Raw genomic sequence first — 111,076 nt, forward strand, 5'->3', positions numbered from 1 at the left:
ATGTCGGACCATCGCGCACACTCCACCGTTCTTGAAGACCTCGAGAAAAAGGCACTCTGGCTATCGACATGGACGATACACCACGCCAACTCCATCCGCCCGAAATCGGATTCTCTCAAGGTTGGTGGTCATCAGGCGTCGTCGGCTTCACTCTCAACCCTTATGGCCGTACTCTATGGCGCGGTGCTGCAGCCCGAGGACCGGGTCGCCGTCAAACCGCACGCTTCTCCGATTTTTCATGCCTGGCAGTACCTCCTCGGGAGGCAGACCCGCGAGAACCTTGAAAACTTCCGTGGATTCGGCGGTGCGCAATCTTATCCGTCCCGTACAAAGGATGCCGATGACGTGGATTTTTCCACAGGTTCGGTCGGCCTGGGAGGGGCGATGGCGGTGTTTTCTGCGATGGTGCAGGACTACGTTGCCGCCAAGGGTTGGGGCAAGCGGGTTCCGGGGCGCATGATCTCCATCCTTGGCGATGCCGAACTGGACGAGGGCAACCTCTACGAGGCGCTGCTTGAGGGCAAGAAACACGATCTTCGCAATTGCTGGTGGTTCATCGACTATAACCGGCAAAGCCTAGATGCAGTCACGAAGGACGCGCAGAATGCTTTTTTTCGCGATGTTTTTGTTTCGATGGGCTGGGAAGTGGTCGAGCTCAAGTTCGGGTCACTTCTAGAGGCAGCGTTCGCCGAACCAGGGGGCGAACAGTTGCGCGACTGGATAGATGGTTGTTCCAATCAGACCTATGCGGCGTTGACCTTTTCCGGCGGAGCCGCTTGGCGCGAACAATTGCTGAACGATCTTGGCGATCAGGGCGATGTTAGCCGCCTGATCGAGAGCCGCACGGATGACGAACTCGCTAGGCTGATGACCAACCTGGGTGGTCACGACCAGCGCAGCTTGATGCAGACTATTGCTTCAATCGACCATGATCGCCCCGTTTGCTTCATCCTTTACACAGTCAAGGGCTATGGTCTGCCTCTTGCGGGTCACAAGGATAACCACTCGGGCCAGATCAACAGCGCCCAGTTGGGAACATTGCGTGGTTCGCACCAAATTCGCACCGGGCATGAATGGGACCTTTTCGAGGGTCTGCCCCGCCCCGCCGCCGAATACGATGCATTCCTGAATCAAGTGCCCTTCATCGCGCAAGGTTGTCGACGTTACACCGCCGCGCGTATCGACGTGCCGGATTTGGCGCCTATATCGGCAAAAGCCGCTCTGTCGACGCAGGAAGGTTTCAGCAAGCTGCTGGACGATCTTGCGCGCGGCTCATCACCTCTATCGGATCGCATCCTGACGATGGCACCGGATGTAGCAACCTCAACAGGGCTAGCTGGATGGGTGAACCGCAAGGGGGTTTTTGCCAAGACCCCGATTACGGACGAGTTTCGGGATCGGGGCATTGCCTCGATGCAGAAATGGGCTGCTTCGCCTGAAGGCGCGCATATCGAGCTGGGCATTGCCGAGATGAATCTCTTTACCCTGCTCGGTGCAGCAGGACTGTCGCACGCGCTATTCGGCGAGCGGCTAATCCCCATCGGGACGCTGTACGATCCCTTCATCGAACGCGGCAAGGATGCGCTGAACTATGCCTGTTACCAGGATGCCCGCTTCATTGTGACCGCGACGCCATCCGGCATCACCCTGGCGCCCGAGGGCGGCGCGCATCAATCCATCGGAACACCGCTGATCGGTATATCGCAAGATGGTCTGGCCAGTTTCGAACCTGCCTTCGTGGACGAGCTTGGATGCATCCTGGAATGGTCATTCGACTACTTGCAGCGTGACGGAGAAGAGACTCCTGAGCAAGGCGACTGGCTGCGCGATGAAACCGGCGGATCGGTCTATCTGCGCCTGTCCACCCACAAGCTGGAACAGCCGACACGCACATTGGATGACAGGCTAAGGCGCGACATCGTCAATGGCGGTTACTGGCTGCGCAAGCCAGGTCCGGGTTGCGGCCTCGTGATCGCCTATACCGGCGTGGTAGCAGCCGAAGCGATTACCGCTGCCGGGCGAATTGGACAGGATCAGCGCGACATCGGGGTGCTGGCGATCACATCGGCGGATCGGCTTAACGCGGGGTGGCACGCCGCGGACCGGGCTCGCGCTCTGGGGCATCCCAATGCGCAATCCCATGTCGAAACGCTGTTGTCCGAGGTCAGCAGGGATGCGGCCATCGTCACGGTTACGGATGGGCATCCCCTCGCCTTGTCCTGGCTTGGGTCGGTCTTGGGTCAGCGGGTACGCCCTCTTGGAGTCGAGCATTTTGGGCAGACCGGATCAATTGCAGATCTGTATCGCGCTCACCGCATCGACGCCGATGCGATCATGCGAGCGGCGGAACTAGCACTCAACGGACGCCCGCTCCGTCTGGCCCGAATTAGCTGAAACCAAGAGGGTAAGAAACCATGAAACACCTTGTCACCTCGCTCTGTGTGAGTGCGGCCATCGCCTTTCCAGCCTGGAGCGAGACCCCGCAAACTGCTGAGGTCGTTGCCGAACTCCCGCAATCTGTTGGCAATATTACATTCACGCCGGACAATCGGATCATCTATAGCCATCACCCGTTCTTTTCGCCTGAAATCCGGGTGGCCGAACTGGGCGAAGACGGCAAATCATTTGCCCCGTTTCCCAACACCGAATGGAACACACCACGGGATGGAACCGACCACTACTTCGACAGCGTTCTGGGTCTTCGCGGCGATGAAAACGGGATCGTCTGGATCCTCGACATGGGTCAGCGCACCGGGCTGACACCCAAGCTGGTGGGCTGGAACACCTGGGAGGATCGCCTAGAAAAAATCTATTACATTCCTGCCCCGGCTTCGCGCCCCGAAAGCCAACACAACGATTTTGTCGTCAATCACAAGGATGGCGTGTTCGTCATCGCCGACGAAGGCATCGGGCCAGGCGGCGACGGAACGACGGCGGCATTGGTCATCGTCGACATGAAGACTGGCGCCACGCGGCGCGTTTTGCAAGGTCACGTGTCGACCTTGCCCGAGGATGTAGCGATCGTAGTGGATGGCAAGCCACTGACCGTCCCGGATGGCAATGGCGGGCAGGCCGTAATCAAGGTGGGTGCGGACGGTATCGCTGCGGATACGGATTTCGAATGGTTGTATTATGGCCCACTTAACGGCTCTGCCATCTATCGCATCCGTTTTGCCGATCTTCTGAACGAAACTCTGTCCGAGGTCGAACTGGGCGCGCGGGTCGAACGCTATGCGGACAAGCCCAACAACGGCGGTCTGTCGATCGACCAAGCTGGAAACCTCTATCTGACTGAAGTGGAAACTAACGCTGTCGGGATCATCCCGGCAGACAGCCGGGAATACCGCCGTTACGCCGTGGCAGAGGATCTGTCCTGGCCTGATGGCGTAAGCTATGCGTTGGACGGCTACATGTATGTTTCCGCAGCCCAGATTTCCAAAGCCGCTCTGTTCAACGATGGTGAGGCAAGAAACGAGGCGCCTTACCTGATCTACCGATTCCGCCCTGAGGCACCAGGGCGCATCGGACACTGACACCTCTCCCCAAACTTGTCCGCACGGTTATCCGCGCGGACCCTTTTTTGAAGTAGACACACACATGAAAACCGTATCCGTAGTTGGCCAAGGAGCCGCAAAAGACAGTTTCCGCATCACAAACGGCGCCGTACCTGAACCTGGATCAGGCGAAGTGCGCGTGCGTATTCACGCCAGCGGAATCAATCCGTCAGACTATAAGGTCCGCTCGGGCGCTCAGGGCCCGTTGCCTGATGGCGATGTAACCCCTCATTCAGATGGTGCCGGCATCATTGAGGCTGTGGGCAAGGGGATTTCCTCCGACCAAATCGGCCAGCGTGTCTGGCTGTTCAATGTGAACCGTACTGAAGACGGCCTAGCCCAGGGCAACAGGGGCACCGCCGCGGAGCAGATCGTGGTCAAAGCCGAACTTGCGGCCCCGCTGCCTGATGGCATCTCCTTCGAACAGGGTGCTTGTCTAGGCGTGCCTGCGATGACCGCTCATCGCGCTCTGATGGCGGACGGGCCGGTCAAAGGCCAGTGGGTTCTGGTTACCGGAGGGGCCGGTGCCGTTGGCCAATGCGCCATCGCCCTGGCGAAATGGGCCGGTGCGCGGGTGATCGCCACGGTCAGCGGACCCGAAAAAGCGGAGATCGCTCGCCAAGCCGGGGCAGACTACATCATCAATTACCGGGAAGAAAACCTGCCCGACGCAATCCTGGCCATCACCGGCGGAGAAAGAATTGACCGGATTGTTGATGTGGCCCTGTCCGATACGATGAAGGAGGCACATCTCTACCTCAAACAGGGCGGCGTCATTGCGCACTATGCTACCAGTGACCCTGCCGCTCCACTACCCTATCGCTCCCTTCTGATAACAAATGCGGTCGTCAGGTTCGTATTTGTCTACGCAATCTCCGCCCAAGCGCAACAGAATGCGATTGCGGACATAAACGCATGTCTTCAGACCGGAACATTGAAACTCAAGGTCGAGCGGTCATTCCCTCTGGACCAGATTGTGGCCGCGCATGAGTTCGCTGAACAGGGCGGCTTTGCCGGAAAAATCATTCTGACCGTTTGAGGCCATGCCGTTGCTACAAATAAAGCGATTGATTTTGCCTCCTTTGTTTGGCTCACTCAAAGAATGACCTTTGACTTGAAATCGCTGGAACTTTTCGTCCGAGTGGCCGCTCTTGGAGCCCTCGGACGGGCGGGCGAAGAATTCCGGCTATCGCCCACGGCTACGACCCAGCGCATACAGATGCTCGAAGCGGATCTGGGAACCAAGCTTCTCAACCGGACAACCCGAGCAGTGTCTCTTACGCCGGACGGAGAGCTATTCCTGGAGCATGCGCAAAGGGTTCTCGACAGCGTCGAAGAAGCAAGAGCAGCGGTTTCCACTGTCAAAGGACAGGTTGCAGGTGAACTGCGCGTGACCGCTTCGGCCTCTTTTGGGCGCTCACAGATTGTCCCCCATATCGGCGAATTCCTTAATCAATACCCAGATGTCACACTGAAGCTCGACCTTAATGATTCCATCATCGACATCGTGGAGCAGGGGTATGATCTGGCAATCCGGGTTGGGATGCTGAACTCATCAACGCTGTTGGCCCGCAAGCTTGCGCCCAATCCACGGCTGCTTGTCGCCTCGCCGGACTATCTGGAGAAGTTCGGCGTTCCACAGCAACCCTCGGACCTGAAATCACACCGCTGTATCGTGCTTGGCGAAACGCGAAATTGGGCGCTCAAGGATGAGGCAGGGAACATTACAGAAGTACGTGTCGGCGGAAACTTCACCACAAACTTTGGCGAGGCGGTGACCGATACTACGCTTCAGGGGATAGGGATCGGGCTTAAATCTGTCTGGGACATATCAGAGCACCTAAAGACCCGGCGACTGATACGTGTCTTGCCCAGTCATACCGTTTCACCAGAATGGCAGGTATGGGCAGTCCGCCCCGCCAGCCGGACCACTCTACCAAGAGTACAGGCATTTACCAGCTTTCTTGAGGAACGGTTTCGCAAAACCGGCCTTGGAACGATTGTTTCATAAACCCAAAATCTGACTTGGGCTCCTCCGAGATTATCCTTCGTTGAACGTTGCCTACATCCAAAACAGCAACGAAAAGGACACCAAATGAAAGCCGTTGGATTTACCCGCTCTTACCCTATCGATCACCCTGCTTCACTCAAAGAGTACCAAGTACCCAAGCCCGAACCACTTGAACACGATTTGATTGTGCGGATTGATGCAGTTTCCGTGAACCCTGCAGATGCCAAAATCCGCATTCGATCGGCGCAGGATCAAGACAGGGAAACCCCGCGGGTCCTCGGATATGACGCCGTAGGAACCATTGAAGCAATGGGCTCGGCGGTAACAGGCTTTGCGCTTGAGGACCGCGTGTTTTACGCTGGCGATGTCACCCGCGATGGCTCTTATGCAGAGTATCAGGCGGTGGATGCTAGGATTACCGCAAAAGCTCCTCAAACCCTGGCAAATGCAGAAGCCGCAGCCCTGCCCCTGGTATCTTTGACGGCCTATGAAGCGCTATTTGATCGCATGAAACTGTCCAAAGGTCAGAGCGGCTCGCTGCTGATCATCGGTGGAGCAGGCGGTGTTGGCTCAACCATGATCCAGCTTGCAAAAGCCCTGACGAAAATGACGGTCATCGCAACGGCTTCACGCTCGGAAACCCGTAACTGGGTTCAGCGTATGGGCGCGGATCATGTGGCTGATCACCGCAATCTGGTGTCATCCGTGCACGATCTTGGGTTTGAGAATGTAGATTACATTTTCAACGCGGCAGACACCAAAGGTCATTGGGAGGCAATGGCAGACCTTATTGCGCCTCAGGGCACAATCGGTGCCATTGTTGAGTTTGATGGAGGCGTTGATCTGTCAAAACTTCAGGGCAAGTCCGTAACTTTCGTATGGGAACTTATGTTCACGAGATCCTTGTTCAACACATCTGACCTGGCACGGCAAGGCGAGATTCTTGCCGAAATTGCAAGCCTCGCGGATACGGGCAAGCTGCGTTCAACCGTTACACAAGAGTTTTCAGGGCTCAGCGCTGCATCTTTCAAGGCGGCTCATCAATCCATCGAAACAGGCACTACAATCGGTAAGATCTCAGTGACGTACTAATGTCGTGTAGTGGAGGAGGCACCCGCCTCCTCCATTCTTCAAATCTGACAAATTGTGATTTCCAAACTGGCTGATTGTTTTGACATCGCTGCAATGTCACCCAGTGCAACGATGGATACCGTGGCGCAAACAGCCCACACGCACATGGTCTGTTCCGATCTTGCAGAGGCCAAAACTCCTAAGTGTTTGTTCGGCTCCGGACCGGAACTGCTTATTGAACGAAGGAAATTACTGATGAACACACCTTTGGTTGTTGGGCAAATCGCGCTTAGCTTTCACAAGGCAGCGGCGGCAGTTCTTTGTGAGCTGCTAACAAATACCGGCCATGAAGTGGACGTAATAGAAGCCCCCCATGAAGACATGTACGCCATGCAAAAAGCAGGTGACGTGGATCTAGTCGTATCCGCCTGGCTTCCTGCCAGTCATGGAACTTACATCGGGCCGTACGCAGACGATCTGTTGAAACTCTCCGTCATCTATAACCCCTATTGTATCTGGGGCATTTCAGACCGGGCCCCGCAGCACATTCGCTCGGTTGCTGATCTGGCTGATCCACAGGTTGCCGCACTGTTTCGCAAGCGCATTCAGGGCATTGGTCCCGGAGCTGGCATCAGCAGATTTTCGAAGCAAATGGTTCGAGATTATCAACTTGATACGCTAGGGTTCCACTTTGAAAATGGAACTCTTGATGAGTGTACCTCTGCTTACTTGGATGCAGAAGCCAAGGGCGAATTGGCGATCGTGCCGCTCTGGCATCCTCAGTGGCTGCACGGGCAGTCCAAATTGCGTGAATTGGAGGATCCATTGGGCTTGCTTGGTGGGCGAGACGACGCAACCTTGGTGCTACGAAAGGATGCGGTCCACAAGCTGAATGCCCAAGGCCGCGCACTTCTTGACCGTATGCACCTCGGGAATGAAACGGTGTCTCGCTTGGATCGCGAAATCTGCATCGATGGGCGTAATCTATCTGATGTCGCCCGCTCGTGGATCACAGCAAACCCCGATTTGTGCGAGGCTTGGATTGCCACAGGGTAATTGGGCAATCTGCCACTTCCACTCAAATAACCCGAAGCGCTTTCACGTTCGGTCCAATTCTGTGCACATCTGATTTCTCCAAGGTGGACGGCAGCGCCTCGGCTTACTCATTCACGAGCGGCACCGTCATTGGTCAAATAGTGCGGCTTCAGACTGATGGTCTCCAGGCATTTGTCCAGGATCTTCAATTCCCGGATGATGTGATCCGCCAGACGACGCACCTTGGTCGGTTGGCGCGCGAGCGGTGGAAATACGAGTTGCAAATCCACGGAGGGGGGGCAGAACGGGACCAGAAGTGGCACAAGACGGCCATAGTTCAAATCTTCCGCCACATCCCAGGCAGACTTCAACGCGATACCTTTGCCTTCTAGAGCCCACCGCCTTAACACCTCACCATCATTTGTTGCCCTGGAACCTGAGACCCGCACCGTCAGCGCCTTGGTGTTCTCAACAAATGTCCAAGTATCATTCTTGTCCCCCAAAGAAGACAGCAGCATACAGTCATGGCGCCCGAGATCCTTCGGATGCTCCGGAACGCCTTCCCGCTCCACATATTCAGGAGAAGCGACCGGAATCCGCTTGTTTGAGGACACGCGTCGAATGCGCAGGCTGCTATCCATTAACGCCCCGTATCGCACTGCAATATCGATCCCGCGTTCAGTTAGGTCTGTCACGCGGTCGGTACACACCAGGTCCACCGAAATACCGGGGTTCGCTTCGACAAACCGATCCAACGACGGAGCGATATAGTTTCGGCCTAGATCCACTGGGGCCGTCACCTTGATCATTCCGGACAGTTCTCGTTTTTCACGCGAAATCTGTTCGTCAAAAGCAGCCAGATCATTGAGAATATTTAACGAAACTTCAAGAAACTCTTCGCCTGCCGATGTTAGGTGCAACTGTCGTGTAGTCCGGCGAAACAAGGTGGCACCGACTGATCTCTCCATGGCTGACAAGCGAAGAGAGGCTGAGCCTGGAGAGATCCCAATATCACCTGCAGCCGCGCTAAGTGAACCAAGTTCCACGATGCGTTTAAACAGCCTCAGATCAGAAATTTTCTCGATCATATTCTTTGACAATCCTAAAAGGTTTTATGCTGACACGACTATTAACAAGTTTTTCTAAAAAAGCGAAGGTCCAACTGGAAATGCCAAGCAGGTAACTGCTCGCAACAAATTTAAAACTAAAAGGACCTAGGTTCATGACTAAAGAACTGTTCAAACCCCTTACGATGGGGCCCCTCAACCTCCCCAACCGCATTGCTGTCGCGCCGATGACGCGGGCCCGCACAACGCAACCCGGCGATATCCCAAATGCAATGATGGCTGAGTATTACGCACAGCGTGCCAGCGCCGGCCTGATCATCACCGAGGCCACCCAAATCTCTAACCAGGGCAAAGGATACTCGTTCACCCCGGGCATCTTCACCCCGGATCAGATCGAAGGCTGGAAACTGGTTACAGATGCGGTTCACAAGGTCGGAGGGCACATCTTTTTGCAGCTTTGGCATGTGGGGCGGATGAGCCACGAAAGCTTTCACACTGATGGCAAACCCGTTGCGCCATCCGCTCTGTCACCAGACGCACAAGTTTGGATCGTTGACCCGGAAACTGGCGAAGGTGGCATGGTAGATTGCCCTGTTCCGCGGGCGCTGTCAAAAGCTGAGATCACAGACATCATTCAAGATTTCCGACAAGGTGCGGCCAATGCGATTGCCGCTGGATTTGACGGTGTCGAAATTCATGGGGCAAACGGATATCTGATCGACGAGTTCCTGCGTCGGTCTTCAAATCAGCGCACGGATGACTATGGCGGGTCACAGGAAAACCGTATCCGTTTCCTGCGCGAGGTCACCAAAGCCGTCGCCGATGAGATTGGCGCCGACAAGACCGGCATTCGGCTGTCGCCCTACATCACCCAACGCAACATGGCAGATGACGAGATCATCGAGGTGATCCTGAAAGCCGCCGAGGCTTTGAACGACATCGGGATTGCGTATGTTCATCTGTCCGAAGCCGACTGGGATGATGCCCCTATCGTACCCGAACAATTCCGCCACGATCTACGCAAGGTGTATTCGGGAACCATTATCGTTGCTGGAAAATACACTCAGGAACGTGGCGAGAAAATCATCAGCGATGGGTTGGCCGACATCGTGGCCTATGGCCGACCATTCATCGCCAATCCAGACTTGCCTCGCCGGTTTTCTGAAAGTCTGCCTTTGGCCGATTTCGACCCGGCAAACCTGTTTGGTGGAACTGCGGTAGGGTATTCCGACTATCCTGACCACGACGATGCGCTCGAAATCGCAGGTGAATAAATCCAACAACGGTTGGCGGCCTGATGGGGCCGCCAACGCATTACGCTTGTCTCAGGGCATCCACCCAGTTTCCAATGGGATCGCGGCTTCCCAAACCGGGATCTACGATGCCGTTGACCATAAATGTCGGGGAGGCGTGAATGCCGTTTTGCCGGGCATATTTGACGTGCTTTTTGATTTCCCGATCCAGATCATGCCGCGCAAACTGCTCTTTCAACGGGACACCGCTGACAGATTCAATCCGCTCGATAAGAGCATTCGGCGTCACGTCCATATTCGGACCTGAGCAGTGATGCTCAAACTCGAAATTCTCAGGTTGAGAGTAAATGGCTTCCATCACAGCCCAGGCAGACGCTTTTCCATCAGCACAGCAGGACGCGGCCAGGATCGCGCGACAGATAATTGCTGAGAACATGTGCCAGGGTTGCGACTGCAACCAAACCTGCAAAACAAGCCCATTCTCTCCGAACTCCTTTTGCAAAGAAGCGAGCTTTCCAAAAGCAATTGCTGAAAACGGGCAAGTTGGCTCTAGAAACACCTCGAAAACAGGGCCTCCCTGCCCCCAAACCAGCGGATCGGGTTTTGTTGTATCCTGGTTCATTTGCGTGTTCCGGGCAGCCAGAACTTGGCAGGCTTCAGCAACGTGTTGTGTTGTTCGGTTTGATAGCCCAGCTCCGCGCCGGCTTGACGATACGCCAACCAATCGGCGTCGTCATAAAGGGCCTTGCGGCGCGTCTCGCGATCCGCCGCATTCTCATACTGCCAAAGATGTATATAGGCATTCACATCGCCACTTTCGACGACACCATAAAAGGCAGGGTTTCCCAAATGCCGCTTTTGCGCTTCGAACCCAAGTTCTTCGTATAGCGCCAATTGCTTTGGCAATGTACCGGGGCGGGTGCGGTATGTTCTGAGGTCAAATAACATGCTGTTTCCTTCCGGTGAGATGTATCTTGTGCGTCTGAACTCGGTCCTTTTTGAACAGAAATCTGCCGGAAGCGTGGGGAGAGGTCACTTCCGGCAGGGGCTGGATCATGCATAAGCAGCCGATCCAGTCGCAGGCCCTATTAGGCGGGCCTGCCATAGTCCTGGACCTGTAAGGCTTAGTTCACACCCCAGATGCTGCGATAGACATCGCGATAACCATTGCCGGGATCATAAGACAGATCGGCGCCACCATCTTCCATCACGTTGTCAGGAGTGAAGAGATGAACCGGCACCACAAATCCAGAGTGCTCTTCTCCCGCCAGCGCACGGTTCATTTCATCAACGGCCTGCCAGCCATGCAGATTAAGCGGTTCCGCAACAGTCGCGTATTGATAGAAGTTCTGCTGGATGCGCTGGAATGCTGCCTCGGACCCGTCTCCTGCCGAAATATTCCTCGGGAACCCACCTTGCTCCTTGCCCGCCGAAATCAGAGCTGGAGCCATGAAATCAAACGGCAGATCATTGATGGTCAGAGAATAGGTCCAGTCCTCCCCAAAACGCTGCAGCAGCGCGTTTGTCAGGGGCGGCATCCGCGTGCTGGCCTCGGCCAGAGGCGTGTCTTCGACTGAGAGGATCTTACACCCTTCGCAGGCACTGATTACTTCGGCAATGGCATCGGATTTCGCGATCGCAATCTCGTACACACTGTCAGTGAAAATCACCACATTTGCCGTGCCATCACTGTCGGCGACCGCGAGCGACGCCGCAGCTCGCGAAATCTCAAGAGGGTCGGTCGTGATGTTTGTGAAAATCGGATGTTTGTCCGACGGTCCAGTGGAGGCGGTCGAATGCCATCCTACAACCACAATGCCCGCCTCATCCGCCTGACGGATCGCCTCGGCCTGTTCATTGGCATCGATCGTGCCCAGGATAATTCCGTCAGGTTGCAACGCGATCGCCTGTTGCATAGCGGATGAGCGCCCGGAAACCGATCCTTGTCCATCAATGATGCGAAGATCCCAACCAATGGCTGCAACCGCTTCCTTGACGCCCTCGCTCACTCCAAGTGCGCCTCCGTTCCGCTGATCCGCAGAGACATAGACCACGGTTTTGCCTTGCTGGGCTTCCGGGCCGGCCGTCGGCCCAGTCCAGGGTGCATTGGGCGCCGAGGCAGCAGCAACGTAGGCTTTGGCATCGCTGACCGCATCTGCCAGCGCCATTTGTCCGCCAAACGCCGATCCGGCCAGCATCGCGGCGAAGACCGCTTTTTGAAGTGTCGTGTTCATGGTTTTCCTCCTCGTTGAACGTCTATGTTTCAGGCTTGTTTTTGTTGGTCGTTGGCTTCCGCTTTCACGTCGGGAACACGGGCATGACGCACGGAGCTCCGCTTGCGCTGTGCGTAGCCAGCAATGCCGATCGCAATCAAAAGGGTGGCCCCGTTGAAGAGTGGCTCCACAAAGAACGCACCGCCAAGTTGCTGGATCCCCGAGATGCCGACAGCCAGGATGATCACGCCAACCATCGTGCCCCAGACATTCACGCGCCCCGGTTTGATGGTCGTGGATCCCAGAAATGCACCGACCAAGGCAGGCAGAAGGAATTCGAGCCCAACACTGGCCTGGCCAATGCGCAGTTTCGCCGCCAGAACAATCCCGGCAATCGCACCGATCAGGCCAGACGCGATAAATGCTCCGATCACATAACGGCGGGTACGGATACCGTTCAGTTCAGCTGCTCTCGAGTTTGCGCCAATGGCATAAAGATTGCGGCCAATTGGCAGGTATTCGGACACCACCCACAGCACGATTGCGATAGCCAGGACATAGAACGCTGCAATTGGCAGGCCGAAAATTGTGTGTGCATAGATGCCAGTAAACGCCTCGGGCAACGCGCCGATCACTTGTCGACCGCCGGTATGCCAAAGCGCCAATGCGTAAATGACCGTGCCCGTTCCTAGCGTGGCGATAAAGCTGTCAATCCGAGCCACCTCGACCAACAGGCCATTCAGCAAACCCAAAGCGCAGCCCCCAAGCAACACGATGACGACGGCAATGGTCCAATCGAATCCATAGACCGTTTGCAAACTGATCGCGAGCACGTGCCAAATGACGATCCCATATCCTACTGTCAGGTCGATCCGGCCCGTCATCATCGGGATCATTGCGGCTAACGACAGCAACGCGATTACCGACTTTTCCCCTAGAATTGCGCGCAAGTTCAAATAGGTCGGGAAAGTTTGAGGTAGCAAAACTGAAAACAGCAGGATTAACCCGAGCGTCAGGATCGGCAGACCGTAAACTGGCAGGAAGCGTATGATCTTTGCGGGGGTCGAAAGGCCTTTCAACTGTGCCTGTGTCGGTTCGAGTGCGTTGGATTCAAGCGATTGCATGGCTGGGCTCCTTGCTCGCCGGATCCAAAGACGCGGCATTCAGTAGGGATGTGATTGAGAGGTCTTCTTGCGGGATCTCCGCAACAATTTGGCCGTCATGAAAGACGCAAGCGCGGTGACTCAATGCGGCCACCTCTTCGAAATCGGTCGAGATAAGTAGCACCGCAAGCCCGTTTTCCAGCGCTTTGGCCAGAAGTGCGTAGATGTCGGCTTTTGACCCAACATCCACGCCCGCAGTTGGATCTTCCAAGATCAGGACCGAGCCTCCAACGCTCATCCACCTGGCCATCACAACTTTCTGCTGGTTGCCACCTGACAGAGTTTCAATGGGTGCCGCTGGATCGTTGGGGCGGATATCGAACGCGTCACCAATGCTGCGCGCTTCGCGAGCCTCATCGGCAGGTGTGCGAAACGACAGGTTACTACGCCCAGTCAGCGCCGGGTTGATGAAAAGGTTCTCCTGAATGGTCAGACCTGGAGCGATGGATTCAGCGTTCCGATCACCAGCCACCATGCAGATTCCTTGCTCGATGGATTGTTGTGGATGCGAGGTTTTGAGAGGCGCGCCGTTTTCAAGCTCGACACGGCCTTGTTCAATCGGGCTGCGTCCAAACAAGGCGTGTCCGACGGCGTCCTGCCCCGCGCCGCGAAGCCCAACCAACCCCAGGACCTCTCCGCGGCGCAGTTCAAAACTCACTGGTCCCACATCTTCGGTACACATCTCGTACAGTCGAAGCGCAACGGGGCTGTTTTCCATCGCGGGTGGGTGCACAAACACCTCTTCCAATGCGCGCCCAATGATCAACTGGATCAGGCTATCGCCATCCAGCTTTCCAATTGGCTCATCTCCAACCAGAAACCCATCTCGCAACACCACTGCACGATCGCCGATCGCAAATACCTCATCCAGGCGATGCGACACATAGATCATTGCCACACCGGTTTCCCTGAGGCGGCATAAAACCTCGTGCAGCATTTCAACATCTGACTGCGGAAGGCTCGCCGTGGGCTCATCCAACACAAGCAACTTGGCATTGCGCGCGAGAGCCCGCGCAATCGCGACTAGGGATTTCTCAGTACGCGTCAACTCTTGCACCCGCATATCCGGGTCAATTGCATCGGAAACCAGTGCAAGGGCTTCGCTGGCACGCTTACGGGTCAATCGCCAGTTGATCAGACCAAACCGACGTTCAAACGACCCCTGCATCAAGCCGATGTTCTCGGCGACGGTCATCCATTCAATCAGTCCCAAATCCTGGTGAATGAATGCCACGCCCGGATTTGAGCCTCTGGGATCAAATTTGCTACCTTCAAACAAGAAGCGTCCGCTATCGGCCGAATAAACCCCGGCGAGCATTTTGATCAGAGTTGACTTGCCCGCGCCATTCTCGCCGAGAAGCGCGACAATCTCCCCTTTTGAAACAGTAAAGCTGACATCTGTCACGGCTTTCGTTCCACCAAACCGCTTGTTCAACCCTTCGATTGACAAGACTGGAACGCCCGCATTTTTGATGCGCTCTTTGTCCATGTTCTTCCTCCCATCATCGCCAACTCAGGTGTCCTAAATTAAACGATTTGACATTTATCCACTATTTCGGACTTGTCCCGCATTCGATAATCGGCCAATATGTTTCTTGAATCGGCCACGTTGGTACTTGTGCAAAGAACCCACTCTATCGCATTGCTGGGAAGCTTATTTTATGGAAATTCAGATGGATAAACCGTTTAGCATCACCGACCCGGAGCATAGCCATTCCATAGCATTCAAGGCCGACCGCAGCTCATTTCAGTCGGAGCAAGAACCCGCCGGGCAACTGGTGATGTGTCAATCCGGAGAGATCGAGCTTTACGGCCACAATGGTGAGTGGGCGATCCCCGCCGACTACATGGTTTTCATACCAGCCGGCCGAATGTTTCGAATTCGGATTCGAATGCCCTCTTCTGGTTTGGTGATGAAGTTCTGCAAGAATGAAGTAACCTGGAACCACGACGGTTGTTGGGTTGGCCAAATCCCCGATATCGCGGCGCATATGGCGCAGTATTCGCTGAAATGGAGCCCGGAAGAAGAGCGGAGTCGACGCAAAAGCAAGGCCTTTTTTGTGACATTGGGGGATATGGTCCCGGGCTGGTTCCAACATGAGAGGATCATGTGGACACCTTATGCAGAGAACTCAGCCATCCAGAGGGTCATAGATTTTGCGCGGTCGCGCGGGCCAGCCACCTCTTTGCCCGAAGTCGCCGAACATGTTGGAATGTCCGAACGTACTCTGCGGCGCCATATGCAAACCGAACTAGGGCAAAGCTGGCGGGAGTTCATTCGGGAACTCCGCATGAACAAGGCCATGGAACTGCTGCGCAAAGAAAAGAAATCTGTGACCGAGACAGCCTTTGAGGTGGGATTTTCCAGCAGCTCCGCCTTTTCAAACGCCTTCTTGGACTATGTCGGAAAGACACCTTCCGCGTTTGCCAGATCGGTGCGCCCAAGTGCGGAAAAAATATCTAGCCTCTAAAAGGCTGACGAATGGATCAATGCACTGTCGACAAAGCAAGAGACCTCCAGCACATCCAGCGCGAAGCCTTTGACCGAATTTCCAAGGAGTTTGTCCGAATCTCGCATGCCTGAGTGTCCGTTTTTGGCAAAAATACCGAAAATGGGCGATATTGGGTCAGATGAGTGTTGAAGGCACCCCCACCGAGTCAGTGGTTAAAATGCGCAAGTGGTCCGATGTCGTCAGAATTTCCGGCCTAGGAGAGAAATGTGACGGATCAGCAAACACTGCAACTCAACAGCACCACACTTGAAGAAAACGCCAACATTTCGGCCGCACAATACCTGAACAGTTTTGGTTGCAGCGGTGAGAACGAACGCCCAAGGCTCGAATGGCAGAACGTACCGGCTGGGACCAAGAGCTTTGCTCTCACCTTCTATGATCAAGACGCCCCCACAGGCAGTGGATTTTGGCATTGGGTCGCCTATGACATTCCAAGGCATATTACCCGATTAAACAGTGGGCCGTTGCCGGAGGGTATCAAAGAAGCGAATACAGATTTTGGTGAGCCAGGCTATTTTGGGCCATGCCCTCCGGTGGGTCGTAAGCACAGATACACGTTCTATCTGCATGCACTGAATGCCGAGACATTGGACATTCCGGACAACGCTACAGGAGCCCTTGCCGGTTTTTTTATTCACCAGCACACACTGGCCAAAGCCAGCTTTACGGTCATTGCGGGGCCACGCGAAGAATAAGCCGCATTTGAGGGAGGAACCATGAAAACTCAACACAACATCCCCGAAGAGGTCTATCTCGAATTCCTTGGCCGCACGGTTGAAATCCACTGGAATTATCACGCCATCCTGATGGTTACCGTGTGGTTCGTGCTGGTCCCCATTGGCATTATCTCTTTGCGCTATTTCAAACCGAAACCCACCAAAACTGGGATCACCGCTTATCGAACCATATGGCGTCCGGAGTGGGTTTGGTTTCACATTCATCAGTGGGGGCTGAACTTGGCAATTCTTCTGTCTCTGGCGGGCATGTTGGTTGCGCTGGTCGTCAGCCAAGGCGTCTCCGGATCGCTGCATTCCATCTTTGGCCTTGCAACAATCGGACTTGGGGTTCTGCAAGGTATTTCGGCATTCTTTCGCGGTTCCCACGGGGGACGGTACTACGAGATCGCTGACCCCGAAGATCCCAAAACCTGGGAAGGAGACCATTTCAGCATGACCCCACGCCGCCGCCGCATGGAATCTTACCACAAAACCGCAGGGTTCTTTACCATGCTTTGTGCTGCCGCAGCTGTCGGTTCCGGCCTGATGCAATACCCGATGCCCATCCTGACCGCAGTTCTCGTGGTGGTCAGCATCTTATTGCTTGGGCTTTCTGTTTGGCGAGAGCATTTGGGGAAACGATACGACACCTATCGCTCGGTTTTTGGGAATGACCGGACACATCCTTACAACAAGGAGCGCGAAGAGCTTTGAATGTATGACATCGGGTGCACTAGATATGCACCCGATGTATTCATCAGATGAACATCAACGATTTCTTAGGTGGCTTAACAAGATCTGGGCTGGGTGGAGCGCCTGTACGTCTGACAAACGGTTCACCTGGGAGCGACAGGAGTAACCGGTTGCAACCAAACCCCCTTCCGCTTCGGCTTCGACCACCGCCCGCCAGTTCTCGTCATAAAGCCCACGCGACATCTCCTGATGGCTAGCCTCATGGCCAAACAAGCCTGACATTCCACAGCACCCGGCTTTGACAAGATTGACCGATAGACCACAGCGTTCAAAAATACTCTGCCATTGCACAGAGGTTTGCGGCTCCAGCGAACGCTCGGTGCAATGCTGGATCATCGTGTAGCAGATATCTCCGTCAAGCAGAGGCAAGTCTTGCGCATCCAGCCATTCACTGAGCAGTTGCACGCCTAGATCTGGGCAATTAGGCAGCGTTTCGATGTATTCGTGCCGGTACATCAACGTGGTTGCCGCATCGACACCAACAAGCGAGAATCCGGCTTTGAATAGTTCCGCAAGATCATGTGCGTTCTGCTGCGCTATCTGCCTGAACCGCTTCAACATCCCTCTTACATGCAAGGGTTTGCCCCCCGCACGATAGCGCAACAGGACCGGGGTGTAGCCAAGCCTTTTCACCAGTTCAACCTGGGCCAGCAAAACGTCGGCGTCATAGAAACTTGTGAAACAGTCCTGAACAATTACAACAGTCTCTGCCCGCTCCGCGTCTCCCATCCTAAGCAGGGTGGCCGCAGACATGGTCTGAACATTCAGCTTTTGCAACTGATCGAAGAAACCGCGGCGATGGCGAAGCTTAGGCAAGTCAACCAACCCAAATCCACACGCCATGCTCCACCTGACCAACACGGTAGATTGCAAAATATTTACCAGACCGCCAATCCGATCCAACAATGGTGCCACCCGCTCGAGGTTGGCTACGAGAAGATCAGAAACGGGTCGCTTGTGGTCCTCATGATACCAGTTCAGGAACTGGGATTTCATCTCGGGGATATCCACCTTCGCTGGGCAACCCGCCCCTGCACAGGCCTTGCACGCAAGGCACGTCTCGAGGATCACGTTGAGCTCGTCTGCGATATCGCGCGCACCGACGGTATCACCAGTCGAGCGCACTCGCGCCCATTCACGCAGCATGCCGGCGCGACCTTTGGGTGAGAGACGGCGATCGCCTGTGATCTTATATGACGGACAAAATGGCTGTGCGGCATCTTGGTTAAAGCAGGCGCCATTACCATCACACCTCAGGGTGTTGGAAAACTGCTCAGCCAACACGGGCCCAATTTGTGCATCAAAGGCACCGCGCATCGGAACCTCATCCAAGGCCAAAACAGGCGCCCGGTCATCTATTGGCCGCGCAATTTTTCCTGGGTTCATCCGGTTCGACGGATCGAACACCGTCTTTATCTGGCGCATAACCTGAACAAGATCGCTGCCAATCACCTGCTCGGAGTACTCACCTCGCAGCCCCTTTCCGTGCTCTCCCCACAACAGCCCACCATATTTTTGCGTCAGAGCGAACACTGCATCCGAAATCTGACGGATCTGGCGGCGCTCATCTTCCGCCGTCAGGTTCATGAGCGGCCGGATATGCACACACCCCACATCTGCATGCCCATACATCCCCAGAGGAATGTTACGTGCTTCCAGAACGGCTTCCAGCTCTGCGACAAAGTCAGCCAGGTTTTCAGGTGGCACTGCGCAGTCTTCGATAAACGCGACCGCGCGTTTGTTTTTGTCAAATCCCGCGAGCAGCCCCTGACACGCCCGGCGGATTTCCCAGACGCGTGCGATATCTTCAGGTGATCCAAGGATCTTAATGCCGATGGGGCGCAACTCAGGTGCGATGCGGCTGTCCAAATGTTCCTTAAGACTGTCAAGTCTACGCGCAAGTTCCTGCTCATCCTCATCTGACATCTCGAAGAAATGCGCAGCAAAAGCACCACCTTCATTTGTGATCCCCAGGACCTGGCGAACATCCTCAGCAAACGGAGAGCGAAGAGCCGCTCCGAGAATTTTGTCGTCTATAAATTCGATGGCATGAGGGCGAGCTTCCAGCAGATCCGGGACCGCCCTTAGTCCGGTGTCATGGCTGTCATACACCAACACCGCAAGCGCCGTATGGGCAGGGATCGGTTCGGATTTCAGGGTGACAGATTTGATAAACCCCAGGGTCCCCTCTGACCCGGCCAAGAGCTTTAGCAGGTTGAGCCCCCCATCCCGTGCCCGAGCCTCTTTCAGATTATAACCGGTAAAGCCACGTTTCATTATTGGGAAGCGCAGCGCTATCTCGTCAAAATGTGGCGCCAGTTTCTTCTCAACGTCACGACAGATACGGTCGGCCGCTTGGGTTACGTCGTTGTCGCCAACTGCACCTTTCGCATCGAACGTCGCCACGTTTCCGTCGGGTAGAACAAGCTCGATCGAGTGTATGTGATCCGAGGTCTTTCCATAAACCACGGAGCCTTTACCCGAACTGTCATTTGACACCATGCCACCGATCGTCGCCCGGCTTGTGGTAGAGACATGCGGCGCAAAGAACCGCCCATGTGGGGCCAGAAAATCAATCAGCTTATCACGGACCAGACCGGGTTCGACACGAACCAGTCCGGTCTCGGGATCATAGTCGTGAATACGCCGCATATGGCGTGATGTATCCACGACAACACCGCCCCCCAATGACTGTCCATTGGTCGATGTCCCTCCCCCTCTTGGAAGGAACACCACCGATGTGAACTCCGCCCTTTGCGCGACCTGAACCGCAAGGACCAGATCGTCCCCATCAAACGGATAGATCACCGCCTGCGGCATGACCTGGTAAATCGAATTGTCGGTCGAACAAGCAACACGATCCGCGAGATCAGACGTCACCTCTCCGGCAAAACCCGCGTCTTGCAGCGCAGAAAGATAGTTCTGAACCGTCTCCGTTACACTGGGTATTCCTACAGGCACATCTTTCATATCAGCCTTGATACTCCAGAATGAACAACCCGCCATTGTAGTCGTTTGCGTATACAAGCCCCTGTTTATCGACATAGACATCGCAGTTCTGGATCACCAATGGACGGCCCGGACGGTGATCAATCAACCGGTTTGGCTTGGGCGGAACAAAGGCCGCCACTTCCATGGGGCGATAGGCGTCTGAAATGTCAGTCACGCGAATGCCTGCATTCTGCATGGTTGAAAAAATTAACTGATCGCTCACCAACCCATCGGGCCGGTTCTCATAGATGTTGTGGGGCCCAAAATGCCCATCTTTCTTGCAATACTCAGCCTCTGACGGGATCGGGAACGTCGAGATACTGACCGGGCTTGAAGGCACACGGTTATCAAACATCCAGATGTGCTTGATCCCGTCTTCGCAGTTGTCGAGCACCGCTTCGTCTACAACAACCAGCAGGTCTCTGTCCGGCAGTGGAAGGCAGTTGTGCGTGCCGCCACCAAACGGCGGGGACCAGTTTTTATGGACAATCAATTCCGGATTGCTGCGGTCTGTCACATCGATGACCACCATGCCCTCGTCGCGCCAAGCTCCGTAAGCCGTATCGCCATGAATGATGGCATGGTGCAACCCACCTCGCCGCTCGCCATTGTGTTCTTCACCAGCAGCCAGGTTCATGCCCGGTAACCAAAAACGCCCTGCCTCTTTCGGATTAGCTGGATCGGCTATGTCGATTGTCATGAAGATGTAATCTGTGAACCCGTCCAGAAGCACAGACGCATAAGCCCAACGCCCGCCTGTATACCAAATCCGATGAATCCCCCCGCCCTCAACAGGCATGAACGAAATCTTTCTTGGCTCAGCCGGGTTGGAGATATCGTAAACCGTCATACCGGCGGTCCAGTCGCGCTGCCGTGTCTGCTGCGCTGTGCCGACCTTCTTGCCCAATGCCCCTTTGTAATACTCGGTTTCATCCTGGAACTCTGCCGACGCGAACATGTCTTTTGCATTGATCACCAGAAGCAGGTCTTCATGGGTCTGAAGGTGGATATTCCACGTGTTAGCCGGTGCAGGCACATATGCCACGGGTTTTGGGTTGTGGGGATCGCGCACATCAATCACGCTAAACCCCTTTGAAAACATATGCCCAGTAAACGCAAAACCCTTGTTGATCATCAACTGCACCCCATCCGGGCGACCGCCTTGATCAGAATGACCGATCAGTTTCATATTGTTTGCATAGTCGGGTTTGGGCAGATCCAGCACGGTCATCGCAACATCCTCAGATAATTCCTGAAAGCGGGGTCACACCCCGAGTTGCCGATATTTTGCGAAAGGAAAGATTGGCCTGCATTCGCGCTCAGGTCAGTTTTTGTAGATTTTCGGCCAATTTAAATCTAAGCAGAAGACTTGCTTGATAAGGCTCCCCACACAAGCGCCAGAAGCAGCGTTCCCGCACCCACCACAATCATCAAATTCAAAGGGTCACCCAGCAAGAGTGCAGAGCTCACAAAGCCAATCACCGGTGACAACGTACTGAACAACGCGATTTGCGATACAGGAAGCGTTCGCCCTACCGCCACCATCAGTCCGAACCCAAGCCCTGTGGCCACCGGACCGACAAATGCAAGAAGCCCCAACCCGGCGAACGATAAAGAATGGAACTTCATCCCCCCTTCCATCCAGAACGCAATTGGAAGAGAGATCACCCCTGCAACCAGAAATTGCCAGAAAAGCGCATCCCGGACATCGCCCATCCAGTTATGCGTCGCGATAAGCTTCATCGAAGATGACCAGAATAGCGCGGCGAGCAAGATCAATAACAGCGGCCCCACGTCTCCAACCTGACCGGCTCCTAACAAGACCAGAACACAGCCAGTCGCAGAGGCCAGCGTCGGCCAAAGTCGACGTGGCGAAACCTGTTGTCGACATAAAATCCGGTCAATCAGCACCAACCACACCGGCGTGGTGTATATGAGAATACTTGCGGTGCTGGCTGGCACCCATTGCAGGGCCAGCGTCACCAACCCCATCTGCGCAACAAACTGAAGCAGCGCGACGCCAAGAATAACACGCAGATCCCGCCGCTCAAACTTCGGCAATCTATGCCGCGCGACTATTACAAAAACAGCGATTACTGGCACGCTTAGGCAATAGCGTAGCGCGACCATCCAAAACGGGGTCACATGAAGCAACGCCTGCTTCATGATGGGCCAGTTAATCCCCAAAATGACAATCGAAATCCATAGCATCAGATACGGCGCATCAAAAGACGCAGGTCGGCGCCGTGTACACCGACCTGGCTTGCAGGATTCTCTCGTATCAGGTGACCGGATCATCGGGCTAACAGTCCTAACGTCCAAAAATCGAGATTTTTGACATCGAACTGAGGTCAAACCTATGCGACAAGTGCTCCGCCTTCGATATCAATGACAGCGCCTGTGACAGACGGCGTATCAATGGCAAACAAGTAGCCCGCAGCGAGGTCATGAGGTTGCGCAACTCGACCGGCCGGTAAGCTTGCCGCCGCATTTTGAAGCATCTGGCTGCGAGCGGTGGCTTCCATTCCTGAGTAGGCTTCTGTCTCCGTCAGACCGGGACTGACTACGTTGACGCGCAGCGGTGCCAACTCACGCGCGAGTATCTTGGCGGTCGCCTCAAGGGCAGCATTCATTGCCGTTTTGACAAACGTCCCTGGCACCGTGCGCCGCGCCAGAAAACCGGACGTTAAGGTGATTGTTCCTCCGGGTCGAATATTTGACGCGGCAGCGTGAACCGCATTCACGCTTCCCCAGAATTTCGTATCAAATGCTGATCTTGCGCTGTTCAAATTCAGACCGACCAATTTCCCACTTGGGGCTCGCGATCCAGCTGTCACCACAAGATGGTCAAACAATCCTTGCCGTTTAAAAAACTCGTTCACTTGATCCTCGTCTGAGATGTCGAGCCCGTTTGAACGACTGGCCACCACCACCTCACCCGGCCGCGCACTCAACAACTCTGCCACTGCACGACCAATCCCTGAGGTGCCGCCAATAACGATAGTTTTCGTGGTTTTTTCAAAGCCCATCTAGTGTTCCTTCTTGTTCTGGGGTTCGCGAAATACTGTTTCGATTACGGGCCCGCCAGGCGTTCTGAAAAACAGCCGACGCTCTCCCAACTCAGGCAATTCCATCGGGGCAAATGGTATCTTCAACCGATCAAGCCGCGCACGGAACGCCTCATATCCCTTCAAACGAAAGCCAATATGATCCCACGCCTCTCCTCCCCGGTCCAAGTGTCCATCGTGGGACCCGATGAGATGAACGATGGGTTCATCCTTCGCAAAGAGCCAATGACCTGGGATTGCTTGAATCGCTTTGGGTCGCGGGCGTTCTTCCAAATCCGGAAAAACCTCAAGGAAGAACGCCCGCGCCTCTGGGAGGTTAGAAGTACGAATTGTGATGTGATCAAGTTGCATGTATGCCCCCATCATTCTCATTAGAAGATGGTGCAAAAGGGCGCGGACAATTAGAGTGCTAAAGCAAACATGAGAGTTTGAGTTACTTAAAAAATTCGCACAAACCTCTTCCTACAAAGGCACCACCAAACTCTGTAGCTTTCGGGTAAGCTTCATGTTCTCTGAGTAGTCCACTGGACAGTCGATGATCGACACCGTGCCGTCGTGCAGAGCTTCGCTCAGAATAGGTAGCAAGCTTTCGCTACTCTCTACGCGATATCCTTTGGCGCCAAAGCTTTCTGCAAACTTGACAAAATCGGGATTGCCAAATTCAATGCCTGTTGCACGTCCAAAATGCCGATGCTGATGCCATTCAATCAGTCCATATTTGCTGTCGTTAAAAATCAGAACCACTAAATCAAGGCCCAGTCGGATAGCGGTTTCGATTTCCTGATTGTTCATCATGAAGCCAGCGTCTCCACACACTGCAACGGCATGACGATCTGGGAAAGCCAGTTTGGCAGCGATAGCGCCCGGTAGCGCAATGCCCATTGAAGCAAAGCCGTTCGAAATGATGCAGGTATTTGGACGTTCGGCTTGATACATGCGCGCCATCCACATCTTGTGCGCCCCCACATCAGAAATGACGATGTCTTCCACATCGAGCGCCTGCCTAAGATCCCAAACAATCTTCTGAGGCTTAACAGGGAAACTGCCGTCGTTCTGGAACTCCGACACCTCGGTCGCAATGCTCATTCGGAGTTCATGAAGCTGGGAGGCGGGCCTTGCCTTCACCTTTGCAGAAATCCTGGCAAGTGTATCACGAATTGTACCAACGATGCCCGCTTCCAAAATGTAGTGTTCATCAACTTCAGCCGGGCTCCGATCGATGTGAATTATTTTCTTGGTACACTCAGGATTCCATAGGCGAGGATGATACTCGACCATATCCACACCCACACAAATCACGAGGTCAGCAGCGTCAACGCCATAGCTAACGAAGTCTTTTGCCTGCAACCCGATAGCTCCAAGGCACAATGGATGGCTGAATGGAATCGCCCCTTTAGCCATGAACGTTGTTGCAACAGGGGCATTGATTGCCTCTGCGAAGGCTACCAAAGCAGTGGATGCTTTTTCCCGGATGACGCCATTGCCAGCGATAATCATCACTGATTTTGCAGCATCCACCATTTGAGCTACTTCCGCACATTTTCCAGACGGTGCAATAGGATCGACCGGTTGTTGTACACGAAGTGGCGTTGCCGGTGGGAGGTTGGAGCCTGCAATGTTTTCAGGCAGGTCGATGAATGCACAGCCCGGCTTTTCAGTCTGTGCTATCTTAAAGGCCTTTCTGACAACTTCAGGAATAATTTCGGGCAAAGGAATTTGCGTTGCGTACTTGGTGATAGGCTCGAACAGGTTCACAAGATCCAAAATCTGATGGCTTTCCTTATGCATACGCGCTGTCGAACCCTGCCCTGCAATCGCCACAACTGGCGCACGATCCATGTTTGCATCCGCAATCCCGGTAACCAGATTTGTCGCACCAGGCCCTAGCGTTGAAAGGCACACTCCTGCGCGTCCAGTTAAGCGTCCATACACGTCCGCAATAAACGCTGCCCCTTGTTCATGGCGTGTCGTGACAAACTCTATTGAACTATCCACAAGTGCGTCCATCACATCGATATTCTCTTCGCCAGGGACGCCAAAGATGTACTCGACACCTTCATTCTCAAGGCATTTCACAAGCAGTTCCGCAGCCTTCATTTCTACCTCTGCCATTTTTTGTTGATACTGTTGGTGAGCGACGAGATGCTCAACGTCGAATTACAGTCATCTTTTCGACTGTCATGTCATGGTAAGTGCCTTTGATCCCGCCGACGCCCAGACCAGATGTCCCCAAACCAGCGAATGGCATCCAATCAACACGAAAGGCGGTATGATCATTGACCATCACCGCAGAGCCACGCAAGTTTTCGGCAACTGCTAGTGCGGTATCCAGGCTTTCGCTAAACACGGCGGCCTGAAACGAAGCGTCAACGTCATTTGCTCTGGAGACCGCCTCTTCAACTGTCGCGCATCTGAACACCGAAACAACTGGACCAAATACCTCCGACTTTGCGACTTGACTATCTTCGGGAGGATCAATCAAAACGGTCGGTGCATAGGTTCGTTCTGATATTCGGGCACCACCACACCGCAGGTTCGCACCTCCCAGAACTGCGTCGTCAACCCAGCCAGAAACTCGGTCAACTTCTCCAGTTGAAATCAATGGACCAACATCCGTGTCCGGTTCTCGCGGATCACCAGTGACGAGTTCGGAAGTTTTTTCGACCAGTTCATCAACAAATGTATCTGCGGCGTTCCCTACCGCAAATACCCTCTGCACAGAAACACAAACTTGCCCGGCGTGATAAAAACCGCCTTTGACAACACTCTCCACAGCAGAGCCGATACACGCATCCTCAGCAATCACTACTGGCGCTACACCACCATGTTCCAGTGCGCACCGGGCACCAGGCGCAAGCTTGCTTCGCAATGACCAACCGACATCGGCGGATCCGATAAAGCTAAAGAACGCAACCCGTGGATCCGAAACCAATTGCTCTGCGACATCTCGCTTCACCAACACAACAGTACAACACTCTTCTGGCAAACCAGATTCGTGCAGCAAGCGAACATAGCTCAGGCAGGACATCGGTGTTTGCATCGATGGCTTAATAATTACAGGACAGTTGGCCGCGACCGCGGGTGCGACCTGATGGGCAATCAAGTTCAAAGGGTGGTTGAAGGCACTAACCGCAACAACTGGTCCAATGGGGATTTGCCTCGTAAAGGCTATCCTTCCCTGCCCAGCGGGAGTGAGGTCCATTGGGATTTCCCTACCGCCAGTCTCGGCCAAAACTGTCGATGCGAGTTTCGTGCTCTGAGCAGCGCGGTCAACTTCTACCAAAGCGTCCTTTAAAGGCTTGCCGCCCTCAACGGCGATTTGCAGGGCAAGTTCTTCACGACATTCTAGAATCCTCGCTGCCAAACGCTCCAAGATCTCAATTCTCCGCCAAACGGGCAGACCCGCCGTATTTGTTCGATGGATCACGTTCGCTCGATCAAGCGCCTTGTCCACGTCTTGCCAAGTATTCAGTTCAACTCCAGCAATCGTCTCACCCGTGAATGCGTTATGAACCGTATGTATCATTTCCAAGCGCTCTTTCTTTGGGAATTGAGTAGGCCCGGCATCGTTTGGGAATGCCAGTCGGGCCTAAGTTCAGGCCTTGAATTCGACAGTTACAAAAACGAGAGGAGTCTCTCCGATATTTTCGAGGTCGTGAACAAAAAAGTCTCCTTCTCGAAGGTCGAAGTGTTGTGTGTCTCCTGCCCGATAGTCAGTGTCCCTGATTTCTCCATCATGATAGTGGGAGCGGGACTTCCCATCCCCAAGCACCGTCCAGAAGTAGGATTCCTCATGGCGGTGAAACGGTGCGCGTTCTCCTGGTTGAAGTTCCAGATGCCAGATTCGCAACGTGTCGGTTTCAGAGACTACGCGCGATCCAACCTGACGATTCGTCCAGTTTTCAACGATCTCTTGCCTCTTGTCTGGTGCCCATTTGGAGTATTGCTCCAAGCAGGATATGTCAGCCATTTCTCTCTCCTATAGTTCACATGATCTTTAGTGATACACATCTTTTCCCTTTTAAACACAAGTATTTTTTTTGTTGACGCATCTTCTAGCTATTTCTATTGATCGATTGATCATCATATATCAGGGAGGAAACGTGATGAGCTTCAAGGTCACAAGACGAAAATTTTTCAAGACTGCGACGGCGGCCACAGGAGCTGCAGCGCTCGCGGCTCCCGCCCTTGCTCAGGGCGGGACAGAGCTAAAGATGCTGACATGCTGGCCAAAAAATTTTCCCGGCCTAGGAACCAGCGCTGAGCGATTTGCAAAACGCGTGTCAGATGCGAGTGAAGGCAAGCTGCGCATCAAAGTGTACGGAGCCGGTGAAATTGTTGCGCCATTTGAGGTTCTGGACGCTGTAGCATCGGGCGCGGGCGATCTGACCCATGACACGCCTTACTATTGGTTCGGAAAGGACCCAGCCTTTGTGTATTTTGCGGTTGTTCCGTTTGGATTGACCGCCGATGAGCATTTCACTTGGTTGAAATTCGGCGGTGGTCAGGAGCTTTGGGACGAGTTGGGTGCAGCCCATGGTGTCAAGCCGCTTGCCAACCTAAACACCGGCGCGCAAATGGGCGGGTGGTTTAAGAACCCGATTGAAACCGCCGCTGATCTTCAGGGCCTTCGCGTCCGGTATCCCGGTCTGGGCGGGCAGATGCTGTCCCGGCTTGGGGCGACTCCGGTGAACATCCCCGGTGGCGAGCTGTTTACAGCGCTGCAATCCGGTACAATCGACGGGCTTGAGTGGATCGCCCCATGGAATGACTTGGCCTTCGGCTTTCACCGCGCGGCAAAACACTACTATTACCCTGGCTTCCACGAGATGGGGCATACGCTGTCATCCCATGTGAACGCCGAAGTTTGGGCAGGCCTCAGCGACACCGAGCGGGCCATCATGCAGGACGCCGCTGATGCGGAATATGTCACTTCGCTTGCTGAATACAACGCTCGAAATCTGGATGCACTGAACACGCTTGTGAATGATCATGACGTGCAACTGCACGAATGGCCCTCGGACATTGTCCAAGAGATGCAACGCATCGCCCCGGAAGTGCTCGCTGAAAGCGCTGCAAAAAGCCCAATGGCCACAAAGGTTCACGAAAGCTGGATCGCCTTCCGCGAAAACCAACGCCAGTGGGGCGAAATTGGTGACTACGCAAACGCGCGCCTGAAACAGGGCAGAGAAGCCCAGTGATAGCTGACCCCTGTCCACCCTTGTGGTCAGCTGATCCGATCCGGGGATTGGACCACTTTCTCCCGGATCGGATCACCTTGCTTTGCACCCCTGCCCTCCAACAAATGGCTCTCCTGCTCTACGGCGGGGACCGGGAAAAATGATATGGAACAATCAACAACACATATGGCGCGAGCGGGAGCGCTAGGACAGCTCATTGCCTGGACAGGAACCATCAGTAAATGGATGGCCGTTACAATGGTCTTGCTCCAATTTGCAGTGGTTGTCGCACGATACCTCTTTGATGCGGGATCCGTGATGGCCCAGGAAGCGATCCTTTACCTCTTTGGGACCATGTTCATGCTTGCTATGGCCGACGCTCTGGCCTCAGATCGGCACGTACGTGTCGATATGCTGTATCACACGTTTTCGGCACGACGCAGGCGCATCATTGATGCCTTGGGAATTCTGTTTTTCCTTTTGCCGCTTTGCATATTCATGTTTTGGGCGTCCAAAGACTACGTCCTCAACAGCTGGACCGCATTGGAAGGATCACGAGAAGCATCCGGTTTGCCCGGCGTTTTCTTGTTCAAAACAGTTATTCCAATCGCTTTGCTGCTCCTCATACTGCACGCCCTGTCGATCCTAAAACGGTGTGTTCTGCCAAAGGGGTCACAAAATGGATGACATTCACACCCTCTATTTGATCGCCCTATTTGCGGGCCTGCTCATCTGCCTGATGTCCGGTTTTCCTGTGGCCTTCGTTCTAGGGGGCGTATCGCTGCTTTTGGCGGGGGTTGGTATCCTCTTCCAGCATTTCGATGCTTCCTTCTTGGCCGCCATCCCTCAGCGTATTTACGCAGCAATGACCAACGATGTACTGCTTGCCGTACCGCTTTTCGTATTCATGGGAGCGATGCTAGAACGAAGCGGCATTGCGTCCGAACTCTTAGACGGCATCGGTCGGCTATTTGGCAAGCGGCGCGGCGGTCTTGGCTTTGCGATCACTCTGGTAGGTGCTCTTCTTGCAGCGTCGACCGGCATTGTAGGGGCGACGGTGACAACAATGGCACTGTTATCCTTGCCGGTGATGTTGAAATGGGGTTACTCGCCGCGCCTGGCTGCCGGATCAATCTGCGCGGCCGGAACACTCGGTCAGATTATCCCCCCTTCACTGGTGCTGGTCCTGTTGGCAGACACGATTTCCTCAGCTTACCAGAAAGCCCAACTGGCCCAAGGAAATTTCTCACCTGACACCGTGTCGATCTCGGATCTGTTTGCCGGTGCGATTGTTCCCGGATTGTTGATGGTTGTCGTGTTCCTCACCTATCAGGTTTTGTTGACTTTCTTCAGGCCCAACACTTGCCCGCCGCCACCGGAAACCGAAGCTGAGGAGATGAAGATTTCGATCAAATCTCTCCTTATTAGACTGGTTCCACCACTAGCGCTCATCCTCGGTGTGCTCGGTTCAATTCTTGGCGGCGTTGCAACTCCAACCGAATCCGCCTCGATCGGGGCTGCAGGTGCCATATTGCTTGCCGGGTTTGGGTCAGAACACCGAAAACACGCCAACAACGCACTGCTTTTCCTGGCTGCGGCTGTATTTCTGAAGCAACTGGTTTTCGGCAATGTCGAGGTGCCGATTTTGTTTGAGCGCATAAGTGTAGCTATCCCGGTTCTGATTTTCGTTGGGTATTTCCTCGTTGCTCTGTTGCGTGTCTTCAAGTCGGGTGCAATTTCCAGCACGGCCGTCGAAACCGTTCGACTGAGTTCGATGGTGTTCATGATTCTGATCGGAGCAGCCATGCTGTCGCTTGTCTTCCGCGGGTTTGGCGGCGATGAGGCGGTGCAGCATCTGATTTCAAATGTCCCCGGCGGCCCCTACGCCGCGCTGGCGGTCGTTCTGGCGGTCATGTTCCTTTTGGGCTTCATCCTTGATTTCATCGAAATCATCTTTGTCATTGTACCAACGATCGCACCTGTTTTGCTGATGTCCGGGATCGATCCGATCTGGCTTGCCATTCTGATCTCACTAAACTTGCAAACATCGTTCCTAACCCCCCCATTTGGATTTGCGTTGTTTTACTTCCGATCAGCTGCACCACCCGACATCTCAACACGCAACATCTATCTTGGTGTAATGCCATTTATCGGCTTGCAGATATTGGTTCTGGTCATCGTGGCATTCATACCAAGCATTTCCACCTGGCTGCCCTATGCACTAAGGTAAGCCCAACGCCCTGCCCAAGCCCTGGGCAGGGCACATTTGTGCAGTGCCTGAACCACCAAACCATAAAGTAAAAGATGCAAAACCCTGACACGCAAGCACCCGCCCCCAAGAAGCGCACGCGCCTTTCCCCGCAGGACAGAGAACACCTGATTCTTACAGGTGCGATCGAATTTGTGGCAGATCATGGATTTGCATTCTCCACCCGCGAACTGGCTCGACACCTCAACGTCAGCCAAAGTCTGCTATACCGATACTTTGCGACCAAAGAAGAGATTATCGAGAAGATTTATGAGAGGGTCTATGTCGGACGTTGGAACCCGGAATGGGACGAGATTCTGAGAGATCGCCAACTTAGCGTCCAGGAAAGACTGGAACGCTACCTATTAGATTACTCAAGGGTGGTGCTTCAAAAAGATTGGGTGCGCATTTTTCTACTGTCCGCCTTCGAAGACCCGATCATTTCTCAGCGATATATTTCAATGTTGCGTAGACGAATTTTTGAACCCTTGCTTGATGAGCAACTCGTCAGCATGGGCCAAAAGGCACTTTCGAAACCAGAAGACCGTGAACTGGCGCTGGAGTTAATCTGGGGGTTCCATTCGAGCATCTTCTACCTCGGGGTGCGGCAGTGGATCTATAAGACACCGACACAGGTGAACATAGAAACGCTGGTCCGCAGCAGAACTCGCAGTTTTCTTGTTGGTTTCGAGTCATTTTTGAGCGACCTCAACCATCGTGAAAACGGGAAAGCACCTCCCTCGGCAATAACAGTGAATGAAGGTTTGGAATGAAACCGAATTTTTTGAAAGCTGGATTCAGCTGGCAAAGGTGACTGCCGCTCCTTTTGCTCGGATAAGTCAGAGTTCTAATGAACAACGGTAGCAAAATGAACAAGGCAACGGTGGCGCGAAGCTAGTGGTAAAGAAACAATCAGGCTGGCCTTTCCAAGAAGGCTACCTTGTGGCTGGTCAAACAGAGGTCCACATCTTTACCGATTACCGCTGGAACGATGGCTCCGTGAGCCGCCGTTGGCTCGTCGATCCAGATGGTGTTGAATTTCGGTCAGTAGAGGCAAGGCCGTTCTCCCTAGAGACGACCAAGAAATCGGATCAGTAGGAGAACCACTCCGAGTGGCCCATGTTGCCTTCGTAGTCGCCGTATTCGACCATGATGCTGCGGGAATAGAAGTGCCATAGGCCACCGCTGGTCGGGTAGGCAATCTCCTGACCGCTTTCCGAGACGAATGTCGTGGGCCAGGGCGTGCGGGACCCGTAGACACGCTGGATGAAGCGACAGGTTTGGTTCTCGCGATCGCAGGAGCGGATCGACCAATCCCACTGCCGAGGCATATCCCGCTCCTTGTAAGACCGCCCTCGAAACCAGATCACATGGGTCCGGTTCAGCCACTCGTATTCGGGGAGGCTAGTGTCGAGTTTACCCTCCCCGCCAGGGCCACCCAGTTCGACTGGCACATGGGCGAAGGTGCAAACTCCGAAGGGCGGCAGGCTCGGCCATGGCGTGATGCGGCGGATCATGGTGCGATAGGCGCGCGCACAGACGGTGCTCGGGGGGAAACCACCCGCCATGCAGAGCATGATGGCGCAGTCGATGTCATAGGCCTGCGCCTTCTCAGGGGCGCCAAACACCGCCATCACTCCCATTGCAGCTGCCATCGCCTCTCGTTTCATGTCGCTCTCCCGCAAAAGTTGCACCGACTATCCTGCAATTTGTATTCTTCTGCAATATGTCGTATTGACTCCATATGACTTTATGGCCTTAGTGTCGTGAAGTAGAAGGGCTCTCGTGGGGAGAGTCCGAACATGCCGATAGCGCGCAACCAGATCCTGATCACCATCGATGGTGTCAAAGACCTGTCCGAGAAGGGCATCGCGTTCCGCTGCCGGTATGAACTCGTGGGGTTCACGGACGATGGCAAGCCGCGCTACCAGTGCATCTACCTGCGCGAGGGCGAGCCGGAAGCCATTCTGGTCTCGACCCGGATCACCCCGCACGGGCCCGAGCCGCGGTATTTCAACATATGGCCGGGGCTCTTCAAACATCATCTCGAATTCGGTGACGGGCGCGATCTGCGCTTTGGTCCTGACTACAGCATCACCCTCGAGGAGCGCGGCTGACGTCATCGCCTTCGGCCGCGACGGCACGGCCCGGACATCCGGCTGGACCTTTCATGGCGAACGGCCCGCCTGGGCGGGGCTGGGTGATAGTGCTGAGGCGGAAGTCGATCTGGTCTCACTGGAGGCCACTCCGCCTTCCGGTCGCGACGACGTCCTCTTCCTGATCCGGACGACTGCTGACCGCCACCTAGGGAACCGTGCCCTGCGCCAGGTTGGTCTGAGTGCCGACGACTGGCAGATCCTGTTCCGCGCTCTGGTTGAGGCCGAAAGCAGCTACAACCCGACCGCTGTCAGCCCCAAGGGTGCCTACGGTCTTGGCCAGCTGATGCCAGACACGGCCCGCGGCCTGGGGGTCGATCCGCGCGACCCGTCCCAGAACCTCGACGGCGCCGCGCGCTACCTGCTCGCGCAGATCGCCGCGTTCAAGAACATCGACTTGGCACTCGCGGCCTACAATGCCGGTCCACACCGTGTGGTCGAATACGCGGGCGTGCCGCCCTTCGCCGAGACCCGCGAGTATATCGCGCGCATCCATCGGATCCGGTCCCGGCTGTCGGGCACGCCCGTTGCCGCTCCGGACACCCGCGTCGCAGTCCGGGTGCCTGCCCGCGCGCCCGTCCTCATCGATCTTCAGTAAAACAAGGGAACTTCGCATGCTTCGACATCGCCTCAGCCGCCTCTTGCCTGCCGCCACAACCCTGGCGGCTTTCGCAAGACCTGCCTTCGCGCAGGACTTGTCACCGATCCAGACCATGCTGGAAACCGTCGAGGCCGCGCTGACCGGTCCGATCGGGATCGCGGTCGCCACGCTCGCGGTCATCGGCACCGGCTTCATGTGCATGATGGGACGGCTGAACTGGGGCTGGTTCGCCTCGGTGATCATCGGGATCGTGCTGATCTTCTCAGCCGGCACCATCGTTGACGGCTTCTCCTAAGAACCGAGTAGAGCAGTGGCAGAACGATCCCCCCTCTTTCTGGGCCTCGCCCGACCGCCCAAGTATCTGGGCCTCCCCGTCGGATACCTGGTGGTGCTGGCAACAGGGGTCGTTCTGCCGTTCATCTGGATGAAGTCGATGGTCTTTTTCCTGATTGGTCTCGTCGCGTATCCGATCCTCTGGTTCGTCGCCGACCGCGAGCCGCATTTCTTCGAGGTCTTGCGCGTCTCCTACGGCTCGGTGCGCCCGACGAAGAACCGGGCTCTGCATGGGGGTGACAGCTTTGGCGCTTGATGCGGGCACTCTTTCCACTCACGGAACCGCTCTGCTTCAGGCCGGCGGCGGGGAGTTCGCGCGGGAGAGCTATCTCGCGGAACATCTGCCGTATTTCGCGCTCGCGGATGACGATGTCATGGTGTTGCGTGAGGGCGATCTGATGGCGACCCTGCGCCTTGATGGTCTGAACCCGATGACCAGTGAGGACGCCCGGCTCGACGCGCTCAAACGCGCGGTCGCGGCCATCGTCGCCCAGACAGGCAACGCCTTCGGTTTCTACATCCACCGGATCTCCATGCCGCAGGATCTCGGGATGCGCCCTATCGAGGGAGACAGCTTCGCCGCCGCGATCGACTCGCGCTGGCAGACCCATGTCAAAGACCTGCGCCCAGCCAAGCGCCAACTCTATCTCAGCGTCATCCGGCGGCCTGACATTTCGGCCCGCATTCCGCTCCTGCGTGCGCTGGCCCGCAAGGCCTGGGTCAAGGACCGCGCGACGCGCCTGCAAGAGCTGAACGAGGTCATGGGTTTTTTCGAGGTGGCGCTTGCCTCGGCCAACCCGGTCCGGCTCACAAAGTCGGGTGGGGAGTGGTTGGGCTATCTCAATACGCTGAACGCAGGCAGCTTCTCCCCCATCGCCTTCGGGCAAAGCGCCCTGCCCCTCTCGCATACCTTGAGCAACTGCCGCGCGACCTTCGATGGCGACGTCGTCACCCTGACCGACGCCGTGACCGGTCAGGTTAAATACGGCGCGCTCTTCTCGATGAAGACCTATCCGGCACTCACGGACGTCACACTGCTCGACGCGCTCGACCTTCCGCTCGACATAGTGCTCACGAACTCCTTCAGCCCGATCCCGAACAACATCATGGCCGAGCGCATCCAGCGGATCATCCGCCAGATGCACGCCTCCGACGATGCGGCCGTCTCCTTGCGCGAACAGCTCGGCCAAGCCGCCGATGATCAGGAGGCGGGGCGCATCGCCTTTGGCGATCATCACCTGTCGATCGCCGTCTATGCGCCCGAGCGCGACACGCTCGAGCGCGCCGCTGCCCAGATCAAACGCGTGGGCCAGGAAATCATGTCCGTCATCGTGCGCGAAAACATGGCGCTGAAAGCCACCTATTTCGCGCAATCGCCCGGCAATTTCGGCTACCGGGCGCGGAAGACGCCGATCTCCTCGATCAATTTCGCCGACTTCGCGGCCCTGCATGGCAGCGTCGAGGGGCGTGGACCTGACCAGTCGCCCTGGGGTCAGACCATTTCGGTCCTGCCCACGGTCGGCACCTCTGGTTATCGCTTCAACTTCCACGAGGCGGGAGACCCAAGCAAGGAACCCACGGTCGGCCATACGCTCGTTCTGGGCCGTACCGGCACCGGCAAGACACTGACCACAGCCTTTCTCGCAGCCCAAGCACAACGGGTCGGCGCGCGGCTTTTCTTCTTCGACAAGGATCGCGGCCTCGAGATGGCCGTGCGCGCCCTTGGTGGCCGCTACAACGAAATCCGCGCGGGCGTTCCCACGGGTCTCAATCCGCTCGCCACCGAGACCGACGAACGCGGCCGTGCCTGGCTCTCGGACTGGCTTGCGACCCTCCTCACACGCAATGACACGCTCTCGGGCGAGCAATCCCGCCATATCCAGAGCGCCGTCGGCCAGAACGCCGATGCGGGCGTGGCCCTGCAGCGCTTCGCCAGTTTCGAGACCCTGTTTCAGTCACTTGATGATGATGGCGAGCTGCAATCCCGCGTTGCCGAATGGGCACCGGGTGGGCGCTATGGCTGGGTCTTCGATGAGCCCGAGCGCGGCGCGGGCCTCAAGCTCACGGGCGATATCGTCGGGTTTGATATGACCGAGATCCTCGACATGACGACCGAGCGCATGGCGGTGCTCTCCTACATCTTCCGCCAGATCGAACGCGTGGTCGAGGATCGTCGCCCCACCATCATCGTGCTCGACGAAGCCTGGAAACTCTTGGACGATCCGTATTTCGGGGCACGGTTGGAAAACTGGCTGGTGACGCTTCGGAAGATGAACTGCGTCGTGATCATGATGACGCAGTATCCGAGCCAACTGCGGGATTCCCGCGTCGGCAAAACCATCGTCGAGACGGTGCCGACGCAGATCCTCTTCCCGAACGACCGCGCCACCATCTCGGATTACGACTTCCTGCGCGTGAACGCCAAGGAGGCCGCCCTTCTCGTCCAGCCCACCATCGGCCAGCGCATCGCGCTCGTTCGCTCGGCGGGCGACAGCGTCTTCGTCGATGCGGACCTCTCCGCGCTCGGCAACCTCCTCCCCATCCTTGGCGGCGGCGCCACCGGCGAAGCCCGTGTGCCCGCCGATTGGCGCGCCAATCCTGATTTCTGGAGACATGTGATATGAGTTCAAAACCCCTCCTGGCGCTTAGCGCCGCCGCGAGCCTTCTCGGGGCTTGCGAAAAGTACACCGAGAAAACCTCGCCATGCTTCGGCAAGAATGGCGCGCCGCAGGTGACGCGGTCCGCGCTTTCCTTCTCGACCATGGGCGCACCGGCTCAGGAGACGGCCAAACCCGGCTGCACCTTCGAGCCCCTGCCCCGTCCGGAATGAGCCGCGCCGCGATCATATCCGCCGGGCTCTGCCTCAGCCTCGGTGCCCTGCCCGCGCATGCCCAAGGCGTGCCGACGCAGGACAATTCCGCGATCGGGCGCGCCATTGCACGGGTGACGGCGCTCGCCGAGGATCTGGGCGTCCAAGAGGACAAGGATAGGACCGAGTCCACCCTGGCCGATGTGCAGGCCGACCAGCTGCGCGTCCTCGAGGAGATGACCGCCGCGATCACCGGGCCTGGCTTCGATATCCGCGCGCTTGAGGGCAATGCGGATTTCGGGGTGGCGGCGGTCTACCCCAACACTGACCCGAACCCGATGAACAGCCGCCTCTTCGGCGAGGGCCGCGAGACGGTCGAGATGATGGTCGTCGAGGTGGCAGGCGAGTTCGCTGGCGCACCCGGTGTGGCCCGCGCGGGTCTCTCGGCCACCCAGTGGCGCTGCCTCTTCCAGGCCCTGATCAAGCAGGAAAGCCGCTTCAACGTCGCCGCTGAAAGTCCGGTCGGGGCCTATGGGCTCACCCAGCTCATGCCCGGCACCGCCTCCGATCTTGGCGTCGACCGCTATGACGTGAAGGACAACCTGCGCGGCGGCGCGCGCTATATCACGACCCAGCTCAACCGCTTCGGCAACATCCCCCATGCACTTGCGGCCTATAACGCAGGCCCCGGTCGGGTCATCGAATATGGCGGGGTGCCGCCCTTTGCCGAGACCCAAGGCTACGTCCGCAACATCTCGAAGTTCTACAACGAATACCTCGCCGTCGTGGGCGGGGCCGACGCGCTCGGCACGCTCTCGCCCTCGGACTTTGCGCTCGCTGAATATGCCAGCATCTCCGAGGCCGGCGTCTATTACGCCGCCGACAGTTCGGCAACGACCGAGCAGGTCATCAATCGCCTCCGCGCGATCATCCTGCAGATTGATGCGCAACCCAATGCCAAGGCGGCCTGGGAGCTCAACACCTACGCCAAGGCCGAGATCGGCCGCATCCTCAATCTCCGCGTCCGGCTGATGGCCGCCAACCAGCAGCGCGAGGCGGCCTATGCGCAGCACCTCGTCGCCGACCGGCTGGCCGAGCGCGACTTCATGCTGATGGGAGTTCCCGAATGAGACAGCTTCTCCTGACCGTAGCAGCGGTCACCACACTCGGGTTTGCCTCGCCCGCAACGGCCCAGGGCGTTCCAACCTTTGATGGCTCGCAGCTTGGTCAACTCGTGGCCCAGCTCGAGCACATGGCCGAGGACCTGAATGTCCAGATGCAGCAGCTCGCGACCATGCGGCTGGAACTGGAGACCCAGCTGTCGCAATTGACGAACCTCGAGGCGCAACTGACCTCGCTCATTGAAGGCAGCGGGCTCGGAGAACTCTTCGCCACAGTCGAAGAATTCCGCGCGCTGCGCGGCAAGCTCGTGGCTCCTCTCAACACCGCGCAATCGCTGGCCAGCGGCGATTTCCTGAGCGGGTTCAATCCGGGCGCGGAACTGTCGGCCTCGGTCGAGCGCGTGCTTTCGGGCAGCGGGTTTACTTCGGAGCGCCTGAGCACGCTCTCGGGCTCCGATCAGCCTGCCGACAACCGCATCGCCGCTTCCGCCGGGGCCAGCGCCATGTTGTCGGTTGCGGCGCAGGAAAGCCACGAAGAGGCGGGGCAAAGCCTTGAGCGGCTCGAAACCATGGTCGGGCTCATCGACGACCAGGACGGGCTGAAAGCCGCCGTCGATCTCAACACCCGCGTAACCGCCGAGCTTGGCATCATCCTGACCCAGCTCTGGCGGCTGGAAGCGGCACAAGGCGTCAGCGCCGGCCAGCTTGGCGTCGTCGATGCCGCAACGCTCGCGGATGAGCGCAAGTTCCGCTCGATGGCGGTGGATCCATGAGAATGTTCATGACCTACAGCTTGGCGCCAATTCGGTCTCTTTGTCTCGCCGCACTTGTCGTGAGTGTCCTGCCCTGTGCCGCGCTGGCGGAGACCGCGAGCACGAACCCGTCGACCGACACACCCTTCAACTCGATGGCCATCGCGCGGGACGAGGCCGACGCATGCCGTGTCCCGAAACCGCCCGCCGATCTGGCCGAAACGGCTTACCTTCGCAACGGCTACCGCGCGATCCTGCGCATTCTGATCGCCGAAGAAGCGCTCGCCTCGGAGAGCTGCACCTGCCTGCTGGATCAGTTCACCTGGGATCAGGCGCTCACCGCCCTGCCCCGATTCCAGACTTCGGACAACCCGCGTCTGCCCTTCAACGTGCTCGAGCTCTACGCCATGGCCGATGCGCTCGAGGCGCAAGTCGTGGAGGCCTGCGCGGAGTAGATGGGGGTTATTCGCGACATCCTGAGCCAGGTCGACGCCGCGGTGGATACCGTGGCGCAGGACGGTTTTGTCTCTTCGGCAGGTGCTGTCGGCGACGTGATCTCGGCCGGCGCCGCGCTCCTCGTCATGCTGCTCGGGATCAACGCGGTGATGCAACTCCGCCCCCTGCCCTTCGGCACCGGCTTTGCCTTCGGCATGAAGGTGGCACTCGTGGGCATATTCGCGCAGAGCTGGGACAATTTCAGCGTCATCTATGACATCGTCACGCGGGTGCCCGACTCCGTTGGCGCCTCGATCCTGGCGCTTACCGGCTCAGGCGACGAGGCCGGGGTCTATGAGAGCCTCGACAACATGGTCGCCCGCATCACCGCCTATGGCGACACGATCGGGGATCGCGCAGGCTGGGTCTTCGGCGCGGTTCTGGGCGCCATCTTCTTCGTCCTCTCCGCCGTTTTCGCCGCCGTCACCGCCGGGATCATTGCTTTCGCCCGCATCGTCTTCGCGCTGATGATCGTCATCGCCCCCTTCATGATCGTGACCTCGCTCTTCAAGCCCACCCAGTCCCTCTTCGAGGCCTGGACCCGCGCCACCATCGGCTATGCGCTCATGCCGGTCGCCGCCGCCGGGGCCGCGGGCATCATCGTCGCCATCGCCGAGGCCATCGGGGACGCCTCCGCCGATCCGGGCGATGTCGAGACCGTCAGCATGATCCTGCCCTTCCTCGTCATCCTGATCCTCAGCGCCGGGATCATGGCCTCGGTCCCCTACATCGCCTCCAACCTCACCGGCGTCGTCGGCATTGCGTCCAATGCCGTAGGTCTCACGGGCCTAGCGCGGCAAGGTTTCGTGAACACGCGGGAGTACGGCACCGGCGCAACCTCGCGTCTCGTCACTGGCAAATCCCCACAGGAGCTGAACCAGATGGCCAATGCGGGCGTGGTCAAAACCGGCGAGATGATCCGGCAAAGCCCCGGCGCGCTTCTTTCCGCCGCCAAGGCCTTCCGCAAACCCTGATGTGATAGACGACGACTTTGAAGAATACCGTAACCAGTTCCGTGAACCATGACCGCGACGCTTTTGAAGCGGATTTCATCTACGGACCAAGACGGCGCGAGCGCTTTGCCTGGTTCGTCGCGGCGGCCGGCGTACTGGTCGGCGTGGCCGGTATGGTCGCGGGCGCGAGCCTCTTTCCGCTCAAGTCCACCGAGACCTTCGTGGTCGTGGTCGACAAGGAAACCGGCGAGATGGACCGGGTCGCCGCCGTCCAGGCGCTGACGCTTTCCGAGAGCGACGCCATCATTCAGGCCAATCTTGTGGCCTATGTCGATGACCGCGAGACCTATGACCTGACCGATGGCGAGCAACGCATCAACTCGGTGCTGGACCGCTCGGATGGCGATGCCGCCCGCACGCTGCGTGATCTCTGGTCCTCCACCAACGAAGACTACCCGATCACCGTCTACGGCCGGGACGCCAAGATCGAGGTGGTCATCAAGTCCGTGAACCAAATCGAGCGCGGCGTGGCGCAGGTCCGTTTTACCCGCACGCTGCGTCGCCCCCGCGACACCCGCACCGTCACCCGGTCTTACGTCGCGACCGTTGGCTACGACTTCCAACCCGAAACCCGCCAGCGCCTTCAGGATGTCTGGGCCAACCCTTTGGGCTTCGTGGTGACCTCCTACCGCGTCGACGCCGAGACCCTGGAGAACTGATACCCATGAAATCCTTGCCCGCGCTCCTCCTGGCGCTTGCCCTTCCTGTTGCCGCGCTCGCCGAGGCCACGCCGCAAGGCGGCCCGCTTGACATCCGCATCCGTACCGCCGTCTATAATGAAAACCAGGTCTACCGGATCGAGACCGACCTGCGGCATTCGACGACGATCCATTTCGGAGCGGGGGAACGCTTCGAGGCTGTGATTGTCGGCGACACAGAAAGCTTCCAGGTCGACCCGATCCCTGAGCTCGGCAACGTGCTGACGATCAAACCGCATGTGGCCAATGCCTCGACCAACATGACGGTGATCACGAACCGGCGCACCTATTCCTTCCATCTCCGCGAGGGCTCGATCCCGAACCGCACCGGCATGTTCTTCGAGGTGCGCTTCCGCTACCCCGACGAGGAACGCCGCGCGGCGAATGCGACCCAGCCCAAGGGCTTTGAGGCCCCGCGCAACTACAACTACCGCGTCTCGGGAGAAGGGGATTTCCGCCCCAGCCATATCTACGACGACGGGCGCTATACGTATTTCGTCTTCCCGGAGAACGGTCGCCAACCCGCCCTCTTCAAGGCCGATGACCAGGGCCGCGAGCGCACGGTCAACTGGACCCAGCAAGGCAACACGGTCCGGGTGCTCGGGGTAAACACCTATTGGACGTTACGCATCGGCGATGAGGCAATCTGCGCCTGGCGTGACGAAAGCGCCATCTACGTGAGCAACTGACCATGGCCGATCAAACCCCTCCCGACCTGCAGGACCGCCTCGACCAATTTGGCCAACGCGGCAAATCCAAACGCCGGGGCAACAGTCTGGGGGTCGGCGCGCTCGCCGCCGCCCTCGCCCTTGGCGGCGCCGGGGTCGCGTATTTCCTGGTCACCGGCCTGCAGGAGGGCGACAGCGCCCTCGAGACCTCCGATGTCGAAACCTTCCAGGACCGCCGCCCCGGCACCGGCGGGCGGCTGGAGTTTCCACCCGACGAGACAGAGCAGCGGGTCAATGACGCGCTGATCGCCGTCGAGGAAGCGCTGGAAGTGCCTGCGGCGCCGGCACCTGAGCCGAGCGCCGAAGTGTTGGCCGAGATCGCCAAGCTCCGCGAGGCCCTCGCCGCCAGCCAGGCCGCGCGCAACTCGGAAATCCAGTCTGCCGTCGCGGACCTGCGCGAGGCCTTCGATGAACAGAAGGCCGCGCTTGAAGCCACACTGGCCGCAAAGGAAACCGAATTGGCCAACCTGCAGCGCCAGACCGAGACCCGCATCGAAGGGCTTCAGGCCATGCTCGATGCCGAACGGGCGCAGCGCGAGGGGCTCGAAGCAGAGCTGGACCGCGAGGGCTTGATCGCTGACCAGCGTCTTCTCGACGAACGCCGCCGTCAGGAAGAGGAACAGCGCCAGCGTGAGGCTGAGCGGGTCGCCGAAGAGCTTTTGACCGCGCAGATCAAATCCCCCGCAGTGGTCTATGCCGATGGTCCGCGGGGTGGCCAAAGTGGCGCGGCGGTGGCCGATCCGGCGACCGGTGGAACCGGGGGGCCGGTGCTCTCGGGCAATGAGGCGTTCCTGCAAAGCGCGCGCCCACTCGAAGTGCAGGAGGCCGCCCGCCTCACCCATCCCGAACACACCCTGACCCAAGGGTCCGTCATCCAGGCCGCGCTCCAGACCGCCATCAACAGCGACCTGCCTGGCTCCGTGGTCGCGGTCGTCTCCGAGCCGGTTCCGGCGTTTTCCGGGGACCGGATCCTGATCCCCCGAGGCTCCCGCCTTTTTGGCCAATACCGCTCCGGCATCGAGATGCACCAGAAGCGCATCCTTATCCTCTGGACCCGCGTCCTGACCACGGACGGCACCTCGATGGAGATCGCCGCCGTAGGCGGCGATCAACTCGGCCGCTCGGGCCTCACCGGTCTCGTTGACACCAAGTTCGCCGAGCGTTTCGGCGGGGCGGCGCTGATTTCCGTGATCGGGGCGGCGCCAGCCGTCGCGGCCGAGAGTGCCAACAATGAAACGACCAGCATCGTCCTGGGCGATGTCGGCAGCGACCTTCAGGACGCGGTCGGTTCGGTCATCGCCGACCAGGTCTCGATCGCACCCACGATTTATGTCGATCAGGGGGCCTCGGTCACCGTGCTCGTCGACCGGGATGTGGTGATTTATTGACCGAGGCGGCATCACCAACCTCCTATCTCGAGCGCTATCTCGATCCATTCCGCAACCTCTTGCGGCGCGACGACGTGGTGGAGATCGCGATCAATCCGGACGGCAAAGTCTGGCTCGAAGTGGCAGGTGACGCCACCATGCGCCACGAGGGCCAGATCGTGGAGCGGACCACCGCCTTCAACATGGCCCAGACCATCGTCGGCGACGCCAAGGCCCGCGTCTCTGAAAAGAACCCCCTCGTCTCGGGTAAGGTGGAGTACGCGGGCCGCCCCCTCCGGGTCCAGGTCGCCGTGCCGCCCGCTATCGATCGCGGTGCTTCGATCACCATCCGCCTCTTCGCGTCGGGCAGCGTCCGGGACTACGCCCCCGCCTATCTCTTCGGCAAGGCCGTCTCGCTCGACGCCCTCCGCGCGGAGAAGATGAAGAACATCGCCAGTCTGGCGGAGGAGAACCTTGAGGCCGCGCTGCAGACTCTGGTCGAGGCGCGGCTCAACGTCCTTATCAGCGGCGGCACCTCGACCGGCAAGACCACTTTCGCCCGCCACCTTCTGACCTATGTGGGCGAGCACGAACGGCTGATCACCATCGAAGACGCTTTTGAGCTCTTCCCCGGCCAGCCGAACACAGTCGCCCTTCTGGCCGATCGCGGTTCCGGCTCGCAACGCAGCGCCAACGCCCTCCTCCAAGCCTCCCTCCGCATGCGCCCCGACCGGATCATCGTCGGCGAGCTGCGCGGCGCCGAGGCCCTGACATATCTCGAAGCGATCAACACCGGCCATGGCGGGTCCGTCTCCACGATCCACGCGGAGACCGCAGAACTCGCCATCGATCGGCTGGCGATCATGGTGCTGCAGGCTGGCACACCGCTGACCTTCGCCGAGGTGCGGGAGTACATCCGAAAGTCTATCGATGTAATTATTCAGTTGGGGCGGGCCGAAGGGAAGCGGGGGATTACGGAGTTCTATCTGCCGGGCTGATGGCGATTTTCACAAAAGCGCCTTGAAATAAGGCCGCCACCGCTGCAAACGGCCAGCAAGACGGAAAACTGAAGTCCAAATTTGTTGGGACCTTGCGCCGAAGTGGCGCGTTACGCTCAGGAGCGCTGATTGAAAAAAGCTTCTGCAAAGGCGGTGAAAGCCTGGATAATTGGCCGCTTTAGAGCTGCTCCACGATGGGCAAGAGCAATCTGATGAAGGGGTGGATTGCCGGAAAGGGGGACCCGGATCAATGGGCTACCATCATAACAGGGGGCATCCTGCAGATCGGTGGCCAGCAGACCAACGCCGAACCCGTTGGCAACCATTGACCGCAGCATTTCGATTGAGCTGGTTTCGTGGGCCACCTGCACTGAACCCTTGGTGCTTTGCAGAAGGGACAGAAAATAACTGCGGCTGTGGGGCAGATTCATCAGGATGACTGGTTCCTGCGCCAGGTCTTCGGCGTTGACATTGGGCTGCTGTGCCAGCCTGTGTCCCTGGGGCAGTAGGGTATAGGGCTCCGCCGGCATCAGAGGTGTGATGACAAAGTCAGACGGAATGCCGAAGTCATAAAGCAGCGCCATGTCAATCCGGCCTTCGCTGAGCCAGTCGAACAGCGTTTGCAGGTCACCTTCAAGGATGCGGACTTCGGAGTCGGGGTGGGTTTCCAGGAAGCGGCGTACCAACTGCGGCGCATAGCGCGGGCCGAGGGTAGAAAACACCCCGAGGTTTAGGAACTCCGGTGTTCCTTCGCCGCCGCTCAGTACCCATCGCGCCTGCTTCTCAAGTTCGCGCAGCTGGGCAATCTTGTGCCGCCCGAACGGGGTCAGCTCCATCCCGCGGCCGGGAATGCGGATAAAGAGCTTCTGTCCGAACACCTCCTCACAGCGGGCGATGGCCAGCGAAACCGAGGGCTGCGAGGTGTTCAGGACGCGGCTTGCGGCGGCGGTGCTACCAGTGTCCGAGACAGCCAGCAGGATTTCGACCTGGCGGAAATTCAATGGTATATTCAAACGGGAATACCCTTCATATCAATCTCGTATTTCATACAATACCTGATCGAACGCTATCCTCCAGCAAGCAATTGAAGGTGGATGCATGTTCAAAGATGACAAAACGGCAGGCCGCAGGCCGCTCGAAGGAGTTCGGGTGTTGGACTTCTCCCGCGTTCTGGCCGGGCCTTACTGCACGGCGCTGATGGCTGATCTGGGCGCGGAAGTAATCAAGGTTGAGCCCCCTGCAGGCGACGACTACCGCCATATCGGCCCCTTCAAGGACGGCGAAAGCCTGCTGTTCCAATCGGTGAACCGCGGCAAGAAATCCATCGTTCTGGATCTGAAATCCGAGGACGGCGCGGCAGCGGCGCGGGCGCTGGCGGCGGAGTGCGACGTGCTGATCGAAAACTTCCGTCCCGGCGTGATGGAGCGGTTCGGACTGGGTGCAGAAGAGCTGTGCGCGGTGTGTCCGCAACTGGTCTATGTGTCTGTGTCCGGGTTCGGCCAGACAGGCCCGAACCGGATGCTGCCGGCCTATGACATCATCATCCAGGCGATGAGCGGGCTGATGGATATGACCGGCGCCGAGGACGGCCCGCCGATGATGGCCGGAGATGCCTTTGCTGACGTTGCAGGCGGCATGTTTGCTGCATTTGGGGCGATGGTGGCACTGTTTGACCGGGAACGCAGCGGCAGGGGGCGGCATGTTGATCTGGCGCTTTATGACTCGCTGGTGTCGATGATGCCGGTGGCGGCCTGCCGGGCGCTGATGGCGGGTGAGACGCCAAAGCGGACGGGCAGTAAACATGCGCTATCAGCGCCATTTGGCACCTATCCGGCTAAAGATGGCAGTTTTTCCGTAGCGGTACTGAACGACCGGCTGTTTGCCCGTTTCGCAGAAGCCATTGGCGCGCCGGATCTGGCGGAGGACGAGCGTTTTGCCAGTGATGTGTTGCGGCGACAGAATGAATCGGCCCTGGCCCGGCATATCGAAGATTGGGCCGCCGCGCGCTGCGCGCAGGATGCGGTGACGGTCCTGACAGAGGCGGGCATTCCAGCCGCGGCCCTGAGTACAGTGTCTGAAGCCTGGGCCTCGCCTCAGGCGCAGGCGCGCGGGCTGGCATCCCCGGTGAAACATCCCATTCTCGGTGAATTTTCTGTGCCGGAACAGCCCGTCCATTTCAGTGGAGCGGCAAGAGGTCACCGGCAGGCGGCCCCGGAACTGGGAGCGCACACACAGGAAATTCTGCAAAAATTACAGGAAGGAGAGGCCGAATGACCGGCGACCTGAACAGCGAAGAGCAGGCTGTCATCAGCCAGATTGAACGGTTTTCCAGCGAGGTGCTGGCACCGGCCGCCGCCGACATCGATGCCAAAGGGAAGTTTGCAACCCTGCACCGCCCGGCACTGGCAGAAATGGGCATCATGGGCATGAACTTGCCCGAAACCTATGGCGGCATCGGTCTGTCCGGGCCAGCTCTGTACGGTGCAGTGGAGTCTATCGCAGGCGCCTGTGGCTCCACCGCTTCGATGCTGACGGCGCACTTCCTGGCGACGGATTCGCTGCTCCTGGGCGGGGATGAGGCGCTCAAACAGCGCTTCCTCCCGGCCGCCGCAGCGGGTGAGGCACTTGGCGCCTTCGCGCTGACTGAGCCGATGGCGGGTTCCAACCCTGCTGATATGCGCAGTACCGCCGCCCGCGAAGGCGACGGCTACCGGTTGAAGGGTTCCAAATGCTTCATCTCCAATGCGGGTGATGCAGATTTTATCGTGGTCTATGCCAAGACCGACAGCGCAGCCGGCGCCCGCGGGGTCAGCGCCTTTGTGGTGGAACCGGCCAAAACCGCTGGGGTGGAGATCGGCAAACATGAGGAGACCATGGGGCTGCGCGGCGGCCACGTGTTTCCGATCTCGTTTGATTGCCATGTGCCCGCGGAAAACCGGCTGGGCGAGGAGGGTACCGGTTTCCGAACCGCGATGAAGGTGCTGGATAACGGCCGTATCGAAGTGGCCGCGCAAGCCACTGGCATTGCGCGCGCCGCACTGGATGCGGCTGTGTCCTATGCCAAGGAACGTGAGGTCGGCGGACGGCCGATCGGCCATTACCAGGGGCTGCAGTGGATGCTGGCCGACAGTGCCACCGAACTGGCCGCGGCGCGGGCATTGGGGCTGCAAGCCGCCCGCAAGCGGGGCACTGGTGAGCGTTATTCGTCGGAGTCTGCATTCGCCAAGCTTTTTGCCAGTGAGGCTGCGTGGCGTATTGCGGACCGGGCGCTGCAGATCCACGGCGGCTATGGCTATACCCGTGATTTTCCGGTGGAACGCTACTTGCGCGACTTACGGATATTCCGGATCTATGAAGGATCATCGGAAATCCAGCGAACCATCATCGCGCGCGAAATGCTGAGTTAGCGGCTTAGGCGGGCGTCATGTCAGTTAGCGCCGTTTTTGAACATTGCTTCAGCGGAGTGAACTGAACAGGCCTTGTGAAGGCTGTTGCGGTAGTTCGGGCGTTGGACCGAATTCTAGACAGCCTTCCAAGATCTTTTTTGCTCTGGCGAAACTGTTTTGCTTCGCCCAGTCGGTGCGGCATTCAACAGGCGTGCCCGGCTTCGCCATCGCTCATTCTAACTAAACTACGCCACCGGAACTGCCCAGATTTGCCTGGGCCCAACGGTCTAGCTCCTGCATTACGGGCTCAAGAGACTGCCCGGCCGGCGTAAGGGAATACTCCGTGCGGGGCGGAACCTCTGCATAAACTTTACGGACGACGATTCCATGCGCTTCCAGTTCCCGTAATTTGCGGGTCAGAACCCGCTGAGACACGTCGGGGATTTGACGGCGGATTTCACCGAACCGCCGGGTGCCGCCAAGCAGGAAGTGAATGATCTGGCACTTCCACTTCCCGCCGATGATCTCGATGACGGTTTCGACCGGGCATACATGCGCCGCCGCATCATCCTCTGTTGCATCCTTCATCTGGTCTTCAAGCATCCCAATAAGCTCCTCGCTCCAGAAATGTACCCTTGGATACGCCGCCCTGCCAAGGCTTGCTCCTTTCGGAGGGCGCCGGGTTCCGCGTCATGAACAGCCTCTGTGCAAAGGCGAACTGACATCTTCAATAGTATCCAAAGTGTTCCTACTCACCGCATTGGACCATAGGTGCTAAATTGGGGCACGGCGGCAAGGCAAAAACTGTCTTGGAGCCGCCAGCCCACGACCTGCCTGGAGGCACCATGAAACTGAAATTCACCTCACCCGCCCTGGCGGCAGGAATTCTGTCCCTGTCGTTTGCAACAGGCGCTGCCGCGCTTGAAACGCCTCAGTCCACCACCGTGCTTGAGTTTGCCGACAGCAATACGCTGTTTGTGGCAGACTCCGACGGCGGAAGGATCTTTGCCTACACGCTGCCCGAAGCTGCCCCGGCAGCGGAATCGCGCAGTTACAACCTGATTGGCCTGGGCGCCCGGCTGGCGGCCTCGACCGGCGCAGATCCGTACAGCATCAGCTATCACGACATCGCTGTGCATCCCGTCTCCAAGGAAACCTATATTTCGATGTCCCTGCGCTCGGGCGGCAGCAAGTCGCCGATGATTGTGCGCGTGGATCAGGATGGCAGTATCACACCGCTGGACCTGACCGCATTGGAGGGCACGTCGGTGGAACTGAACGGCACACCCGATGACAGCGTCACTTTCTGGCATGACATTCCGGCTGCCACCTTCACCGTCACGGATCTTGATTTCGTGGATGGCACGCTGTTTGCTGCCGGGCTGTCGACCGGAGAGTTTGCCTCAACCCTGCGGCAGATCCCGTACCCGTTCACTGACAACGCTTCCGCGTCCAGCATCGAAATCTACCATACCGTTCACAATCAGACCGAAACCCGGGCGCCGATCCGGGCTATGAGCGTGGTCGATCTGGATGGTGTGAAGACGGTTGTTGCCGCCTACACTTGCACACCACTGGTCACGATCCCGTCTGGCGATCTAGCTGATGGCGCCCATGTGTCCGGCAAGACTGTGGCCGAGCTCGGCTATGGCAACACGCCCCTTGAAGTGCTGCACTTCACTGCTCCGAATGAGGAGTTCCAGCCGGAAGAATATGTGCTGGTCATCAACAAGGAACGAGATGCCGATCTGATCCGGGTGGCTGACCTGGCCGAGGCCAGCAAAGGCGAAGGGCTGTCGTCCCCAGAGCTTTGGGGCGACGCAGGGGTGAAAACCGCTGCACGCCCGCTGGGAGCAGTTTTGCAGGCCGATGACCAGGATGAGCAGTTTCTGGTCACGCTCAAGCGCAATCTGGATACCGGCGATGTCGACCTGGTCTCCTTCCGCAAGGGCGCCTACTTCCGGCTCAGCGATTTCGTCAGTGAATACAACTTCCCCGACTATCAGTATGTGGAGGAGCAGGAGTTTTTCCGCAACTTCCAGAACATGTTGAAGGCAGACGCGGGCTACGCTGATCTGGCGAGGTAACGTGCAGATGCTCCGCAATCTGAAAGCTGCATCCCTCTGGCTGGCCGCGCTTCTTGCGGCCAGTTCAGCGGCACAGGCCTGCGAGGAAAGCGTGTCAGGTCCTGCCCAGGTAACCCAAGTCTACCCAAGTGCTGATGTGCTCCCCGAAAACCTGCTGCGCTTCTATGTCTACTTCTCCGAACCGATGGCACGGGAGGGCATATGGGACTCCGTCGTGCTGCTTGATGGAAACGGCAAGGTGGTTCCGGGGGCCTTCATCGAGAACAAATTCGATCTCTGGTCGCCGGATGACAGAAGGCTGACGGTGCTGTTTGATCCAGGCCGGGTGAAGACCGGGCTGGTAGCGCACAATACGCTGGGCCGGGCGCTGGAGCCGGGGAAGGCTTATACACTGCAAATCAGGAGCAGCGCGGAAACCAGGAGTGGCTGCACGTTAACGCGCAGCTATGGGAAGACCTTCGTTGCCGCCGAAGCAGATTTCGAGGCGCCTGATTTGGTGAAGTGGCAGGTGCAGGCGCCGATGGCGGACTCTACTGAACCGCTTCTGGTAACACTGAATGGCCCGATGGATCACGTCTCCCTGGCCTACAGGGTGCGGGTGACCGATGAAGCCGGTGCAAGGCTCGGCGGCTCGCTGCGCTTTGGGCCGGATGAGCAGGAGTGGATCTTCACACCCCGCGCCCCTTGGGCAAGCTCCAACTACCGGATTGAGGTGGACACCACCCTGGAAGACATCGCTGGAAACAGGCTGACTGGCTTGTTCGACCGGCCGCTGGACAGCGATGGTTACAGCCAGCCGGGACAAAAGACAGAAAGCCTCACCTTCAAGCCGCGCAGCAACTGAAAAGCTATATGGAAAGGACACCGGTCATGAAACTCTACTACGCACCCGGCACCTGTGCCTTGGCTCCGCATATCGCCCTGGAATGGACGGGCAAGCCTTACGAAGCAGAGCGGGTTGAACTCGGGTCCGAGGAATACCTCAAGATCAATCCTCTGGGCATGGTCCCAGCGCTTAAGGATGATGGATTCCGTATCATGACGCAGGCAGATGCGATCCTGAAGTATATCGAGGCCAAATACCCGGAAGCCGGCCTGGGCGTCGCCAAAGATCCGCTCAGCCAATTCGGACTGGATGAGGCGCTGGCTTTTCTGACAGGCGATTTCCATCCCGCGTTCTGGCCCTTCTTTGTGCCGGACCGGTACACGGTTAACGGTTCCACGGGTGCGCAGGATGAAGTGCGGCAAGCGGCATTCGCCAGGATTGATCGGGTAATGAGCCATCTCGGCACACTTCTGGACGGTGGCCCGCATGTTGCAGGCAGCAAGCGCACGATTGCCGACCCCTACGCCTTTGCGATGGTGCGCTGGACGGCACACACGCCGAAACCCTGGCAGGACTACCCGCCGGTGAAACGCTTCATGGAAACCATGCTGGAAGACCGCGGCGTGCAGGCGGCGATGAAGGCGCAGGGATTGAGCTGACAATGCACAACTACGACTACAACGCCCCCGATTACCACATTGCCTCGCGCGGCCGGATTGGCCCGGACCTGCTGCAAGGCCTGTTTCCAGCGGACCGTTCGGCATGGGACGATGACCCCCGGTTTCTTGGTTGGCCCGCGCATCTTCAACGCCTTCACGCCTCGATCTCTGAGGCCAGTGCCCGACTGATCGGCGGGCTGGAAGTCGTATTGGGGGAGCCGGAGGGCAGCGCGCAGGAGTTGATGGGCCTGACCGGCATGAACCGCCTGGGGCTTGATCTGGTCTCGCATGTTCACGGCCATCACAGCTTCGAGGACAGCAATGTGCTGCCCGGGTTCCTGGGGCGCTTCCCGCAGCTGGCTTCGGCCATTGACCTTCTGGAAAACGACCACCAGATCCTTGATCAGGCACTGGACCAGTCGGAGCAGGTTTTTGCCCTGCTGCGCGGCGGGGAAACCTCAAAATCACAAATCGGCAAGGCGCTGGAGCAGGCGAAAGTTCTGAACAAGATCCTGAACCGGCATACCTATGACGAGGAAGATATCCTGATCCCGGCGGTGCTGCATGCCTATGCCTGAAACACCGGATGACATCCCCCGGCTTTTTGCCGAGGCCTGGAATGCCAGGGACGCTCGCGCCCTGGCTGCTCTCTTTGCTGAGGACGCTGATTTCGTCAACGTGGTGGGCCTGTGGTGGCACAACCGCGTCGACATTGAAAAAGCGCACGCCTACGGGCTCAGTACGTTTTTCCGGCACTCGGAGATTACTGCCCGGGGTATCAAGGTCCGGCGGGTTGGCGGCGACACCGCGATCATTCACACCCGCTGGAAGCTAGCAGGGCAGATTGACAAGGCAGGTGAAACCCTTGAGGACCGGTTTGCAATAATGGTGTTCTTTGCACAGCGTCTGGCCAATGGCTGGACCGTCCTGGCTGCGCACAACACCGACGTCATACCGGGCATGGAGACCATTGCTGCCAAGGACGGGTCGGCATTTGCTGTAAACTACCGGGATGGCGAATAGCGGCTACCCCACTTGTTCGTTCTAGCCCTGGAACCAAGGTTTATTTGCCGCAATTGAGGCGCAGGCGGGAAGAAATTGTAGAATGAACCCGGATTTGGAAGGCCTCTCCTGTTGCGGTCAGGAGAGGCACTCAGGACCAGCGGGCCGGTCTACGAACTTGTCCCAACTGGCGCGCGGTTGATCTGGCTGAGTTCTTCCATCACGTCGAACACGTGGTCGCTGACGACCTCGATGCCGATCGCGTTCAGGCGGGGAATGTGCATGGCCTTGTAGGCCTCCAGATGCTCAAGGCTTTTGAACAGATAGGTGGAGCCAAAGTGATTGGTGCCGGCCTCATGGGTCCAGATTTTCCAGACAACGCCCGGTTCCTGGGCAATGCTCTCGGCAAGCTGTTTGGCGCCTTGGAGGAATTCTTCGGTGACGGGGCCATCATAGGTGAGGTGGATGTCCCAGATTTTCTGAGTGCTCATGCGCGGGTCCTTTTGAGGAGTTGCAAGAAACGTGTGGTTGCGATTGCATTGGGGCGGGCTCAGCCCTTGCGGAGCTGCAGGAAGCAGAGAGCTGAGAGCAGGGCGAAGAAGGCCGGGTCCGACCAGCCAAAGCCGGTGAAAATACCTGCCGCACCGGCGTAAAAGGTGACAGCGAGGCCCAGCAGGTTGGTCCACATCAGGCCGGTCAGGACCTTGCGGCTCTCGCCGCTGCCGGAGGGCGCGTCACGGAACAGGAAGCTGATGACGGCGATGCCGCCGAGAAAGATGCTGTTGTGCTGCGACAGGAACCAGGCGTAGCGGTCGTTCAGCTCGACGCCGTAGTTCGGCCACAACAGGCCGGGTGCAAAGAACAGCGCCAGCGCGAAGAAAGCGTAGATCACGCTGTGCGCTGTCAGGAAGCTGCGGTTACTCATCGGTATGATCCTTTCGGGTGTGGCGCATGCTGCGGCGGAGCCGGTTCAGCATCCGAATGGTCTGGCGCTTGCCGTCGGCGGGCAGGCCTTCAAAGATCTCCGCCAGCGCGGCGTTGTGGGCGGGCAGGAAGGTTTCGACCTTTGCCCTGCCTTCGGTTGTCAGGGACAGGACGCGGCTGCGCCGGTCCGTATCGCTGACCGATTTTTTAACAAGCCCGGAGCGGATCAGGTTCTTGATCACCACATCGAGGTTGCCGGAAGTTCCCAGCGCCCGTTCCAGCAGCGCATTCACCGTCATCGGGCCCTTGTTGCTGAGGGTTTCCAGCACGTCCCATTGTGACGCGGTCAGTCCTGCGGCCCGGAACGCCGGGCCGATCGCCCGATGGAACTGCTGGGCACTGCGCAGGAGGGCCAGAACCAGGGCCATGTTTTCGCGGTCATGTGTGATTCGTTTCATGCTTTGGTATTTATCCCTATGTAGGGATACTTCAAGCTGCGCCTTTAAGGAAAATGGGAGCAGGTCGCCACTCCGTTGTTTTTTCTAAGCAATAAGCTGGTTCTGCGCCGGGAAAACCTGCTGCGCTATTCGCGCAGCAGTGCCTTGAAGATATCGGAATGATCCAGCCTGCCAATGATGTCGCGGCCATTGGACACGAAGTACTCTCCGCCGTCGTTCAGTTGCGCCCGCATCAGGTCCTTTACCGTCGTGTCGGCATCGCGCACCCGCGCGCCGGAGGGGACGGTACCGTTGACCGGCTTCATGATTTCGGCTGCATGAAGCACATTCATCGGATTCATGTGTGACACGAAGTTCCGCACATAGTCCGTAGCCGGCTTCAGCACGATCTCCTGCGGCGTGCCCAGCTGCACGATGCGGCCGCCTTCCATGATCGCAATCCGGTTGCCAAGTTTGATCGCCTCGTCCAGATCATGGCTGACGAAAAGGATCGTCTTCTTCAGGTCCGCTTGAAGCTCCAGCAGTTCGTCCTGCAGTTCGTTGCGGATCAGCGGGTCCAGCGCCGAGAACGGCTCATCCATCAGCAGCAGCGGCGCGTCGGTGGCAAAGGCGCGGGCCAGGCCCACCCGCTGCTGCATGCCGCCCGAAAGCTCAGAGACATTGGTGTTGGCCCAGTGCCCAAGATGCACCTTCTCTAGCTGCCGCATTGCCCGCTGAAGCCGCTCCTCCCGTGGCACACCGGCAGCCTCTAACCCGAAGGCCGCGTTTTCCAGCACGCTGCGCCAGGGCAGCAGGCCAAACTGCTGAAATACCATCGACACGTCATGGCGGCGGAGGCTCCGCAATTCTGCGGCAGAGGCGGCGGCAAGATCCACAAGCCCGCCTTTGCTGCGCAGATGCACAGAGCCGGCAGCCAGCGGGTTGAGCCTGTTGGATGCCCTCAGGAGGGTTGATTTGCCGGAGCCGGACAGGCCCATCAGCACCGCAATCTCGCCTTCCTGCACGTCGAGTGAACAGTTGTGGACCCCCAGGATCTGTCCGGTTTCGGCCATGACTTCTTCCCGGCTCAGGCCTGCGTCCATCAGCGGCAGGGCGGATTTCGGATTGTCGCCGAACACAATGCTGGCGTTTTCGAATTTGATGACTGGCTGTGCCATATCAGCTCCTTCCGGCTTTCAGCAGGCGGTCCAGTAGGATCGCGATGATGACAATGGCAATACCGACTTCGAAACCCTTGCCGACATTGACCTGGTTGAGCGCGCGCAGGGTGGGGACACCAAGCCCGCTTGCGCCGACAAGCGCGGCAATAACGACCATCGACAGCGACAGCATGATGGTCTGCGTCAACCCGGCCAGAATTTGAGGCATGGCCCAGGGCAGCTTCACCTTCCACAGCACCATCGCCGGGGTGGCGCCAAAGGCATCCGCCGTTTCCACCAGTGCAGGCGGCGTCGAGGAGATCCCGAGATAGGTCAGCCGGATCGGCGCCGGAACCGCAAACACGACGGTTGCGATCAGGGCCGGAACCGCGCCAAGGCCGAACAGCACCAGCGCTGGGATCAGGTAGACAAACGTAGGGATCGTCTGCATCAGGTCCAGAAGCGGCTGCAAAACCCGGTAGAGCCAGGGCCGCCCGGCGGCCAGCACCCCGATGGGAACCCCGACCGTCATCGACATTGCGGTTGCCGCAAGTACAAGAGACAGGGTCTCGGTCGTCTCAGTCCAGTAGCCCTGGTTGATGATCAGCAGGAGGCCCAGCACTGCAAAGGCGGTCAAGGCCAGAGAGCGGTGCAAATACCAGGCCAGCCCTGAAACCAGGCCGACCAGCACCAGCGGATGCGGCATCTGCAGCAGCCACAGGGTGCCTGCGACGATGGCTCCGATCACCTCTGACAGCCCGTCAAAGAACCAGGCCATGTTGCCGGTCAGCCAGTCGACCATCAGCTTTGCCCAATGGCCGACCGGGATCTTATGTGTTTCAAGCCACTCCATGGCTTTCTCCAATTCTTGTCCTTGTGCCTGCAGTCGGCTCCAGCCAGTTGAGGGCGGCATCGCACATCATAGGATCCAGAACATGCCCGACGCCCGGCAGCAGTTCGAAGCGCGCATCAGGGATCAGCGCGGCCGCTGCCTCGCCACGTTGCGGGGAAATGCAGCTGTCGCGGTCGCCGTGCAGAACCAATGTCCGGCTTTGGATTAACTTGAGCAGCGGCCGCCGGTCCGGTGTGGTCAGAACCGCAAGTGCGTGGCGGGCTGCGCCGCCGCAAGAATACCCCGCGGAGAAAGCAGCGTTGACTTCGCTCCGAAGCTCCGGCGTGTCGGTGAGGCGGCCCGCGCCATAGGCCAAAGCGTCTTCCAGCAGGTATGTCCGGATCAGTTCCGGATCCGAAGGCCGGGTGAACAGACGCGCCATCCGGCACTTGGAATCCGCGTCGCCATCGACTTCGGCGGTTCCGTCGTTGCTGGCCAGCTGCACAAAGCGCCCAGCCCGCGGGCCCGCGGCGGCAGCAACCAGCTGGCTGATCATGCCGCCCATGGAGAACCCGATGATGTCGAAGGTGCCGACCTGCAGGCGGTCCAGCAGCGCCAGGACATCATCCCGCATGTCAAAAAGGGAATACGGGGCCAAATCCTGGGCGGCCGCGGTATCGCCCTGCATCCAGATCCCGGCAGCAAGCGGCTCGCTGTCTTCACCGCAGCGCGGCGACTTTCCAGCATCGCGGTTGTCAATGCAGATGACCCGGCGGGTTTCCGACAGCTGCCGGGTAAAATCCGCGGGCCACTCGATCGCCTGCATGCCTAGCCCGACCAAGAGGACAACGGGATGGGCAGCCGGATCACCGGCTTCCCAGTAGCCGAGCTGCACCGGCTGGCCGCTTGCCTTGGCGGTGTGAGGAACGAGCCACTGCACGATGGTCACTCCAGCCCCGCATAGGCTCGGACTGCGGGCAGGCCCGGTCCGCCTGCAAGCGTGTCAACTCCGTCCAGCCAGCCATCCAGCATATCCGGGTGCTGCTTGATCAGCCGCAGCGCCGCCTCTTCGGGATCTTCGCCATCGTTGATGATGTAACCCATGCCTTCGCTTTCTAACGGCACGGTAAAGTCCAGCTGGGCGATCAGGCGCCCGATGTTCGGGCATTCCCCGGAATAACCCGCGCGGGTCTGGGTATGCACGGTCGCAGCCCCGAAGTCCGGACCGAAATAGTCGTCGCCGCCGCTCAGATACTCGATGTCAAATTCCACATTCATCGGGTGCGGCGCCCAGCCCAGAAAGACGACCCAATCCTCCCGCGACACGGCCCTGCGCACCTGCGCCAGCATGCCTTGTTCCGAGCTCTCTACAACGTTCCAGCCGCCCAGCCCGAAGGCATTCGTGTCGATGATATCCATCATCTGCGTGTTTGAGCCGGGCTCGATGCCGTAGAAGCGGCTGCCGAACTTGTCCGCATGCGCGGCGAGGTCGGCAAAGCTGGTAACGCCCGCCTCATACACGTACTTCGGCACGGCAAAAGTGTATTTCGCCCCTTCCAGGTTCTGGTTCACCGTCTCGATGGCATCGCCTTCGATATAGGGTGCGAAATAGGTTGCCATGGCAGGGTCCCAATATCCCAGGAACAGGTCCAAATCGCCGTTGACCATCGCCTCGTATGTGACCGTGGTGCCGAGCACCTTTGTTTCCGCCTCATACCCCAGCCCCTTCAGCAGCACGGATGCCACACCAGAAGTGAGCGCCAGGTCCGTCCAGCCCGGCTCCGCCATCCGGACTTTCTCACAGGATGCTTCGGCCAAACCCGCCCCCAGAAGTGAAATGCCAAGGGCAGCTGAAATCGAGAATGTTTTCATTTTGTCCTCCCAAGTTTATAGACTCGATGGTCTATTAATAGTCTGATAGGTACTATTTGACACCCGAGTCAACAAAATATTTACTTTGAGCAATTCTGGGAGAGCGAGATGAAGCGGACGAAACTGTGGCGGCTAAGGACCGAGGAGTATTCCAAAGCAGCCTTCGAAGTCCTTAGTGACGAAGGGCTTTCCGGAACCACCGTGGAGAAGGTCGCCAAGCGTGCGGGCGTCTCGAAGACCAACGTCCTGCACTACTTCGGAAACAAGGCCCGGCTACTGGAAATGGCTTTACGCTACGCTAATGCCGACTTGGCCCGAGATGTACGAGCGCTGATGATTCGCTCAAATACGCCTTGGGAAAGGGTCTACTCAGTGATCGAAGCTAATTTTTCGCGGCAGTATTTCACGCCCAAACTCTCACACGCCTGGTTGTCGCTGCTCGCGGAAATCCCGTACAATCCGAGCTACCAGAGGATACAGACGGCCATTCACCAGCGGATGCACTCGAACCTGATGCATGCACTAAAGCAACTGACCGAGCAGGAGAGGGCAGAAGAAATCGCTCTGGCGATATCGGCGATGATTGATGGCCTATGGTTGCGTTGCGGCCTGCATGAAGGGGGCATTGGCCGCGACACCGCCCTGCAGCAGATGGAGTTACTGATGGAGTCACTGTTCCCTGACTGCCCTGAACGGTTGGCTGCAAAGGCTCGCATTGAAGAGATCCAATCGATTTTGACGCCCTATGAAGCCCCTCTGCGACGGGAAATTTGATCAGATCAATGACAGGTGAGGGCTTTGCGCAAAGCATCCGCTATCACCCACCCAACAACTCCTCAATGAAATCCTCCTGCCGGTCGAGCGCTGCTTCCCACTCCTTCGGCACCGCCGCTTCCCGTTCGAGCGTCTCTGGCTCTGGCTGCCAGTGCCCAACCTCCATCGTCCTCACGCTCATCGCACGCGCCTCGCGGCGCTGTGATCGATCCCGGACAGGCGCGCGTTCGGCTGGTTTCGCCTGCTCGTCTGCGCCGACCTCGTCTTCACCGTCGCCTCCCCAAGGACCCACGCCCTGCACGCTCGGTGGGTACGGGAACGGCTGGTCCTCCTGGCGGGCGAGCATGTCCTTGAAGAAGGGATCATCGTAATACTTGATCCGGCTCGCCTTGATCGGATGCTGAGGCGAGGCGAGGATGATCACCTCGTCGGGGTCCATCAGACGCGCTTCGGTCTCGGAAAGCAGCGGCCGTTCTTCCAGACGCGCTGAGGTCGAGGTCGCCCCGAGGAAGCCTTTGTTGCGTCCATACATCCGGGTCACTGCCTCGCGGGTGGTGCTGCCGACGGCTGCGGAAACCTCCTTCACCGTGCGCTGGTCGCGGGGCGTAATGTAGAGCTTGAGCCCTGCCCCATTCTCAAGACTTTCGCGGCCCTCGGGTCCGTAGATGCGGTCGAGCGAGGCCAGCGACTGCGCGATCATCGCGACTCGGCCGCCATAGCTCGCCAGGGAGTGGATCGCGCGTTCGAGATAGGGCATGGCCCCCATCTGCTGGAATTCGTCAATCATCATCATGACGGGCCAGGGCTCGTCCGGGCCCGGTTCGTTTAGGCGGATCGACGAGATGAGATCGGCGAACATCAGGCGCAGGAGCGGCGCCAGCGTCGCGATGTGATCTTCGGACACCGCGATATAGAGCGACTGCGGGGTTTTGCGGAAGGTCGAGAAATCGAAGTCGCTCGCTTCGGTGGCCGAGCGTACCGCCGGGTTGTCCCATTGTTTGAGACCGGCCGTCATCAGCGCCTGGATGTTCGAGGTCAAGAGACGCGACGAGGCCGAGGCCGCATTGGTCCAGAGTTCGCGCAGGATGTCTTCTTCGGCCTCGTCGGCATAGGTCTTGTACTGGGCGTTCTTGTATTCGCCGCCCGCAACGATCTTGTTCACTTCGCCAAGGTTCGGGGTGCCACGCTGGATCGCCAGCAGGCAGGCCGCAACGAAGATCGACTTGCCTGCCTCAGAGAAGGTGTCGAGCTGCTTGTTGTCCTTGTCGAGGAAGAGGTCGGCCAGGATCGAGACCTCGGTGAAACGCTGCGCGAATGTCGGGGCCTTGGCGATTCGGGCGAGCGGGTTGTAGCGATGCGTGGCATTGGCCCAATCAAAGGGGCTGAAGCGATAAACCTCATCGCCGTTGAGCGCCCGGAGCCGCGCGGTCTTCTCGAAGTTCTCGCCCTTCACGTCGAGCACCACGACCGAGCCCGCGAAGCTCAGGAGGTTCGGGATCACAAAGCCCACACCCTTACCGGCGCGGGTCGGGGCCACCATCATCACATGCGGGATGGTAGTCGAGGAGATGAACTCCGCCTTCGAGGTCGGCGCGCCAAGCTTGCCGCAGACGAAGCCTTTGCCCGGGGCCTGAAGCATGTCGTTCTTCTTCAGTTCTGTCTTCGTCTGCCAATGGGCCGAGCCGTAGTCGTCCCGCTCCTTCTTCCAAGTCCAGGCGAGCGCCAGGGATCCGAGACCAATCGCCCCGAAGCCGACAGCGCCAAACCCCACCTTGAAGGCCTCGGGATGCGCCATGCGGGTGCCGGCGCTGGCTTTCCAGAGCGCCAGCATATCAAAACTCTGAAACCCGGTTTTCAGGGCAAGGGTCAGGTAGAAGGCAGCGACAATGGTGCCGATGACGGCGCCGCAGATCACGCCGAAGAGGAGCGCGGCCCAGAGGGGAAGTGTCTTGGTCATGGTGGTCATCCCCCTCAGAATTCCATCTCGTCATCGAGACCGCGGTCTAGTGTTTTGTTTCGGGCAAGATCGCGCCCCAGCTCCTGCGCCTCCTGCTGGCCGCGCAACCGCGCGACCTCCGTCGCCTTGTCCTGCTGCAATCCGGCAGCGCGGTCGGTGAAGACCTGATCGCCGGTCTCCTCAAACGTCATCTCGAGAAATTCCTGTGTGACGGTGATCTGGTCGAGCTTGCTCGGAAGGGCCGCATCCAGAACCTCGAAGTTGCCGCGGCGAAGCTCGGCCAAGCCCTCCTCGCCCAATTCCTTGAAGAGCTCGGATTGCAGGGTCCGCTCAACCACCTCTTCCTGGACCTCGGTGAGCTTGCCGTCCCGCAACATGTCGGCGAGGTCCTGCAGGTAGGGATTGGGCGTCCGGTCATCTTCGTCGATGAGGGACAACGTCGCCTCCTCCTCGTCCGCGAGGGTCCGACCGATTTCGACGCCCATCTCCTTCGCCCGCTCCATCAGCGCATCCATCACCCCATCAACCTTTTCGAGCGCGGCATCGAGTTGGTCGTCACTCGCGGTCTCCACGCTGAGACCGTCCTTCGCCAGCACCGCGTTCATGTCGCGCTCAACCCAGTCCTGCGCCATGCCGTAGTTGCGGGTGCCGCCTGCCGTGATGCGCGCCACCAGTTCCTCGCTGTCCATGCCCACCTCCTTGGCGCGCTCGAGCACGTCGCGCAGCCCCTCATCATTGCCTGCCTGAAGTGCCGCGATCAGCACATCGCTACCCGCCCCCGGCGGATAGGGTTCTTCGAGCTGCTTACCGAACCGCGCGCGCAGTTCCGGATCCGGCACCATCTGCGAAAGGTCCGCGATGATCGGCGCGGCCTTGGCTTCAAAAGCGGCCCGCTCGGCCGGATCCAGTTCCTCGGCCTTGAGCTTCAGCGCCTCGATCGTGCGCTCGGAATAGTCGATCGCATCACCGACGGTCTTGATGTCCTTCATGTCTATCTCTCCTTCGGTGAAGTTCCACGGCGTGCCCGAACCAAGCCCCTCCGCCATGCCGCGTACGGCGCGCGCCATGTGGCGCTGGTCCATCCGGTCCAGCAGATCGGCGAGGTTCTTGTAGTCCTTGGCGAAGCCCACCACCTGCGCCTGCGCGATTGCGGATTCCTGGGCCGTCATGACGATCTCGCGCGGCAGGCGGGCCTCTTCCTTGGCGCGGTAGATCTCCTCGATTCCGGCGGGCTTCGCGAAGATGCCGCGCTCGAGCCGGGTGGTGGCGTCGAGCATCACGCCGTAGCGTTCCGCGATCTCGGCCTGCTTCTCGCGCATCAGCTGCGGCGACATCACGCCTTCGGCCCAACAGGAGAACCAGGTGCCCTTTTCGACGCCGCGATTGTTCAGGATGATATGGGCGTGCTTGTGCGCCCGGTCGTCATGGACCGCGAGGACATAGTCCCACTGATCGCCGTATTCGCCGTTCTCGAAGAAATGCTCCGTCCAGTCCATCGCGATGTCGCGAACCTGATCGACCGTCACGTCGGTCGGGAAGGACAGCAGCATATGCGAGGTGAACCCGAGCTTGGTCGAGCCGCGCCAGGTGCCGGCCCAGTCCTCGACGAGTTCCTCTTTCTGATCCTCGGAAAGCACCGCCGTATCGGTCAGCACGTTGGTCATCGTCGAGTAGGTGTAGACCGCCTTGTCGTTGATGTAGGAGATCTGTGCCCCAAGCGAGGCACGCGTCTTGCAGCCCCCTGCCCGGATCCTTTTGAACACCGCCGCCCGACTCTGACCCGAGACCGCCTTCAGCGCGTTGCGCGCCGACATGGATCCGACACGCGCGAAACTCCGCCCCTGCCGACGCCCCGCCAGCCGCGCGTCGATCCGCGCTGCGGCCTGACCCCGGATGCGCTCATCCTCCCAGAGCCGCCCCATGACCGAGGTGTAGAGGGCGAGGGGATCAGCCATTCCTGACGAGCCTCAAACCTGTCACGGTTTCGCGTGGGTCATCCTCGAGAACCGCGCTCTCCGCCCCCTGCCCTTCTTCCTTTTGCGGCCACTCCTGATGACGCAGCGCCTGCGCCGCGTCCTTCATCCGGCCTATCTCACGGCTCATGGACTGCGCCAGATCAAGGAGCTCAATCAGCACCGCGCGGTCCGCCTCAGAGACCTCCAGCCGACCGCGATGCACCGCCTTGGCGAGCACCAATCCTGCGTCGCTCACGTCCTTCGCCTGACGCCACACGGCACAGAACTCCGCGACCAGATCACGCGGGACATCGAGGAAACCGCACCGTCCGCGCAGCACCGCGTTGAGCGCCTGTGACCGGCTGGCATAGCCTCGCGCGCGCCACTCCGCGTCGAAGGCCTCCAGCTCGGATCGGCTAGCCCGGAACGCCACTGTCTCGCTCGGATCGCGTACCGCGAGCCCCTCGCCCACCTCCTCCTTCGCGAGCCGGTTCACGTGGCGCGGAGAGATGCCAAACGCCGCCGCCAGCTCCTTCGCGCTCTCGCCCGCCGCAAAGCGCCGCGCGACTTCGATACGCTCTTCAAGCTTCAGATTTTTCGCTGGCCTCGGCACTAGGGCGTTCTCCCGCTTCCAGGAAAAATATGCATGCGCAGTCGCGCGCGAGGCAGCGATTGCTCGCAATCGCGTTCGCGTGCGGCGGAGCATTCAGCTTTGCGGGAAACGCCCATGACAGACCCCTCAGACAAAATGTGCAAACATTGGCCATATCCTGCCAACGTCTTCCTTTTCTACTTCGCTTATACATCAATACATCATTTTGCGCAATATATCGTATTGATTGTTGTATCTTTTTGCCTGCCGTTTCTGGCACACCTCGACCAACAGAGTGCAGAGAGGCACGACTATTCAATGCACTTCAAACCGACACCAGTCGGGGAACAATGAGGCCTTCTTTTTCGTCTGGGCCCCGCCCAAAATTTCGTTCAGCTTTGTTCGCGTGGGATCATGAACGAAACAGAAAAAGGCCGCCCAGAAATGGGCAGCCTCTTCTTCTGGATGCTATGCGGCGCGCGACCGTCAGGCGGCAGTACCTTCATGATCCGTCAGAACCATGCTCGCGGTGACACCAACAAAAAGCGGCGTGATTTGATACTCGCTCTCGTCGCTATTAGGCGGCGTCACCGCGACGATTGCCACGGCTGGTTCGCCATCAAGGAAGCAGGAGAACAGCGCGAAATTGTCGTGGTCTCCTGAAGTCAGCGCCTCAAAGGCGCTGATATGTTCGGGACGAATGTTGGTGCTCACGTGACGATCCCTCCGGCTTCGCGAGCGCGTTCCGCATAGGTGCTGAGCGATGCCTCGGCTTTGAAGTGAAGGTCCCGCTCGATCGGCAAGCCAAGACGGCCACGGTGTTCCTTTAGGACGCTGAGCCGAACCGAGCCCAGCTCCGGGTAGCCAAGGCCGAGATCGCAAAGACCGAATGCGATGTCGGGATCCTCCGGGTCCGTTTCGCTGAGGAGCCAGGTGGCGCCGCCGTCTGGTGTGAAGAGCTTGACCACCGGCGCGAAGTCGATGGTGTCCTCACCAGCTTCGATGCGCGTCTGGTTGGCGCGGCCATTGGCGGCCAGTTGGTCGAGGATGGGTTGAGGCAGAAGTTCCATTGTGTCTGTCCTTCGTATGAGATGTCGGAGAGGTTTGGCGGGAGGGGCACGAGGCCCCTCCCCGGCCGGGTCACTCGGTGACCTGGACGTCGTCGCTGTCGGGCTTAGGCTCGAAGAGGACGAACTCGCCATTCACCGGGGTTGCGAAGAGCTGGATGGTCATGAAGGACTTGGCGCCTTCGTTCTGCGGGAAGGCGACGCCCACCTTGTGGAAGCGGGTTTTGCCATCCTTGCCGGTGTCGGGGGTGGTGACGGTGTAGTACTTGGTCATATCGGTTCTCCTTCGTTTTCGATGCAAACGAGAGACCGTGACCGTCCGGACCGGCTGTCAGGCTGAACTTTGCTGCGCGAGGAATGGGCGCGAAGCGCGCAGGGGAAAGTTCTGCTTGAAGGGGGTGGCTGAAAGCCGCGCCCGGCAGACGGGCCAGGTCACGGAGATTGCATCAGGAAGACAACGAAGGAGAACAGAGGTGACTGGGCTGCGTGCCAATCACGCCGGACCGCAAAAGGATTGGAAACGTCCACGATGGATTTCGCCTGGGCTTGGACGAAGCTGTAACGACCAGAATGACATGTCCACGCGCAACCTGAAATGGCGGGGCATGATCAAGCTTCGACCCATTGCCGACCACGACCCAGTTCTGGACCAGTCCAGTCTGCTTCAGGCCATAGAGCTCACCTTCGCCTATGCCGAAACACACGGCGGGATCGGGCTGACACAGACGAAAGCTCTCAACAGGAAATTCGGTCAGTTCAATTCGGCCGTTGCCTTCCGGCTGGGGCTCAGCCAAGTTCATCTAAAACAATGAAATAGTGCCTGAACGCACGTTACGGTTTAAGAAATTGGTTAAACAACATGCCTGAAATCATCAGCTTTCAACAAGCGATAGAAGCCACAAAAGGCGAAGATAAAGCTCTTCTGATCGGCAACGGCTTCTCTGCGCAGTATTTCAATTACGCGAACCTTCTGATGGAGGCCCAGCTAGAAGACGGCAGCCCCGTAAAAGCGCTGTTTGAACGACTTGGCACTGTGGATTTCGAAGCGGTTATCAGGGCTCTCGAGGACGCATCCATTGTCGAGCGGGCCTATGGCAACGAAGCTCACGCCAGTGAACTCGAAGCCGACGCTCAAAAGGTAAGGGAGGCCCTCGTCAATGCCGTCAACGCGACACATCCCGCCCATAGGGAAGACCTCGAATTCCAGTATGAAAGCGCGGCAGCGTTTCTGAAGCACTTTAGCAAAGGACGAGTGTTCACGTTAAACTATGACCTACTGCTCTATTGGGTGAATTTGGAAAAAAGTCTGCTAACTGACGGGTTTGGCCTTGGCGAAGACGTAGACGATGGCCGTTTCAAAGGCCCTTTCCAAGAAGGTGCATACTGCCGAACTTTCAACCTACATGGCGGTTTACACCTTTTTCAAGACGGAGTCGGAGATGTCTACAAAGCTCTGAACGATGGCGATGGAGTCATAGCGAACATTACGCACGAGATTGCGAACAACGGGCGGCTTCCTCTTTATGTAGCCGAGGGCACTTCGACATCGAAGCTGCGCAAGATCAACTCTGTCGAGTATCTCCGCCATTGCTATCGCGTACTGCAGGAAACCACTGCCGCCGTTTTCGTGTTCGGGCACAGCGCAGATCCAAACGACGCCCATATTTATCATGCAATTTTCGGATCAAAGGCTAAGCACGTCTATTTCGGTGTCTTCCAGCCGAACGACAATAAAGTTACGGCTTTGGATGCCGAACTGGCAAAATACAAAAAGCTCGGAGGGGATGGCGTCCACTACAGCTTCTTTGACTCTGAGACCGCGCAGGTCTGGGATGGACCCCCAGAGGAAGAAGATGCAGACTGACGATCATGCTGTCAGAGAACTCCTGACTGACGGGCGCTGGTTCTTGCGCCCCCAGACAGGGCGCCCAGATTGGTGTGACTCCATCGTTGCGCATGCCGACGTTGGACATCATTGCTGCTAATTTTTGCAGTCCGTGCGCCACACGATGCCTAACCACCTCGAATTGAGGCCGCCTATGCGGCGACCTCATCCGTGTTTGGCTGCAACCCATGCAGGTAATCAACGGCCTTCTGCGCGTAAGCAGCAGCCTGGAAGATGAACCGCTTGTCGTTGCGAAGGACTTCGAGCCAATGCGCAATGTAGGACGCGTGCTCGTCACGCGGTTCCGGCGACAGACCAAGGTCAGCGGCAAGAAACGCGGCTCCAAGCTCAGCGACGAGCTCTTCTTGTGTATAACCTTCGTCGCCCCAGCATTTGCGACCAAAGCTGCGGTCAAGGCGCTTGGGGTGACGAGTCCAATGGCAAACCTCGTGGCCAAGTGTTGAATAGTACGCCTCGGGGGATTCAAAGATCTCGAAGGGCGGCATCTGAACGTAGTCGGGATCAACCGCATAGAAGGCTTGATTGCCACCATGGCGAATATCGGCGGCGGTCGCAGCGAAGAATGCTTCGGCGGCGTTATCACGCTCGGCGGTCTCGGGCATCTGCTCGGCCACGGCGTAGTAGGTCTCGGGCAGTCCTTCGATCTGATCGACGTTGAAGACCGTGTACCCCTTAATGAAGGGGATCTCGATCTCGTGGTCTTGGCCCGCATCATCGGTCTCGGTCTTGCGGAGCTTGTCGGCATAGATGACGAGTTGACCCTTGGAGCCTTTGCGGACCTGCCCACCAAGCTCGAGTGCCTGACGATAGGTCATCCAGGTGGGCGCGGCGTAGCCATGGGCGACGGAGGCTGCCCAGAGCAGGATGATGTTGAGGCCGCGATAGGCCATGCCGTTGTGGCGCAGGGGCCGGGTAATTCGGCCGGCGAGGTGTTCGGCGCTCCAGGGTTTGTGCCAGGGTCGAGTGCCAGCCTCAAGATCGGCAATGATCTTTTCGGTGATGCGAGTGTAGATATCAGGCTTTACCATGTGATCCTCCATTGTCTCGTCCCCGTGCGGGACGCGGGAGGAAATGGCGGACGCAACAAGCCACCCGGGCATGGTCAACCCGGGAGCGTCAGCGAATGGAGCGGGCAGACCATTGTGCGGGTGGCGGCGTCCGCCAGACCCGCGATCCCCCTGCTCGCACGGGGATGAGATGGAGGAGGTTCAAGGGGCTAGAATTCGGCACCCATCATTCGCACAAATATGTTGCACGCCTTATCAAGTCCACTTTGCCAACGTCTTGCATCGATGTTGAGATTGTCCTCCTTACCTGATCTGCGTGAACCTGGCCAAAGCCACAGTTTTGTGGGGTTCCTCAGTGGCTTTTGCCCTCAGGCATTCGTCAATGCAGCAATCAATTTGTTGCAGCCGGGTCAGACTACAGTCCGAGAGCCGTCTCCATCCTCTCATGTTCAAAGGCTGGTGCGCATCTTCTGTGCGCGGCCCCGGTAATACCATGCTGGCGGAGCGTTTCGCCCCAGATTTCGCTCACCGTTTTGGCCATTTCCCTGGCCATATCCTTGGCATCAGCTTGCTCGATATCAAAGAAAGGCGCGGCTTCGATAACTGCTTCCACGGAAGGCTCAAAGCCATGAATGTCGCTGATCCCCGTTTCCAAAGTGGGTTGCCTGCGTGGTTGCGGGTTTACGTCAAACATCGGTGACAGGCGCCATCGATTGTCGCGCACATAGAGCAATCCATGGTTTTTCAGGTGATCATCGGTGTTTGTGATCAGCACGGTGAACAACAGACGCCGCCACAGTTCCAGAATATCACTGTCAGGCAGAACAGACATTTGACGAAGAGCATCTGCAATGTCGGTGTAATAACCATGGGCGGAACCTCTTTTCCCCAAAGCGGTACGGGCCGACATATATGGCAGACGACCACCTTGGCGGCGATCAAAGCGCTTGATGAGTCCGACAGGGTGCCTGCTCGCCGCCAACTCAAGCCGTGCCTCCGGTGTTCGAATACCGACCGCGCGCGCCATTGCGAGGGTGGCAATTTCCAACCTTTCGACGGGCCATGTATCATCAATCGAGGTAAACTTTGCGATCCACAGGTCATCGCCATCCTCGACATTGGCTTTGGGGCGCGCACCGCCAAGTGAACCTGCCGCACCCACAAGATCACGCGCTTCGGCTTCAGCCCCATCCGGATCCCGCTCATACCGTGCTGCGATCGCACGAAGCTCTTCAATATTTGCCAGGCGTGGCACAGGGGGCTGATCCGGGTGGAACACATCACCCTTTTCATTCAAAAACCGCAACGCCCCCTGGCGGGCCCTGTCATCTGCGGCAACCAGATAGTCAAACTCTGTCGCTCCCTCGCCATGCACCCGGCGAATGAGTTTACGTCCCCAACTATCAGGCGATGTATCTGTGAAGGGCCCCGCCAGGACATCTCGACGACGGCTGTCGCGCCCCTCAGACGAAGAATGAAAAGGCGCGCGGCCGCGCGGCATGTCCGGCGCGAGATCAAATCCTATCGGGTTTTCGAGCCATCGTTCATCATAGATGAACGTGGAATGAGACCGGCGCCCATCAGTTTCAAAAATCAAACGACCGACGGGGATACAGGCATCCCCTAGAACAACAAAAGCCTCAGGCATTAAAATGCTGTCCCTTCATCATCATCAAAAACGACTGGCCCCTTTGCGGTGTCTTTTAAGTTAGCTGGGGTGGCCTTTGTGCCCTTGCTGGTCCGCGCGGATGCCGATGGACCGCGCTGCCGGATGCGCTCCGGGAGTTTCTCCCTATCCAGTCCGATGCCGGTGGAATCCGAAGATGGGTCTGCGATCTCGGCCAACCGTTCCAGCATTCCCAGAGCCAGAAGCGCCATAGCAAAGGTCTCAAGCCGGACGCCACCATCGCCCCGCTCAAGCTTTGCAAGAGTCTTGTCGCTGACACCAATCCGGCTACAGAAATCCGCAACCGACATGCGGCGCCTTTTGCGCGCCGTCTGGATATCACGACCGAGCTGCGACAAAGCGGATTTAACTTGTAACGAGCCCACAACACTCTCCAAGGGTTACACCGGATATTTTTCCGGCTTGAAAGCCTTAGTCCGGAATTTTCTCCGGTATATAGCCTCACCTCACATAAATCAAGGTTCCACACCATAATCCGACTGAAACTCCGATCTAAAACTCTTAAAGCGAACTTTTCTCCGGGTTATTAGGGGTGCAACCCGCATCCCCTCCCCCATAATCCACGGCAGAGCTCACAGACGGGCCCTCGAAAAGCTCGGACTCATATTTGCTAAATCCCGCAGCTTCACTGTTCAGTAAATCTGCGGAAATCGACCGGCAAACCGCCATCGTCATGCCGCCTGCCCACTGAGCCTGCCATAGAAGCTGCGCTCGAGATGCAACTCCCCTGCCCCGGCTTTCTGGACAATACCACGCAGATATCCGCCTGGGGACGCCACTTCACCGACGCAATGCTTGTCAAAGGTCAGAACCAGCGCCGCTGTTGCGATTTGAGGCCCAAGCCGATCCTGCGCGAGGTTCCAGGCATGCTCGGACACGCCGATCATCGGCCTCAACTGCCCGGCAACGCGATGAAGATCGCCCCAATCCTTCAGATACCCGCCCATATTGCGTGCCCAGGACGCGAATTCTGGACAAGCCTGCATCACAGTCGGCAAATCAAGTGCTGCTCCTCGTGTCTTGCGGGCCTCAGTAACCCAATCTTCCAACTCCCTATCCACTTGGTTTTCGGGTGGTGCATTGGGCACCACGCCCGCCGCTTGCTCAGTTTCTGAGCGATTACAGGTTACAGGATTAAGTTGGGTTGTAATTGGTATATGAGGTTCAGAATTGACCTCCCTGGGGTTCAATTCTTGAGTCTTTTCACTGACTTGTTCGGTGGCTTCAGCCAAGTTTTCCACAACCTCATCCGCCCGAACTGCCTTGAGGTAGGTCGCCTCGACGCGCTCCTGAAGTTCCCTGAACCAAGCCAGGAGCCGCTCAAGCGTCTCAGAACCCGTGTTCCGACGCGGTAGACGGTCCAGGAGATCCTCGAATAGTCTTGAAAGATGCTCCCAGGGCCCTCTCAGCGCCGTGTGAGACGCCGCTTCGATCCGGGCGCGGATCATCCGGCGTGCAACCGTGATCTGACGCTTCAGGCGCTGACAGAACTCACGCTCGGCCTGCAATTCGGCCTGTAGCTGCTCGAATTCCTCGACACGCGCTGACAGCGGCGACAGATCGAAGCCATAAGCCTCGATGATGCGCCCGTCAGCGTCCCTGTGGCCCCACCGCTTGCCATTGGGGCTATCCTTGAAGGAGATCACGCCAATTTCAGCCAGACGCCGCGCATGGCGCTTGAGCGCAGAGAGCGAGAAGCCCGTCTGCTCCATCAGATAGGCGTTCGAGGCCCAGACGATCGGACGCTGTCCCTCCTCCCAGTCCTGGGCCTGTGTGAAGGCTCCGAGCGTGTCGAGAAGCAGCATGTCTCCGGCCTTGAGGCCGATGTGTGCGCCAACACGCTTCACGGCAACAAAGGCCTGCGATTTGGGAACAGCCGCCTTTTCGCCGACCTGTGCGTGCTGTTCAGAGACAGCAAGTCCAACCGTTGCCTTACGCCAGCCCGAGGGTTGGTTGATATTGGACATACCTCCACCGTTCTGAGGCATGCCTGTCCCAGTCGCTCCATCCGGAGCATCATTGAATTTCTTCATTTTACTATGCAGGCACAGAAAACCTGTTCGCCCGAAGACGTTTTTCGTTGTTTAGCGATTCGCGGGCTGCTAGGATTGTGGTGTCAAAACAAATCGCGCCTTGTGCGCAGCAGCCCTCGGGACTTCGGTTTCGAGGGTTTTCTTTTGGGTGCCGTTCTCCTTTCTGCTCGTTGCCTCCGTTTCGGCGGTTAACAGCTGTTAACCGCCCCTACCCTTCGTGGTTTTCTGATTGAAACCGCTCGAAGGAATCCTGAATGAGCTGGTCCAGATTCTGATCCAGCCAGTTTGCGAATTTCGTGTTGTCCCCTGCCCTCTTGACGGTCACCGAGAGGCCCGACTTTCCACTCTTGATCTGAACGCCAGGAAGTGGCGAGCGCTCTTCAACAGCCCGTTCTTGCTTTCCGCGTTTTCCGATCTCCTTGAGCACAAGCTCCAGACGGGTGTCGGATTCCAGCTCACCGGATCGGCCAAGAACTCCCAGGGCTGCTTGCTCGGTCAGCTGCTCCTTTTCAAACGCAGTTGCGAGGGTTGTCCATTTCGGGCGCCCTGCCCCCGGAGCCGCGCCGATTGCCTCACCGACGGCGCTGGGAACCAGGCGATTGATACGTTCAAGCTGAGACAGCGTGTTCTTGCTGATCGCCAAGGCCTGGCAAACTTCTGCGCGGGAGTATCCCTGCTCCAGGATCGCTTGCGCAAAACGAACACGTTCATAGTAGCTCAGTTCCGCGCGGCCAGCGTTTTCGAGCCCTTTTGCCATCAGGGCGTCTGTATCGTCGAGCGTCCGGATCAGAGCCCGCACCGGGATACCAAGCTGCCGACAAGCAAGTATCCGTCGCTGACCGTAGATCACCTCGAAATGCCCATCGCGATCCTTAGACGGCCGAAGAAGAACGGGCACTTGCTGTCCGGCCTCGGCAATACTGGATGCCAGGTCTTGGATCGATTCATGCGGCTCCGCGCTGTTAACAGCTGTTAACTCGATATCGAGCCGGTCCTTTGGACCCCATGCCAGGATGAGGTTTGTATCGATATCCTGAATACCGCCGAGACCTGCGCGAACAGACCCAATGGTCCCTTTGGGCAAGGTCCGATGCGCCCGTTCTGAGCCACTGTCTCTCGCGGCTTCAGTTGCTGCGGTAATCGCGGCCATGATGCCGGTTTTGTTTTTTCCCATTGCCATGATTACCGCCCCCATGCCTGTTGAAGCATTCCTGCGATCTCAGCACCAACCGCATCCATGCTGTTTTTAGCGCGATCGTAGGTCGACCGTGTCATCTCGGACCGCGCGACCTCGTAGATCGACATCTTGAGCATCGATGCGTCGCCAATAGCTGTACTGCGCAGGCCCGTCGCACCAACCACGCGGTCCTGGAACAATGCACGCATCAGACTCACGATCTGCTGACTTGGAATATCGCTCGGGTCATCGCGCGTTATGAGGAAGGAAAAGAAATCATGGTCCAGTTTGACGCCTGTGTCCTCGATCACGCCCAAATAGGCGGAGGTCATCTCGACAAATTGCTGTGTGGAAGCCAGGTCAAGCATGCTCGGTGTCATCGGCACAATGACGGAGGTGGCCGCATATAGGCCCGTCAAGGTTAGAAACCCAAGTGCTGGTGGGCTGTCGATGACCACCACATCGTAATTGCTCTCAACGGACTGAATCGCTTTGCTGAGCTTCTCAAAGAAAGCAACGCCGCGGCCCGCATTGACTGCGGTCTCAGTTTCGAATTCGCTCAGCACGAGACGGGCCGGCGCGAGGTGGAGACCCGGGAAGTAGGTTTCCACAATGGCCTCCGACATGGGCACGGGATCCTCGTAGCGGAGCGCGTCATAAATTGACGCGCCTTCAAATTCCAGTTCCGTCTGAATTCCGCAGAAACCCGTGAGGCTACCTTGCGGGTCCAGGTCAATCGCCAGGACCCTATAGCCGCTCAAAGCAAGGTAGTGGCAAAGGTGGATGGCGGAAGTGGATTTGGCGGAACCACCTTTGAAGTTCATCAGTTGAATGACCTGAAGCTTGTCACCCTCGCGACGCCCAGGAAGGTACTTTCCAGGTTTGCGAGAGCTTGCTTCCAATAGGTGGCGCGCTTGCAGAATCTCTTCACCGGAATAGAATCGGCGCCCATTCTTGATGACTTCGGGTTCGGGCAGGGACCCTTCGCTGTGGCATTTGCGCAAGAACTGACCCGTCACGCCGAGGAGCTCAGCAGTCTCTGTTGCGCTGAATAGTCTCAAACTTTTGCGCTGGTCTGGCGCATAAGCCTGCTGAAGATGCGTGGTGAGCGCGGTGTGTAGACGCGCCGCCATCTGGCTTGTAAGTTCGGATTGAGAGGCCGCTTCGATGGGTGCCGTCTGAAACATAGTTGCAATTTCTCTGCTCGAACGCGCTTATTTGCGCAACTTGACTCTAAAGGCAGTGATTCACCCTTCTAAGTCAAGGATTTTTCCACAATTTGTGCTATCTAACCAACGGGCTACTAGGGAAGCGATACTGCATCGGCGAGTTAACAGCTGTTAACAGCGCCGGAGGAATGGGTGCACCGGGCCGAGAAATGGCCCGGTGCAGGTTTTATTGGGCTTCCTTCGGGCCCCAAGGAATGACAGCCTGAAGCGTGTCATCATCCTGATTTGCGGCCTTGCCGAGATTGGCGTTGAAGCCGAAATCCCGGATCGTCAGCGTGAAATAGTCGGCGCCGGTATCGCGATTCTGCTTCTTCCAGATCCCGCCACATTCGACCAGGCGACCACGGGGAGAGCGCCCAAGGACACGGTGCGTAGGGGCCATTGGATTGTCGCTTGAGATGGGCTCAACGGTGATGTCGATGTCGAATGTCAGGGTAGAGATCGAACCGCTGCCTTTGGCGTTTTCGATATCGGAGCTGTCGAAGTGAATGCAGTTGGTGGTCATCGCCAGGTTCCTTTCTATGGTGTTGCGATGATGGTCCGAGGGCAGGGACCATGACCAAAACCACACCGAAGGCGAAGCGAAGCGGAGAGGGGCGGGGGACCAGAATTCTGTTCCGCGAGGAATGCACGGTAGGGCAGGGGAGAATTCTGAGAACCGCCCTTTGTGGTTTTGGCAGGACCTGCGACCAGCATTCTAAGCAACACCAATGAAAGGTCTGTGCGACTGCGTCACTCAGCATAGACCGACGCCAATATCTGACATCAAGCGGCGGCCAACGGATCAGACCAACGGGTCGAGTTCTTCGACCTTGCGATGTGCCCATTTCAACCAGTCAGCGGCTGGCATCCCGTCAATCTCCTCAACCAGGCTATGAGGGTTCGCTTCAAGTGCGGCGAGAAAGGATCGAAGCCTTTGCGCCTCCTCCCAGTCCTTCGCCCGGTCCCGAAACAGACGCCATTTCTCCTGCTCAAGCTGAGCCAGATGACGGCGCTCTTCCTCTGCGACCCGCTGCGCCTCAATGCGACGGTCTCGCTCCGCAAACTCCTCGCGTCGTGCGGCCAAGGCTGGCCCTGCCAGCAAGAACCCCGCAATCACCGTTGGAAGTAAATCCTCGCCATTGAGCTTACTCGTTTCGACCCATTCTTTCTTCACACCCGTTCCAAGGTAGGTCGTGATCGTGAAGCGCAGGAACCCTGTAGGGGCCAGGGCGCTGTTGTGGTGATATGGAAAGGCCGTCCAGCCCTTCGGCTCATCGGACGGCTTTCCATGAAACTGGTACATCTTTTCGACAACAGCGATTTCGAACTTTTCTCCTGAAGCCTCCAACCTGAATTTGCCGCGAATACTGCCTTCAAGCGCGCGACCTCCCTGGGCCTCAAACCCTTTCAGGAGCGCGCTGGTGACCCGGAAACGATACAGATCCCGTTCGGTCAGATCGGCCAGTGTTTCTTCACCCCACCAAAGATCATCCGGCTGGCGAGCACGAAATCGAGCGCGCCGTTCAACTTGTTCCTTTCGATGTTCGTCCACCCAAGCTGCAACAATCGGATGGAGATTGCGCAACGTCCCCGGTATCGAGATTTTGGCGACATTCACCGCGACCTCCTCAACACGTTTCGCGCTTTCGCGAGACTTTCTTTGGAATTGGCCGCTTTGCGGGAACCGGATGATGCTGGCCGTTCCCGCAGGGCAGGAAGGAAACTCGTGTTTCTGAACTTCCTTGCCCGCTTCCAGCTTTGCCCAATACCCCCGCGGTGGCCTAGGAATCGCATGGCGCGCGCAAATTTTGGAAAGGCCCTGATCTGACAGGCCAAATTCCTCCGCAAGCTTTGTCATTGGTTTGCGCCAGACGAGTTCATAGAGTTCCTCTCGCGATATTTGCTTCATAGCCGAATCCAATCAATTTCTCAATTTTTCATATAGTTACGCCTGACAGTGGAACAACTCTGTGAAGTCCTGACTAGGAATTTAAGTCAAATCGCGCCGCCCAGGCGGTGCTCCTGCGCGGACAGCGCCGGTCCGGCGGCGGGGCAGGGGGCTTGTCCTTCTGCCCCGCCGCCGGACAATTTTCCAGGCTTCGCGTCTTGACGCTAACTCAAACAAAAGAAGCCCCGCCGAAGCGGGGCCAGTTGGGTCTCCCCACGAAGGAGCCGTCAGGTGCAGTCGGGCACCCATTTGTCGAGTTTGGCTTTTTGATCGGTCGTCAGGCCCATGAGCTTCTGGGTGGTTGGATCACTCACGAGCTTTTCCATCTTCTCGGCCTTTTCCGCCTTCTTAAGCTTGGCGAATGCGGTGACACGTTCGTCGCGGGCATCACAGTCGAGGAACTCGCAAAGCAGATCGACCAGATGACCTGCTGAAACGCGCGAGAAGAAATTCTCTGCCGTAGGCGTCCAGTGCTTTCGGATATCGGCCCCGGCCTCGTCCGCGATCGGGCCGAAGAACTCCGAGCCGCCAGCCCGATAGGGCAGGGTGCGGACGATCGCCTCGGTGATCGTGGCATTGCGGGCTTTCTTGCCGGTCTTGCGGAAGGCGGTGAAAGCCTCGGGCAGGTCTTCCACACGAGTGCCGTTCTGCCAGTATTCGCTGCCATCAATCCCATGCTCAAGGCGTGGCTCTCGGGCGAACCCATCCTCGACGCTTGGTGCGTTGTTCGGGCGGTCCAACCGAATACCGAAGACACTCTCGAAGCTGCCCGATGCCTCCGAGAGACCAAAGCCCAGCAAGTCCAGAACCAGTTCGGGTTTGGCGAGAAGGGCGGTCTGCACTGAGGCCAGCCGGATCGCCTGCATGTCGGCCACCAGCTTTTGCGAGTAGGGGGATTTCGGGGTGTCAGACTTGGTTGTCTGTGGCGCTTGCAGAACACCGGCCTCAATGGCCGCTTTCTTGTCTTCGGGGCGGACCAGACCGGCTGTCATCTCTACCTTGCCCGACCCATTCACGAGGATGATGCAGCCTGTGTGGACCTTCTGATCCTCGGAATAGTCACCGTCGAGAATGGCCTGCAGTTCGGACAATCTGGCTTCGCCGTCTTCGTCCAAAGCGTCACTGTTGGCGAGTTCAGCGAGTTCGTCATATTTCTCGGCTTCCTCTTCGGTCAGATCGCCCTCGACGGGGTAGAGGCGGGCCAGCTTCATTTGGTCCAACTCGTAGTAGTTGAGCCAGGCCTCGGGACGGGCCTCGGCCCATGCCCAGCCTTGGGTCTCGACCAGATCGGCCCGAGCAGCGTCCAACTTCTCGATGAAGAGCCGTTCCAGAAGGGCAGGGGAGGCGAGGAAGACCTCGTCGGAAAAGAGATCGCGCGTGACCGTGCCACCCTCGGCTTGATAGGCCTCGATGCCCACAAACTTGGCGCGGCGGTCCGTGGCCTTGATGGCATCGGGGTGCAGCGCGTTCTTGATTGCGGACTCAGAAACGGCCTGTCCTTTAACTTGCTCCAGAAGGCTCAGGGTGAGCGCTTCATCGTCAGAGAGGGTGAAGGCCTTGGCGGTGCCGAGACTGATTTCTCCTGCGGCCAGCGCGTCGAGTACCTGCTCGGGCAAACTGGCAAGCGCCAGTCGTTGGTAGACGCGGGCTTCGGTGACGACAAAGGCGAGGGCGATTTCCGGCACGGTGGCCCCGCGTGATTTCATGCGCCCGAAAGCGCGAATTTCGTCCGCCGGAGTCATGTCCTCGCGGGCGGCGTTCTCGGCGCTCGCCCAATCCTCGGCCTCGGCGGCATCTGTCGCCAGTTTGACGGGAACCGTGGTGAAGGGATGGGTCTTGGACCGCCCCGCGATCATCTGGATGGCTCGAAGACGACACCCGCCCGCGACGATCCCAACCTTGCCGTCTTCGTCCATGAGGCCTGCGAGATTATGGATGAGGCCGAAGCGCTCGATGCTGGAGGCCAAGCTTTCGATGTGGGCCTCAGAAACGGCTTTGCGCGGGTTCAGGTCGGAAATGTAGAGCATCTCCAATGGGAATTGCAGGATCACGTCACTGGCGGCGTCGGTTTGGATGGTCTGTTGCTTTGTCATTGGTTTGCCCTTTCGGATGGATGTCAGGCCCGCTCGGAGCGCGGCACAGGCACTTGGCCGTTGGTTTTGTGAATGGGGTAGGGGAGGGGGACCGGAACGCTTGAGGCTCTGGCCCCGACGGCATCACCACCAACAGGAGTAGATGACGGTCGCTCCGCGCTCCAATTCGGCGCGCGCCCACGCACAGAACTCGAGGTCATAGTCTCGGTATTCGGCGGCCTGTTCGTCTTGCATCTGGTGGCCATAAAAGAAGCCGCCTTCACATCGCGGCAGCTTTCGGCCTTTGACCGCTTTTTCCAGCGCGTCAATGTCGCATGGCTTCAGTTGGAGTTCGCCACAGTTGAGATTGTTGGGAAGCAATCCCGTGCGTTGTTCGTAGAGCTTTTCCATGAAGGTTTGCAGTTTCGAATGCTTGCGCCAAACGAACTTGGCGCTTTCTCCTTCGTCTCCGCTCTCGGGTGTTTTGACATATGCGTATTGATCGAGGCCCATGGCCTGCTCCTTTCGTGGTTGGAGCGGCGCGGTGCTCTCTTGTGATGCCTTGCGGCCTTGGCCCCGCTTCCGCCAGTGGCGGAGGCCTCGGCTGATCTGTCAGCCTGAAAAGCCCCCGTGCTTTTCGGCTGGACAGAGCAGGAGAGGGCGCAGCCCGACCTGCGGCCGAACGGTGGATCGACACAGGGGGCCGGAGCGGTGAAATCAGGAGGGACCCGCATTCTTGCGGGAGGAGCCGGATTTCTCCGCAGAGGCTGGCGCGCTCAAGCGCGACACCAGAGCCCCTGTTCGATCCGCCGGGCGGATGGCAGGCGGTCAGGTATGTTGTTTCCGGCCAGCGGGACTTGAGCGAAGCGGAAGTTCCGATGACTACCGAATCCAGCAATTGCAGCGGCACTGCAATTTCACTTTCAACCGCGCGAAGGATTGTGACCCGAATGGGCGAAGACGTGTTCACGCGGCTTCGGGCGCAGCCTAGAGCCTGGCAAGCGCCATGGGCGCGGCGTACTCAAGAACCCGAAAAAAGGCTTCCCCAGATTCTTTTTTGCACAGAACGGCAAATCTCGACCGATACTGGAAGTGTTCGCCAGCCGTGATGTACGGCCAAGACAAGGAGATACGAACATGACTAAATCGCAAAATTCCGAAATCAAGCGCCAGCAGAAATACCTGGATCGCCTTCCGGACAACTACCAGTTCCCCCTTTTCAACACGAAACAAGCGCTGCAGTCGCAGCGGCAGAACGGGTACAAGAATACCGCCGCCGCCGCACGAGAGATCGTCGACAACGCCCTTGAAGCAGGTGCAAAACATGTCGATGTGGTTCTTCGCCGGCCGGATCAAAGGCACCTAAAGAAGCATGACCGAAAGAATGCCGTGTCAGCGGTCGCTTTCGTCGATGACGGCTCCGGTATGCTCCCACTTATGGCGCGCTATGCCTTGAGTTGGGGTGGGGGCACACACTTCGACGACCATGACTTCATCGGAAAATTCGGGTTCGGGTTGCCAAATGCCTCGATCAACCAAACGACGAAAGTTGCAGTTTACACGCGTACGGACCCGAGCGAACCGATCACGGTGGTTGAGCTTGACCTCGACGCTTTTGACGAGCATGGGTTGCAGTCCATTCCCGAGCCGACGGAAGGCGAACTTCCCGGCTTTGTGAGTGATGCACTTAACCGCCAGAATCGAACGTTTGAATCGGGGACTGTCGTTGTTTGGGATAAGCCAGATCGACTGACATATAGAATGGCGCCGGATCTAAAGAGCCTTCTCATCGATGACTTTGGATCGACTTACCGCAATCACCTGAAGAACTTCACGTTGACGGTTGATGGGACAGAGGTGGAAGCCGTGGATCCTCTCTTCACGTCACCTGGCATGAAGTATTTCGTGCCCGAAGATGAAGGTGGTGCGACCGTAACATTCGAAAAATCGCTGCCCCTCCGCTACTTCATCGACGAAGAGACGGGTGGTCGGCATTTGTCGAAGCCGGAAAAAGACGACGATTTGGATGTTGAGGGCGAAAAAACAATCGCGACAGGCGTTGCCCACATCCGTGTCGTCAGACTGCCAGTTGGTTTTGCAGAATCGAAGGCCAAGAAGAAGAAAGGGCTGACCGACGCCAACCGCCGCTTTGAAATCCGAAAGTCTCGTCGAGGCATGTGTTTCGTACGCGCGGGCCGCGAGATCGAAACTCTTGATGCTTTCCCGAGGTCGGCAAAAGATCAGGCATCTGGTCTGGGCACTTGGCCTTTGTTGCAGGGCTATGCCTATCACTGGGGCATCGAGGTTAGCTTTGAACCAAGCCTTGATGACGTCTTCGGGATCACGAACGACAAACAGACGGTAAGGCCACTGGAAGATGTTTGGCGCATTCTGTCACAGGAAGGGGTTGATGATGCCCTTATGCGTGAAAACAACTGGCAGTCAAAAGCGCGTCGGAAAAAGCAAACAGAAAAAGCCATGGAGGCCGACAAGGCACGAGAGAGCAAGCCAACCACAGGTGAATTAGCCGCAGCAGCTGCTAACGTTGTGAGCGGCCGACCGCCGGCAGTTCCGGATACCAAGCAAGAAACCGTCGACGAAGTCACCAAGATCGAAGTTGCGCGGCGCGCAAAAGAGACACAGAAACAGGCCTCTGAAATCGAAGAAGCCATGAAGGAAGAACGCCGCCGTCGGCCTTATCGTGTGGCATTTGCTGAAGACCCGAACGGTCCATTCTATATGCCTGAGTATGGGCACAACGGGCAAGTAGTGGCCAAAATCAATACCACCCATCCCTTCTACACTCACGTGTATAGCCAGTTGGTTCAGAACTTCGGCGGTGAAAGGGCTCGGGACACGATCGATCTATTGCTTCTCATGCTGTCACAGTCAGAGTTGGAGGCGGAGGAAATGCTCGAGTTGTTCTACAGCGCTCAACGCATCGACAAATGGTCGCCGTTCTTGAGAAATGCTCTGACGATCCTGGAAAACGGTATCGCCGATACAGAGGATCCCGACGAGAATCTGGAACCCGATGGAGAACCGGACGAGAACGCAGCCTGAGGCCGCGAAACGCTGACAAAACGAAGGCCAGACCTGGCTAGGTCTGGCCTTCTCGCTGTTCAATTGCCTCCAAGACACGCCGGGCCGAAGCAAGTTCATCTTCGTCCATTGAGTCATCCTCGGCCGCCCCAGCACTCACAAGGTCAGCGAACTGGCCTTCCCAATATCCGAGAAAAAACTGCACATCAGTGTCTGCTACATCGACTTGAAGATCGTACCGCGCAATGCGCTTTTCGTCCGCAATACGTGACGCCACCCAGGCAGACAGGTCATCTTCGTGACAGTCCAATGCGTTTGCCAGAATGTCCTGGAAGGCGGCATCGGCATCGGGTGCTGACCGCACGAATCTGGGGAAGCGTTCCTCCGTTTCGTAGACACAGAAGATGGTCTGCATAATTTCTCCCCGTTTGCCATCCCTCCTTTAGCCGATTACACAACACCTGCACAGATCGAATCTTTATTGCCGATACTGTGAATGGACTCCGTCCGATTTCAACCTTCACGCCCGCGGCGCAATGGTCGCTGCACTAAGGCAAGGGTAAGACATGACAAACTCATCTCCGGGCTTCGCCGCCCAGGAGGCGTATGTTGATACGCTCTCCAAAGAAAAATTCCCGTTTTCATTGGCTGTTGGAGCTGCCTTCGTGCGCGGGATGCGCGAGATAGGCTATAAGAGTACCGCCACTGCGCTCTGCGAACTGATTGATAATTCTGAACAAGCTGGTGCCACACGCGCCGATATCGTGTTCGGCTACGATCGATCAGACAAGAAGCCTGCGCGACTTGCAGTCATCGACAATGGCCACGGGATGAGCCCAAGGATGCTCCGCGCGGCGGTGCTTTGGGGTGGAACACACCGGGAAAACGATCGCAATGGCTTTGGGAGATTTGGCTACGGTCTCCCCAGCGCATGTGTATCACAAGGGCGATCCTTCACGGTCTTTTCGCGTCCCGTTGGTGCCGGGTGGTCTTCGGTCACTGTCGATTTGGATGAGATCGCGGAAGGAAAATACACAAACGAGCACGGTTTGATCGTTGTTCCGAAAGCGATCAAGGCCAAGCTGCCGGACTTTGTGCTGGAAGCCATTGGAAAGCACTCAGATCCCGACACTTTTGCCGGCACTGTCGTCCTCATAGACAAATTAGATAAGATCGACCGTCGCACCACGTCAAAGCTTGTAGACGTGCTCCTGACGCAGTTCGGTGTGATCTACCACAAAATCTCTGAACGTTGCCAAATCACGGTCAACGAGCGCGTCGTAGAGCCTATTGATCCACTCTTCCTTACACCCGGTTGTCGTTGGTACGACTTTGATGAGGATCGCGCGGTCCCCATCCCGCCTATCGATGTGAAGGTGAAGCCTAAGGAGGACGGTTCTGCCGGCGGCACCATCCATGTACGCCTGTCCTACTTGCCTTATGGGTTTCAACTCATTGACAAGTCGAAAAAAGGCACATCGTCAGCCAACCTGAGCCCCCGTTTCCACGTAATGCGGGACTATAATGGCGTGATTGTTTGCCGAAATGGTCGCGTCATAGAGGTCAAGAACTCAACACCTTGGACGAGCTTTCAGAACAATGACCGGCATGTCCGGGTGGAGATAGACTTCCCCGCGACGCTTGACGATGAATTCGCGGTCAACACGTCCAAGCAACGCGTCGATCTCTCGGAACGCATGTGGAACCATTTACGAGAGGCTGGTGTCGAACAAAGCATCGCGCAACTGCGACGCCTCTACAAAGAGAACCAGCAGGAAGCGACCCTCAAAGAAGAGTCTGTCGACGGCCAGCTACACTCAGAACAGGTGATGGAGGACGTGAAACGCGACCTCCCTCCAGGCGACCTCGAACGACTGGTTTCACGCCAGGATGACAGCGATCTTTTCAAAGAGGCCAAACGGCAGGACGCGCAGGGCGTTGTGCCATTCGATGTCGCCCTTTCAACTCTTAAAACATCGCTGGAAGGCAAATCCTACAAATTGGGTCACCGTGCCGTGCCAGGAGACCCGTTCTTCTCAGTTGAGAGTTTTGGGGCCACAACTATGCTGTGGCTGAACACGAGCCATCCTTGGTACGAAACAGTCTATTTTCACACTGAGGCGGCTCCGCAAACCCGACGTGCGTGGGAACTGACACTTTTTGTCATTGCAGAACGCATTGCGTTGGGTTCCAAAGAAAATGCTGCCTTCTACCGCGCAGAAATTGTGAAATGGTCGGAACGGCTAGAGGCAGCATGCACCGTCATGACTGAGCGTTACTTCGATCCCAGCAGCATTGTCGAAACTCTCGATACAGCAGAGCAGGGCGCATGACTGCGGACCAACACAACACAGGCCGAAAGATTGAGGTAGGAAAAGAGTTCGAACCCCTCGGCATGGCGCTAAACCGATGGGAAAAGGAAATTGTGCAGTCCTACATTGCGCATTGGACGCGCGCTTGCCCAAACGATCTTTCCCAACAGCTTCGGTCTCTAGATCGGAAATGGCGTTCAACGCGTCAGATGCGCAGAGTGTGCGCGGTCGCGCTCATCCTCGCAGACCTGATGGATCAGGATTGGCTTGTCACAGTCGAAAAGGGCGCAATCTACGTTATCCCATCGGAACTGCGGACAGATGTCGAGTTCGACCCAAGCAGACATAAAGAAAGGTTGCGGCGCTCTCTCCGGAAAGGCCGCGACAAGCAGGTGCAGGAGCCAAGTGTCCGGAGCTTCCTGAGTGCAATGGAGCGAGGCGGTGTTCTCAGCCTTGTTGATACGGGCTCGCATCTTCTGCGCGAATTTCAGTCATATCCGCACACGGTTGAAGGCCTGAGGGATGTCATTGACCCAGAGATCATGGTTTGTGCACGCGACGTGGTCGATGAGGTGACCGGGCTGAACAGCCTCGATATCTGGCGATACTTTCGACATACATGGTCGCTCGAATATCGCCCCACACCCGGTCGGACCATGCCAATCATCATTCGAAACAAGGCGCGACCCAACCGACCCATCATCGGCATCGCTCTCTTGGCGAGTCCCGTAATGCGGCTTTTGCAAAGGGATGCATGGTTTGGATGGTCTGCGGCGTCATGGCGATCAGAGCTGGAAGACGAAATCTTGTCGGTTGAAGATTGGTGCGACAACGCATTTGAGGTTCTCGACCGCGCTATCTCTGATGTTCGACATGATGACCTGATCTCAAAGAGCGCTTTGGCTGAACCAAGCAAGGATGACATCATATTGCTCGAGCGCCGTGCAGCTGGCGCCGATGCTTTGAGAACCAGGATCCTCGAAGAGGTTCACGCGGGCGTAGAAAGCAACTACCTCACGCGTGGTGCCGTAAAAGAGGCTCTACCGGATACGGACTGGGTTGAAGCCTCCTCTGATCCCTTATTTGTCAAGAAAAGGGCTGAGGTGCTGGTCTCGCTATTGGACGCCCGCCGGGCTTTGAACGCTTTCAACGACGGAAAACCATCCCGTCAGGCTCTTTTGGACTTTCTGTCGAAGCGAGAAGGAGAGCGGACGCTCACGACGATTGCCCGCGAACAGCTTAAGGTGGCGGTATCTTCGCAACTCATGGATGTCGCCATTTGTGGTGCAGTCCCTCCGTACAACCAGTTGATCGGTGGAAAACTGGTTGCGCTGCTTTTGACAAGCCGGGAGGTGCAGGAAGCCTATCGAAAGCGATATGGCGGCCAGGCCAGCATCATCGCCAGCCAGATGGCTGGAAGACCGGTCATCAAGGATGCCGAACTGCGTTACCTCACTACGTCGAGCCTCTACGGCAATGCTGGCAGCTCGCAGTATAGTCGCCTGAATCTCAAAAGCGCCGAACATCCAGAGCTTTCCGATGACATCGCTTGGCAAAAGATCGGAAAAACAAGGGGTTTCGGCTCCGTCCATCTAACCAACGCCACGGTTGAGTGCCTACGCGATGCGAGCGTCGACTTTCATGGAGCGAGGAGGATCAACAGCCGCTTTGGAGAAGGCACGAACCCCCGGATGCGGCAGATTCGGGAAGGCTTGGAGGCTCTGGGCATCGAGAGCGACAGAGTCTTAGCCCATGCGACGCCACGCATTTTGTATGGTTGCAAACTCAACGCGAACAACTCGGTATCGGACCTATCCAGAGCCTGGATCCGCCGTTGGCTAGTCGGGCGTGTAGGGCGCGGTGACCTGGCGGAGCGGCTTGGTCCTCTTGGTCCTCATTCCGTATCTGATGAACTCGCAACGGATGGTGAGGGGCAGTTTGTACTGCCCCTCGAAGACGGAGCCGTCGGGAACAACGTTAGTTCATCTTCTGCTTGAAGGCTCCAATTGCGCGATATGCGCGCGTTCTTTCGACGCCAACTTCTTCGCATGCTTCTTTGAAGGACGCGCCGTTCCAGTGAACCTCAATCAAGAGATCCCGAAGTAGTCCCGGGGCGGCCTCCAGCAGCCGCTCCGCATCGATACGGTTTTCGACGTCTGAGGACCGTGTGCCAATGTTAGGGGCACCATCGTGCTCGTCCATCTCGTCGATATATTCATCAAAACCAAACCGGATGTCCCTGGGCGCTGATCGCGGTCGATAAATCAACGGCTGTTCGGCGAGAACTACGCGCCGGGCCTCCCTCACGACATTCACGAGATACGTGGACGGTGCGAAGTCGGGATTATATGAACCCGGTTTCGCTTGGAGGAGTTGAATACACACCTCAGCATAAATCTGGTCGTAAACGTCCTCGGGGAGTCTCTCGCCGACATGACGCCGGATGAGAGATTGAATAAGCCGATTATCTCGAAAGAAAATATCAGCGGCCTTCGGGTCCATGTTTCCCACGACAACCGCAAGGTTGCCTGGGGCATTCTGCATGTATTGAGTAGTCACGTTTGTTCCAATCACTGTGATCGCTTCAGGTTCAAGACCTTCAGCGAGCACAGCGCTCGGGCGTCATGGCAGCGTCTTGGCTGCACCTGCACCGCGTCCGGTCATAGTCAATATAGGCATAATTTTCTGAAACTGTGCAAAATTCTTTTGGCTCCCAACCAGAGATGCGATGTTCGAGGTTCGCTGCCTTTAGTCGTCGCCATTTCGTCCGACACATTCAATCGTGGCGCGCGAAATGAACGTTCTCTTTTTGTACTACTTATCGTGACAGGTCTATCCAGCGCCCTTCTAGGTCCGAGGAGAGTCAAGCATCACAAACCAAACATGGAGAGTTCGCGCACACAGGTTGCAAAACCATAGCGCTGCCGCCTAGACTTTTTCGAAACACAAAGGCCACGCCGTGATATGGAAGCTCCCGCATTCCGGACGGCTAAACAACTTGCTATGAGCAGAATTTTTCATTGAGGTAGAATGTTTAACGAACTTGGAAATCTACAAAAAGCGCTGTGCGCCTATATCGAGGCGACTTATCACATTTCCAATCCAAGTTTGGTCGATTTGAGAAGATCTCTATTGGATAGCACCGGTACGATTTCCCAAAAGGCCTATGTTGAAAGCACGCCCATCTATCAGGGCCAACGACGGTTCTCCGATCTCAACATACCCAGAGAGGCACGTGATTTTCTAACCCATCTCGGTTCGAAGGAAGGCGGCAACATAGTATTTGATCCGCCATATCCGCACCAAGCTGATGCATTAGAACTCATCGCAGATCCGATCGGACGGAGTCTGCTTGCCACGACTGGTACAGGCTCAGGCAAGACGGAAACCTTCTTGCTTCCGATTCTGATGAAGCTAGCCAATGAAGCCGCGAGCAAGCCAACCCAGTTTTCTGAACGTGCAGTGCGTTCCATTATTCTCTATCCCATGAACGCTTTGGTGAACGACCAACTTGGTCGTTTGCGAAAGTTGTTCGGCTCCGCCCCGGTACGCAATTGGTTTTCTGAGAATGGCGGTCGTCCCGCAAAGTTTGCGCGTTACACCGGTCGTACTCTGTACCCTGGTCAGCGAACAGAAGATAGGAATAAGCGGCGACTACAAAGCCTAAACTTTTTCCGCGATCTTGAACGGGATGCACAAACGGATGAAGAGGTTTCTGCGCAAATAAGCCAGTTGCGTTCTCTTGGACGATGGCCAGCTAAACCATCTGACGACCAAGAAGAAAACGGCATGACGAACTGGTTGGGTAACAACAAGCGTTGGCTTGGAACTGACAACAAGTTTCAACGAGCGATTGAACGACCTCAGGACGCAGAACTTCTCTTACGGCATGAAGTCCAAGACCAACCGCCGGATCTTCTCATCACCAACTATTCCATGTTGGAATACATGCTGCTCCGACCCATCGAGCGCTCGATCTTCGAGCGTACCAGAGCATTCTTCGAAACCAATCCACATGAACGCTTACTTTTCGTTCTTGACGAGGCGCATCTATATCGCGGCGCCAGCGGTACGGAAGTGGCGCTCTTAATTCGAAGGCTTCGCAACCGACTAGGTCTTTCTCCAGATCGTATGCAAGTCATTGCCACGAGTGCATCCTTTTCAGATGGAGCAGCCGCTCAGCGCTTCATTGGCGGATTGGTTGGAAGGGACGTAAATATGATCGAAGTGCTGAAGGGAGAAAAGCACGCCCGCCTTCCATCCGGTCCGGGTGATACTTCCCTCGCAAGCGTACTTGCGAAGTGCCGTACTGAAGCATTGAGAGAGACCAATTCGGAAAAGCGCATAGAGGCTCTCTCGCCTCTTTTGACCTATCGCCGCGATACCCTGACAGAATCTCGCATGATTGTTTCTTCGTTGAACGCGACAGAAACAGAGGTAGTGCTAAACGGTGTTGATGCTTCGCTTGAGGTGTTAACCGAAACCATAAAGATAGGGCCTTTTGGGGAAATCGAAAGCCGCAATTCCTATATTATGATCACCGGGATCACTTCACCTGGTGAAATACGCGTTGGCCGATCTGCCAGTCTTCCTGATCTTTTGCTAGAAGATGGACAAGTTGTTGTAGTTCGTGATGGGTTGCAACGGGCCATACATGCAGTTCTGGCGGGCCTTCCCGTCATCGGACGTCTTGTTAATTTGACCGGCGGGGCAACGACTGACGACGACCTAGTGACCGCGGAACCTAAGGCACCACTTGCCGTGGAAGAAGTTGGGGCCTTGCTTTTCGACGATGAACTGGATCCTTCTGTTCGCGCAAAAGCAACAGATACACTCCTAGAACTTGCGTCTTATGCGAAAGCAGAGCCAGAAGGACAACCGCTTCTGGCAGCTCGTGTCCATGCTCTTTTTCGTGGCCTTCCTGGGCTTTGGGCATGCGCCGACGAAGAATGCAAAGATCTTCCAAAGAGCGCCGCGCCTAGGCCGACAGGTATGTTGTTTCCTCAATCTACACGTGAATGTGGGTGCCGTTCGCGGGTCTTTGAACTTCACACCTGCCGCGACTGTGGTGTTGCCTACTTTAAAGCGTTTGCACTCAACCCAAACCAACCAGATTTTCTTTGGGCAGAGGACATAGGCGACATCGACGACATAGATGGAATAGTCCGTCCGGTTCAGATTTTGTTGGAGGACCCTGGGCTCGATGCTGACAGGTACTGCACTAGCAGTTTCCTGGATCCGCTAACTGGGCGCGTGGGCTCTGGCTCAATAAACGCGAGAGAGGTCTGGTTGCCGCGCCCATCCAAGAACGTTGAGCCAGGACATTTTGAAAAGTGCCCTCATTGCGGTGCTAACGGCACACAAATTATGGACCACCAAACCAAAGGGGATGAGCCTTTCCAAGAGTTGATCAGTGTTCAGTTGTTGGATCAACCAGCCCGCGTTGAGGCGACTTCGCCTCTGAAAGGTCGAAAATCCCTGATATTCTCTGACGGACGACAGGCGGCGTCCCGCTTATCTGGCAAACTCAAGAATTTTTCACTTCAAGATAGTATCCGCCCTTTGCTCCTGACGGGTCTCCGTTTGCTGGAGGAAGAATTCGGCGAACATGTTCCATTGGGCTATGCCTATCCGGCAATACTTTACGCTTGCGCAAATTTCGATGTGAATTTCCGATTACCCGGCGCAGAGCATGACGAATTTGCTCGCGACCTTAGAAAGTTGAAAGGCTTCATTCAAGATGAAGGTGATTTTGCAGAGTTTCGCGACCTTGCAGCGACTATCAATAAGACGCATGTGAAGTCAGTGCGTGCACCTTTGGCGCGCATTCTTGCAAACAAACACACTGGTCTTCTGCCGCTTGCACTCGCAGCCCCACAGCCAATTCTTACGGAAAAACAAACCAGCCGGCTTAACGCTCTTCCTGTTCCGCCTGTAGGTTCCGGTACAGAAAATGAGCGACGGCAAGCTTTACTCGAACTATGGCTTACTTTGTCTTTATCAGGGGGCTCGGTGTTGCTCGAGGGCACACCTAGTGAATGGATTGACTCAAGAGAAGGGCCAGCACTGAAGCGGAGTAATGGACGTTACACCGCTGTTCTGGAAAAATTGCTGTCCGCAAAATGGCATCGCTCCCAGTTCGGTGCAAACGCAAAACCCGACGCTAGTTGGATTGACTTTCTCACGTCAACTTTTGGCCAGAACCACAATGCACAAGGGTTCTTTGTCAATGCCGCAAAAGTGCGATTACGACCTGAGAACGAGATCGAATGGCGGCGTTGCGGTTACTGTACTCATGTGCAACCCAGCAACGCAATCATGGGCCAGACTTGTGCAAAATGCAGCAAAGAGACAGACCCACTTAACCCGAGACAAGACAAGGTCTTTCGCACACGTAAGTTTCTGTATCGCAAACTCGTTGAGCGTTTTGAAGCTGAAGGTGATCAAGGTTATGTGCCCTATCCCTTTGTTGCTGAGGAACACACCGCACAGCTAAACGATGCGGGTCAAGATCAAGCCTTTTCACGCGCCGAATGGTACGAACTGCGCTTTCAAGATCTAGATGTTCCAGGACCGCGCGGTGAACGTGCTGGCGCAGTCGATGTGTTGAGTTGCACGACAACCATGGAAGTCGGGATCGATATTGGTAGCTTAACCGCGGTCGCATTGAGAAATGTTCCGCCGGGTCGAGCAAATTATCAACAACGCGCCGGACGCGCTGGCCGCCGAGGCTCCTCACTCTCAACGGTCCTCACTTTTGCTGGATCTGACAGTCATGACCAACGATTCTTTGCAAATCCCCAAGAGATGGTTGGGGGACTTGTTCCGGATCCTGTACTCAATCTCGACAATCGCGACATTGTTCAGCGCCATGCCTTTGCGCTGATCCTGTCAATGTTCCAACAAGAACGGATTGAAGTACCTGATACTGACGGAGACGTCCAAGCATCCAACATCTTCGAGTCTTTAGGTCTGCTGAGCGACTTTAAGGATCCCGACAGCGACGGGTTTACCTTTGCAGGGCTAAGGATCTGGCTGGAGGCGAACGCGGGCCAGATCAATACGGCCTTACGTGACGTTATTCCGCAAGATGCTGTTGAGGGGGATCCAGATACGTTCTTTGCCAATGTGCCCAAGCAGCTAATGCATGAACTTGAAAGAGTTGGTGCCGGTACTGGTGAGGTGTCTCTTGAAGAGGCCGACGTATCTACACTTGCCGAGGAGGGACCATCGTTTGACTTTGGCATGGAGGATTTTGGAGCCGACGCAGACTTGTACGATGCTCCTGATGAAAATCCCATCGTTGAAAGTGCTCATGACACGGTTGACGTGAATCCAGACGCTCCACTCAAACCACAAAATCTGCTCGACCGCCTTTTCTCCAAGGCAGTTTTGCCGCGCTACGCTTTTCCAACCGACGTCGTCTCATTTACTGTCTTCGATCCTTCCAGCACTCGCTATCGGGCTGAAGTCGCCTATTCGCCACAAGCCGGCTTAACGCAAGCTCTGAGCCAATATGCTCCCGGCAGGGAAGTATGGGTCGACGGGCAAAAGTTCCGCTCAATGGCGATCCACTCTGGCTTTCAGAAAGACCGCATCAATGCTTACCGCTTACAGCGCCTTTATTTTGAGTGTGGCCGTTGCGGCTATGCAAAACTCGAAGACAAAGATGACAACCACAGACTGGGCGATACCGAAGACTGCCCGGCTTGCGGGAAAGTAGCAGGAATGGGTCCAGCTGAACGATGGATTGTGCCAGTTGGATTTGCACATCCTCACGACGAGGAAGTTGAACTCGCGGGCGATGAGACCCCTCTTCCCACTCGCCCGACACGAGCCAAACTTAGCGCCCCGCAGTTCAAACAGCAGCATGAACTCGGTAGACTGGAGCGAAACGATGGCAGTGGCTTCGCGGCTTGGGCTTCAAAAGAAAAGTTGATGGTAACCAACCTGGGCGTCAGAAAGCCCGGCGCAACTAACACTGGTTTTTTGTATTGCCCAGCTTGTGGCCGAACAGAACCGACAGGCTGGGTCGACGGCAAGCTGGTTAGTGGGAAGGCACACGCGAGACCATATCCAAACCACGGCAAACAACCAGAACTATGCGAAGGTCGCGGGCGACCGATTGTATTGGGCCACGAGTTCTTGACCGATATTGCCCTTTTTTCGTTCAAACTTTCCTCAGAACTGCAACTTCCTCCGGGATCAACCGCAAGCCGTATCGTGCTCACTACCATTGCTGAAGCACTAAGCCTCGCTGCGGCTGAACTGCTTGATATCGACGCTTCTGACATTGGCGGAGGGTATCGCGCGGCGCTCAACGAAGATGGTGCGCGTGGCAGTGAAGTTGAGGTCTACTTATATGACACGTCACCTGGCGGGGCTGGCTTTGTTCGTGCCGCTGCAGGTGATCCAGGTCGATTGCTTGAAAAAGCATTGGCGCTACTCGAACAATGCCAATGCTCATCCTCATGTTATGCCTGCCTGAGATCGCATAAAAACCGATGGGACCATGCTGACCTTGACCGCCATTTGGGTGCGTCTTTCATGCGGCACATCCTTCTTGGAGAACGACCTTGGATTCCAGAGGATGTTGAAGACCGGCTGCTTGAAATGCTGCACACAGATCTCAGCGACAAAGGCGAAGAGATCAAGAAAACGATATCCGGTGAACTCGTCCTTCCAGCCTATGATGATAGAAATCTTGTCATCAGTCATCCCTTGATGCGCGGAAAACCAGGTTCGAAACGAGCTCACAAACGGGAGCATCGTTCGTCAAACCGCTATCTCGACCAGTTACTAGTAGACCGAGCACTGCCTGCTGCGATAGTGCAAGCGCTTGATGTTTCGTCAGACTCGTCAGATGTCGAACCACCCTTCGCTTTGGCGGAAACAGGTGTGCCAGTTTACAGATCACTCGCCTCACTTGCTGGGGATGGAGAAGGATTGCCCACGGCGACAGAGTATGCTGACATCGCGAACGCTCAGGAAGGTAGTTTCATAGTCAGGCTCGATGTTGAAACGATGGAGAATGCAAAATTAGGTGATACTCAACCGCTGGTTCGCGGCAGTTGGCACCTCTTCACCCGTAGTGACCTACCATCACAGAAATTGCCCGTGCTAATGCGAAGGACAGATGGAAAGGCCTTCCAAGCTTCTTCGAGCGAGGTGACCTTCGGAAGGGCGCAAAAAAAGATTGGCGTGGATCGCTTTCGAATTGTCTACGCTTCTCTAAGGCCAACAACTCGCGCTGAAGAGCTAAACGCCGATGCTCTCGAATTCCTGGGAACCTTCCAGCAAATACTCGGAGTTTGAGCATTGGCCATCATGATACCAGATGTTTCTCCCGATCAGATCATACACGGTTCTGAGCGAGATGTTTATGTCGCATTACGCGACCAACTACCGGACGCCTACCGAGTGGTACATTCGTTACCTTGGCTGCGACCCAATCGCGATAACGCAAGCGGGCCTCTACGAGAAGGGGAAGCGGATTTCGTAGTTTTTCATCCCAAATACGGTTTGCTGGTTCTCGAAGTGAAAGGTGGAGAAGAAATGTTCGCTCGCGGCCATCGATGGTATCGTAAATTGCCAAGTCGCGACAAACCCATCACAAATCCGTTCGAACAAGCGCGCCGCAACATGCACGCGTTAACCGACGCTATCGAGGAGCGAACCGGAGGAAGATTAAAACCGAACAAATACGTGTATAGCTATGCCGTCGTTTTCCCAAACGGACGGACTATAGGCGAGCTACCTCTCGATGCAGTTGATCAAATTTTGATCGATGTCGATCGGATGCCTGAAATGGAGCGGATGATTGAGAAGGCATTCAAAGCTTTTCCCCAAAAAGTCGGGAGACTTCAAAGAGCGGAGTATGTCGAAATGCTTGATGTCTTGCTACCAAGATTTCAAGTAATGAGACCCCTGTCACCACAGATAGAAACTGGTCGGGAAAAACTACTAGAATTGACGGAAAACCAATCCTTGGCATTCCAAGGCCTTTTTAGCAATCGAAGGATGTTGGTGGAGGGGGTTGCTGGCTCCGGAAAGACATTGCTTGCAATCGAGCGGGCACTTGCCTTCGCACGGCAGGGCACGCGCTGTCTATTCATTTGCTACAACAAGGAACTGGCCCAGTGGATCAGAGAGCAGATTTTTTCCGATCCTGATCGAACTAAACTTGCCGGACTGATTGATGTTTATCACTTCCACGCTCTCGCTGCAGAATTGGCAGACGAAGCCGGCCTACCATTTGAGGTACCATCTGATTTGACTGGACAACGTCGGTTCTGGGATGAGGAGGCCGCGTCAATCCTTGAAGCGGCAAGTGCTTGCCTATTTGCGATAGATGAGCCTCGGTATGGCGCTCTGGTGGTAGACGAAGCCCAAGATTTTGCTGAGCTTTGGTGGTATGCACTGCTGCCCCTCGTGCAGGACGGTGAGGAAGGCTTGATCTTCGTATTTATTGATCAGGCGCAGAGTCTCAGACAGCAAGCAAGCGCCCCACCAATTGAGTTTCCGACCCACTTTCGGCTCAACGTCAATTGTCGTAACACCAAGCGAATTGCACGAATGAGCGCGCACATTGCAACTCTTGACACTTTGTCGCCTTCCGGCACGCCAACTGGGGTAGATGTACGAATGCTCCGAGCAAGTGCGCAAACACAGCAGGCTGGACTTGTAGCCAATGAACTGCGTCGATTGCTAGGTGATGAGAAGCTTTCGCCCGAACAAATTGTTCTCATTGGGCCGGCATCAAAAGGCCGTGGTAGCCTCAAAGAAATGAAAGACGTTGCTCATACACGCATAGTGACGTCCGCTTCGGAGTGGCGCGCTGGTGAAGGTATATTATGCTCCACGGCGCGGTCTTTCAAAGGCCTCGAAGCCGACGTCGTCATTGCGTACGACCTTTCTTCACTTGGCCCAGGCTTCACCGTATCAGATCTATATGTCGCTTGCAGCCGCGCAAGACATGTATTGATCATAATTACACACGGTGATCAAATCCGAGCTACCTTGGAAGAAGCTGAGGTCGCGAGCCGTGACGAAACTTGAACCGCTAACACCAGAAGTTCTTCGCAAAAAGCTAGGTTTCGAGTTGGCTTCGGATGGCGGACCCTCAGTACGTTCCATCGCCAATGCTGCGCGAGAGTGCGTCCAAAAATGGCGCTCTCCTACGCGCGCAAGGGTTACACGTTTCCTGAATCAACAATTGCTCGCGGCATCATTCGACGAAGATTTCGTACGAGATCGCGTCACCAATGTGCTGGACACACTTATCGAGACTGGGGACCTGACAAAGGCGCGTTTTGACGGAAAACACTGCCTTGTGCTGTCGAGAACTCAGTGGATCAAGATCACAGACGAAGAATTTGCATTTCTTGGTCACGGAGATACTGATGCACCATTAATAGGATCACTCAACAGTTATGTTCGGCGGGTGTCGCGTGTAGGTAAATTCGCCACTCCAACCAGTCTTTTCGACTACATGGGACTACCCGGACATTTGCGTCATTTCGCACGTAGAACTGGCACTACCATCGATGCCCCGCTCAGTGAATTCTGGTCGGTTCTATGCAACTTGGCAAAAAATGAGGGACAGCCAATTGATGCCGATCAGATCCGAGCAGTTGTAGACCCGCCAGGGAGCACAAATGGCTTTTTCGGTCGCCACGATCAGTTGAGCGTGTCAGGGCGGTGGAAGCAGGCCGCACCTGAAGGCGTTTGGTGCGCAGTTCGACCCGGCCGAAATCAATTCGAGTGGCATCCTATCATTTTGAGTGTCGGGGAAAGAGAGGTGCTGTCGCTGGACCTTTATGACTGGGATGAATGGTGTTGGTCACTTCTTGCCAGAGGTAGGTCAATCGGTATTGAAGAGCGCTCTTACTATTCCGATGGTACTCTTTCATTCGAGCATCCTATCCCTACGCAGTTCCGCCGGTTGTTGAGCTTAATTGGCGAACCTGGAGAAAAGTCTTGGACATGGCGCATGAGTCTGGGCGCTGAGAACGCGTTCTCAAAATGGCGCGGCCTGGTCCAGTAGATTTCATTCCAACATGATCACCAAATACTTTTGCTCGCTATAACTCGGCTTGATAATTTCTGCATTCAATCGGTCCAACCTCTCTAGGCGCACATTGCGTGAATGCTTTGCAATGTCCAGAGCGTTGCTGATGGCGCGGAAACGACTTCGGGTAAAGCCTTGCTCACTTTTCTCCATGCCCCGCGCACTGGCGTCGTCGAACGCAGCCTGTCTCAACCTGATCAGATCGTCTGCCTCGGAAGCCACAAGAAACCGTCGTTTGTCGATATGTTGTTTGAGGTCTGGAAGTTCTCTAAGTGAGTTTCGGTGTCTTTCGGTCGCCTCCTGCAACAGTAGTTCACCGCCTGCGCTCAACGCAGATTTTACTCCTGGATCGATTTTTGCGGGATATCCCTGCGCAAGTATTAGGTCTGCTCCTCGCGCGTCGACGTCCCATGGCGTAAACAACGAATGCGCCACCTCCTGCTCAACCAAAGCCCATTCAGTACCTGATAGCTTTGCCGCAATTACTTCGAGGCGGGCAGTAAACAGACTATTCAGCCAACGCCGATCGGCTCGCAAATCCTCCTCCATCTTCTGAATGGCATCCCAATAGGGCTTTTGCTCACTGCGCGTTCGAGCCGATTGCAAACTCTTAATGAGGCGGTCACGCTCCAGATCAGAGAAATACTGATCACCCGGAACACAACTCAAAACGACCACTAAGTAGGTCCCGCGATTCTCGTTGTTTGCAAGTGCATGACCGTCAGGCAAATTGACTCTGAGATGCGAAGGGCCCTGTCTTACGATTTTGGCCCATTCATCGAGCAAGGCTTCGTGAAGAGAGTTGCCGTGGTCAAGGAAGTTGAGCGGTGTTGCTGGATTCTCGTCCAGTGAAACTGTCGGCAGTGGTGGGGATTCCAACTCTCTGCGACCATCGATATATGCGTATCTTTGACCTTCGCGCGGATCTAAACTGGGAAGCAAGAACCGCGGTTCAATCGGCCCGGTCGTGTACTGTGAACGATAATAGTGTAGAAGGCGGTAGGGTTTCGATTTGGCTTGAGGGTCTTGTCTTTTCCAAAGTCGAAGCTCATTGGCCCGCCCCATGAGCCGCATCCAACTTCGCAGTCCGACTTCCGAGCGCACTATTGCCCGCTTTGCGTTGGAATGTTGGAGTAGGGGGCCCAGCGATCCTCGCTGATCGTAGTAGTCTGCAACTTCTCTGGCACCATCTGGGGTCCAAGGGAGAACTGACGACAAAGGTGTGACCATCTCACGATGATCATCATTTGCTTTGTGGCGAGCCTCATTTGAAAGTTTTTGCCAATTGATAGTGTGAGGTTTCAGGGCTGCTTTGGTAATATGCCCACTGATGGTATCAATATCATCGCCGTCAAGCCGGATGCTACGCCTGAATATACCGAAATCGTCCAATACTGAGACTACACGCTCATCTACTTGGCCGCGCTGATAAATCGGGTAAATGTCGATGGTTCGCTCGCCAGGCTGGTCCAGTAGTGCGGCGCTACCGAGCCGATCGAGACGCCCGATCCATTGTTCAACTGAGATTGGCGACCAAGGCACACTAAAAAAGATCAGTTTTCGCGCGTGCTGTAAATTGAGCCCCACTTGCGCGATGTCGGCAGCGATGAGTAATTGATCTTCTCCATCCACGAAACCACCAAGCCCGTCATCATACTCTCCGAATAATCCAACCAAATCGGAGGTTGCCGATGCGTCGCGATTGCGGCTGACCGCAAGCGACAAGCTTCGGCGGTCATGGCGTGGTCCTATGGTTGGAAGATACTGTGGGATCATCCTTTCCAAGTAGTCCACCGTCGGATTGTCCTCGGCGACAATGAGGACTGCTTCATTTGGGTTGGCGTCCCATATCTCGGCGAGCAAATCGATGGTTGCTTCAATGCGACTGTCACCGTTGGCAGCCTCAAGGTACCGTGTTGCAGCCGCAAGAAAGCCTTGAGGGTCTCTCTGATCCCGCCCACGCAGAATATTTACTCGCTCGCTCAATGCACGGGGAGAGCGTAGCGCCACCTGGCCCAAACGCGCAAGGTCGGTGGTGCTGGACGCGTTCTCAGAGTCACCGATGAATCGCCAGACCTGAGTTTGACGCTCCACCTCATCTGAGGTTGGCTCGATAACGACCTTATGGAGTACTCGTTGCGGCAGAAGATCTGGATAGTCGCTACGGTTGGTATGCAATACCCTGCGCAACAAGCAATGTGTTATGGCAACAGACTCAGGTTTTCGACTTTCTGGTGGCACCAAAAAGTCGAACTGGCGCCAAGCATTGCTGCTGTTGGCACCTAACAAGTCCGCAGCTTTAGTCTCCCGATCACGCAGCACCTCTTCTGGGGTCTCTGATAGACGTGCGGCGAACGCCATACGTTCAGGCTCAAGGATATTCATTAATTGTCGAAAGGTAGAAAGATCTTCCAACTTGGGAGTTGCTGACAAGAGCAATAGCTGCCGAAAGTCTCGAGCAACATCAACTATACGTTGACGTGCAGTCGCTTGTAGTCGATGCAATTCATCTACAACCAGTAGATCGTAGAGGCTTGGATCTATCTCTGTGACTGAGCCAAGTTGATCAAAATATGCCAGCCGGACAAATGTCGTATCCTCCTCATCTTCAGGAGCGCGACCTAGCGGTGTGAAGTGTCCGCGCGTTTGGCACTCAAGTAGCCATTGTGGAGCAATATTTTCAGGTACGAGGATGAGAGTGCGGTGTCTTGGGTTTTGGAGCCGCAACGCATTTATTATCATCAACGTCTGGACAGTTTTCCCCATCCCAACTTCATCGGCTAGTAGATGCCTTATTCGGCTGTCAGATAAAATCCGTTGCACGTTCGCAAGTTGGTGGGGATAAGGCACAGCTGCCACACCGGTTGCTCCTCCCAAGCCAGCGACCTCGCGTTCAACCTTTCGACGGATAGCCTGCACACCGAGGCATAGGTCAATGAATGGGTCCTTCATTCAGATCCCCCTCTGGCACGCAGCGCCGCATACCTTACTGCGCGCGCCGAGAATCGGTCAGCAAGCATACGCTCAGTTGCGGCGCTCCATGACAAACGCGCGGCTACCGTCGGCTTTGTGAACAACCAAAAGGATGCTTCGGCCAAATCACGGTTCCACTTTCTGGCATGGTGTGGTGGGGAGTTCCTCCCTATCCAATCGTCCAGAAGATCGACAATCTCGTCCGGGAGCATTGCTTCAAAATCGGCCTCACTCAAGGCATCACCCGCGTCGAGTGGTCGAAGTAGGTCTACCATACCAAGCAGTGTAGCCTTACTCTTGGCCTCGACTATGGCACTATGCCAATTCCCAACGACTTCACCGACATCAACATCATCCTCTGGATCGAAAAGGCAACGCTCTCCCAGTGCAACTGACTCCAAGTAGAGTGTAGAATAAGCCTCATTGAAGATGTCATCGAGTTCGGCCGCGATATCTTCGTCTATCGGGTTGTGCGTAGTTTCCAGGTTTGTGAATAGGCCACTTGCCTCAATCAATCGTGCCAAGATTCTATCAAGTCGAGAAGCCTGGTCTTCAGAGATCGCAATATCACAGTAGCCAACCCCTAAATTTGCGCACGCCAAGAGGAAATTGCGCACGAAACCCGTCTCGTGGCCACTGAGGATCAACTGCTCTTGGCTAACCCAACTAGGACCACATAGCTGCTCAACGAACCATTTTTCGAGTTCTCGCACAACCTGGCCACGGCGATACTGAGTTACAGGATTATCAACCGTTGCGGCGGACCAACTGATCAAAGCATCCACAACATCACGACCAAACACCGCGTTGGTCTCAACTCCGCTAAACCGGCGCATGAGACGTTCGGGCTTTTCAATTTTAAAAGCGTCACCAGAGCGCCATCTGCTAGGACCCACGCAGATGCCACCAAAGTTTGATGGCGCTTGTCGGCCAGCGCGGAACAACTGTATGTCAGTGTCAGGAACCGAACTGCTCGCCGCGCAGGAAACGGTTGGCCGATCTGGCGTAGAGGCAAAGATTGCCAACTCACCTGTTTCATCCGTAGCAGCTATTGTCCCGCCGGCCCGACTTTCCCAGGCAAAAGGAGCGACTGTTTGCTCGAATTCAAAGGACTTCTTTAAGAGCCCACTAACTTCGACACTCAGTTCTGCACGACGCGCCGCGAGCACAGATGCCGCTGTGTCGGCGTCGAGCAGGCGCTCCCAAATACCGTGACTACCTTCGATTTTACATGGTGTGTCTGGCAGTGTGTCGCCTACGCGATTTACCATTCTACCATCGCAGCAAACCATTAGCTGAAATTCGGCCTCCTGAAGCGATGCATCCGCATTAAACCGAAGCGTCACTTTCCTATCAGCCAGATCAGAAGTTGCGTAGTCTCCAGCATCGATGTCGACCGTCAGTAGACCGAGACCATCTTCCTGAGATTCTACGATATCAATCGCGACGTCATCGCCCTCGCCGTACCGTATTCTGTAGCGTCCAGTCTCGGTCGCGGAGAAACCAGCAAGCAATGTTTCTTCGCCCGCCAATGTGGACTCCGATCCATTAGGACAAACCAATCGCGCTTCGCACAACCCATCCGGTGCGTACAATCTGAAAGCCACAAAACTTCCTTCGGAAAATCTGCGCACTGGTCGATGTTGTTCCAGTTCAGCAGAACCAATCCACGAAAACTGAGTCTTTTTCCTAACTGAAAAACCATGATTCATCAGCCAGGATGCGTTGGCTGGGTCACCGGCGTGAAGGCGAAAAGCATCCAATCCAACGACCCGACCGAGGCTCTCTCCGACGGGTGGAGAGCCAGTTTCTTTGCTCGCCAGCAGAATACATTTGGAACTATCAGAAACTATTCCAGAAGTGCTTTGGAGCGCGTCGCCGTCAGGACCAAAATCTGAGAACAAAAGTGGCTCTCCGGTCGCAACCCTCAGGCTTCCTAGAAAATCTTTAGCTTCTTGAGCGATGGGCAGTCTTCGCGTTTCGTCAATTAAAGGTCGTTCAGGTTCGGGTAAAAAACAGATTTGAAGTGGTAACGGGAAATCACTGAAGATGTTGCGTCCGGGAACAGGACGACCCTCACCCCAAAGGAACGCGCGCCATCGCATAGCATCGAGGGCGCTTCTGGCCAGTTCGCGATCACTCTGTCCCATCTGAGGTATCTTGAGCGCAAGCGTAAGGCGGTTTTCGAATGAACGAAGTACAAGAGGAGCAAAGAGAGGTTGCTGCTCCGAACCACGTCGCGCTGTTTGCTTTGGTTTTGCGCTGAGCGCTTTTTGCCTTATGCGCGCTTCCCTAAGTGCTGTTATGGAAGCATCGTCCCGAGCAATATCAGCGGCAATACGTTGAAGGGCCGTACCAGCGATACCATACTCACCCCCAGAATCGAGAATGTGGCGAACCACTGCTGCAGCCGTGTGCTCTTCCTCAAGCCAACTGTTGAGACGAACGCTGCCACCAATTTTTGCCCGCTCCCTGATTGTGGCAACCAAATCCGCATCAGTTCCAGCAAGATCAATGACTGAACGAACGTCACGCAGGGTTTCCGCTAAAGTACGGTGCAACTCAATGGGCAAGATGGCATGCAAGACTGGCCACGCGATGTGGCAGAAAGCTTCGTTCCAAGAACTGCGCGAGGGCTGCGCCAACCCTAAGGCTACTGCCTGTTCTCGAAACAATGCCGATAGTGTCCCGCGTTCAACTAACGTGACTTCCTTCAGCATATCCGCGAAGACTGGCCAAAAATCGGTACCAGTACCACGATAAACGTAGCCTACTTCTGTGGAAGCCACGAGTAGAGGCAACGGGTGTCGATGCCACCAACCCGATCCGATGTGATGGCAATCCAGTGCTTTACGAACTACCAGAAGCATTGCAGCCAATTCATTTTCCTCTAACCCATGTTCCGCTAGGTAGATGCTAGTGCCCGAACGAATGGCGCGAATTCTGGAAAATTCCAAACTTAAGCGTTCATGCGCTCGTTCGATTTGGATATTCATGTCGATGGATTCGCTCAAAATGCCCGCACCTCAAAACTAAACTCGATATTCGAACTTGGTCCTTTTGTGCTGAGTCTAGAAGCGTTGGTACAACTCTTCCATCAAGTTTTCGCGGCGGGTTCAGCATTCTCCGTCATTCTTTTACATAATAAACCTTATGGGGATTTGTTCTGTACGCAGGGAGCGCGCTACTTTGAAGTGCGACTCCTATTAGAAAACAATGAGTTATCTAATGAGGAGTTTATCGTATGGGAACGGTTTATTCGCAACTTTCACTACAAGAACGGCGCAGGATCGAAGACTGGTGGCTTGCAAAGGTCCCTGTCGCGGAGATGGCCCGCGTTCTCAAACGTCACAAGTCCACAATCTTCCGTGAGATCAAACGCAACTTTTGGGCCGATGATGCATTCCCCAAGAAGTACGCGGGGTATTTCGGGATGGCCGCACACCAGCGCACGCAGCAGCGCCGTTCTACGCAGCGCAAACTCATCCGACATCCTGACCTGTGCAAACGTGTCATCGAGTGCATCAAACAAGGTTGGACACCCGAGCAGATCGGCAATCGGATGATCTACGAAGGCGCTGAGCTGCGTGTCTGCCAAGAAACGATCTACCGCTATATCTACTCGAAGGAAGGCATGGAACAAGAGCTGTGGTGGTATCTGCCCGAGCATCGCAAAGCCCGCAGGCCGCGTCGTGCCAGAAAGCGCCAGGCTCCAAAGTTAGATCGAGATGTCAGCATTCTGTTCCGCCCCGACGATGTCGCGCACCGCCGCCAGTTTGGGCACTGGGAGGCTGATCTTGTCCTGTTCAAACAACGCTTTGGTCAGTCAAACGTCACGTCTCTGGTCGAGCGCGTCAGCCGGTTCACCGTGCTGCTGAAGAACCCGAACAAGCGGACCAAGCCTGTGATGGGAAAGATCATGAAAGCGGTGCGTGACCTGCCCCAAATCGCGCGTCGTTCAATCACATTCGACCGCGGCACGGAGTTCGTCAGCTGGCCACACCTGCAAGCTGAGATCGGGACACAAACCTGGTTTTGCGATCCGTCCAGTCCGTGGCAGAAAGGCACAGTGGAAAACACCAATCGGCGACTAAGACGATGGCTCCCGCGCAAGCACGACATCCGGCGATACACAGATCACGATATGAAGGTGATCTGCGATCGCCTCAACAACACGCCCCGAAAATGCCTCGGGTGGAAGACACCTGCCGAAGTTTTCCGCGAAAAGATGATGGAGGAAATGGGCCAACGCCCCTACCCTAATCACCGATAGCAGTCCGCCCATTGCGGGCCAAGCGCGACACTTCTAGGCAGAATACCGCGCCGATCGACCCCGAACACAGCATGGCGACAAGCCGTTCGAAGCCGGGGCGAGCCTGGCAACCGCTGGCTGATACACCAAGATCGTCGTCGATGACATCGATCCCGGCAAAGCCATACCCGCGGGCCATCTCGACAAGATCGTATTGTCGGCGCTGGCTCTCGAGGTTCGTCATGACCTGGCTCTGCGTCGACTGACGCACGTAGATTACCGCATGACGCTTGAGCAGTTCGGGCGGAAAGGTGATGGCCAGGTCATTCATCGCTGCGCCCTCCCGGATTGGATTTTGCCGCGGTCAGGAGCACTTGCGCAAGCGCCGTCACGATCGACCGGTATTCCGGTTCCGTCAGCAATGGCGCCGGTGCCAACGGCAGTGGCAACTGGGTTGGTGTCGGGGATCTGTGATGCGTCATTCGGGGCCTCCATGGGTGAGTCGTCACCCTTGAACCCTCGCCGGAAACCGAGGTGCTCGAGAACCGAATGAAGATCGAAAAGCGCCTCTGTGGACACCAAGGGTTCGCCAAGCTCGAAACCCTGACATATTGAAGCGTCCAGAATCCAAGTGGGTGCAAGGATCGCTATACCTGGATCGCGTTCGAGACCGACATGTTGGCCATCACCGCGGTTGAGGGTCCGGAAAACCTTCACGGCTGAGCCAAAATAGGCATGCCATTGATAATGAACCCGATAAACTTGGCCGACATGGGCAGAATGAACGGGAACTGGCCATCGGCAGGAAAAACTGGATGTTTGCCGGTTCCGAAGGCGGCGGAAAAGCCATGGCCATCGCCTTCACGCTGATCGAGACCGCCAAGCTGAACGACGTAGATCCGCAAGCCTGGCTGACTTGGGTGCTCGGACGCATCGCCGATCACAAGATCAATCGTCTCGACGAGTTGATGCCTTTGAGTTACGCTGCGCAGGCAGCGTAACCGGGGACGCCTCGTCCGCGCCAGAGCGCCTTCACCGGACGGTCACAACGCAAACGTGGTTTTGTGATCCGTCCTCGCCGTGGCAGAAAGGCACAGTTGAGAACACCAATCGTCGGATCCGAAGATGGCTTCCGAGAAAACGGGACATCACGGCGGTCTCAGATCATGAATTAAAAATGACCTGCCCCCCGCGAAATCCCTCACCATGATGTAGAGTCTGCCCAACCCTTAAGGAGCAGACGAATGCGGAAGAGCCGTTTTACCGAGGCGCAGATCATCGGGATGATCAAGGAGCAAGAGGCAGGCATACCAACGGCGGAGGTGTGCCGCAGGCACGGGCTCAGCCCAGCAACATTCTACAAGCTGAAGTCCAAGTACGGCGGCATGGAGGTGTCGGAGGCCGCGCGGCTAAAGGCGCTGGAGGACGAGAACGCCAAGCTGAAGCGGTTGCTGGGCGATACAATCCTGCCCCTTGCCGGAATCTACCCCACTCTCGTTATGAACGAGGGACGACCGGGCGGCAGGTCAGAGGTAGTAGACGCTGGAGTTCAACTATCGCTCACATCTGTTCGGAGTCTTGCAGCAATTTTGAGGCAGCTGTAGCCGACTCTCTAACCTGCTCAGCTAGAGCACTTTCCTCCCGTATCGTTCCGGGAAGAAGCCTAGCCAAAGTAGAAATCCCAAGTGATGCAACCGCAAATCCGTCTTTATCGAGAATGGGAGCACCAATACACGCTATCTCTGAGTTGTTTTCACGATCATCATAGGAAATGCCCCCATCAACAACCGCATCCAGTTCGCGTTTTAGGGCAGCCATGCTGGTGATCGTATTTTTTGTCAGTTGTTCAAAGTGGATCGAACGCAGGAGCGCGTTCCTCTCGAAATTTGGTAAGAAGGCTAACAAAGACTTTCCAACAGCACTGCAATACAGCTCATCCACGTCGCCGGGAGCCTGGCGGATCGATACTTTTGCATCTTTTGACAGCGCTACCTCTGCCAGCACCGCGTGCTTCTCTCTCAAAATGGCAATATGTGCGATCTGACCGGTGACTTCTGCCAGTTCCACGACAATAGGATGCAGGCTCTCGATCATCCGATCGACGGCCGAGAAGCTCTGCGAAATGTCACGCAGCTTGTTCCCTGGGCCGTATGTCTTGCCAATCGGCAGGCGAGCGACATAGTCAAGTGTTTCGAGAGTTCTCAGTACTCGGTGCGTGCTTGCCATATCCATATCAAAGGCCTCCGCAATGTCTTTGAGACGGACGGACCGACGGCTAAACGCTATAAACTCCAGAACTTCCAATCCACGTGCAAGAGATTGTGCGGGAAGTGATTTTGAAGACTTGCCAACCATAAAGAACCTTCGAAGAGACCTCAGATTTCTGCACTTAGGCCAGACCTAAGCCCGGCCACAACTTTCTTCAATAGAAATTTATTTCTCAAAGCCTTTCTCGGCTTTTGCCACGAGTTCCCTTCTGCACTCAAGACGAGTGCGCATCAGTAGCTCGAGAGTTATTGCTTATACCAACTGATTCAACGAATTTTGAACTGTAATTTGGATTGAAGCACCCTGCTTTGCCACACTTTCCAGAATGTCGAATCCGCAATTCTAAAAAATTGTCTTATTTACAATTCTTCCAGCCTACGTCTCTCCGAAAAAACTACACCTGCAAGTTGCTCAACGTGTGCGTGACGGCGTTTCAGAAACCACTCTCGTATGAACAACACCGAAAAGTTCGAGCAAGGTGCTTCCGGACCGCCCCCCTGCGCAGGATGCGCGCTGTTTTTTGCCACTTGCTCAATCCAAATCAGCTTGGAAGCACGTAGCACACACGCATTGCGCAGAGGGGGGGGACCTTGCGGTACCTCTGCACGTAGTGCGTCATCCACCATACATCAGATTTGGCAGAAAAAGGGACAGGACTGGAAAGGCGAAGATGATCGCTAGAACGATGAACTCGACCTGCAAAAACCACCAGATCCCCCTGTAGATTTCGCCAAAACTGAAATTCGGCGCCACGCTTTTTAGAACAAAAGCATTCAATCCCACCGGTGGTGTGATCAGCCCGATTTCCAGGGCCTTTGTGACAAGCACACCAATCCAAATCGCATCAAACCCGAGTTTCGTCAGCGCGGGCAGGAATATTGGAACCGTCAGGAACATCACCGAAATCGGATCGATGAAGAGCCCAAGGATTAGCATGAGGATCAAATAGAGGATCATAAGCACATGCGGGTGCACCTCCATTCCGACAATGGCCTCGGTGATGGCATGGGATGTACCGCTGACCGCAAGGAACGAGGTAAAGATCAGAGCGCCGACCATGATGATGAATATCACCGACGTGGTCTTAGCGGTTTCAAGAAACACGTTACCAAGGATTTTCCAGCTCAAGTTTCCGCGGAACAGGGCAATCAGAAATGCTCCCGCCGCCCCCATTGCACCGGCTTCCGTTGGGGTGAAGATCCCGGCATAGATCCCGCCGATCACAATGACCGCCAGAAGGACAGCGGCCCAGATATTCTTGATCGCTGCGATTTTCTCGGGCTTCGTCGCGGGCGGCAGTGGCGGGGCAAGCTCCGGCTGCCGCAAAACGCGCACATAGATCATGAGACCAAAGGCCAATGCAGTCAGTAGTCCCGGAATGATCCCAGCAATGAAAAGGCGCGGAATGGATTCCTGAGCAATGATGCCGAACACAATCAAAACAACGCTGGGCGGAATCATCCCTGCGAGCGTCCCCACCGTGGCAATGCACCCAGCAGCCAGCCGGCGGTCGATATTTGCCTTCATCATCTCGGGCAGAGCGACCTTGCCAAAAATCGCGGTGGTCGAGGTGGTGGACCCGGAGCATGCCGCAAAACCGACCGCAGCCATGGTGGTTGCCAAAACAAGACTTCCCCGGATGTGCCCAACCAGAGACCGAGCGGCGCGGAACATGTCATCCGTGACGCCCGAAGCAATCGCCATATGCCCCATCAACAGAAAAAGCGGAACGGCGCTCAGAGAGTAGCCGGAGCCAATGTCGAACAGGCGCGCGCCAAGGGTCTTAAGCGCCGATTCAACACCTCGTGTTGCCGCGAACCCGACCGCTCCGGCCAGCAACAAAGAAAATCCGACCGGTATGCGCAAGGCCAAAAGCAAACCTGCGCCCGCAACGACCAGAACTGGGATCGTGGGGTCCATCTTACACCTCCTCGTGCTGGGGTTCGTGACGCTCTTCAATCAGGGAATCCTGAAACACCAACTGGTAAAATTGTTTGAGGAAGCGCGCTGCCAGAAAGAACAACCCGATCGGGATCATGATCCTCGCAGGCCAGGTCACAACGGCAATCGCGCCAAGGATGGTGTCGCCCATGGAATAGTTCTTCCAAGCCGACACGCCCGTGTACCAAGTCAGCGCGGCGATAAAGCCAAACAACACAGCAAGTTGTAGGCCTTGCACCACCTTGCGCGCCGAGCGAGGCATCTTGCCATAGAGCGCCTCGATAGCGATATGCGCGTTTTCCCGTTGCGCCAATGCCAGTCCGAGGTAGATCACAAACACAAAGGCGAGGCTGACAAAAGAGTAGGAACCCGGCACGTTCCATGGGGTCAGATATCGCACCAGCACATCTGCCACGGTAATGATCATCATGAAGGCCACGGCGGCGGCGGAGATATAGCTGAGTGTGTTTTCCAACTGTCTTTGAAGTCTGAACAACGCGGTGTCCTCCCTTGTTGAAACGCCTAATTGGCGTTTGCGAAACAGCCCGCCTCAAGGGGCGGGCTGTCCCTGGTTTCAGAAAGCATCAGCCCTGGTCATCGGCCATGGACTTGTAAAGATCGAGCAGCGCCCGACCGTCGATCCCGGCATCCTTCATGCTGTCGACCCAGGTCGCCCAGGATGCTTCGCCCGCCGCAACCAGCTTGGCGGTGTCGCTGAAGGTCACGCTTTTCACACCCAATTCACCGGTCAGTGTTTCAGCGGCGGCCTCTTGTTGCGCCAGCATGAGTTCCATTGACCGGTCGACCATTTCAGCGTTCAGCTCTTCAATGATCTGCTGGATGTCTTCGGGAAGATCCGCCCATGCATCCTTGTTGATGACCACCGACATCGGCATGTAGTACCAGTCGAGCCCCTCGTACCAGTAAGGGAAGATGTCGCCGAAACCGAAATCAACCATGTCCGAGGGCCCGCCCATGGTGACCGCTTCGACCACTCTCTTTTCAGCGGCCGCAGGCAGTTCGCCAAACGGAATGGCGTAGGACGTGATGCCCGCCGCAGTCAGCGCATCTGCCGAGCCGCCATGGGCGCGTATCTTGATTTTGCTGAGGTCCTCCATGGTCTTGACTTCGTCAAAGGCCATCATCTGCATCCAGATCCACGTACCGTTGAACATGAACTTCTGATCCAGCGCATCGAACTCTTGTTGGAAATCCGCCGAGGTGTAGAGCCCGTGCATGATCTTGTTGTGTTCAAGCACGTCATCGGAGAGGAACGGCAGGATGCCCAGAGTCGCACGGGGGTAAAGGCCGGGATTGTAAACGGAAGAGACCTGCCCCACGTCAAAGGAACGTGCCTGAAGGCCAGTCGGCTGGCCGGACAGTTTGCCCAACGCACCGCCAAAGACGCGGTTGAAGCCAACGCGGCCATCGGTGCGTTTCTCAACCTCGTCCATCCAGACCCGAACGGACTCATTAAGCCCCGCCTCTCCAAAGGGAGAGTGGAAAGTCAGGTTGTGGTCAGCGGCGTTTGCAGCGCCTGCGACGGTGGTGGCCGCAAAGGTCAAGGCGGCGGCGAATTTGGTAATCGAGATCATTTGGACCTCCCTATCTGTTGGTTTGTGAAAGGCAGCCGCCCACACTCCTCTTGAGGACGGTCGCCGGGGTTCACGGGTGAATTTTCGTTTTTGGGTGGATTTGCTCCGCCTGCCTGTCCTCCTTTTCGGCAGGGCAGATCTTTACTTGCGGCAAGGTTAGGGCGGCGGCCCTTTCAGGACGTCGGGATGCGCGCGCTCGTATTGCTTCGGATATGTCAGATCGACGCCAAGCTCTTCGGCGGCGCGCCAGGTCCAGCGCGGATCATGCATATGGCGCCGGGCAACAGCGACAAGATCAGCTGCCCCCAGCCGCAGAACGGTTTCGGCCTGATGGCCATTGACGATCTGCCCGACCGTTATGACCCGTGCGGAAACAGACTGGCGGATCGCGGCGGCAAAGCCGGTCTGATACCCCGGGCCGACCGGGATTTTCTGAAGCGGGCTGTTGCCGCCGCTGGAGACGTGGATATGGTCGCACCCCAGTCGGTCCAGCTCTTTGGAAAAGGCAACCGATCCTTCGATGTCCCAACCGCCTTCGACCCAATCGGTGGCCGAGATACGAATGCCCATAGGCTTGTCATCCGGCCACTCGGCCCGCACCGCCGCGAACAGCTCCAGCCCGAACCGCATCCGGTTCTCGAGCGTGCCGCCGTATTTGTCGCCGCGCTGGTTCGACAGCGGTGATAGGAACTGGTGGATCAGATAGCCATGCGCCCCATGCAGTTCCAGCGCATCTGCACCCGCTTTGTTCGCGCGACGCGCGGCTGCCACAAAATGCCCGATCGTGTCCTGGATGCGGCCGACCGACATCTCTTGTGGCACGGCAAACCCCTCGCGCAGAGCCAGGGCAGTCGGCGCGTATGTCTGGAACCGATCCTCTTCATCCAACGGACCCGCGCCTTCCCATAGCGGTTTGTGGCCTGCCTTGCGGCCCGCGTGACACAACTGCACACAGAACTTGGCTTCTGAATTGGCATGAACGAAATCGATTACCCGGCGCAGCCCTTCCGCCTGCTGGTCTGAGTAGAGTGCCAGACAGGCCGGGTTATTGCGGGCATGCGGCTCGACATAGGTGCTTTCGGTGAACACCATGGCGGCACCGGAAACCGCGAACTGGCCCAGATGCATCAGATGCCAATCCCCGGCCACGCCGTTATTAGCGCTGTATTGGGTCATTGGCGGAACGACGATCCTGTTGGAAAGGGTCATTCCACGCATTTCCAAGGGCTCGAAAAGAAGCGGTTTCATGGCTGTCCCTCCCCACCGGTTGCCAAGCGCCCTTGCGTCGAACAACCGCAGCGATCCCGATGGAGGTTGTTATTGAGTTGTCCGTCAGGCGCCGCCCCTTGTGTCCAATGGGCGGAATGGGGCAGCGCCCTTCGGGGAGAAGATCGGACCGTTACTGTTCGACCTGAGCCCAGAGCACGACCAGCGTCGTACAATCCAGGCACATACCGGGATCAGTGAAGATCATGCGCGAATGGCGCCCCCTGCCACCAAACACCTCATTGATCAGGTGCGATGCCCCGTTCAGCGCCTGAGGTTGTTCGGTGAAGTCCGGCGTGGCTTGAACCGAGCCCTCAAGGCGGATGACACGCTTGATCCGGCTCAACTCACCCACGGCCGATTTCAGTTGGGCAATCGCATTCAAGGCAGAAATCCGGAACGATTGATAGCCATCCTCGGTGGTCAGCACGTCGCCCAGTTTGCCGGTGTATTTCATGTCGCCGTCAATCCACGGCAGTTGGCCCGATGTGTAGATGATCCCGTTGGCTTCGACCCAGGGCTCATAATCTCCGACTGCAGACGGAACAGTCGGCAGTTCCAAGCCAAGCGCTTCCAAACGCTGCTCTGGGGTAAGTAATTCATCAAGCATAGCTTCCTCCCTTTTTTTATTTCATTATTTGAAAACTTTTTTGTTTTCAACAAACAATTTCATGCAGAGCTAGAGCGCAGCCTAGTGAGACCACCTCCTTCAACACCAGACACAAATCGGCCGAGAATGGTCAACAGAACATCAACATAAGGCATTTAAATATAAGTAATTTCCTTGACGAAATCAGCACAGATGAACTGACTTGAAAGCAGAAGCTTCGCACTGCCCCATGCCACCCATCGACTCGCCCAACAACCATGATTGTCTCAACACACCACTCTCGAGGGAATGCAAATAAGTTACTAATAAAGATATTTTCTACCTGGCGGCTAACTATGATTCGCCACTCTAAGTGTTGGCCCTCTTTGGGTGAGGCAGGCCTGCTAGATCTTTCGGAAATGAGCCCCAGCCAGATGTGCTTTCCCGATCTCCGCGCCCCAAAAGCACCTAGGTTTCGTTAACGTAACCAACAAATGAATTCAGGTGTTTGGAATTGTTCGTCCGTGCCTGGCCCCTAGTCTCTGTCGGAAAGCTCAAATCTATCCAAACACGGGACAAAGGGTATGACGGAAGAACATCAAAATGACACCGGCTTCTGGCCAGGTGGCGCGCAACTTGCCATCTCGATTTCGATGCAGTTTGAGGCAGGGGCGCAGGGAAAAGACGCTGATGGGCCCTTCCCTCCAATGGAGGCTGGGCTCGTCGATACAATCACACCGACATGGTACGAGTACGGGATGAACGAAGGTATTCCCAGATTGCTCGACCTTTGGGACCGGCACGATGTTAAGGTCACTTCTCATATGGTAGGCCAAGCAGTCGAGCGCCGTCCGGACCTTGCCAAAGAACTCGTGTCTCGGGGACATGAAGCTGCTGCTCATGGCTACAACTGGACTCCACAATTTGGCATGGACCCAAGGGAAGAACGCCTGTCGTATGAGAAAAACATAGAGGTGGTGGAGCGTGTGACCGGTCATCGGCCAGTGGGGTTCAACGCGTTTTGGATGCGTCAGACACGTGCAACATTCGAAATTCTTCAAGAACTAGGTTTTCTCTATCACACCGATGATCTTTCCCGCGACGAGCCAGCTCTGACTTTGGTCAACAACAAACCGCTCATTGTGGTTCCCTATACTTTGCGTTGCAACGACATCGGACGTTTTTCCTCGCAAGGCATGACATCAGCGGCATTTGAGCAGGAACTGAAAGATGAGTTCGATGTTCTCTATGCTGAGGGAGCCCGGCGTCGGCGCATGATGTCCATCAGCACCCATGATCGCATTGGTGGCGCTCCCGGAATTGTCGGTGCGCTGGATCGGTTCCTCACCTACGCAAAGCAGCATGAAGGCGTCGTCTTCATGCGAAAGGATGAGATCGCGCAGTACACACTCCAACAGGACGATGTACCAATTAATCCTCCACGCAAATTTTGATCTATTTTTGGTTCTTTACAGGAGATCAAAGGGGCGCACTTGCGCCCTTTTTTGTTTGCCAATGCCACAAGCTGATTTTGCTAATAAGAAGATTTGCTTTCTCCCCTCAGATCCTAGCTTCGCGTCAGGCACCAAAATCAAAGAAAGGCCCATCATGCACATAAAAACCGTAGCTGCCGCGATCTTGACCACTCTGGCTTTTGGCACCGCGCATGCAGACGAACCCTTTATCTTGTCCAGCCCCGAACTCACATCAGGTCAGTCGATCCCGGCCAAGTATTACTGGAATAACTTCGGGTGCTCCGGTGAAAATGCTCGCCCAGAGCTGATCTGGTCAGGGGCGCCCGAGGGGACAAAGAGTTTTGCTGTCACCTTCTATGACAAAGACGCGCCGACCGGCAGTGGATTTTGGCATTGGAGCGTTTACAATATCCCCCTCGGCACAACTGGTATCGGAGCTGACATTCCCAAAGGTGCAATTGAAAACAACACTGACCTGAATCAGCCTGGTTTCTTCGGGCCTTGTCCACCTGTCGGACGGACGCATTCCTATGTTTATACGGTATACGCTCTGTCCGCTCCCAGTCTGGATCTTCCAGAAAACGCCTCGGCCGCACTCGCAGGCTTCTTCTACAACAGCAACACGCTTGCAACCGCAACGCTTGAGGTGATTGCCGGACCGCGCGAGGAATAGCAGTCATTCTGGATCGGGTCAGGGTCGGCCGAGGCTCCTCGGTCGACCTTTGTTTGCCATTCCCAAAAATAGATTTCGCAACTGATCTGATTATCTGGCCGAAACGCGCACATAGGCTGTCCCGACAATTAAGGAAAACCTG

The 111,076-nt window shown here is 56.7% G+C and carries 97 protein-coding genes and 4 pseudogenes; 50 read left to right on the forward strand and 51 right to left on the reverse strand.

Features of this window, described 5'->3' with window-relative positions; translation table 11 throughout:
- The 6 genes from K3725_RS19925 to K3725_RS19950 all read left to right on the forward strand — a co-directional run bounded on the left by K3725_RS19925 (window position 1) and on the right by K3725_RS19950 (window position 7,692).
- Window positions 1-2,394, forward strand: coding sequence for a transketolase (locus K3725_RS19925; protein ID WP_260018768.1), 2,394 nt, complete (start codon window positions 1-3; stop codon window positions 2,392-2,394).
- 20 nt (window positions 2,395-2,414) lie between these two features.
- A complete protein-coding gene (locus K3725_RS19930) occupies window positions 2,415-3,533 on the forward strand; it encodes an L-dopachrome tautomerase-related protein (protein WP_170456280.1) in 1,119 nt (372 codons plus the stop codon).
- 64 nt (window positions 3,534-3,597) lie between these two features.
- Window positions 3,598-4,593 (forward strand): NADPH:quinone reductase, encoded by a 996-nt coding sequence (locus K3725_RS19935; protein ID WP_260018769.1) that lies wholly within the window; start codon window positions 3,598-3,600, stop codon window positions 4,591-4,593.
- A gap of 63 nt (window positions 4,594-4,656) precedes the next feature.
- A complete protein-coding gene (locus K3725_RS19940) occupies window positions 4,657-5,565 on the forward strand; it encodes a LysR family transcriptional regulator (protein ID WP_170456284.1) in 909 nt (302 codons plus the stop codon).
- Between the two features lie 84 nt (window positions 5,566-5,649).
- Window positions 5,650-6,657, forward strand: a complete 1,008-nt coding sequence (locus K3725_RS19945) for a zinc-binding alcohol dehydrogenase family protein (RefSeq protein WP_260018770.1) — start codon at window positions 5,650-5,652, stop codon at window positions 6,655-6,657.
- Window positions 6,658-6,768: 111 nt separating this feature from the next.
- The gene (locus tag K3725_RS19950; RefSeq protein ID WP_260018771.1) at window positions 6,769-7,692 is read left to right on the forward strand and encodes a glycine betaine ABC transporter substrate-binding protein; all 924 of its coding nucleotides are present in this window, start codon (window positions 6,769-6,771) and stop codon (window positions 7,690-7,692) included.
- 107 nt (window positions 7,693-7,799) lie between these two features.
- Here the strand turns inward: K3725_RS19950 and K3725_RS19955 are convergent, their stop codons facing one another.
- A complete protein-coding gene (locus tag K3725_RS19955; RefSeq protein ID WP_170456288.1) occupies window positions 7,800-8,759 on the reverse strand; it encodes a LysR family transcriptional regulator in 960 nt (319 codons plus the stop codon).
- 134 nt (window positions 8,760-8,893) lie between these two features.
- Here K3725_RS19955 and K3725_RS19960 point away from each other — a divergent pair, with 134 nt between their 5' ends.
- Window positions 8,894-10,012: an alkene reductase gene (locus tag K3725_RS19960; RefSeq protein ID WP_170456290.1), complete on the forward strand. Its 1,119-nt coding sequence runs from the start codon at window positions 8,894-8,896 to the stop codon at window positions 10,010-10,012.
- A gap of 40 nt (window positions 10,013-10,052) precedes the next feature.
- On the opposite strand, the gene K3725_RS19965 is transcribed toward K3725_RS19960, so the two are convergent.
- The 5 genes from K3725_RS19965 to K3725_RS19985 all read right to left on the reverse strand — a co-directional run bounded on the left by K3725_RS19965 (window position 10,053) and on the right by K3725_RS19985 (window position 14,856).
- On the reverse strand, window positions 10,053-10,613 hold the full coding sequence (locus tag K3725_RS19965; RefSeq protein ID WP_170456292.1) for a thioredoxin domain-containing protein: 561 nt from the start codon (window positions 10,611-10,613) through the stop codon (window positions 10,053-10,055).
- Window positions 10,610-10,939, reverse strand: coding sequence for an NIPSNAP family protein (locus K3725_RS19970; protein ID WP_170456294.1), 330 nt, complete (start codon window positions 10,937-10,939; stop codon window positions 10,610-10,612). The genes K3725_RS19965 and K3725_RS19970 overlap by 4 nt, the downstream gene beginning before the upstream one ends.
- A 176-nt stretch (window positions 10,940-11,115) precedes the next feature.
- Entirely contained in the window at window positions 11,116-12,225 is a 1,110-nt protein-coding gene (locus K3725_RS19975; RefSeq protein WP_260018772.1) for a substrate-binding domain-containing protein, read from the reverse strand.
- A 29-nt stretch (window positions 12,226-12,254) separates the two neighbouring features.
- Window positions 12,255-13,328 carry an ABC transporter permease gene (locus K3725_RS19980; RefSeq protein ID WP_170456297.1) on the reverse strand — a complete coding sequence of 358 codons (1,074 nt, stop codon included), beginning with the start codon at window positions 13,326-13,328 and terminating at the stop codon, window positions 12,255-12,257.
- On the reverse strand, window positions 13,315-14,856 hold the full coding sequence (locus K3725_RS19985; protein WP_170456299.1) for a sugar ABC transporter ATP-binding protein: 1,542 nt from the start codon (window positions 14,854-14,856) through the stop codon (window positions 13,315-13,317). Before K3725_RS19985 ends, K3725_RS19980 begins: the two co-directional genes overlap by 14 nt.
- Before the next feature lie 172 nt (window positions 14,857-15,028).
- Here K3725_RS19985 and K3725_RS19990 point away from each other — a divergent pair, with 172 nt between their 5' ends.
- The 3 genes from K3725_RS19990 to K3725_RS20000 all read left to right on the forward strand — a co-directional run bounded on the left by K3725_RS19990 (window position 15,029) and on the right by K3725_RS20000 (window position 17,310).
- Window positions 15,029-15,838, forward strand: coding sequence for a helix-turn-helix transcriptional regulator (locus K3725_RS19990; RefSeq protein ID WP_170456301.1), 810 nt, complete (start codon window positions 15,029-15,031; stop codon window positions 15,836-15,838).
- 248 nt (window positions 15,839-16,086) lie between these two features.
- The gene (locus K3725_RS19995) at window positions 16,087-16,575 is read left to right on the forward strand and encodes a YbhB/YbcL family Raf kinase inhibitor-like protein (RefSeq protein WP_170456303.1); all 489 of its coding nucleotides are present in this window, start codon (window positions 16,087-16,089) and stop codon (window positions 16,573-16,575) included.
- Window positions 16,576-16,596: 21 nt separating this feature from the next.
- Window positions 16,597-17,310: a cytochrome b561 domain-containing protein gene (locus K3725_RS20000; protein ID WP_170456304.1), complete on the forward strand. Its 714-nt coding sequence runs from the start codon at window positions 16,597-16,599 to the stop codon at window positions 17,308-17,310.
- 54 nt (window positions 17,311-17,364) lie between these two features.
- Here the strand turns inward: K3725_RS20000 and K3725_RS20005 are convergent, their stop codons facing one another.
- From K3725_RS20005 to K3725_RS20040, 8 genes are all read right to left on the reverse strand, one after another.
- Entirely contained in the window at window positions 17,365-20,319 is a 2,955-nt protein-coding gene (locus tag K3725_RS20005; protein WP_260018773.1) for an FAD-binding and (Fe-S)-binding domain-containing protein, read from the reverse strand.
- Window position 20,320: 1 nt separating this feature from the next.
- The gene (locus tag K3725_RS20010) at window positions 20,321-21,571 is read right to left on the reverse strand and encodes an LVIVD repeat-containing protein (RefSeq protein ID WP_170756600.1); all 1,251 of its coding nucleotides are present in this window, start codon (window positions 21,569-21,571) and stop codon (window positions 20,321-20,323) included.
- 125 nt (window positions 21,572-21,696) lie between these two features.
- The gene (locus tag K3725_RS20015; RefSeq protein ID WP_260018774.1) at window positions 21,697-22,551 is read right to left on the reverse strand and encodes a DMT family transporter; all 855 of its coding nucleotides are present in this window, start codon (window positions 22,549-22,551) and stop codon (window positions 21,697-21,699) included.
- Between the two features lie 146 nt (window positions 22,552-22,697).
- On the reverse strand, window positions 22,698-23,369 hold the full coding sequence (locus K3725_RS20020) for an SDR family oxidoreductase (protein WP_170456180.1): 672 nt from the start codon (window positions 23,367-23,369) through the stop codon (window positions 22,698-22,700).
- The gene (locus tag K3725_RS20025; protein ID WP_170456182.1) at window positions 23,370-23,759 is read right to left on the reverse strand and encodes a glyoxalase; all 390 of its coding nucleotides are present in this window, start codon (window positions 23,757-23,759) and stop codon (window positions 23,370-23,372) included.
- A gap of 111 nt (window positions 23,760-23,870) precedes the next feature.
- Entirely contained in the window at window positions 23,871-25,505 is a 1,635-nt protein-coding gene (locus tag K3725_RS20030) for an acetolactate synthase large subunit (protein WP_170456184.1), read from the reverse strand.
- Between the two features lie 49 nt (window positions 25,506-25,554).
- Entirely contained in the window at window positions 25,555-26,934 is a 1,380-nt protein-coding gene (locus K3725_RS20035; protein WP_170456311.1) for an aldehyde dehydrogenase family protein, read from the reverse strand.
- A 69-nt stretch (window positions 26,935-27,003) separates the two neighbouring features.
- Complete coding sequence (locus tag K3725_RS20040) at window positions 27,004-27,378, reverse strand: cupin domain-containing protein (protein WP_170456186.1); 375 nt, start codon at window positions 27,376-27,378, stop codon at window positions 27,004-27,006.
- A 136-nt stretch (window positions 27,379-27,514) separates the two neighbouring features.
- On the opposite strand from K3725_RS20040, the gene K3725_RS20045 reads away from it, so the two are divergent.
- The 4 genes from K3725_RS20045 (at window position 27,515) to K3725_RS20060 (ending at window position 31,609) form a co-directional block, all read left to right on the forward strand.
- The gene (locus tag K3725_RS20045) at window positions 27,515-28,609 is read left to right on the forward strand and encodes a TRAP transporter substrate-binding protein (RefSeq protein WP_170456188.1); all 1,095 of its coding nucleotides are present in this window, start codon (window positions 27,515-27,517) and stop codon (window positions 28,607-28,609) included.
- Between the two features lie 144 nt (window positions 28,610-28,753).
- A complete protein-coding gene (locus K3725_RS20050) occupies window positions 28,754-29,275 on the forward strand; it encodes a TRAP transporter small permease subunit (protein WP_170456190.1) in 522 nt (173 codons plus the stop codon).
- Window positions 29,268-30,818, forward strand: coding sequence for a TRAP transporter large permease subunit (locus K3725_RS20055; RefSeq protein ID WP_170456192.1), 1,551 nt, complete (start codon window positions 29,268-29,270; stop codon window positions 30,816-30,818). The genes K3725_RS20050 and K3725_RS20055 overlap by 8 nt, the downstream gene beginning before the upstream one ends.
- 74 nt (window positions 30,819-30,892) lie before the next feature.
- Complete coding sequence (locus K3725_RS20060; RefSeq protein ID WP_170456194.1) at window positions 30,893-31,609, forward strand: TetR/AcrR family transcriptional regulator; 717 nt, start codon at window positions 30,893-30,895, stop codon at window positions 31,607-31,609.
- 318 nt (window positions 31,610-31,927) lie between these two features.
- On the opposite strand, the gene K3725_RS20065 is transcribed toward K3725_RS20060, so the two are convergent.
- Complete coding sequence (locus K3725_RS20065) at window positions 31,928-32,506, reverse strand: hypothetical protein (RefSeq protein ID WP_171119998.1); 579 nt, start codon at window positions 32,504-32,506, stop codon at window positions 31,928-31,930.
- A gap of 132 nt (window positions 32,507-32,638) precedes the next feature.
- On the opposite strand from K3725_RS20065, the gene K3725_RS20070 reads away from it, so the two are divergent.
- Genes K3725_RS20070 through K3725_RS20135 form a run of 14 tightly spaced genes read left to right on the forward strand, consistent with a single transcriptional unit; the run spans window position 32,639 to window position 43,907 of the window.
- Window positions 32,639-32,953: a hypothetical protein gene (locus K3725_RS20070; protein ID WP_008335576.1), complete on the forward strand. Its 315-nt coding sequence runs from the start codon at window positions 32,639-32,641 to the stop codon at window positions 32,951-32,953.
- Window positions 32,892-33,590, forward strand: coding sequence for a lytic transglycosylase domain-containing protein (locus K3725_RS20075; protein WP_311202234.1), 699 nt, complete (start codon window positions 32,892-32,894; stop codon window positions 33,588-33,590). The genes K3725_RS20070 and K3725_RS20075 overlap by 62 nt, the downstream gene beginning before the upstream one ends.
- Window positions 33,591-33,606: 16 nt before the next feature.
- A complete protein-coding gene (locus K3725_RS20080) occupies window positions 33,607-33,888 on the forward strand; it encodes a TrbC/VirB2 family protein (RefSeq protein WP_260018775.1) in 282 nt (93 codons plus the stop codon).
- A 15-nt stretch (window positions 33,889-33,903) separates the two neighbouring features.
- Window positions 33,904-34,182 carry a type IV secretion system protein VirB3 gene (locus tag K3725_RS20085; protein WP_260018776.1) on the forward strand — a complete coding sequence of 93 codons (279 nt, stop codon included), beginning with the start codon at window positions 33,904-33,906 and terminating at the stop codon, window positions 34,180-34,182.
- A complete protein-coding gene (locus tag K3725_RS20090) occupies window positions 34,157-36,550 on the forward strand; it encodes a type IV secretion system protein B4 (RefSeq protein WP_260018777.1) in 2,394 nt (797 codons plus the stop codon). Before K3725_RS20085 ends, K3725_RS20090 begins: the two co-directional genes overlap by 26 nt.
- The gene (locus tag K3725_RS20095) at window positions 36,547-36,756 is read left to right on the forward strand and encodes a hypothetical protein (RefSeq protein ID WP_260018778.1); all 210 of its coding nucleotides are present in this window, start codon (window positions 36,547-36,549) and stop codon (window positions 36,754-36,756) included. The genes K3725_RS20090 and K3725_RS20095 overlap by 4 nt, the downstream gene beginning before the upstream one ends.
- A complete protein-coding gene (locus K3725_RS20100) occupies window positions 36,753-37,865 on the forward strand; it encodes a lytic transglycosylase domain-containing protein (RefSeq protein WP_260018779.1) in 1,113 nt (370 codons plus the stop codon). Before K3725_RS20095 ends, K3725_RS20100 begins: the two co-directional genes overlap by 4 nt.
- Window positions 37,862-38,629 (forward strand): type IV secretion system protein, encoded by a 768-nt coding sequence (locus tag K3725_RS20105; protein WP_260018780.1) that lies wholly within the window; start codon window positions 37,862-37,864, stop codon window positions 38,627-38,629. Before K3725_RS20100 ends, K3725_RS20105 begins: the two co-directional genes overlap by 4 nt.
- Before the next feature lie 8 nt (window positions 38,630-38,637).
- Window positions 38,638-39,063: a hypothetical protein gene (locus tag K3725_RS20110; RefSeq protein WP_260018781.1), complete on the forward strand. Its 426-nt coding sequence runs from the start codon at window positions 38,638-38,640 to the stop codon at window positions 39,061-39,063.
- A complete protein-coding gene (locus K3725_RS20115; protein ID WP_260018782.1) occupies window positions 39,064-40,077 on the forward strand; it encodes a type IV secretion system protein in 1,014 nt (337 codons plus the stop codon).
- 17 nt (window positions 40,078-40,094) lie between these two features.
- Window positions 40,095-40,775, forward strand: coding sequence for a type IV secretion system protein (locus K3725_RS20120; protein ID WP_311202235.1), 681 nt, complete (start codon window positions 40,095-40,097; stop codon window positions 40,773-40,775).
- A 5-nt stretch (window positions 40,776-40,780) separates the two neighbouring features.
- On the forward strand, window positions 40,781-41,503 hold the full coding sequence (locus K3725_RS20125; protein WP_260018784.1) for a TrbG/VirB9 family P-type conjugative transfer protein: 723 nt from the start codon (window positions 40,781-40,783) through the stop codon (window positions 41,501-41,503).
- A 2-nt stretch (window positions 41,504-41,505) separates the two neighbouring features.
- Window positions 41,506-42,930: a TrbI/VirB10 family protein gene (locus tag K3725_RS20130; RefSeq protein ID WP_260018785.1), complete on the forward strand. Its 1,425-nt coding sequence runs from the start codon at window positions 41,506-41,508 to the stop codon at window positions 42,928-42,930.
- Complete coding sequence (locus K3725_RS20135; protein ID WP_260018786.1) at window positions 42,927-43,907, forward strand: ATPase, T2SS/T4P/T4SS family; 981 nt, start codon at window positions 42,927-42,929, stop codon at window positions 43,905-43,907. Before K3725_RS20130 ends, K3725_RS20135 begins: the two co-directional genes overlap by 4 nt.
- A 116-nt stretch (window positions 43,908-44,023) precedes the next feature.
- On the opposite strand, the gene K3725_RS20140 is transcribed toward K3725_RS20135, so the two are convergent.
- Window positions 44,024-44,908, reverse strand: a complete 885-nt coding sequence (locus K3725_RS20140) for a LysR family transcriptional regulator (protein ID WP_260018787.1) — start codon at window positions 44,906-44,908, stop codon at window positions 44,024-44,026.
- Window positions 44,909-45,005: 97 nt separating this feature from the next.
- On the opposite strand from K3725_RS20140, the gene K3725_RS20145 reads away from it, so the two are divergent.
- Complete coding sequence (locus K3725_RS20145) at window positions 45,006-46,181, forward strand: CaiB/BaiF CoA-transferase family protein (protein ID WP_260018788.1); 1,176 nt, start codon at window positions 45,006-45,008, stop codon at window positions 46,179-46,181.
- A complete protein-coding gene (locus K3725_RS20150; RefSeq protein WP_260018789.1) occupies window positions 46,178-47,314 on the forward strand; it encodes an acyl-CoA dehydrogenase family protein in 1,137 nt (378 codons plus the stop codon). The genes K3725_RS20145 and K3725_RS20150 overlap by 4 nt, the downstream gene beginning before the upstream one ends.
- A gap of 219 nt (window positions 47,315-47,533) precedes the next feature.
- On the opposite strand, the gene K3725_RS20155 is transcribed toward K3725_RS20150, so the two are convergent.
- Window positions 47,534-47,896, reverse strand: a complete 363-nt coding sequence (locus K3725_RS20155; protein ID WP_260018790.1) for a helix-turn-helix domain-containing protein — start codon at window positions 47,894-47,896, stop codon at window positions 47,534-47,536.
- A gap of 242 nt (window positions 47,897-48,138) precedes the next feature.
- On the opposite strand from K3725_RS20155, the gene K3725_RS20160 reads away from it, so the two are divergent.
- The 5 genes from K3725_RS20160 to K3725_RS20180 are packed head-to-tail and all read left to right on the forward strand — an operon-like array spanning window position 48,139 to window position 51,888.
- Complete coding sequence (locus K3725_RS20160; RefSeq protein WP_260018791.1) at window positions 48,139-49,380, forward strand: hypothetical protein; 1,242 nt, start codon at window positions 48,139-48,141, stop codon at window positions 49,378-49,380.
- A gap of 7 nt (window positions 49,381-49,387) precedes the next feature.
- Window positions 49,388-50,224: a hypothetical protein gene (locus tag K3725_RS20165; protein WP_260018792.1), complete on the forward strand. Its 837-nt coding sequence runs from the start codon at window positions 49,388-49,390 to the stop codon at window positions 50,222-50,224.
- A 26-nt stretch (window positions 50,225-50,250) separates the two neighbouring features.
- The gene (locus tag K3725_RS20170; RefSeq protein WP_260018793.1) at window positions 50,251-50,865 is read left to right on the forward strand and encodes a glutathione S-transferase family protein; all 615 of its coding nucleotides are present in this window, start codon (window positions 50,251-50,253) and stop codon (window positions 50,863-50,865) included.
- 2 nt (window positions 50,866-50,867) lie between these two features.
- Window positions 50,868-51,443 (forward strand): hemerythrin domain-containing protein, encoded by a 576-nt coding sequence (locus K3725_RS20175; protein WP_260018794.1) that lies wholly within the window; start codon window positions 50,868-50,870, stop codon window positions 51,441-51,443.
- Window positions 51,430-51,888 (forward strand): SgcJ/EcaC family oxidoreductase, encoded by a 459-nt coding sequence (locus tag K3725_RS20180; RefSeq protein WP_260018795.1) that lies wholly within the window; start codon window positions 51,430-51,432, stop codon window positions 51,886-51,888. Before K3725_RS20175 ends, K3725_RS20180 begins: the two co-directional genes overlap by 14 nt.
- A gap of 149 nt (window positions 51,889-52,037) precedes the next feature.
- Here K3725_RS20180 and K3725_RS20185 read toward each other — a convergent pair whose 3' ends face one another.
- The 7 genes from K3725_RS20185 to choX all read right to left on the reverse strand — a co-directional run bounded on the left by K3725_RS20185 (window position 52,038) and on the right by choX (window position 57,092).
- Window positions 52,038-52,358: a monooxygenase gene (locus tag K3725_RS20185; RefSeq protein ID WP_260018796.1), complete on the reverse strand. Its 321-nt coding sequence runs from the start codon at window positions 52,356-52,358 to the stop codon at window positions 52,038-52,040.
- A gap of 59 nt (window positions 52,359-52,417) precedes the next feature.
- Window positions 52,418-52,792, reverse strand: a complete 375-nt coding sequence (locus K3725_RS20190) for a hypothetical protein (protein ID WP_260018797.1) — start codon at window positions 52,790-52,792, stop codon at window positions 52,418-52,420.
- Entirely contained in the window at window positions 52,785-53,249 is a 465-nt protein-coding gene (locus tag K3725_RS20195; RefSeq protein WP_260018798.1) for a MarR family winged helix-turn-helix transcriptional regulator, read from the reverse strand. Before K3725_RS20195 ends, K3725_RS20190 begins: the two co-directional genes overlap by 8 nt.
- Window positions 53,250-53,374: 125 nt before the next feature.
- On the reverse strand, window positions 53,375-54,406 hold the full coding sequence (gene choV / locus K3725_RS20200) for a choline ABC transporter ATP-binding protein (protein ID WP_260018799.1): 1,032 nt from the start codon (window positions 54,404-54,406) through the stop codon (window positions 53,375-53,377).
- A gap of 1 nt (window position 54,407) precedes the next feature.
- Window positions 54,408-55,241, reverse strand: coding sequence for a choline ABC transporter permease subunit (gene choW / locus K3725_RS20205; protein ID WP_260018800.1), 834 nt, complete (start codon window positions 55,239-55,241; stop codon window positions 54,408-54,410).
- A complete protein-coding gene (locus K3725_RS20210; protein ID WP_260018801.1) occupies window positions 55,228-56,160 on the reverse strand; it encodes an alpha/beta fold hydrolase in 933 nt (310 codons plus the stop codon). Before K3725_RS20210 ends, choW begins: the two co-directional genes overlap by 14 nt.
- A 5-nt stretch (window positions 56,161-56,165) precedes the next feature.
- Complete coding sequence (gene choX, locus K3725_RS20215; protein WP_260018739.1) at window positions 56,166-57,092, reverse strand: choline ABC transporter substrate-binding protein; 927 nt, start codon at window positions 57,090-57,092, stop codon at window positions 56,166-56,168.
- Window positions 57,093-57,200: 108 nt separating this feature from the next.
- Between choX and betI the strand changes: the two genes are divergently transcribed.
- Complete coding sequence (gene betI / locus K3725_RS20220; protein ID WP_171120066.1) at window positions 57,201-57,866, forward strand: transcriptional regulator BetI; 666 nt, start codon at window positions 57,201-57,203, stop codon at window positions 57,864-57,866.
- Window positions 57,867-57,909: 43 nt separating this feature from the next.
- Here the strand turns inward: betI and K3725_RS20225 are convergent, their stop codons facing one another.
- From K3725_RS20225 to K3725_RS20250, 6 genes are all read right to left on the reverse strand, one after another.
- Window positions 57,910-59,823, reverse strand: coding sequence for a type IV secretory system conjugative DNA transfer family protein (locus tag K3725_RS20225; protein WP_260018740.1), 1,914 nt, complete (start codon window positions 59,821-59,823; stop codon window positions 57,910-57,912).
- 14 nt (window positions 59,824-59,837) lie between these two features.
- The gene (locus K3725_RS20230) at window positions 59,838-61,778 is read right to left on the reverse strand and encodes a relaxase/mobilization nuclease domain-containing protein (protein ID WP_260018741.1); all 1,941 of its coding nucleotides are present in this window, start codon (window positions 61,776-61,778) and stop codon (window positions 59,838-59,840) included.
- Complete coding sequence (locus K3725_RS20235; RefSeq protein WP_260018742.1) at window positions 61,771-62,391, reverse strand: helix-turn-helix domain-containing protein; 621 nt, start codon at window positions 62,389-62,391, stop codon at window positions 61,771-61,773. The genes K3725_RS20230 and K3725_RS20235 overlap by 8 nt, the downstream gene beginning before the upstream one ends.
- A gap of 465 nt (window positions 62,392-62,856) precedes the next feature.
- The gene (locus K3725_RS20240; protein ID WP_260018743.1) at window positions 62,857-63,084 is read right to left on the reverse strand and encodes a hypothetical protein; all 228 of its coding nucleotides are present in this window, start codon (window positions 63,082-63,084) and stop codon (window positions 62,857-62,859) included.
- Window positions 63,081-63,440, reverse strand: coding sequence for a DUF2958 domain-containing protein (locus K3725_RS20245; protein ID WP_260018744.1), 360 nt, complete (start codon window positions 63,438-63,440; stop codon window positions 63,081-63,083). The genes K3725_RS20240 and K3725_RS20245 overlap by 4 nt, the downstream gene beginning before the upstream one ends.
- Before the next feature lie 70 nt (window positions 63,441-63,510).
- The gene (locus K3725_RS20250) at window positions 63,511-63,711 is read right to left on the reverse strand and encodes a hypothetical protein (protein WP_260018745.1); all 201 of its coding nucleotides are present in this window, start codon (window positions 63,709-63,711) and stop codon (window positions 63,511-63,513) included.
- A gap of 301 nt (window positions 63,712-64,012) precedes the next feature.
- Here K3725_RS20250 and K3725_RS20255 point away from each other — a divergent pair, with 301 nt between their 5' ends.
- Entirely contained in the window at window positions 64,013-64,249 is a 237-nt protein-coding gene (locus K3725_RS20255) for a hypothetical protein (protein ID WP_260018746.1), read from the forward strand.
- A gap of 47 nt (window positions 64,250-64,296) precedes the next feature.
- Complete coding sequence (locus tag K3725_RS20260) at window positions 64,297-65,301, forward strand: DUF4917 family protein (protein ID WP_260018747.1); 1,005 nt, start codon at window positions 64,297-64,299, stop codon at window positions 65,299-65,301.
- 173 nt (window positions 65,302-65,474) lie between these two features.
- On the opposite strand, the gene K3725_RS20265 is transcribed toward K3725_RS20260, so the two are convergent.
- The 10 genes from K3725_RS20265 to K3725_RS20310 all read right to left on the reverse strand — a co-directional run bounded on the left by K3725_RS20265 (window position 65,475) and on the right by K3725_RS20310 (window position 76,991).
- Entirely contained in the window at window positions 65,475-66,383 is a 909-nt protein-coding gene (locus K3725_RS20265) for an ArdC family protein (protein ID WP_260018748.1), read from the reverse strand.
- Between the two features lie 382 nt (window positions 66,384-66,765).
- Window positions 66,766-67,998 (reverse strand): type II toxin-antitoxin system HipA family toxin, encoded by a 1,233-nt coding sequence (locus K3725_RS20270; protein ID WP_260018749.1) that lies wholly within the window; start codon window positions 67,996-67,998, stop codon window positions 66,766-66,768.
- Window positions 67,998-68,414, reverse strand: coding sequence for a helix-turn-helix domain-containing protein (locus K3725_RS20275; RefSeq protein ID WP_260018750.1), 417 nt, complete (start codon window positions 68,412-68,414; stop codon window positions 67,998-68,000). The genes K3725_RS20270 and K3725_RS20275 overlap by 1 nt, the downstream gene beginning before the upstream one ends.
- 294 nt (window positions 68,415-68,708) lie before the next feature.
- Complete coding sequence (gene repC / locus K3725_RS20280; protein WP_260018751.1) at window positions 68,709-70,004, reverse strand: plasmid replication protein RepC; 1,296 nt, start codon at window positions 70,002-70,004, stop codon at window positions 68,709-68,711.
- Window positions 70,005-70,278: 274 nt separating this feature from the next.
- Entirely contained in the window at window positions 70,279-71,250 is a 972-nt protein-coding gene (repB, locus tag K3725_RS20285; protein ID WP_260018752.1) for a plasmid partitioning protein RepB, read from the reverse strand.
- A gap of 2 nt (window positions 71,251-71,252) precedes the next feature.
- Window positions 71,253-72,434, reverse strand: coding sequence for a plasmid partitioning protein RepA (gene repA / locus K3725_RS20290; RefSeq protein WP_165198699.1), 1,182 nt, complete (start codon window positions 72,432-72,434; stop codon window positions 71,253-71,255).
- Window positions 72,435-72,642: 208 nt separating this feature from the next.
- Window positions 72,643-72,981, reverse strand: coding sequence for a DUF736 family protein (locus K3725_RS20295; RefSeq protein WP_076621005.1), 339 nt, complete (start codon window positions 72,979-72,981; stop codon window positions 72,643-72,645).
- 279 nt (window positions 72,982-73,260) lie between these two features.
- The gene (locus K3725_RS20300; protein WP_260018753.1) at window positions 73,261-74,367 is read right to left on the reverse strand and encodes a hypothetical protein; all 1,107 of its coding nucleotides are present in this window, start codon (window positions 74,365-74,367) and stop codon (window positions 73,261-73,263) included.
- A 266-nt stretch (window positions 74,368-74,633) separates the two neighbouring features.
- Window positions 74,634-76,499: a ParB/RepB/Spo0J family partition protein gene (locus K3725_RS20305; protein ID WP_260018754.1), complete on the reverse strand. Its 1,866-nt coding sequence runs from the start codon at window positions 76,497-76,499 to the stop codon at window positions 74,634-74,636.
- Window positions 76,500-76,622: 123 nt separating this feature from the next.
- Window positions 76,623-76,991: a hypothetical protein gene (locus K3725_RS20310; protein ID WP_260018755.1), complete on the reverse strand. Its 369-nt coding sequence runs from the start codon at window positions 76,989-76,991 to the stop codon at window positions 76,623-76,625.
- Between the two features lie 624 nt (window positions 76,992-77,615).
- Between K3725_RS20310 and K3725_RS20315 the strand changes: the two genes are divergently transcribed.
- On the forward strand, window positions 77,616-79,541 hold the full coding sequence (locus K3725_RS20315; protein WP_260018756.1) for an ATP-binding protein: 1,926 nt from the start codon (window positions 77,616-77,618) through the stop codon (window positions 79,539-79,541).
- Between the two features lie 37 nt (window positions 79,542-79,578).
- Here the strand turns inward: K3725_RS20315 and K3725_RS20320 are convergent, their stop codons facing one another.
- Complete coding sequence (locus tag K3725_RS20320; RefSeq protein WP_260018757.1) at window positions 79,579-79,935, reverse strand: hypothetical protein; 357 nt, start codon at window positions 79,933-79,935, stop codon at window positions 79,579-79,581.
- A 151-nt stretch (window positions 79,936-80,086) separates the two neighbouring features.
- On the opposite strand from K3725_RS20320, the gene K3725_RS20325 reads away from it, so the two are divergent.
- Together K3725_RS20325 and K3725_RS20330 are read left to right on the forward strand one after the other, a co-directional pair.
- Window positions 80,087-81,853: an ATP-binding protein gene (locus tag K3725_RS20325; RefSeq protein ID WP_260018758.1), complete on the forward strand. Its 1,767-nt coding sequence runs from the start codon at window positions 80,087-80,089 to the stop codon at window positions 81,851-81,853.
- A complete protein-coding gene (locus tag K3725_RS20330; RefSeq protein WP_260018759.1) occupies window positions 81,850-83,829 on the forward strand; it encodes a DUF4338 domain-containing protein in 1,980 nt (659 codons plus the stop codon). Before K3725_RS20325 ends, K3725_RS20330 begins: the two co-directional genes overlap by 4 nt.
- Here the strand turns inward: K3725_RS20330 and K3725_RS20335 are convergent.
- On the reverse strand, window positions 83,810-84,391 hold the full coding sequence (locus tag K3725_RS20335; protein WP_260018760.1) for a hypothetical protein: 582 nt from the start codon (window positions 84,389-84,391) through the stop codon (window positions 83,810-83,812). The two genes, K3725_RS20330 and K3725_RS20335, sit on opposite strands and share 20 nt — an antisense overlap.
- A gap of 471 nt (window positions 84,392-84,862) precedes the next feature.
- Here K3725_RS20335 and K3725_RS20340 point away from each other — a divergent pair, with 471 nt between their 5' ends.
- Genes K3725_RS20340 through K3725_RS20350 form a run of 3 tightly spaced genes read left to right on the forward strand, consistent with a single transcriptional unit; the run spans window position 84,863 to window position 93,878 of the window.
- Window positions 84,863-91,147 (forward strand): DEAD/DEAH box helicase, encoded by a 6,285-nt coding sequence (locus K3725_RS20340; RefSeq protein ID WP_260018761.1) that lies wholly within the window; start codon window positions 84,863-84,865, stop codon window positions 91,145-91,147.
- A gap of 12 nt (window positions 91,148-91,159) precedes the next feature.
- Complete coding sequence (locus tag K3725_RS20345) at window positions 91,160-92,890, forward strand: NERD domain-containing protein (RefSeq protein ID WP_260018803.1); 1,731 nt, start codon at window positions 91,160-91,162, stop codon at window positions 92,888-92,890.
- Window positions 92,877-93,878 (forward strand): hypothetical protein, encoded by a 1,002-nt coding sequence (locus tag K3725_RS20350; RefSeq protein ID WP_260018762.1) that lies wholly within the window; start codon window positions 92,877-92,879, stop codon window positions 93,876-93,878. Before K3725_RS20345 ends, K3725_RS20350 begins: the two co-directional genes overlap by 14 nt.
- A 3-nt stretch (window positions 93,879-93,881) precedes the next feature.
- Here the strand turns inward: K3725_RS20350 and K3725_RS20355 are convergent, their stop codons facing one another.
- Window positions 93,882-96,854, reverse strand: a complete 2,973-nt coding sequence (locus tag K3725_RS20355; RefSeq protein ID WP_260018763.1) for an SNF2-related protein — start codon at window positions 96,852-96,854, stop codon at window positions 93,882-93,884.
- Window positions 96,851-99,889: a hypothetical protein gene (locus K3725_RS20360; protein ID WP_260018764.1), complete on the reverse strand. Its 3,039-nt coding sequence runs from the start codon at window positions 99,887-99,889 to the stop codon at window positions 96,851-96,853. The genes K3725_RS20355 and K3725_RS20360 overlap by 4 nt, the downstream gene beginning before the upstream one ends.
- A gap of 230 nt (window positions 99,890-100,119) precedes the next feature.
- Between K3725_RS20360 and K3725_RS20365 the strand changes: the two genes are divergently transcribed.
- Window positions 100,120-101,148, forward strand: a complete 1,029-nt coding sequence (locus K3725_RS20365; protein WP_260018765.1) for an IS30 family transposase — start codon at window positions 100,120-100,122, stop codon at window positions 101,146-101,148.
- A gap of 4 nt (window positions 101,149-101,152) precedes the next feature.
- On the opposite strand, the pseudogene K3725_RS20370 reads toward K3725_RS20365, so the two are convergent.
- A pseudogene (locus K3725_RS20370) lies at window positions 101,153-101,458 on the reverse strand (recombinase family protein); the annotation flags it as partial.
- A 454-nt stretch (window positions 101,459-101,912) separates the two neighbouring features.
- Here K3725_RS20370 and K3725_RS20375 point away from each other — a divergent pair.
- The 3 pseudogenes from K3725_RS20375 to K3725_RS20380 all read left to right on the forward strand — a co-directional run.
- Window positions 101,913-102,128, forward strand: a pseudogene (locus K3725_RS20375) (transposase domain-containing protein); the annotation flags it as partial.
- Window positions 102,129-102,181: 53 nt separating this feature from the next.
- Window positions 102,182-102,301 (forward strand): annotated as a pseudogene (locus K3725_RS22645) (IS30 family transposase); the annotation flags it as partial.
- 70 nt (window positions 102,302-102,371) lie between these two features.
- Window positions 102,372-102,596: pseudogene (locus K3725_RS20380) on the forward strand (transposase); the annotation flags it as partial.
- 91 nt (window positions 102,597-102,687) lie between these two features.
- Here the strand turns inward: K3725_RS20380 and K3725_RS20385 are convergent.
- The 6 genes from K3725_RS20385 to K3725_RS20410 form a co-directional block, all read right to left on the reverse strand.
- On the reverse strand, window positions 102,688-103,482 hold the full coding sequence (locus K3725_RS20385) for an IclR family transcriptional regulator (RefSeq protein ID WP_170456264.1): 795 nt from the start codon (window positions 103,480-103,482) through the stop codon (window positions 102,688-102,690).
- A 528-nt stretch (window positions 103,483-104,010) separates the two neighbouring features.
- Window positions 104,011-105,315 (reverse strand): TRAP transporter large permease, encoded by a 1,305-nt coding sequence (locus tag K3725_RS20390; protein ID WP_170456266.1) that lies wholly within the window; start codon window positions 105,313-105,315, stop codon window positions 104,011-104,013.
- 1 nt (window position 105,316) lies between these two features.
- Window positions 105,317-105,832, reverse strand: coding sequence for a TRAP transporter small permease (locus K3725_RS20395; RefSeq protein ID WP_170456268.1), 516 nt, complete (start codon window positions 105,830-105,832; stop codon window positions 105,317-105,319).
- An 88-nt stretch (window positions 105,833-105,920) separates the two neighbouring features.
- Window positions 105,921-106,931 (reverse strand): TRAP transporter substrate-binding protein DctP, encoded by a 1,011-nt coding sequence (gene dctP, locus K3725_RS20400; RefSeq protein ID WP_170456270.1) that lies wholly within the window; start codon window positions 106,929-106,931, stop codon window positions 105,921-105,923.
- A 156-nt stretch (window positions 106,932-107,087) separates the two neighbouring features.
- Window positions 107,088-108,179 (reverse strand): NADH:flavin oxidoreductase/NADH oxidase, encoded by a 1,092-nt coding sequence (locus K3725_RS20405; protein WP_170456272.1) that lies wholly within the window; start codon window positions 108,177-108,179, stop codon window positions 107,088-107,090.
- A gap of 151 nt (window positions 108,180-108,330) precedes the next feature.
- The gene (locus K3725_RS20410) at window positions 108,331-108,807 is read right to left on the reverse strand and encodes a RidA family protein (RefSeq protein WP_260018766.1); all 477 of its coding nucleotides are present in this window, start codon (window positions 108,805-108,807) and stop codon (window positions 108,331-108,333) included.
- Window positions 108,808-109,370: 563 nt separating this feature from the next.
- On the opposite strand from K3725_RS20410, the gene K3725_RS20415 reads away from it, so the two are divergent.
- A complete protein-coding gene (locus K3725_RS20415; protein WP_170456276.1) occupies window positions 109,371-110,240 on the forward strand; it encodes a polysaccharide deacetylase family protein in 870 nt (289 codons plus the stop codon).
- A 160-nt stretch (window positions 110,241-110,400) separates the two neighbouring features.
- Entirely contained in the window at window positions 110,401-110,934 is a 534-nt protein-coding gene (locus K3725_RS20420; RefSeq protein ID WP_409201604.1) for a YbhB/YbcL family Raf kinase inhibitor-like protein, read from the forward strand.
- Window positions 110,935-111,076: the final 142 nt, after the last annotated feature.

This window comes from Leisingera sp. S132 (assembly GCF_025144465.1).
Taxonomy (GTDB): Bacteria; Pseudomonadota; Alphaproteobacteria; order Rhodobacterales; family Rhodobacteraceae; genus Leisingera.

What these genes read in the sequence shown, in the direction of transcription:
- K3725_RS20175 (WP_260018794.1), top strand. Translation starts at nt 50,868, where the DNA reads ATGCACAACTACGACTACAACGCCCCCGATTACCACATTGCCTCGCGC.
- K3725_RS20315 (WP_260018756.1), top strand. Translation starts at nt 77,616, where the DNA reads ATGACTAAATCGCAAAATTCCGAAATCAAGCGCCAGCAGAAATACCTG.
- betI (WP_171120066.1), top strand. Translation starts at nt 57,201, where the DNA reads ATGAAGCGGACGAAACTGTGGCGGCTAAGGACCGAGGAGTATTCCAAA.
- K3725_RS19970 (WP_170456294.1), bottom strand. Translation starts at nt 10,939, where the DNA reads ATGTTATTTGACCTCAGAACATACCGCACCCGCCCCGGTACATTGCCA.
- K3725_RS20305 (WP_260018754.1), bottom strand. Translation starts at nt 76,499, where the DNA reads ATGACAAAGCAACAGACCATCCAAACCGACGCCGCCAGTGACGTGATC.
- K3725_RS20405 (WP_170456272.1), bottom strand. Translation starts at nt 108,179, where the DNA reads ATGAAACCGCTTCTTTTCGAGCCCTTGGAAATGCGTGGAATGACCCTT.
- K3725_RS20040 (WP_170456186.1), bottom strand. Translation starts at nt 27,378, where the DNA reads ATGGCTGACATATCCTGCTTGGAGCAATACTCCAAATGGGCACCAGAC.
- K3725_RS20030 (WP_170456184.1), bottom strand. Translation starts at nt 25,505, where the DNA reads ATGAAGGCTGCGGAACTGCTTGTGAAATGCCTTGAGAATGAAGGTGTC.
- K3725_RS20355 (WP_260018763.1), bottom strand. Translation starts at nt 96,854, where the DNA reads ATGAAGGACCCATTCATTGACCTATGCCTCGGTGTGCAGGCTATCCGT.
- K3725_RS20045 (WP_170456188.1), top strand. Translation starts at nt 27,515, where the DNA reads ATGAGCTTCAAGGTCACAAGACGAAAATTTTTCAAGACTGCGACGGCG.
- K3725_RS20390 (WP_170456266.1), bottom strand. Translation starts at nt 105,315, where the DNA reads ATGGACCCCACGATCCCAGTTCTGGTCGTTGCGGGCGCAGGTTTGCTT.
- K3725_RS20185 (WP_260018796.1), bottom strand. Translation starts at nt 52,358, where the DNA reads ATGAGCACTCAGAAAATCTGGGACATCCACCTCACCTATGATGGCCCC.
- K3725_RS20105 (WP_260018780.1), top strand. Translation starts at nt 37,862, where the DNA reads ATGAGACAGCTTCTCCTGACCGTAGCAGCGGTCACCACACTCGGGTTT.
- K3725_RS20410 (WP_260018766.1), bottom strand. Translation starts at nt 108,807, where the DNA reads ATGCTTGATGAATTACTTACCCCAGAGCAGCGTTTGGAAGCGCTTGGC.
- K3725_RS20300 (WP_260018753.1), bottom strand. Translation starts at nt 74,367, where the DNA reads ATGAAGCAAATATCGCGAGAGGAACTCTATGAACTCGTCTGGCGCAAA.
- K3725_RS20125 (WP_260018784.1), top strand. Translation starts at nt 40,781, where the DNA reads ATGAAATCCTTGCCCGCGCTCCTCCTGGCGCTTGCCCTTCCTGTTGCC.
- K3725_RS19925 (WP_260018768.1), top strand. Translation starts at nt 1, where the DNA reads ATGTCGGACCATCGCGCACACTCCACCGTTCTTGAAGACCTCGAGAAA.
- K3725_RS19945 (WP_260018770.1), top strand. Translation starts at nt 5,650, where the DNA reads ATGAAAGCCGTTGGATTTACCCGCTCTTACCCTATCGATCACCCTGCT.
- K3725_RS19940 (WP_170456284.1), top strand. Translation starts at nt 4,657, where the DNA reads ATGACCTTTGACTTGAAATCGCTGGAACTTTTCGTCCGAGTGGCCGCT.
- K3725_RS20330 (WP_260018759.1), top strand. Translation starts at nt 81,850, where the DNA reads ATGACTGCGGACCAACACAACACAGGCCGAAAGATTGAGGTAGGAAAA.
- K3725_RS20055 (WP_170456192.1), top strand. Translation starts at nt 29,268, where the DNA reads ATGGATGACATTCACACCCTCTATTTGATCGCCCTATTTGCGGGCCTG.
- K3725_RS20080 (WP_260018775.1), top strand. Translation starts at nt 33,607, where the DNA reads ATGCTTCGACATCGCCTCAGCCGCCTCTTGCCTGCCGCCACAACCCTG.
- K3725_RS20100 (WP_260018779.1), top strand. Translation starts at nt 36,753, where the DNA reads ATGAGCCGCGCCGCGATCATATCCGCCGGGCTCTGCCTCAGCCTCGGT.
- K3725_RS20165 (WP_260018792.1), top strand. Translation starts at nt 49,388, where the DNA reads ATGCTCCGCAATCTGAAAGCTGCATCCCTCTGGCTGGCCGCGCTTCTT.
- K3725_RS20265 (WP_260018748.1), bottom strand. Translation starts at nt 66,383, where the DNA reads ATGGAGGATCACATGGTAAAGCCTGATATCTACACTCGCATCACCGAA.
- K3725_RS20270 (WP_260018749.1), bottom strand. Translation starts at nt 67,998, where the DNA reads ATGCCTGAGGCTTTTGTTGTTCTAGGGGATGCCTGTATCCCCGTCGGT.
- K3725_RS19975 (WP_260018772.1), bottom strand. Translation starts at nt 12,225, where the DNA reads ATGAACACGACACTTCAAAAAGCGGTCTTCGCCGCGATGCTGGCCGGA.
- K3725_RS19930 (WP_170456280.1), top strand. Translation starts at nt 2,415, where the DNA reads ATGAAACACCTTGTCACCTCGCTCTGTGTGAGTGCGGCCATCGCCTTT.
- repB (WP_260018752.1), bottom strand. Translation starts at nt 71,250, where the DNA reads ATGGCAATGGGAAAAAACAAAACCGGCATCATGGCCGCGATTACCGCA.
- K3725_RS20025 (WP_170456182.1), bottom strand. Translation starts at nt 23,759, where the DNA reads ATGCAACTTGATCACATCACAATTCGTACTTCTAACCTCCCAGAGGCG.
- K3725_RS19960 (WP_170456290.1), top strand. Translation starts at nt 8,894, where the DNA reads ATGACTAAAGAACTGTTCAAACCCCTTACGATGGGGCCCCTCAACCTC.
- K3725_RS20155 (WP_260018790.1), bottom strand. Translation starts at nt 47,896, where the DNA reads ATGCTTGAAGACCAGATGAAGGATGCAACAGAGGATGATGCGGCGGCG.
- K3725_RS20325 (WP_260018758.1), top strand. Translation starts at nt 80,087, where the DNA reads ATGACAAACTCATCTCCGGGCTTCGCCGCCCAGGAGGCGTATGTTGAT.
- K3725_RS20320 (WP_260018757.1), bottom strand. Translation starts at nt 79,935, where the DNA reads ATGCAGACCATCTTCTGTGTCTACGAAACGGAGGAACGCTTCCCCAGA.
- K3725_RS20090 (WP_260018777.1), top strand. Translation starts at nt 34,157, where the DNA reads ATGGGGGTGACAGCTTTGGCGCTTGATGCGGGCACTCTTTCCACTCAC.
- K3725_RS20340 (WP_260018761.1), top strand. Translation starts at nt 84,863, where the DNA reads ATGTTTAACGAACTTGGAAATCTACAAAAAGCGCTGTGCGCCTATATC.
- K3725_RS20065 (WP_171119998.1), bottom strand. Translation starts at nt 32,506, where the DNA reads ATGAAACGAGAGGCGATGGCAGCTGCAATGGGAGTGATGGCGGTGTTT.
- K3725_RS20005 (WP_260018773.1), bottom strand. Translation starts at nt 20,319, where the DNA reads ATGAAAGATGTGCCTGTAGGAATACCCAGTGTAACGGAGACGGTTCAG.
- K3725_RS20230 (WP_260018741.1), bottom strand. Translation starts at nt 61,778, where the DNA reads ATGGCTGATCCCCTCGCCCTCTACACCTCGGTCATGGGGCGGCTCTGG.
- K3725_RS20295 (WP_076621005.1), bottom strand. Translation starts at nt 72,981, where the DNA reads ATGACCACCAACTGCATTCACTTCGACAGCTCCGATATCGAAAACGCC.
- K3725_RS20015 (WP_260018774.1), bottom strand. Translation starts at nt 22,551, where the DNA reads ATGCTATGGATTTCGATTGTCATTTTGGGGATTAACTGGCCCATCATG.
- K3725_RS20130 (WP_260018785.1), top strand. Translation starts at nt 41,506, where the DNA reads ATGGCCGATCAAACCCCTCCCGACCTGCAGGACCGCCTCGACCAATTT.
- K3725_RS20345 (WP_260018803.1), top strand. Translation starts at nt 91,160, where the DNA reads ATGATACCAGATGTTTCTCCCGATCAGATCATACACGGTTCTGAGCGA.
- K3725_RS20385 (WP_170456264.1), bottom strand. Translation starts at nt 103,482, where the DNA reads ATGGTTGGCAAGTCTTCAAAATCACTTCCCGCACAATCTCTTGCACGT.
- K3725_RS20050 (WP_170456190.1), top strand. Translation starts at nt 28,754, where the DNA reads ATGGAACAATCAACAACACATATGGCGCGAGCGGGAGCGCTAGGACAG.
- K3725_RS20070 (WP_008335576.1), top strand. Translation starts at nt 32,639, where the DNA reads ATGCCGATAGCGCGCAACCAGATCCTGATCACCATCGATGGTGTCAAA.
- K3725_RS20010 (WP_170756600.1), bottom strand. Translation starts at nt 21,571, where the DNA reads ATGACCGTGCTGGATCTGCCCAAACCCGACTATGCAAACAATATGAAA.
- K3725_RS20260 (WP_260018747.1), top strand. Translation starts at nt 64,297, where the DNA reads ATGCCTGAAATCATCAGCTTTCAACAAGCGATAGAAGCCACAAAAGGC.
- repC (WP_260018751.1), bottom strand. Translation starts at nt 70,004, where the DNA reads ATGTCCAATATCAACCAACCCTCGGGCTGGCGTAAGGCAACGGTTGGA.
- K3725_RS19985 (WP_170456299.1), bottom strand. Translation starts at nt 14,856, where the DNA reads ATGGACAAAGAGCGCATCAAAAATGCGGGCGTTCCAGTCTTGTCAATC.
- K3725_RS20035 (WP_170456311.1), bottom strand. Translation starts at nt 26,934, where the DNA reads ATGATACATACGGTTCATAACGCATTCACGGGTGAGACGATTGCTGGA.
- K3725_RS20110 (WP_260018781.1), top strand. Translation starts at nt 38,638, where the DNA reads ATGACCTACAGCTTGGCGCCAATTCGGTCTCTTTGTCTCGCCGCACTT.
- choV (WP_260018799.1), bottom strand. Translation starts at nt 54,406, where the DNA reads ATGGCACAGCCAGTCATCAAATTCGAAAACGCCAGCATTGTGTTCGGC.
- K3725_RS20115 (WP_260018782.1), top strand. Translation starts at nt 39,064, where the DNA reads ATGGGGGTTATTCGCGACATCCTGAGCCAGGTCGACGCCGCGGTGGAT.
- K3725_RS20190 (WP_260018797.1), bottom strand. Translation starts at nt 52,792, where the DNA reads ATGAGTAACCGCAGCTTCCTGACAGCGCACAGCGTGATCTACGCTTTC.
- K3725_RS19990 (WP_170456301.1), top strand. Translation starts at nt 15,029, where the DNA reads ATGGAAATTCAGATGGATAAACCGTTTAGCATCACCGACCCGGAGCAT.
- K3725_RS20060 (WP_170456194.1), top strand. Translation starts at nt 30,893, where the DNA reads ATGCAAAACCCTGACACGCAAGCACCCGCCCCCAAGAAGCGCACGCGC.
- K3725_RS20255 (WP_260018746.1), top strand. Translation starts at nt 64,013, where the DNA reads ATGTCCACGCGCAACCTGAAATGGCGGGGCATGATCAAGCTTCGACCC.
- K3725_RS20170 (WP_260018793.1), top strand. Translation starts at nt 50,251, where the DNA reads ATGAAACTCTACTACGCACCCGGCACCTGTGCCTTGGCTCCGCATATC.
- K3725_RS20150 (WP_260018789.1), top strand. Translation starts at nt 46,178, where the DNA reads ATGACCGGCGACCTGAACAGCGAAGAGCAGGCTGTCATCAGCCAGATT.
- K3725_RS20180 (WP_260018795.1), top strand. Translation starts at nt 51,430, where the DNA reads ATGCCTATGCCTGAAACACCGGATGACATCCCCCGGCTTTTTGCCGAG.
- K3725_RS20225 (WP_260018740.1), bottom strand. Translation starts at nt 59,823, where the DNA reads ATGACCAAGACACTTCCCCTCTGGGCCGCGCTCCTCTTCGGCGTGATC.
- K3725_RS20365 (WP_260018765.1), top strand. Translation starts at nt 100,120, where the DNA reads ATGGGAACGGTTTATTCGCAACTTTCACTACAAGAACGGCGCAGGATC.
- dctP (WP_170456270.1), bottom strand. Translation starts at nt 106,931, where the DNA reads ATGATCTCGATTACCAAATTCGCCGCCGCCTTGACCTTTGCGGCCACC.
- K3725_RS19965 (WP_170456292.1), bottom strand. Translation starts at nt 10,613, where the DNA reads ATGAACCAGGATACAACAAAACCCGATCCGCTGGTTTGGGGGCAGGGA.
- K3725_RS19980 (WP_170456297.1), bottom strand. Translation starts at nt 13,328, where the DNA reads ATGCAATCGCTTGAATCCAACGCACTCGAACCGACACAGGCACAGTTG.
- K3725_RS20415 (WP_170456276.1), top strand. Translation starts at nt 109,371, where the DNA reads ATGACGGAAGAACATCAAAATGACACCGGCTTCTGGCCAGGTGGCGCG.
- K3725_RS20000 (WP_170456304.1), top strand. Translation starts at nt 16,597, where the DNA reads ATGAAAACTCAACACAACATCCCCGAAGAGGTCTATCTCGAATTCCTT.
- K3725_RS19955 (WP_170456288.1), bottom strand. Translation starts at nt 8,759, where the DNA reads ATGATCGAGAAAATTTCTGATCTGAGGCTGTTTAAACGCATCGTGGAA.
- K3725_RS20195 (WP_260018798.1), bottom strand. Translation starts at nt 53,249, where the DNA reads ATGAAACGAATCACACATGACCGCGAAAACATGGCCCTGGTTCTGGCC.
- K3725_RS20310 (WP_260018755.1), bottom strand. Translation starts at nt 76,991, where the DNA reads ATGGGCCTCGATCAATACGCATATGTCAAAACACCCGAGAGCGGAGAC.
- K3725_RS20245 (WP_260018744.1), bottom strand. Translation starts at nt 63,440, where the DNA reads ATGGAACTTCTGCCTCAACCCATCCTCGACCAACTGGCCGCCAATGGC.
- K3725_RS20145 (WP_260018788.1), top strand. Translation starts at nt 45,006, where the DNA reads ATGTTCAAAGATGACAAAACGGCAGGCCGCAGGCCGCTCGAAGGAGTT.
- choW (WP_260018800.1), bottom strand. Translation starts at nt 55,241, where the DNA reads ATGGAGTGGCTTGAAACACATAAGATCCCGGTCGGCCATTGGGCAAAG.
- choX (WP_260018739.1), bottom strand. Translation starts at nt 57,092, where the DNA reads ATGAAAACATTCTCGATTTCAGCTGCCCTTGGCATTTCACTTCTGGGG.
- K3725_RS20020 (WP_170456180.1), bottom strand. Translation starts at nt 23,369, where the DNA reads ATGGGCTTTGAAAAAACCACGAAAACTATCGTTATTGGCGGCACCTCA.
- K3725_RS20095 (WP_260018778.1), top strand. Translation starts at nt 36,547, where the DNA reads ATGAGTTCAAAACCCCTCCTGGCGCTTAGCGCCGCCGCGAGCCTTCTC.
- K3725_RS19935 (WP_260018769.1), top strand. Translation starts at nt 3,598, where the DNA reads ATGAAAACCGTATCCGTAGTTGGCCAAGGAGCCGCAAAAGACAGTTTC.
- K3725_RS20250 (WP_260018745.1), bottom strand. Translation starts at nt 63,711, where the DNA reads ATGACCAAGTACTACACCGTCACCACCCCCGACACCGGCAAGGATGGC.
- repA (WP_165198699.1), bottom strand. Translation starts at nt 72,434, where the DNA reads ATGTTTCAGACGGCACCCATCGAAGCGGCCTCTCAATCCGAACTTACA.
- K3725_RS20160 (WP_260018791.1), top strand. Translation starts at nt 48,139, where the DNA reads ATGAAACTGAAATTCACCTCACCCGCCCTGGCGGCAGGAATTCTGTCC.
- K3725_RS19950 (WP_260018771.1), top strand. Translation starts at nt 6,769, where the DNA reads ATGGATACCGTGGCGCAAACAGCCCACACGCACATGGTCTGTTCCGAT.